Consider the following 115,343-nt stretch of genomic DNA (forward strand, 5'->3'; position numbering starts at 1 on the left):
GCCGCCTGGGAGCAGCGGCGGCACGTCTCGGACGCGGACACCGGGCACCTGCGCTACTGGCGCAGGCACCTGGACGGGCTCCAGCAGCTCGAACTGCCCACGGACCGGCCGCGGCCCGCCGTGCGCACCACGGCGGGCGCCGGGCACCGCCACGCGCTGCCGCCCGCCCTGATGGACGGGCTGCGCACGCTCGCCACCGGGCGCGGCACCACCGTGTTCACCGTGCTCGCCGGGGCCTGCGCGCTGCTGTTCGCGCGCTACTCGGGCCAGCACGACGTGGCGTTCGGCACCGTCACGACCGGGCGCGACCGGCGCGACCTGGAGGACGTCGCGGGCTTCTTCGCCAACACTGTGGTGCTGCGCACCGAGGTGGACGAGCGGGCCAGCGTCGACCGGTTCGTCGAGGGCATGCGCACCACGCTGCTCGACGCCTTCGCGCACGACGCGGTGCCGTTCGACCGCGTGGTCGAGGAGCTGGCACCGCCGAGGGATCCGAGCCGTACCCCGCTCGTGCAGGCACTCGTCGTCCAGCAGACCGCCACGCGGGCGCAGGAGGCGGGCGGGGTGCGCTTCGACGAGCACCCGCTGCCGCGGCCCGCCGCGCGCTTCGACCTCGTCTTCGAGTTCACCCCCGACGCGGCGGGCGGCTGCGTGCTGACCGCCGAGTACAACACCGGCCTGTTCGAGCAGCGGACCGTGGCGCGGATGAGCCGCCACCTGCACCGGCTGCTCGACGCGATGGCCGAGGGGCCAGGACGCAGCCTGGACGAGCTGCCCATGCTCTCCGAAGAGGAGCAGCGCACCCTGGTGGACCGCTGGAACCCGCCGGTCGCCGGAGGCGAGCAGGCGGCCACCCTGCCGGAGCTGTTCCGTGCCCAGGTCGCGCGCACCCCGGGCCGCACCGCCGTCGTCCACGGCGCGCAGCGGCTCGACTACGCCGAGGTCGACCGCCGCGCGAGCCTGCTGGCGCGGGAACTGGTCGCCCGGGGCGCGGGGCCGGAGACGCTGGTGGCGCTCTGCCTGCCGCGCACCGCCGAACTGCCGGTCGTGCTGTGGGCGGTGCTGAAGTCGGGCGCCGGATACCTGCCCGTGGACCCGGACTACCCGGCCGAGCGCATCAGGTTCATGCTGTCCGACGCGCGGCCCGCGCTGGTCGTGGCCACCGCGGAGACCGCCGCGGCGCTCCCCGCCGACTGCGCACCCCTGATCGTCGGGGAGCCGGGCGCGCCCGCGGGCCCCGCGCTCCCCGCGGCGGCCGGAGAGGGCGCAGGCGAGCGGGTGCGGCCGCTGCTGCCCGACCACCCGGCGTACGTCATCTACACCTCGGGCTCGACCGGGCGCCCCAAGGGCGTGGTGGTCACCCACAGGACCGTCGCCGCGCTGGCCGCGTGGACGCGCGAGCGGTTCGGCGGGCGGGGGACGGGCCCGGTGATCGCCTCCACGTCGCTCAACTTCGACGTCTCGGTGTTCGAGCTGCTGTGCCCCCTGCTGTCCGGCGGCACCGTCGAGGTGGTCGCCGACGCCGGCGCGCTCGCGGAGGCGGGGGAGCGGCGGGCAGGACTGGTCAGCGGGGTGCCGTCCGTGCTGTCCCGGCTGTTCGCCGGGGGCGCGGCGCCCGTGGCCGCCGACACCGTCGTCCTCGCGGGCGAGGCGCTGCCCGCGCAGACCGTGCACGACCTGCGGGCCGCACTGCCCGGCTGCGCGATCGCCAACATCTACGGGCCCACCGAGACCACCGTGTACGCCACCGCCTGGTTCGCGGGCGAGCGGCTGCCCGACCAGCCGCCGCCCATCGGCAGGCCCGTCGCCCGCACCCGCGCGTATGTGCTCGACGGCCGGATGCGGCCCCAGCCGCCGGGCGTGGCAGGGGAGTTGTACCTCGGCGGCGGCGGGCTCGCCCGCGGCTACCTGCGGCGCCCCGGGCTCAGTGCCCGGCGGTTCGTCGCCGACCCGTTCGGCGCCCCGGGCGCACGCATGTACCGCACGGGCGACCTGGCGCGCTGGAGCGCGGACGGTGAGCTCGTCTACGTCGGCAGGACCGACCAGCAGGTCAAGGTGCGCGGCTTCCGCATCGAACTCGGCGAGGTGGAGGAGGCGTTGCGGCACTGCCCCGGGGTGGCGGAGGCGGCGGTCACCGTCACCGAGGACGACGGCAACCGGCGGCTGACCGGATACGTGGTCCCCGCGCCGGGGCAGCGGGTGGAGCCCGAGGCCGCCCGCCGCGCCCTCGGCCGCACACTGCCCGACTACATGGTCCCCGCGACCGTGCTGGTCCTCGGCGAACTGCCGCTCAGCCCCAACGGCAAGCTCGACCGGGGCAGGCTGCCGCTGCCGGGCCCCGCGCCGCGCGCGGTGCGCCACGTCGCCCCGCGCACCCCCACGGAACGGCTGCTCGCCGCCGTGCTCGCCGACGTGCTGCGCGTCGAACGCGTGGGCGTGGACGACAACTTCTTCGAGCTCGGCGGCGACTCGATCCTCAGCATCCAGGTGGTGGCGCGGGCCAGGCAGGAGGGCCTGACTGTGACCTCGCGCGACCTCTACCGGCACCAGACGGTCGCCGCGCTCGCCCGCTGCGCGGACGCCGCAGCCGGGGCGCGCCGCCCGGGCCGCGCGCCGGTGGAGCCCACCGGCCGGGCGCCGCTCACGCCCATCCAGCACTGGCTGTTCGCGGCGGACCCCGAGCGGGCCGCCCACTTCGCGCAGGCGCTCTCCGTGCTGCTGCCTTCCGACCTCGACACCGCCGCGCTCGAAGCCGCCCTGAACGACCTCGTCGCCCACCACGATGCCCTGCGCTCCCGCTTCACCGCGGCCGAAGGCGCCCCGCCCGCCTGGCACATCGCCCAGCCGGGCGAGCGGGTCGCCCTGGCCCGGCACACAGGACCCGACACCGACACCCCGCACTTCGGCCCCTTCGACCTGGCGCGCGGGCCGCTGCTGCGGGCCGTGCTGCACGACAGGGGCGCGGGCCGGGCCCCCGTGCTGCACCTCGCCGTGCACCACCTCGTCGTCGACGGTGTGTCCTGGCGGGTCGTCCTCGACGACCTGGACCGCGCCTACCGCGCCCGCAGCGCGGGGGCCGACGGCGCGGCGGCGCTGCCCGCCAAGTCGTCGCCGCTGCGCCAGTGGGCCGGGCGGCTCGCCGCGCACACCGCGGAGGGCGGCTTCGACGACGAGCGCGCCCACTGGGCCGCCGCCGTGCCGCAGGACACCGCGGCGCTGCCCGCCGACCTCCCGGGCCCCGGCACCTACGGCTCCGCCCGCGCGGTCACCGTGCGCCTGGGCGCCGAGGACACCGCTGTCCTGCTGCGCACCCTGCCCGACACCTACCGCACCCGCCCCAACGACGTCCTGCTCGGCGCGCTCGGCCGCGCCCTGTGCGCGTGGAGCGGCCACGAGCGTGTCGTGGTCGACGTCGAGGGCCACGGCCGCGAGGAGCTCTTTCCCGACCTCGACATCAGCCGCACCGTCGGCTGGTTCACCACCCGCCACCCGGTCGTCCTCGCCGTCCCCGGGCAGGCGCCCTGGGACACCGTGCTCAAGCAGGTCAAGGAGCGGCTGCGCGCCGTGCCCCGGCACGGCATCGGCCACGACGCCCTGCGGTACCTGGCACCGGCGGAGCACGCGGCACCCGCGCCCGCCGCGCAGCTCAGCTTCAACTACCTGGGCAGGATGGACCTGGAGGAGGACGGGACGGGGCTGTACCGCGGCACGTTCCGGCCGCTCGAACTGGACGCAGACCCGGCGGCCACCCGCCCGCACGCCCTGGAGGTCGTGGGCCGACTGGACGGCGACGCGCTGGAGTTCACCTGGTTCTACTCCGACCGCGTGCACCGCGAGGCCACCGTCGCCGACCTCGCGAGGCGCTACGCCGACGCGCTCGCCGACCTCGCGGCGTACGCCGCGGGGCCGGGCGCCGCAGGCCGCACCCCGTCCGACTTCCCGCTGGTCCCGCTCGACCAGGCGGCGGTCGACCGCGTCGCGGGCGACGACCCGGGGGCGGTCGAGGACATCCTGCCGCTGACGCCGACGCAGGCGGGCATGGCCTTCCACGGCCTCTCCGGCGACGGCAGCGGCGCCTACTTCCAGCAGCTGACCTTCGTCCTCGACGGCGTGCCGGAGCCCGGCCTGCTCGCCGCGGCCTGGCAGCAGACCACCGACGCCACGGCCGTGCTGCGCTCCCGGGTGGTCTGGCAGGACGTGCCGCAGCCGCTGCTCGTCGTCGCGCGGTCGGCGCCCGTACCCGTCACCGGGCTCGACTGGCGCGGCCTGACCGGACCCGAGGCCCGCGACCGGCTCGACGCCCTGCTGCGCGAGGACCGGGCGGCCGGGCTCGACCTGGCGGGCGGCCCGCTCCAGCGGCTGCTGCTCGCCCGCGTCTCGGACACCGCCGTGCGCGTCGTGTGGTCCTTCCACCACCTGCTGCTCGACGGCTGGAGCCTCTTCCAGGTGCTCTCCGACGTGTTCACCCGCCACGGCGCCCTCTCGGGCAGGGCCGGCGCGGGGGCCGTGCCGGAGCGGCGGCCGTGGCGCGACTACCTTGCCCACCTGCACGGGCGCGACAGCGCCGAGGCCGAGACGCACTGGCGGCAGCGGCTCGCGGGGCTCGGCGAGACCACCCCGCTGCCCTACGACCGCGAGCCGCGCGAGGCCCACCGCGCCGAGTCCACCGCGGCCGTGCGCGCCACCGTCCCCGAGGCCGTGACCCGGTCGCTCGAAGAGGTCGCGCGCGCCTCGGGGATCACCCTCAACACCCTCGTCCAGGGCGCCTGGGCCATCCTGCTGGCCCGCCAGTTGGGCAGGGACGAGGTGGTGTTCGGGACGACCGTGTCCGGCAGGCCCGCCGAGCTGGCCGGCGCCGAGTCCATGACCGGCCTGTTCATCACGACCCTGCCCACCCGGGTCGCGGTCCCCGCCGACGGCACCCTCGTCGACTGGCTGCGCGCGCTCCAGCGCGACCAGAGCGAGGACAGGCGCCACGACCACCTGCCGCTGAACCGCCTGCGGGCGTTCACCCAACTCCCCGAGCGCGCGGCCCTGTTCGACAGCATCGTCGTCTTCGAGAACTATCCCGTCGACGGCGATCTCGCCGCGGCGCACGGCCTGGCCCTGAGCGAACTCGACGGCGTCGAGACCACCAACTACCCGCTCGGCCTCGTCGCCTACCCGGGCACGGAGCTGGCGCTGCGCCTCGGCTACGACCCGGAGCTGTTCGATCCGGCGACCGCGGGCCTGCTCGTCGAGTACCTGGCCGTGCTGCTCACCCGGCTGGCCGCCGCGCCCGACACGGCGCCCGCCCGGCTGCCGCTGCTCACCGCGGACCGCCGCGAGCAGGTGCTGCGCGGCTGGAACGACACGGCCACGGACCTCCCCGAGGCCACGGTCGCGGGACTCTTCGCCGCGCAGGTGCGCGACACCCCGGAGGCGATCGCCCTCGACGCCGGGGCAGAACGCCTCACCTACCGCGAACTCGACAGGAGAGCAGCGGTGTTGGCCGACCTGCTGGCCTCCCGCGGCGTGCGCGCGGAGCGCCCGGTCGGCGTGCTGATGGACCGCTCGGCCGAACTGGTGGTCGCCCAGCTCGCGCTGGTGCGCACCGGCGGGGTGTACGTACCGCTCGACGGCCGGGCGCCCCGGGGGCGGCTGCGCACGATGCTCGCCGAGGCGGGCGCCGACCTGCTGCTCACCGACGGCGCCTGGGAGAAGACGGCCGCGGGCCTGCTGCCGGGCGACGGCGTCCTGCGCCTGGACGGCGGCGCGGGAGACGCGGCCGCGAGCGCCGCCGCCGATGTCCCGGGCGCGGACGGCGGTGCGTCATGCGCCGCGCGTACGGGCACCGCAGGATCCGGCACGGGCGCCGTACACCCCGACAACGTCCAGTACCTGATGTTCACTTCGGGCTCCACCGGCACGCCCAAGGGTGTCGCGGTGCGCCAGCGCGACGTGGCGGCGCTCGCCAGGGACCGCGCCTTCACGGGCCACCACCGGGTGCTCGTGCACTCGCCGCACGCCTTCGACGCCGCTACCTACGAGCTGTGGGTGCCCCTGCTGCGCGGCGGCACCGCCGTGCTCGCACCGCCGTCGGACCTGGACGCCGCCGCGGTCCGCCACGCGATCACCGCGCGGGGCGTCACCCATCTCTGGCTGACGGCGGGCCTGTTCCGGCTGCTCGCCCAGGAGGACCCCGCCTGCCTGCGCGGCGCCCGCGAGGTGTGGACCGGCGGCGAGGCCGTGCCGGGCGCCGTCGTGCGGCGCGTCCTCGACGCCTGCCACGGCCTGACCGTCGTCGACGGCTACGGACCCACGGAGACCACCACCTTCGCCACCCGGCGGCCCTTCGCCGCGGGCGACGCGCTGCCCGCCGTGCTGCCCGTCGGCCGTCCCCTCGACAACACGAGCGCCTATGTGCTCGACGGCGCCCTCCAGCCCCAACCACCAGGCGTTCCTGGAGAGTTGTACATCGCGGGCGCGGGTCTCGCACGCGGCTACGCGGGCCGCCCCGGAGCCACCGCCGCGCGCTACCTCGCCGATCCCTACGGGCCGCCCGGAGCGCGCATGTACCGCACGGGCGACATCGTGCGCTGGAGCGCGGACGGCGAACTCCACTTCGTGGGCCGCGCCGACGACCAGATCAAGATCCGCGGCTTCCGGGTCGAGCCCGCCGAGATCGAGGCGCGGCTGACCGCGCACCCCGCTGTCGCCGAGGCCGTCGTCTCCGCGTACCGGACCGGCGGGCGCACCCGGCTCGCCGCCCACCTCGTCCCGGCAGGCGGCGCGACCGCGCCCACCGCGTCGGAACTGCGCGCCCACCTCGCCGCCGACCTGCCCGACTACCTGGTGCCCGGCGCGTTCGTCACCGTGCCCGAGCTGCCGCTCACCGCCAACGGCAAGGTCGAGAGGCGGCGGCTGCCCGAGCCCGACTGGTCGGCGGGCGGCGAGGGCCCCCACCGCGCCCCCAGCACCCCGGCCGAGCTGGCCCTCGCCGCGATCTGGGCCGACCTGCTCGGCGTCGAGCGGGTCGGCGCGGACGACAACTTCTTCATGCTCGGCGGCGACTCGATCCTCAGCATCCAGGTCGTCTCGCGGGCCCGTGCCGCGGGCCTCGCCCTCACCCCGCGCGACCTGTTCCGCCACCCCACCGTGGCCAGGCTCGCCGAGGCCGCGGGCACCGCCGCTGCCGTCGCCGGCACCGGGCCCGTGCACGGCGCGGTGCCCCTCACCCCGATCCAGCACTGGTTCCTCGACCCGGGGCCGCGCCGCCCCGAGTTCTTCAACCAGTCGGTCGTGGTGGAGACGGCGGGCGACCCGGACCCCGGCGCGCTGCGCCGCGCCCTCGCCGCCCTGTGGAGCCACCACGACGCCCTGCGCGCCCGGTTCACCGCGGCGCAGGACGGCACCTGGCGCCAGGAGGTCGAGGACGCAGGGGGGCCCGCCCCCGCACTGCTCCAGGTGTGCCCGCTCGACGGCCTCGACGCCGCGGCGGCCCGGCGCGCCGAGGAGGACGCCACCGAGGCGGCGCACGCCGGGTTCCGGCTGGACACAGGACCGCTGTTCGCCGCACGGCTGTTCACCGGCGGCGGCGCGGCGCGGCTGCTGCTGGTCGCCCACCACCTGGTCGTCGACGGCGTCTCCTGGCGGATCCTGCTCGAAGACCTGGAGACCGCCTACCGGCAGGCCGCCGCGGGAGCGCCCGTACGCCTGCCGGCCCGCACCACCTCGGTGCGCGCCTGGGCCGAGCGCCTGGCGGAACACACCGGGAGCGGCGGCTTCTCCGGGCAGCTCGCCCACTGGGCGCGGGTCGCCGAGCACTGCGCACGGCCGCTGCCCGAGGACTGTGCAGGCGACAATGTCACCGCGGACGTCAGGGAGGTCACCGTACGGCTCGGCCGCGAGCACACCGACGACCTGCTCCGCCGGGTGCCCGCCGTCTACCGCACCCGGGTCGACGACGTCCTGCTGACCGCGCTCGGCCGGGTGCTCGCCGACTGGACGGGGCGCGACACCGTCGCCGTGGGACTCGAAGGGCACGGCCGCGAGGACCAGTTGTTCGAGGACGTCGACCTGTCCCGCACCGTCGGCTGGTTCACCACGCTCCACCCGCTCGCCCTGCACGTCCCCGCGGGGGACTGGGGCGGCGCCCTGAAGTCGGTCAAGGAGCAGCTGCGCGCGGTGCCCGACCGGGGCATCGGCCACGGCGCGCTGCGCCACCTCGCACGCGACCCGCTGCTCGCCGCCGCTCCGATGCCCGGCATCAGCTTCAACTACCTCGGCAGGTTCGACTGGACGGCGGACGGCGGCGCCCTGATCCGCCGGGTGCCTGGCGGCCTCGGCGGCGCCGAGGCGCCGGGCACCGAGCGCGCCCACCTGCTCGACGTGGTCGCCAGGGTCGAGGACGGGCGCCTGGAGATCAGCTGGCACTACAGCAGCGCCCGCCACCTGCGCGCCACCGTCGCCGGGCTCGCCGAGGCGATGCTGCGCGCGCTCGAAGGCATCCTCGCCCACTGCGCCGAGCCGGGCGCGGGCGGCCGCACCCCCTCCGACTTCCCGCTCGCCCGCCTCGACCAGGCCGCGGTGGACCGGCTCGCAGGCGAGGGGCGCGGCGTCGCCGACATCCTGCCGCTCACCCCGATGCAGTCGGGCATGCTCTTCCACAGCCTGCTCGACCCGGACGGGCGCGCCTACGTCAACCAGGTGCAGCTCGTGCTCACCGGCGTCGACGACCCCCGCGTCCTCGCCGAGGCGTGGCAGCACACCGTCGACGCCAACCCGGTGCTCCGCTCCCACCCGGCCTGGCAGGAGGGCGCGGAACCCCTCCAGGTCGTACGGCACCACGCCGCCGTGCCCGTCGCGCACCACGACTGGACCGGCAGGCCCGCGCAGGATTGCGCCGCCGACCTCGACCGGCTGATCGACGCGGACCGCAGGGCGGGCATCGACCTCGCGGCCGCGCCGCTGATGCGCCTCACCCTGATCCGGCTCGCACCGGGGCGCGTCCGCCTGGTGTGGACCTTCCACCACCTGCTGCTCGACGGCTGGAGCGCCGCCCAGGTCTTCGACGAGGTCTGCGAGCGGTACGCGGCGGCGGCCGCGGGACGCCCGCCGCGCGTGCAGGACCGGCGGCCGTTCGCCGACTACCTCGCCTGGCTCGCCCGCCAGGACACCGCGAAGGCCGAGCAGTACTGGCGCGCCGTGCTCGCGGGCTTCCGCGCCCCGACGGAGCTGCCGCGCGACCGGCGCTCCCCCGACGCCCACCGCAGCTCCTCGTCCGGCACGGTCCGGGTGCGGCTGGGCGCCGACGTGTCGGCGCGGCTGCGGGAGACCGCACAGCGGGCGGGGCTCACCCTCAACACCGTCCTCCAGGGCGCCTGGGCGCTCCTGCTGTCGCGCTACGGCGGCGGGGACGACGTGGTGTTCGGCACCACCGTCTCCGGGCGGCCCGCCGAACTGCCGGGCGTCACCTCGATGGTGGGCCTGTTCATCAACACCCTGCCGACCCGGGCGAGGATCGAGGGGCGGCGCCCCCTGCTCGACTGGCTGCGCGAGCTGCAGACGGCCCAGTCCGAGGCCAGGCGCCACGACTCCGTCTCCCTGGCCCAGCTCCAGACCTGGAGCGAGGTGCCGGGCGGCACCGGCCTCTTCGACTCCATCGTCGTCTTCGAGAACTACCCCTTCGACGAGGGCGCGCTCGCCCGCCACGGCCTCGCCATGGAGCAGGAGCGCGACCTGGAGCCCACCAACTACCCGCTGAGCGTGGTCGTCGCGCCCGGCGACACCCTCGACGTCAGCCTCGACTACGACCCGGCGGCCTTCGACGCGCCGACCGTCGAGGGCCTCGGCGAGAGCCTGCGCACCCTGCTGGCGGCGATGGCCGCCGCGCCGGGCGCCACCCTCGCCGAGCTGCCCCTCACCGACCCGGCGGCGGGCCGCGCCCTGCTCGACCGGTTCTGCGGCGCCCGCGTGCCCGTGCCGCGCGGCACCCTGCCCGACGCGTTCGCCCGCCAGGCCGCGCTGACGCCTGACGCGCCCGCCGTGCGGTGCGGCGACGAGCTGCTCACCTACGGCGGGCTCGGCGCGCGCGCCGCCCGGCTCGCCCGGCTCCTGATCGCCGCGGGCGCGGGCCCCGAGCGGTATGTCGCCCTCGCCCTGCCGCGCACCGCAGACCTGGTCGCTGCGCTGCTCGCGGTCCTCGCGTCCGGCGCGGCCTATCTGCCGGTCGACCCCGGCCACCCCGCCGAGCGCGTCGCGTTCCTCTTCGACGACGTGCGCCCGCACGCCGTCGTCACCGACACCGCCACGGCGGCCCGGCTGCCCGAGGGGCCGTACACCAGGATCGTGCTCGACGACCCGGACTGCGCGCCGCGGCTCGCGGCCGCGTCGGCCGAGCCGGTCGCCGACGCCGAGCGGCTCGGCCCGCTGCTGCCCGGCCATCCCGCCTACGTCATCCACACGTCGGGCTCGACGGGCCGCCCCAAGGGGGTCGTCGTCGCGCACGGCTCGGTGCTCGCCCTGACCGACTGGGCGGCCGCCGAGTTCACCGGCCGCGGCCTCGCCCACGTGGTGGCGTCCACGTCGCTCAACTTCGACGTGTCCGTCTTCGAGATCCTCGCGCCGCTCCTCGCGGGCGGCTGCGTCGAGCTCGTGCGCGACCTGCTCGCCCTGGCCGAGCGTCCTGGCCCGTGGCGGGCCGGCCTGCTCAGCGCGGTGCCCTCCGCCCTCGGCAGGCTGCTGTCCGAGGACACCGTCCAGGTGCGCGCGGACACCGTCGTGCTCGCGGGGGAGGGGCTGCCGGCACGGACCGTACGGCAGGTGCGCGACGCGGTGCCCGGCTGCACCGTGCACAACATCTACGGGCCCACCGAGGCCACCGTCTACGCCACCGCCTTCACCTGCGACCCCCAGGACCCCGACCGCGACCCGCCGATCGGCAGGCCGGCCGGCGGCGCTCGCGCGTACGTGCTCGACGCGCGCATGCGCCCGGTGCCCGCGGGCGCGCCCGGCGAGCTGTTCCTCGCGGGGACCGGGATCGCCCGCGGCTATCTGCGCCGCCCGGGTCTCACCGCGTCCCGCTTCCTGCCCGACCCGTTCGGGGAGCCCGGCGGCCGGATGTACCGCACGGGCGACCTGGCACGCTGGAGCACCGAGGGCGACCTCGTCTACCTCGGCAGGGCCGACGACCAGGTCAAGGTGCGCGGCTTCCGCATCGAGCCGGGCGAGGTGGAGGCGGCGCTCGCCCGCCACCCCGCGGTCGCGGCGGCCGCCGCCCGGGTGGTCGAGCACGAGGGGCACCGCCGCCTCGTCGGCTACGCGGTGCCGGCGGGGGAGCGCCTGCCGGACCCGGAGGAGCTGCGCTCGTTCCTCGCCGGGAGCCTGCCGGGCCACCTGGTGCCCGCGCTCGTGGTGCCGCTCGGCGAACTCCCGCTCGGCGCCACCGGCAAGCTGGACCGCAAGGCCCTGCCCGAGCCCGTATGGGCGGCGGGCGGCGGCACCGGACGCGCGCCCGCCACCGCGACCGAGCACACCCTCGCCGCGATCTGGCGCGACGTGCTCGGCCTGCCCGAGGTCGGCGCCGACGACAACTACTTCGCGCTCGGCGGCGACTCCGTGCTCGGCATCAGGATCGTCTCCGCGGCCCGCAGGGCCGGGCTCGCGCTCAACCCGCGCCACCTGTTCACCCACCAGACCCTCGCCGAACTCGCCGCAGCTGCAGAGGAGTTGCCCGCCGCCCCGATCGCCGCCGAGCAGGGCCCCGTGACCGGCGACGCCCCGCTCACCCCCGTACAGCACTGGCTGCTCGACACCCTCGGCGGCGACCCCGCCGACTTCACCCAGACCGTCGCCTACGAACTGGCGCCCGGCACCGACGAGGAGCTGCTGCGCGCCGCGCTCGCCGCCGTACTGGAACGGCACGACGCGCTGCGGATGCGGTACGAGACACAACACGACGGCACCCTGCGGCAGTTCGGCACCGCCCCCGGCGAAGCCCCGGACCTCGTGCGCCACGAGGGGCCGCCGGGACCCGGTCTCGCCGCGGCGCTCGGCCGGGGCTTCGACCTGGCCGAAGGGCCGCTGCTGCGGGCCGCGCTGTGCCGGGACGGCGGCGCGGGGCGGCCGGTGCTGCTGCTCGCCGCCCACCACCTCGTCGTGGACGCGGTGTCCTGGCGGATCCTGCTGGAGGACCTGGACGCCTCCTACCGCGCCCTGGCCGCGGGCGAACGCCCCGTGCTCGGCGCCAAGAGCACGTCCTTCCGCGCCTGGGCCGAGCGGCTCGCCGGGCACACCGCGGCCGGCGGCTTCGACGGCGAGGCCGGGCACTGGCGCGCCCAGCGCGCCGCGGGCCCCCTGCCGGTCGACCACCCGGGGGGCGCCAACACCGCGGCGGACGAGGAGGCCGTCACCGCGGGCCTCGACGCCGAGGAGACCCGGCGGCTCCTGCGGGAGGTCCCCGACGTCTACCGCACCAGGACCAACGACGTCCTGCTGTACGCGCTCGGCCGGGTGCTGGCACGCTGGAGCGGCCAGGACAGGGTCGCGGTCGCGCTGGAGGGCCACGGCCGCGAGGACCTCTTCGACGGCGTCGACCTCTCCCGCACGGTCGGCTGGTTCACCTCGCTCCACCCCGTCGCCCTCGACGTGCCGCGGGACGCGCCGACCGCCGCCGTGCTCAAGGCCGTCAAGGAGAACCTGCGGGCCGTGCCGGGCGGCGGCATCGGCTACGGCGCCCTGCGCCACCTCCGTCCGGCAGCCTGCGGCGACCTGCCCGGCCTGCCCGAGATCAGCTTCAACCACCTCGGCAACCAGGACTGGCGGCAGGCGCCGGGCGGCCTGCTGCACGCCCCGCACGGCGCGCTCGCCGGCGGCATGGACCCCACCGCCCCCCGGCCGTACCTCATCGACGTGCTGGGCCGGGTCGCCGACGGCAGGCTGGAGTTCACCTGGTCCTACTCCCGCGCCCTGCACCGGCGCGAGACCGTCGAGCGGCTCGCCGCCGGCCTCGCGGACGAACTGCGCGCCCTGATACGGCACTGCGCCGAGCCGGGCGCGGGCGGCCGCACCCCCTCCGACTTCCCGCTCGCGCCGCTCGACCAGGCCGCAGTCGACAGGATCGCGGGCACCGGACGCGACGTGCAGGACCTCTACCCGCTCACGCCCACCCAGACCGGCCTTGTCGTGCACGGCATGGACGAGGCGGAGGCGGGCCTGTACATCGAGCAGATCACCTTCGTGCTCGACGGTGCGCAGGACCCGGCGACGCTCGCGGCGGCCTGGCAGCACGTCGTCGACCGCACCCCCGTCCTGCGCACGGCCCTCGTCCTGAGCGGCGTGCCCGTGCCCCTCCAGGCCGTCCACCGGGACGTGGCGCTGCCGGTCACCCGGCACGACTGGAGCGCGGTGCCTGAGGACCGCCGCGCCGCGGAGCTCGAAGGGCTCCTCGCGGCGGAGCGCGCCCGGGGCATCGACCTCGGCAGCGCGCCGCTGCTGCGCCTCGCCCTGGTCCGCGTCGGACCCGCGGCGGTGCGCGTCGTGTGGACCTTCCACCACGTGCTGCTCGACGGCTGGAGCGTCTTCCACGTGCTCGGGGACGTCCTCGCGGCACACGCCGCCCTCAGCCGCGGCGAGCGGCCCCTGCTGTCCGAGCGCAGGCCCTTCGCCGACTACGCGGCCCACCTCGCGGGCCGCGACAAGGAGGGCGCCCGCGCGTACTGGCGCGCCGCGCTCGCCGACCTGGCGGCCGCCACCCCGCTGCCGTACGACCGCAGGCCCGCCCCCGGCACCACGGCGCGCTCGGGCACCTGGCTCTCCGAGCGGCTGAGCGCCCGGGAGACCGCGCGGCTCCAGGAGTTCGCCCGCAGGCACCGGCTCACCCTCAACACCGTGGTGCAGGGCGCCTGGGCGCTGCTGCTCTCCCGCTGGAGCGGCACCAGGGACGTGTGCTTCGGCACGACCGTGTCGGGGCGCCCCTCCGAACTGCCGGGCGCCGACACCATCACCGGCCTGTTCATCACGACCCTGCCCGCACGCGCCGGGGTCGACGGCGCCGCGCCCGCCGCCGCCTGGCTGCGCGCCTTCCAGGAGGCACGCGCGGAGGACCGCCGCTTCGACCACCTGCCGCTCGGCGAACTGCACGGCCTGACCCGGCTGCCGCACGGCACACCGATGTTCGACAGCCTGGTGGTGTTCGAGAACTACCCGGTCGGGGACGCCACCGCGGGCGCCCACGGCCTGGCCGTGAGCGACCTGGACGCTCGCGAGGCCACCAACTACCCGCTCACCGCCGTCGTCTCGCCCGGCGACCGGCTCGCCGTCGAACTCGGCTACGACCCGCGCCACTTCGACGCGGCCACCGCGCGCTCCCTCGCCGGGCAGCTGCTGCACACCCTGTCGGCGCTGGCCGCGGCCGACACCGCCACACGCCTCGACGACCTCGACACACTGCCGCCGGGGGAGCGGGCCCGGCTGCTGCGCGGCCAGGTCAGGCCGCGGCAGGTGCCCGTACCCCCCACGACCCTGCCCGCGCTCGTCGAGGCGGCCGTGGACCGCACACCTCACGCGCCCGCGCTCGGCGACCAGGACAGGCTGCTGACCTTCGCGGAGGCGGAGGCGCACGCCAACCGCCTCGCCCACCGGCTGATCGCCCGCGGCGCCGGACCAGGGGACATCGTGGCGCTCGAACTGCCGCGCTCCCTCGACATGGTGCTCGCCCAGCTCGCCGTCACCAAGGCGGGCGCCGCCTTCCTGCCCGTCGACCCCGCCTACCCGGACGAGCGGATCGCTCTCATGCTGCGCGACGCCGCCCCCGCGCTCACCCTGGACGCCAAGGAGGTCGCGGCGCTGCTCGCCGAGCCGCCGGGCACCACCCCTGAGCACCGGCCGACCGACGCCGACCGCGGGCGCCCGCTCGACGTGGACGACCCCGCGTACGTCATCTACACCTCGGGCTCGACCGGCACCCCCAAGGGCGTCGTCGTCACCCACCGCGGGCTCGCCGCCTTCGCCGCGGCGGAGGCCGAGCACTACCAGGTGGCCGCGGGCGACCGGGTGCTGGCCTTCGCCACCCCCAGCTTCGACGCCTCCGTGCTCGAACTGTGCGCGTCCCTGCCGCACGGCGCGCGCCTCGTGGTGCCCGAGCAGGGACCGCTGCTCGGCGACCGGCTCGCCCGGGTGCTGCGCGCCGAGCGCATCACCCACACCCTGCTGCCGCCCGCCGCGCTCGCCACCCTGCCGCCCGGGACGCCGGGGACCCTGCCCGACCTGAAGACGCTGATCGTCGGCGCCGACGCGTGCGGCGCCGACCTGGTCGCCCGCTGGGCCCCGCACCACCGCATGGTCAACTCCTACGGACCCACCGAGGCGACCGTCGTCGCCACCTGGTCGGCGCCGCTGGTGCCCGACGGCACGGCCCCGCCCATCGGCAGGCCGCTGCCCGCCGCAGGCGCCCGCGTGCTCGACGCAAGGCTGCGCCCGGTCCCCGACGGCGTGCCCGGTGAACTCTGGCTCACCGGACCCGGGTTGGCCCGCGGCTATCTGGGCCGCGCGGGTCTTACCGCGGCCCGCTTCACCGCCGACCCCTACGGGCCGCCCGGCAGCCGCATGTACCGCACCGGCGACCTGGTGCGCCGCGACGCCGGCGGCGAGCTGCGCTCCCTCGGCCGCACCGACCACCAGCTCAAGCTGCGCGGCCACCGGATCGAGGCCGGCGAGGTCGAGGCCGCCCTGACCCGCCACCCCGCGGTACTCGACGCGGTGGTGAGCCTGCGCGAGGACGAGCCGGGCACGCCCCTGCTCGTCGCGCACCTGCTCACCGCCCCCGGCGCGGAGCCGCCCGACGACACCGCGCTGCGGGCCCTCGCCGCCGCGGTGCTGCCGGGACACATGGTGCCCTCGGCGTTCGTCGCCCTCGACCGCTTCCCCCTCACCGAGAACGGCAAGACCGACCGGGCCGCCCTGCCAGCCCCCGTACCGGGGCGCGCGGCGGACCGCGCGGTGCGCGTGGCGCCCCGCACCCCCACGGAGGAGGCGCTCGCGGCGATCTGGGCTGAGGCCCTGCACACGGCCGTCGGCGCCGAGGACGACTACTTCCTCCTCGGCGGCGACTCGATGCGGGCCCTGCTGGTCGCCTCCCGCGCCAACGACCTGTTCGGGGTGTCCCTCACCCCGCGCGACATCCTCGTCTCCCGCACCGTCGCCGCCCTGGCGGAACAGGTGGAGGAGCAGGTGCTCAGCGAACTCGAAGACGCCGCGTACGGCGCCCCCGACCACGACGAACGGTGAGGAAGCGACGACCATGACGTCTTCGGAGCCCTCCAGGAGAGAGCGCGCCCAGGCGCTGCCCGACGAACTGCGCGAGGCCCTGCGCAGGCGGCTCGCGGGGCGCGCCCCCGGCGGCGCGCCCGCCGCGCTGCCGCGCGCCGACCGCGCCCGCCCGCTGCCCCTGTCCTTCGCCCAGCAGCGGCTGTGGTTCCTCGACCGGCTGCACCCCGGCGACGCCCGCTACAACAGCGCGGTCGCCGTGCGCCTGTCCGGCACCCTCGACCGCACCGCGCTGGAGCGCGCGCTCGCCGCGGTCGTCGCCCGGCACGAGGCGCTGCGCACCACGTTCAAGGAGGCCGAGGGGCGCCCCGCGCAGACCGTGCACCCGGCGGGGCCCGTGCCGCTGCCGGTCGCGGACGTCACCGCGGACGGCAGGGACGAGGCCCTGCTCGCCGCGTACTCCGCCCCCTTCGACCTGGGCGCAGGGCCCCTGCTGCGGGCCCTGCTGCTGCGCGAGTCGCCCACCGCGCACATCCTGCTGCTGACGGCCCATCACATCGTCACCGACGGCTGGTCGATGGGCATCGTCCTCGACGAGCTGTGCACCGCCTACGAGGCCTTCGCGCGCGGCGCCGCACCCGAGCTGCCCCCGGTCGCCGCGCAGTACCCGGACTTCGCGCACTGGCAGCGCGAACAGCTCTCCGGCGACCGGCTGGAACGCCATCTCGCCTACTGGAAGCAGCAGTTGGCGGGCGGCGTGCCCGCGGAGCCGCCGCTCGACCGGCCCCGGCGCGGCGCGGAGGCGGGCGCGGGCGCCGTCCACACCTTCACCGTCCCCGCCGCACTCACCGGCGCGCTCGGGGAACTCGCGGGGCGGCACCACACCACGCTGCACACCGCCCTGGTCGCCGCCGTCCAGGCGCTGCTGGCCCGCTGGTCGGGCCAGGACGAGAGCATGGTGGGCTCGCTGACGCCCGGCCGCTCCCGCACCGACCTGGAGCGCGCGGTCGGCTTCTTCGTCAACACCGTCGTCCTGCGCACCCCGGTCCTCGCGGGCGACTGTTTCCACGACCTGCTGGCCAGGACCGCCGACACCGTCAACGACGCGTTCGCGCACGGCGACACCCCCTTCGAGCGGGTCGTCGAGGCGGTCGGCGCGCCCCGCGAGGCGGGCCGCAACCCGCTGTTCGACGTGATGGTCCTGCTGCACCCCGACCCGCCGGCCGCCGCCGCGGCCCCGCGCGGCCTCACCCTCACCCCGGTCGCCGTGCCCCGGCGGTCCGCGACCTTCGACCTCAGCTTCGAGTTCGTACCGGACGGCGACACCCTGACGGGCCTGCTCGAATACCGCACCGACCTGTTCGCGCCCGACACCGCGCGGCGCGCGGCCGACCAGCTGCTGCGGCTGCTCGCCGCCGCGGCCGCCGCCCCCGGCCGGCCGCTCGCCACCCTGCCGCTGCTGTCCGAGCGCGGGATACGGCAGGTCACCCGCGACTGGAACGCCACGGACCTCCCCCTCGACACCGCCCCCACCCCCCACCCGCGCCTCTTCGAGCGGCGCGCGGCCCGCACCCCTGACGCGCTCGCGCTGGTCGCGGGCGGTGAACGGCTCGACTACGCCACCCTCAACGTCCGCGCCAACAGGCTCGCCCACCACCTCATCGGCCTCGGCGCGGGACCGGAGCGGCTGGTCGCACTGCGGCTGCCGCGCACCGCAGACATGGTCGCCGCGATCCTCGCCGTGTGGAAGGCGGGCGCGGGCTACCTGCCGATCGACATGGCCCTGCCCGCGGAACGCGTCCGCTTCCTGCTGGACGACGCGCGCCCCGCGCTCGTCCTCGACGAGGCCGCGCTCGCCGCCGTGCCGGAAGGGCTCCCGGAGAGCGACCCCACCGATGCCGACCTGACCGCTGTGCTGCGGCCCGACAACACCGCGTACGTCATCCACACCTCGGGCTCCACCGGGCGCCCCAAGGGCGTCGCCGTGGAGCACCGCGCCCTCGCGCACCTGCTCGCAGCCCACCGCGCCGGGTTCGTCGCCGACGCGGGCGGCGGGCCGCTGCGGGTGGCGCTCACCGCCTCCTTCTCCTTCGACACCTCGCTCGAAGGCGTGCTGCTGCTGGCCGAAGGGCACCCCCTGCACCTGGTGGACGAGGCGACGAGGATGGACCCGGAGGCCCTGGTCGAGTACGTCGTACGCCACCGGATCGACTTCCTCGACCTCACCCCGTCCTACCTGAACCGCCTGCTGCCCGCGGGCCTGCTCACCGACCCGCGCCACCGCCCCCGGGTCCTCATGCTCGGCGGCGAGCCGATCGGCGCCGCGCTCTGGCGCGAGCTCGCCGCGCACCCCGAGGTGGCCGCCTACAACTTCTACGGCCCCACCGAGTCCACGGTCGACGCGCTGTCCTGCCGCGTCGACGGCGCGGACCGGCCGCTGGTCGGCCGCCCCCTGCCCCACACCCGCGCCTACGTGCTCGACGGCAGGCTCCAGCCGGTGCCGCCCGGCGCCGGCGGTGAACTGTACCTGGCGGGGCCGCAGTTGGCCCGCGGCTATACCCGCCGCGCCGGCCTGACGGCCGCCCGCTTCCTGCCCGACCCCTACGGCCCGCCGGGCGCCCGCATGTACCGCACGGGCGACCTGGCGCGCTGGACCGCCGACGGGCGCCTCGACCACCTCGGCCGCGCCGACGACCAGGTCAAGGTGCGCGGCCACCGCATCGAGCCCGGCGAGGTGGAGGCCGCCCTGCTCGCCCTGCCCGAGGTCGCGGCCGCCGCGGTCGTCGCCGTCCCCGACCACCGGGGCCACCTCAGGCTCGCCGCCTACGCCGTGCCGGCGCCGGGCGCCGAGGTGCCGGGCCCCGCCGCCCTGCGCGCCGCGCTGCTCCAGGTCCTGCCCGACCACATGGTGCCCTCCTCCTTCACGCCGCTCGACGCGCTCCCGCTCACCGTCAGCGGCAAGCTCGACCGCCGCGCCCTGCCCGCGCCCGACCTCGAAGCCGCAGGCCGGGCGCGGGAGTTCACCGCGCCGCGCACCCCGCAGGAGCAGACGCTCGCGGCGATCTGGGCCGACGTGCTCGGCGTGCGCGCCGTGGGCGCCACCGACAACTTCTTCGAGCTGGGCGGCGACTCGATCCTGAGCATCCAGGCCGTCTCGCGGGCCCGCGCCGCCGGCCTCCACCTGTCCTCGCAGGACGTCTTCCGCCATCAGACCGTCGCGGGGCTCGCCGCCGCCGCCTCCCGCCGCACCGCGCCCGTCCCCGCGCAGCGCCCCGCCCACGACACGGGCCCAGGACCGCTCACCCCCGTCCAGGAGTGGTTCCTCGCGGCGCACGGCCCGCTGCGCCGCTTCGCCATGTCGATGCTGCTCGGCCTGCCCCGCGACCTCGACGAGCGGGCGCTCACCCTCGCGCTCGACGCGGTCGTGGCACAACACCCGGCGCTGCGCGCCCGGTTCGCCCGCGAAGGCGACGCATGGCGGCAGCACCCGGGTGCGGGCCCCGCCACCGCGCTCCTCACCCGCCACGACGGCGCCGGTGTGGCGGAGGCCGCCGAGGCGGCACGCGCGGGACTTGACCCCGAGGCCGGGGCCCTGCTGCGCGCCGCGCTGCTGCCCGCGGCCGAAGGGGGCCGCCCGCGCCTGTTCCTGACGGCCCATCACCTCGCCGTGGACAGCGTCTCCTGGCGCGTCCTGCTCGCCGACCTCGAACAGGCGTACCGGCGGGCCGCGGCGGGGGAGGACCCGCGCCCCGAGCCCGAGCAGACGCCGCTGACCGCGTGGGCGCGCGGACTTGCCGGGCTCGTGCGCTCGGGCGGACTCGACGGCGACCTGCCGCACTGGAGCGCGGAGGCGGCGCGGCCACGGGCCCCGCTCCCCGTCGACCTGCCGGGCACCCCGCTCGCCGGATCCGTGCGCACGGTGCGCGGCCGCCTGGACGCGGCCACCACCGAAGCGCTGCTGCGCCGGGTGCCGGGCGTCTACCGCACCCAGGTCAACGACGTGCTGCTGAGCGCGCTCGGCCGGGTGCTCGCCGACTGGGCCCGCACGCCGCACGTCACCGTCGCGCTCGAAGGGCACGGCCGCGAGGACCACCTCGTCGAGGGCGCCGACCTCTCCCGTACCGTCGGCTGGTTCACCAGCCAGTACCCGGTCACCCTCGCCCCCGAGGGTCCGCTGGGCGCGCCCGACTGGGCCGCCACCCTGAAGTCCGTCAAGGAGGCGCTGCGCGCGGTGCCGCGGCGCGGCCTCGGGTACGAGGCGCTCGCCCGCCTCGGCCCGGCCGCGCCCGAGGCCCGCGCCCTGCGCGAACTCCCCCTGCCGCAGGTGTCCTTCACCTACCACGGCCAGTGGGAGGCCGCGCCCGACGGGGACTTCGCGCCCGTGGACGACGTGCCGCCGGGCGACATCGACCCCGCCGAGCCCCTCGACCACCTGCTCGACGTGTCCGCCGTGGTCGTCGGCGGCGCGCTGGAGATCACCTGGCACTACAGCGACCAGGTGCACCGCGAGCCCACCGTGCGCGCCCTCGCCGACGGCATGCTGCGGGCCCTCACCGAGGTGGCCGAGCACTGCGCGCAGCCGGGCGCGGGCGGCCGTACCCCCTCCGACTTCCCGCTCGCCGGGCTCGACCAGGCGGGCGTCGACCGCCTCGCGGGCGACGGCAGCGCCGTGGCCGACCTGCTGCCGCTCACCCCGCTCCAGGAGGGCATGCTGTTCCACCGGCTGGTGGGCGGCGCCGACGACGTCTACCTCGACCAGGCGGCCCTGCTCCTCGAAGGGGTCGCGGACCCCGGGGCGTTCGCCGCGGCCTGGCAGCGGGTCGCCGACCGCACCCCGGCGCTGCGCACCTCCGTCGTCTGGGAGGGCGTGCCCGCCCCGCTCCAGGTCGTGCACCACCGCGTCCCGGTGCCCGTCGAAACCCTCGACTGGCGCGCGCTGGACGCAGGGGAGCGCGCCGCGCGCCTTCAGCGGCTGCGCGCCGACGACCTCGCGCGCGGCCTCGACCTGGCCACGGCGCCCCTGATGCGGCTCACCCTCGTCCGGCTGCCCGAGGCGCGCCTGCACCTCCTGTGGACCTCCCACCACCTGATACTCGACGGCTGGAGCCTGGCCCAGGTCCTCACCGACGTGTTCGCCGCGTACGCGGCCCTCACCGCGGGCACCGGGCAGACGCCGCCCGCACGGCCGCCGTTCGGCGACTACGTGCGCTGGCTCGCCGAGCAGGACGGCGAGGCCGCGCGCGCCCACTGGCGCGGCGTGCTCGACGGCTTCGCCGCCCCCACCCCGCTGCCCGCCGACCGCGTGCGGCCCGCGGGCCACGAGACCCGCTCCACCGCCGTGCACACCGCGGCGCTCTCCGACGAGGTCTCCGCGCGCCTCGCCCGTACCGCGCGCGCCGAGGGGCTCACCCTCGGCACCGTCGTCCAGGGCACCTGGGCGCTGCTGCTCTCCCGGTACGCGGCCGAGTCCGACGTGCTGTTCGGCACCACCGTCTCCGGGCGCCCCGACGACCTGCCGGGCGCCGAGGACATGGTCGGCATGTTCATCAACACCCTGCCGACCCGGGTCCGCGTCACCGGCGGCCGCACCGCCGCTGCCTGGCTGCGCGGGCTCCAGGAGGAGCAGGCCGAGGCGCGCCGCTTCGCCGCCGTCTCGCTCGCCGAACTGACCGGCCTGAGCGACGTGCCGCCCGGCACCGCCCTCTTCGACAGCATGGTCGCCTTCGAGAACTACCCCTTCGACGAGGCCCGTTCCGCCAGGACAGGGGTGCGGCTCGCCGAGGTGTCGGGCCGCGACGCGACCAACTACGCGCTGGTGCTGCGCGCCCACCAGGGCGAGCGGTTCGGCTTCGAACTGGCCTACGATCCCGCGCTGTTCGACGCGGCCACCGCCGCCGACCTGGCGGGCCGGCTGTGCCTGCTGCTCACCGAGCTCGCCGACGACCCCGGGCGGCCGCTCGCGTCCCTCGCGCTGACCACCGCGGACGAGCGTCGGCGCATCCTCACCGAGTGGAACGGCACCGAGGAGGGCGCGCCCGCCGAGACCCTGGTGGACCTGTTCGAGGCGCAGGCGGCGCGCACCCCGCACGCGGAGGCCGTCAGCTGCGGCGGCGAGCGCCTCGACTACGCGGAACTCGACGCGCGCGCGGGCCGGCTCGCCCACCGCCTCGCCGAACTCGGCGCGCGGCCCGAGCGGTACGTCGCCCTCGCCCTGCCGCGCTCCACCGACCTCGTCGTCGCCGTGCTCGCCGTCCTCAAGACGGGCGCCGCCTACCTGCCCATGGACCCCGCGCTGCCCGCGGACCGCGTCGCGCTGCTGCTTGCCGACGCCGCCCCCGCAGCCCTCGTCACCGCGGCGCCGGCGCCGGCCGGCGGCGCCGTGCCCGTGCTGCGCCTCGACGACCCCGGGGTACGCGCCGACCTCGCGCGCCGCCCCGCCGCGGGCCCCGCGGACCCGGCGCTCCGCCCGCTGCCCCAGAGCCCCGCCTACGCCATCCACACCTCGGGCTCCACCGGGCTGCCCAAGGGCGTCGTCGTCCCGCACGCCAACGTGGTCCGCCTGTTCGGCCGCACCCGCCGCTGGTTCGGCTTCGAGCGCACCGACGTGTGGACGATGTTCCACTCGTACGCCTTCGACTTCTCCGTCTGGGAGCTGTGGGGCCCGCTGCTGCACGGCGGGCGGCTCGTCGTCGTCCCCGAGGACACCGCGCGCTCGCCCGAGGACTTCCTGCGGCTGCTCGCCGACGAGCGGGTCACCGTGCTCAGCCAGACCCCGTCCGCCTTCTACCCGTTGATCCGCGCCGACGCGGAACACCCGGAGACCGGCGGCCGGCTCGCCCTGCGCACCGTCGTCTTCGGCGGTGAGGCGCTCGACGTGTCCCGGCTCGCCGCCTGGTACGAGCGGCACCCCGACACCGCGCCGCGGCTGGTGAACATGTACGGCATCACCGAGACCACCGTGCACGTCACCTACGCGCCCCTCGACCGCGCCGCGGCCGGCGCCTGCACCGCGAGCCCCGTCGGCACCGGCATCCCCGACCTGCGCACCTATGTGCTCGACGGCGCGCTGAACGTCGTACCGCCGGGCGCCGTGGGCGAGTTGTACGTCGCGGGCGAGGGCCTGGCACGCGGCTATCTGAACCGTCCCGGGCTGACCGCGACCCGCTTCCCCGCCGACCCCTTCGGCCGCCCCGGCACCCGCATGTACCGCACCGGGGACCGCGCCCGCAGGCGCGCCGACGGCACCCTGGAGTACCTGGGCCGCGCCGACCAGCAGGTGAAGGTCCGCGGCTACCGCATCGAGCCGGGCGAGATCGAGGCCGCGCTGCACGGCCACCCGGGCGTCGGCGCCGCAGCCGTCGGCGTGTACGAGGACACCGCGGGCACCCGGCGCCTCGTGGCGCACGTCGTCGGCCCCGGCGCCGGGGCCCCGCCGCCGCCCGCCGCCGCCCTCCGCGCCCACCTGCGGGAGCTCCTGCCCGCGCACATGGTGCCCGCCGCCTACGTGCCGATGGCGGCCCTGCCGCTCACCCCCAACGGCAAGCTCGACCGGCGCGCCCTGCCGGCACCGGGCCCCGACGGCTTCGCCGCCGCCGCGGCCGGCCGCACCGCGCCGCGCACCCCGGCGGAGCGGCTCGTCGCCGCGGCCTGGGCCGACGTCCTCGACACCGGCGAGATCGGCGCCGACGACGACTTCTTCGCCCTCGGCGGCGACTCCATCCTGGCCGTGCGCGTCGTCTCCCGGCTGCGCGCGTCCTTCGGCGCCGAGATCTCACCCCGGCTGCTCTTCACCCACCCCGGGCTCTCCCGCCTCGCGGCCGCGCTCGGCGACCCGGGGGGCGCCCCCGCGGACCCCGCGTCCGCCATCCCGGCCACTGCCCCCGGCACCCCGGCGCCGCTCTCGCCCGCGCAGCAACGGCTGTGGTTCCTCGACCGCTTCGAGCCGGGCAGCACCGAGTACACCACCCTCTCCGTGCTGCGCCTGACGGGACCGCTCGACCCGGCCGCCCTGCGCACGGCCCTCGACGGCCTTGTCGCCCGGCACGAGTCCCTGCGCACCACCTTCGCGGAACACGACGGCGGGGCACGGCAGATCGTCCACCCGCCCGCCCCGGTCCCGCTGCGCACCCAGGAGTGCGCGGACGCCGCGGCTCTCGACGCCCTCGTGGAGAGCGAGGCCGCCAGGCCCTTCGACCTCGCCGCGGGCCCGCTGCTGCGCGCCCGCCTCGCCCGCCTCACCGGCCGGGAGAGCGAGGAGCACGTCCTCGTACTCGCCGTGCACCACATCGCCACCGACGGCTGGTCGATGGGCGTGCTCGGCCGCGACCTCGGCGAGCTGTACGCGGCGGCCCTCGACCGGCGCGACCCCGAACTGCCCACCCTGCCCGTGCGGTACGGCGACTGGGCGGCCTGGCAGCGCGCACGCACCGCGGACGCCGAGGACCAACTCGCCTACTGGCGCCGCACGCTGGAAGGTCTGACGCCGTTCGAACCGCCGACCGACCGGCCGCGGCCCGCCGTGCGCGGCCGCGACGGGGCCCTGGTCACCTTCACGCTGCCCGCCGCGCTCACCGAGCGGCTGCGGGCCCGCGGCAGGGAGGCGGACGCCACCCTCTTCATGACGCTGCTCGCGGCCTGCCAGGTCCTGCTCGCCCGCTGGAGCGGCCAGGAGGACATCGCCGTCGGCACCGTGACCGCGGGCCGCGAGCGGCCCGAACTGCACGACGTGGTCGGCATGTTCGTCAACACCCTGGTCCTGCGCGCCCGGGTGCGGCCCGAGCTGCCGTTCCGCGCCCTGCTCGCCGAGGCACGCACCGCGGTCCTGGACGCCACCGCGCACCAGGACGTCCCCTTCGAGCGGGTCGTCGACGCGCTCGGGCCCGAGCGCGACACCAGCCGCACCCCGCTGTTCCAGGTCATGGTCGCCCTGCACAACCTCGGCGCCCAGGCGCCCGCCCTGCCGGGGCTCGCCGCCGAGCCGGTGACCCCGCCGGTCCGGCACGCCTCCTACGACCTCGCCTTCGACTTCGTGGAGCACGACGGCGCCCTCACCGGCCATCTGGAGTACGACACCGGCCTGTTCGACCCGGCCACCGCCCAGAGCCTCGCCGACCGGCTGCGGATCCTGCTGGAGGCGGCGGCCGAAGACCCCGAACGCCCCGTCGGCGCCCTGCCGCTGATGACGGGCGCCGAGACACAGCGCCTGCTCAGGATCGGCCGGGGCCGCCAACTGCCGCCGCCCCGCACTACATTCCCCGCCCTCTTCGAGGCGCAGGCCGCCCGCACGCCGCACGCCACCGCGCTGGTCGCGCCCGACGCCACCCTCGACTTCGCCACGCTCAACGCGCGCGCCAACCGGCTCGCCCACCACCTCATCGGCCGGGGCGCGGGCCCCGAGGCCGTGGTCGCCGTGCGCCTGCCGCGCACCTCACGCCTCCTGGTGGCGCTCCTCGCCGTCGTCAAGGCGGGCGCGGCCCTGCTGTACGTCGACCCCGAACTCCCCGCGGACCGCGTACGCCTCCTCATGGACGACGCGCGCCCCGCGCTGGTACTCGACGAGGCCGCGCTCGCCGCCGTGCCGGACGGGCTCCCCGCGAGAGACCCGGCCGACGCGGAGCGCACCAGGCCGCTGCACCCCGCCGACACCGCGTACATCGTCTACACCTCGGGCTCCACCGGGCGTCCCAAGGGTGTCGCCGTGGAGCACCGGCAGCTGGTCAACCTCTGCCTCGACCACCGCGCGGCCCTCGTGGCACCGCACACCGAGGACGGCACCCGGCTGCGGGCCGCGCTCAGCGCGTCCTTCTCCTTCGACACCTCATGGGAGGGGCCGCTGCTCCTCGCCCTCGGCCAGCAGGTCCACCTGATCGACGACGACACCCGCCTCGACCCCGAGGCGTTCTGCGCCCAGGTCGACGGGGAACGCCTCGACCTGGTCAACGTGACCCCCACCTTCCTGCGCGAACTCCTCGCCGCTGGGCTCCTCGCGCCGGGCCGCCACCACCCGCGGCTCCTGCTCGTCGGCGGCGAGGCGCTCTCCGCGGCCGCCTGGCGCGACCTGGTCGCGGCCCACCGCGACCACGGCACCGCCGTGTACAACATGTACGGCCCGACCGAGTGCACCGTGGACTCCGTCTACGGCCGCTGCGCGGACAGCCCCGACCGGCCCGTCATCGGCCGCCCCGGCGGCGGGCTGCGCGCGTACGTGCTCGACGGCGCGCTGCGTCCCGTGCCGCCCGGCACACCGGGCGAGCTGTACCTCGCGGGCGCGCAGGTCGCCCGCGGCTATCTGAACCGGCCGGGACCGACCGCGGCCCGCTTCCTGCCCGACCCGTTCGGACCGCGGGGGGAGCGGATGTACCGCACGGGCGACCTGGCCCGCTGGGACGAAGCGGGGCTGCTCGCGTTCCTCGGCAGGGCCGACGACCAGGTCAAGATCCGCGGCTTCCGCATCGAGCCCGGCGAGGTGGAGGCCGCCCTGCTCGCCCTGCCGGAGGTCGCCGACGCCGCGGTGGGCGCGCGCGAGCACACGGGCCGCCGTGCGCTGGTCGCCCATGTGGTGGCGGCGCCGGGCCGGGAGCTGTCGGCCGACGGCCTGCGGCTGCGGCTGCGCCGCACCCTCCCCGACCACCTGGTGCCGACCGTGTTCGTCCCGGTGGAGCGCATACCGCGCACCGCGGGCGGCAAGGCCGACAGGCGCGCCCTGCCCGACCCGCCCGCGCGCCCTGAGGGCGGCGCCGCGTACACCGCACCCGCGGCGGGCACCGAGGAGCGCATCGCCGCCATCTGGGCCGACGTGCTCGGTGTCGAACGCGTCGGCGCCCGCGACAACTTCTTCGCGCTCGGCGGCGACTCCATCCTCAGCATCCAGATCGTCTCGCGCGCCCGGCAGGCCGGGATCGCCCTCAGCGCGAAGGACGTGTTCCGCCACCAGACCGTCGCCGAACTCGCCCTGCGCGCGGGCGAGTCGGCCCCCGCGCGCCCCGGCGCCGTAGAGGATCCCGCAGGTCCGGCGCCGCTCACCCCGATCCAGCACTGGTACCTGGAGGGGCGCCGCCCCGGCGAGCTGCCGCGCTTCACCATGACCCAGCGCTTCGCGCTGCCGCCGGGCACCGGCGCCGAGGCGCTCGGCCGCGCGGCCGACGCCGTCGTGGCGCTCCACCCCGCGCTGCGCACCCGCTTCGTGCACACCGGCGCGGGCTGGCACCAGGAGGTGCTGCCCGCGGCGCCTGGCGCCGTCCTGAGCCGGCACGACCTCGCCGGGCTCGACGACGCCGCCGCCGAGGCGGAGGCCCACCGGCTCACCGACCGCGCGCAGGCGGGACTCGACCCGGAGGACGGCCGGGTCGTCCGCTTCCTGCTCCTCGAAAGGGGCCCGCTGCACCCGGCCCAACTCGTCGTCACCGCACACCACCTGGCGATCGACGGGGTCTCCTGGCGCATCCTGCCCGCCGACCTCGCCGCCGCGCACGCGGCGCTCGCCGCCGGGCTGCCCGCCGACCTGCCGCCCGCCGGCACGGCGCCCGGCGGCTGGGCCGCCCGCCTCGCGGACCACACCCGCGCGGGCGCCTTCGACGCCGACCTCGGCCACTGGCTGCGCACCGCGGAGGCCCCTGCCGAACTGCCCCCGGGCCGGCCGGGTCCGGACACGTACGGCACCGCGGCGACCTTCACCACCACCCTGGAAGCGGAGACGACCGGCGCCCTGCTGCGCCGGGTCCCCGAGGTCTACCGCACCCAGGTGGCCGACGTGCTGCTCAGCGCCCTCGGCCGCACCCTCTCCCGGTGGTGCGGCAGGGAGACCGTGCTCATCGGCGTCGAGGGGCACGGGCGCGAGGACCTCTTCGCCGACGTGGACCTGTCCCGCACGGTGGGCTGGTTCACCGCCGAGTACCCGCTCGCGCTGCGCGTCGACCCCGATGCGCCCTGGCGCGCCACGCTCCGCTCGGTCAAGGAGCAGCTGCGGGCCGTACCGCACCGCGGCCTGAGCCACGGCGCCCTGCGCCACCTGCTGCCCCAGAGCCCGCTCGCCGGCGCCCCCGCCCCCCTGATCGGCTTCAACTACCACGGCCAGTGGGACGCGGGCGCCGGCAGCGGCGACGGCCTGCTGCGTGCCGCGCTCGCCCCGACCGGCCGCGACACCGACCCCGCGACGCCCCGCCCCTACGCCCTGGAGATCACGGGGGTCGTGCAGCACGGGCGGCTCGAACTCGGCTGGACCTACCCGCCCGGGGTCTACGACGAGGCGACCGTGCGCGCCCTCGCCGACGACACGGCCGCGGCGCTGCGGGAGATCGCGGCCCACTGCGCCGAGCCGGGCGCGGGCGGCCGCACCCCGTCGGACTTCCCCCTCGCCGGGCTCGGCCAAGGCAGCCTCGACCGGCTCGTCGGCGACGGGCGGCACGTCGAGGACGTCCTGCCGCTCACCCCGCTCCAGTCGGGGATGCTGTTCCACTCCCTGGTGGACACCGAGGGCGCCTACTTCGACAGGATCGCGGTACGGCTCGCAGGGGTGGCCGACCCGGCGGCGTTCGCCGCCGCGTGGCAGCAGGTCGCCGACCGCACCCCCGCGCTGCGCACCAGCGTGCACTGGCGCGACCTGCCGCACCCCGTCCAGGTCGTGCACCGGGCGGTCGAGCTGCCCGTGCGCCACCTGGACTGGCGGGGCCGCACGCCCGCGCGGCCGGCGGAGGACACCGAGCGGCTCCTCGCAGAGGACCGGGCCGAGGCCCTCGACCTCACCACCGCGCCGCTGACCCGGCTCGCCCTGGCCGCGCTCCCCGGCGACGAGGTGCTGCTGCTGTGGTCCACCCACCACATCGCGCTCGACGGCTGGAGCACAGGCCAGCTCCTCACCGAGGTGTGCGAGCGCTACGCGGCGCTCACCGGGGGCCCGCAGGCCACGCCGCCGGTGCGGCGGCCGTTCGCCGACTTCGTGCGGTGGCTCGGCGAGCAGGACGAGCCGGCCGCCGAGCGCCACTGGGCCGGGGCGCTTGCCGGGTTCGCCTCCCGCACCCCGCTGCCGTACGACCGCCGGCCCGGCCGCGCGCACCGCGCACGCGCCACCGCCCTCGTACGCCACGAGCTGGACGAGGAGGTGTCGGGGCGGCTGCGGCGGACGGCGGCCGGCGCGGGGCTGACCGTCAACACCCTGGTGCAGGCGGCCTGGGCGCTTCTGCTCGGCCGCTCCTGCGGCCGCGACGACGTGGTCTTCGGCACCACCGTGTCCGGGCGCCCGGCCGAACTGCCGGGCGTGGAAGGCATGATCGGCATGTTCATCAACACCGTGCCCACCCGGGTCCCGCTGCCCGAGGGCGGCGTGCTGCCCTGGCTGCGCGGTGTGCAGGAGGCGCAGAACGAGGCGCGCGGCTTCGACCACCTCGCCCTGCCCCGGATCCAGGCGCTCACCGAAGTCCCCGCGGGTGAGGCACTGTTCGACAGCATGGTGGTGTTCGAGAACTATCCGGTCGACGAGTCGGCAGCGGCGCGCACCGGCGTCCGGGTGGCCGAGGTACGTGCCGACGACGCGGCCACGTTCCCCTGGTGCCTGCGCGCCCACCTCGGGGACCGCCTCGGCTTCGACCTCGCCTACGACCCCGCGCTGTTCGAACCGGCCACCGTCGAGCGCGCCGTGGCGCGCTTCGCGGGCACGCTGACCGCGTTCGCCGACGGCCTGGACGGCGCCGTCGGCGGCGTGGACGCGCTCACCCCCGACGACCGGCGGCTGCTCGGCTCCTGGGACGTCCCGGCGCGCACGGCGGACCCGGGCAGCCCGGTGGACCTCTTCGCCGAGCAGGCCCGCCGCACGCCGGAGGCGGTCGCCGTGCAGGACGGCGCCATGGAGCTGACGTACCGTCAGCTCGCCGACTGGTCGGGGCGGCTCGCCGCCCGGCTGGTGGCGGGCGGGCTCGCCCCCGAGGGCCGGGTCGCGCTGCTGATGGAGCGCTCGGCCGCGCTCGTCGCCGCGCAGCTCGCGGTGCTCGCGGCGGGCGGCGCCTATGTGCCCGTCGACGTCCGCGCCCCCGAGGAGCGGCGCCGCGCGCTGCTCGCGGCCGCGGGCGCCGCCACCGTGCTCACCGCGGCCGACGCCGAGGCGACCCGCACCGGCGGCGGGGGGCCGCGGCCCCCGCTGCCGCGCGCCGACCGGGACCGGCTCGCCTACGTGATGTTCACCTCGGGCTCCACCGGGCGCCCCAAGCCGGTGGCCGTGCGCCACCGCGACGTGGCGGCGCTCGCCACCGACAGCCGCTTCGCGGGCGGCGTGTGCGCACGGGTGCTGCTGCACTCCCCGGTGGCGTTCGACGCGGCCACCTTCGAGGTGTGGGCGCCGCTGCTGTCCGGCGGCCGCGTCGTCGTCGCGCCGGACGGCGGCGTCGACGCGGCCCTGGTGCGGCGGCTGGCGGGCGAGGGGCTGAGCGCGCTGTGGCTGACGGCCGGGGTGTTCAGGCTGCTCGCCCAGGACGCGCCGGAGTGCTTCGCCGGGCTGCGGCAGCTGTGGACGGGCGGCGACGTCGTCCCCGCCGCGGCCGTCCGCCGGGTCCTCGCCGCCTGCCCCGGGCTCGCCGTCGTCGACGGCTACGGGCCCACCGAGACCACCACGTTCGCCACCTCCCGCGCCTTCACCGACCCGGCGGCCGTCCCCGACCCCGTGTCCATCGGCCGGCCCCTCGACGACATGCGCGCACATGTGCTGGACGGGCGGCTGCGGCCCGTGCCGCCCGGCAGCCCGGGCGAGCTGTATCTCTCCGGCGAGGGCGTCGCGCGCGGCTACCTCGGCCGCCCCGGCGACACCGCGGCCCGCTTCCTCGCGCACCCCGCGGGGCCGCCCGGCGCCCGCATGTACCGCACCGGCGACCTGGCGCGCCGACTGCCCGACGGCACCGTGGAGTTCCTCGGCCGCGCCGACGACCAGGTGAAGATACGCGGCTTCCGGGTGGAGCCCGGCGAGATCGAGGCCGTGCTCGCCGCGCACCCCGGGGTGGCGGACGCGGCGGTGGTGGCGCGCGACGACCGCCCCGGCAGCAGGCGCCTGGTCGCCTACGTCGTCGGCCCTGCGGGCCAGGACCCTTCGGCGCTGCGGGAGTTCGCCGCCGCGTCCCTGCCCGACTACCTGGTGCCCACCGACGTCGTGTCCCTCGGCGCCCTGCCGCTCAGCGCCAACGGCAAGGTCGACCGCGCTGCGCTCCCCGCGCCCGCGGCACCCCGCGACGCCGGGCGCACCGCGCCGCGCACCGCCGCCGAGCGCCGCGCCACCGAGGTCTTCGCCGAGGTGCTCGGCATCGGACCGCCCGGCGCAGACGACGACTTCTTCGCCCTCGGCGGCGACTCCATCCTCAGCATCCGGCTCGCCGCGCGCCTCTCCGCGGCCCTCGGCGCCGACCTCACCCCCAGGGACGTCCTCACCAGGCCCACCCCCGCGGGGCTCGCCGCGCTCCTCGCGGAACAGCGCGACTCCGCGCGCCCGCCCATCGTCCCGGTGCCGCGCGACGGGGCGGCGCCCATGTCCTTCGCCCAGCAACGCCTTTGGTTCCTCGAAGAGTTCGCGCCGGGCAGCGCCGAGTACGTCACCGCGCTCGCACTGCGCCTGCACGGCCCCCTCGACACCGGCGCGCTCACCGCGGCCCTCACCGCGCTCGCGGCGCGGCACGAGTCGCTGCGCACCACCTTCGACAGCGTCGACGGGCGCGGCGTCCAGCTCGTCCACCCGCCGCGCCCCGTACCGCTGCCGCCGCACGACCTCTCGGCGCTCCCGGAGGCCGACCGCAAGGCAGCCCTGCGCGACCTGCTGGCCGAGGAGCGCGAGCGCCCCTTCGACCTGCGCACGGGGCCGCTGCTGCGCGCACGCCTGATCCGGCTCGCCGACGACGACCACGTGCTCGCCCTCGCCCTGCACCACATCGTCACCGACGGCTGGTCCACCTCGGTCCTCCTCGGCGACCTGGCGCACCTCTACCGGGCGGGACTCGGCGCGGAGAGCGGCGAACTGCCGCCCCTGCCCGTGCAGTACGCCGACTACGCGCACTGGCAGCGCGCCCTTGACCCGGCCACCGCCGACACCCAACTCGCCTACTGGAAGCAGCAGCTGGCCGACGCCCCGCCCCTGGACCTGCCCACCGACCGGCCGCGGCCCGCCGTGCGCACCAGCAACGGCGCCACCACCGGTCTCGTCGTGCCCGCCAGCACGGCCGCGGGGCTCACCCGGCTCGCCAGGGAGCACGGCACGACGTTGTTCACCACCCTGGTCGCCGCCGTACAGGCGTACCTGGCGCGGCTGACCGGCGAGCGGGACATCGCCGTCGGCACGGTCACCTCGGGGCGCGAACGGGCCGAGGTCCAGGGGCTCGTCGGGTTCTTCGTCAACACGCTCGTGCTGCGCTCCCGGGTCGAGGCCGGCTGGCCGTTCACCGACTTCCTCACCACCGTCCGGCACACCGTCCAGGGCGCGCTCGCCCACCAGGACGTGCCCTTCGAACGGGTCGTGGACGAGGTGCGGCCGGAGCGTGACGCCGCCCGCACCCCCCTCTTCCAGGTCATGGTCGTCCTGCAGAACGCCCCGGCCGCGGGGGTCGACCTGCCGGGCCTGCGCGTCGAGGACGTGGAGAGCGACACCCGGCAGGCCGCGTTCGACCTCACCGTCGAGTGCGCCGAGGCGCCCGACGGCACCCTGCGCGTCCTGCTCACCTACAACACGGACCTGTTCGAAGCGGCCACCGCCGAGCGCCTCGCCGCCCGGCTCGGCACCCTGCTCGCCGCCGTCGCCGAGGACCCGTCCCGCAGGGTCGGCGCCCTGCCGCTGGTTCCGGGCGACGACCCGCACGCCCTGCTCGGCCCCGGCATCGGCGGTTTCCGGGCGCCGCGGGAGGCCACCCTGTCCGAGCTGTTCGAACGGCAGGCGGCCCGCACCCCGGATGCGGTCGCGCTCGCGGACGGCGACCGGGAGGTGACCTACGCCGAACTCGACCGGGCGGCCAACAACTTCGCGCGCCGCCTCGTCGAGGACGGCGTGGGGCCCGAGCGCACGGTCGCCGTCGCGCTGCCCCGCTCGGCCGCCACCGTGGTGGCGCAGCTCGCGGTCGCCAAGGCGGGCGGCGCCTTCCTGCCGGTCGACCCCGCATATCCGCGGCAGCGGAGGGAGTTCATGATCCGCGACGCGGACGCCCGCCGCACCGTCGAAGAACCGGCGGAGGTGTGGGCGGCCGAAGGGCCTGGCACGCCCCTCACCGACGCCGACCGCACCGCGCCCCTGGTCCCCGCCCACCCGGCCTATGTCATCTACACCTCGGGCTCGACCGGCACCCCCAAGGGCGTGGTGGTCACCCACCGGGGCCTCGCCTCCTTCGCCGCGGGGGCCCGCGAGCACTACGCGGCGGGGCCGGGCGACCGGGTGCTCCAGTTCGCCTCGCCCAGCTTCGACGCGTCCGTGCTGGAGCTGTGCACCTCCCTGCTCGCCGGCGCCACCCTGGTCACGGGCGAGGAGGGCCCCCTCGTCGGAGAGCGGCTCGCGGAAGTGCTCGCCGCGCGGCGCGTCAGCCACACGCTCATCCCTCCGGCCGCGCTCGCCACCCTCCCCGCACAGACGGCGGCCGGCCTGCCCGCGCTGCGCACCCTGATCGTCGGTGCCGAGGCGTGCCCCGCCGACCTGGTCGACGTGTGGGCGCGGGGCCGCCGGATGATCAACTCCTACGGCCCCACCGAGGCCACCGTCGTCGCGAGCTGGAGCGGACCCCTCGCGCCCGGCGCGGGGGCGCCGCCCATCGGCGGCCCCTCGGGCGCCACCCGGCTGTACGTGCTCGACGCCGACCTGCGCCCCGTGCCGTCCGGCGTGATCGGCGAGCTGTACGTGGCGGGCCCCGGCCTCGCCCGCGGCTACCTCGGCCGCCCCGGGCTGACCGCGCGGCACTTCCCCGCCGACCCGTTCGGCGCGCCGGGGGAGCGCATGTACCGCACCGGGGACCGGGCGCGCTGGACCACCGGGGGCCAACTCGTCTACGCGGGCCGCACGGACGACCAGGTCAAGCTGCGGGGCTTCCGCATCGAGCCGGGGGAGACGGAGAGCGCCCTGCGGCGCAGCCCCCTGGTGCGGGACGCCGCGGTCGTCGTCGTACGCACCGAGGGGCCGGGGGGCGAGCCGGCCACCGCCCGGCTCGTCGCGTACGTCGTCCCGTCGGACGCGCCCCGCGAGGGGGCGGCAGCACCGGCGGACGCGCCCGAAGAGGGGGCGGCAGCACCGGCGGACGCGCCCCGGGAGGACACGGCGGGACCGGCGGAGCGCCCGCAACTCCGGCTGCCCTTCGAAGAGTTGCGCGCACACCTCGCGGGGCTGCTCCCCGCCCACCTGGTGCCCGCGCTGTTCGTGCCGCTCGACCGGCTGCCGCTCACACCGAACGGCAAGCTCGACCGGCGCGCCCTGCCCGCGCCCGTACCCGCGGAGGACGGCGGCAGGCCGTACACCGCGCCCCGCACCGAGACGGAGCGCCGCGTCGCCCGGATCTGGTCCGAGGTCCTCGGGGTGACCGGCATCGGCGTCGACGACAACTTCTTCGCCCTGGGCGGCGACTCCATCCTCAGCATGCAGGTCGTCTCCCGGCTGCGGCGCGCGGGCCTGCACCTGGCCACCCGCGACCTCTTCACCCACCAGACGCTCGGCGCGCTCGCGAGCGTCGTGCGCACCGCGCCGCAGCAGCACACCGACGCGCCGGTCTGTGGCGAGGTGCCGCTCACCCCCATCCAGGAGTGGTTCCTGACCACCCCGCGCGCCGCACGCCACCACTTCAACCAGTCGGCGCTGCTGGAACTCGAAGCAGGCGCCGACCCCGAGGCACTCGCCGCCGCCCTGCGCGCCCTGCTCGACCACCACGACGCGCTGCGCATGTGCTTCACCGAAGAAGCCGGCGGCTGGCGGCAGTTCAACCCACCGCCCGCCGACGACGCGTACCGCGCGGGCCCAGGCCCCCTGCTTGCCAGGCACGACCTGTCCGGTCTGACCGCCGACGACGCGGACGCGGCCATGGAGAAGGCCGCCGACGAACTGCACGCGGGCTTCGACCTGTCCAGCGGCCCGCAGCTGCGGGCCGCCCTGTTCACCCGCGGCCCGGGGCGCACGCCGTTCCTGCTGCTCGTCGCGCACCACCTGGTCGTGGACGCGGTCTCCTGGCGCATCCTCACCGACGACCTGGAGACCGCCTACCGGCAGGCGCGCCAGGGGGCGCCCGTCGACCTGGGGGAGCGCTCCACCAGCTTCCGCGACTGGGCGCGCGGCCTCGCCCGCCATGTCGCAGAGGGCGGCCTCGACCACGAACTGCCGTACTGGCAGGAGGCGGTGAGGACCGCACCCAGCGCCGCGGAGGGCGCGTCCCCGGACGGCGAGGGCGACGGGGGCACGGCCGCCGCGGTCGGCGTCGAGCTGGACGAGCAGGACACCAGGGCCCTGCTGCGCGCCGCGCCCACGGCGTACCGCACCCGCATCAACGACGTGCTGCTCGCCGCCCTCGCGCTCGCGCTGGCCCGCTGGAGCGGCCGGGAGACGGTGCGGCTCGACCTGGAGGGCCACGGCCGCGAGGACCTGCTCGACGGCGTCGACCTGTCGCGCACGGTCGGCTGGTTCACCAGCGTCCACCCCGTCGCCCTCCGGGTCGGCGACCCCGGGCGGCCGGGCGCCGACCGCGACTGGCGGGCCCTGGTGAAGGCCGTGCGCCGCCAGCTGCGCGCCGTGCCGGGCGGCGGCGTCGGCTTCGGTGCCCTGCGGACCTTCGGCGGGTGCGAGGTCCGCGAGAGCCTCGGCGCGGGCGCCCACGGGCAGGTCGTGTTCAACTACCTCGGCCAGTGGGACGCGGGGCCCGCGTCGTCCGGAGGCGGGCTGATCCGCGCCCAGCACGGCTCACTCGGCCTCGACCACGACCCCAGGGACGGCGGCTCGCACCCCCTGGAGGTCGTCGGCGCCGTGCAGGGCGGCCGGCTCGCCTTCACCTGGCACCACCGCCCCGCCCTGCACGACACGGCGGAAGTGCGGCGGGTGGCCGAGGAGTTCGCCCAGGCCCTGCGGTACATCGCCCGGCACGCGCGGGGCGGGCGGTGACCGGCGCGCGCGCGTCGGCCAGGCGCCGCACTGCCCGGCGGCCGCGCGCCCCGACCCGCAGCCCCCGCCCTGTCCCACCCCGGCGTCCGAGCGACCCCACCCATCACGAAGGAGCACGTCATGGACGAGAACACCCGCTACCAGGTGCTGCGCAACGACGAGGAGCAGTACTCGCTGTGGCCCGTCGACATCGAGGTCCCCGCGGGCTGGGAGCCCGTGGGCAAGGAGGGCACCGAGGCCGAGTGCAGCGCCTACGTCGACGAGGTCTGGACCGACATGCGTCCCCGCAGCCTGCGCGAGCGCATGGAGAACACCGGCTCCTGAGCGCCCGCACCCCGGGGCGGCGGGCGCCCGCCCGCCGCCCCGCCCCCTTCCGCAGCGCCGCGTTCACACCGAGGAGCACGCCATGACCCCAGAACTGCACTCCGAGCGCCTGCGGTTCCTGCCGTACCGGCCCGAGGACGAGGACCACTTCGTGGCGCTGCTGCGCGACGAGGAGGTCTGCCGCTGGATGGGCCAGGACCTGGTGCCCGAGCCCGAGGTCCGCGCCCTGTTCCGCACGATCCTGGACGAGGTGTACCCGCGGCGCCTCTTCGACGTCTGGGGCCTGTGGCACGCGGACGCGTACGTCGGCCACGCCGAGGTCAAGAAGACCGGCAACGTCGCGGGGCACGAACTGGTCACCGCGCTCGCCCCGGACCACTGGGGCCGCGGCCTCGGCCGCGAGGTGGTCCGCACCCTGCTGCGCCACGCGGCGGAGAACCTGGGCCTGACCGAGGCGTACGGCATGGTCGGCGCGGAGAACAGGGCGAGCCTCGCGATGTGCGAGCGGCTCGGCTTCCGCCATGTGCGCGATGTCGTGGGCACCGACGGGACGGTGACCAGGATGCTGGTCGTGCCGACCGCCGCGGCGGCCCCCCAGGAGGAGGGCGCGGGGGCCTGAGCCGGGCCGCCCGCCGGGCGCGCGCACGGCCGGGGCCGCGACGCGAACGGATGTCCCCGTGCGGTGTGTGCGTGCGGGGGCGTTCAGCCGATGCGGGCGTTTGGGCGGCGGGATTCGCGGAGCGCGGGGCGCCGCGGGCCGCGGGCGTGGCTGACTTCTCCCGGTACGGGGCCGAAGGGGCGCCGGCAGAGGGGGAGGCGCGATGGCTTCGTCGTACGGGGCTCGGACGGCGGCCGACCCGGCAGGCGCGCGGGACGGCCTGCCGGACGAGGTGCGGCTCGACGGGATCGCGGCGGACGAAGGGCTCGCCCTGCTCGGCGAGTCGGTCGACCGGGTGGCGTGGCTCGACCGGTCGGCCTTCCTTTCGGCGTCGTTCGGCTACCCGGCGCCCTGGCTGCGGCACGTGGCGGTGTCGCCGCTGCTGCGGACGGCGGCGGCACCAGGCCCCGGGCGCGGCGGTCGGCCACGGCCCGCGGGGCGCTCCTGCGCCGTGGCCTTCGCGCCCGAGCACGGGGACCACGCGGTCCGCTGGGCGCGGGCCCACGGGCACCGGCTGCTGGCGCCCGACCCGGCGGTCACCGCGCGCGCGGCCGACAAGATCGAGGTGCTCGGGCTGTTCGGGGCCGCGGGCGTCGCGGTGCCCGAGCATGTCGTCGTGCCCGCGCGCGACCGCGCGGCCGCCGCCGCGTACTGGCGCGCCGACTGGCCCGCGGCGGTGCTCCAGCGCCGCGAGAACAACCTGCTCGGGCAGGGGACCGTACGGGTCGACGACGCGCGCGCCCTGGAGGCGGCGCTGCGCGCCTGGCCGGGGCGCGCCCTGCGGCTGAGCAGGCTGGTGCCCGGCAGGTCCCTCACGGTCAGCGCCTGTGTGGGCGGCGACCGCACGGTCGTGGGCGCGGTCTCCCAGCAGCTGGTGGGCCTGCCGGGGCTGACCGCCGGGTGGGGCACGCACTGCGGCAACCAGCTGCTCGACCCCGCCGACCTGCCGCCCGGCACCTATGCGCGGGCGCGCGCCGCCGCCCTCTCCGTGGGCGAGGTGCTGCGCGCCCAGGGCTACCGGGGCGTCTTCGGCCTCGACCTCGTCGAATCTCAGGAAGCGGGCGGCGAGATGCTCGGCATCGAGGTCAACCCCCGCTTCCAGACGGTCTCCTCGCTCGGCCAGGCCGCCGAGCACGCGGCCGGGCTGCTGCCGGCGCTCGGGCTGCACGTCCTCGCCTGCCTGCTGCCCGAGCTGCCGCCCGGCCGGGTCAGCGCGGCGCGGGTGCCGCGGCTGAGCCAGCTGGTGGTGCACGCGGAGCGCGCGGGGCACGCGCGGGACGTCCCGGCCGCAGGACGCTACCGGCTCGACGCGCACGGCGCCGCGCACGGGCCCGACCCCGCGGGGCCGTTGCCGCTGCCGCTGCTCGGCGCAGACGAGGCGCTGTGGTGGCCGCACGCGGCGCCCGGGCGGGTGGTCGCGGGGGACGAACTGGTGCTCCTGCAGTTCCCCGCGCACCGCTGCGCGCTCACCGCGGCACGCCCGGCCCTCGACCCGGCGGCCCTGGCCTGGCGCGCCGCCGCGGCCCGCGCCTGGGAGGGTGCGGCGTGAACGGCGGGCACAGCGTGAGCGGCGGGCGCGCCACGGTGGGCGCGGTGCCCTCTGGGCGTACGGCCCCCGACGACCAGAAGCCCTACAGGCAAGGCGAGTTGGCGCTGTCCGCCGAGGAGATGCGGCGGGCGGGGCGGCAGGTCGTCGACCTGGTGGTGGAGCGGCTGCTGGGGGTCGCGGAGGGGCGGCCGCACGCCGTGCTCGGTGTGGCCGAGGCGCGGAGACTGGTCGGGCGGGAGCTGCCCGAGGAGGGCGCGGACCTCGCGGACCTCGTGGAGCGGGTGGCGCGTGACGTGCTGCCGCAGGGGGTGCGGTTCGACCACCCGCGGTGCTTCGCGTTCGTGCCGACGACCGGCAACTACCCCGCCGTGCTCGCCGACGCGCTGGCCTCGGCCTTCCTCAGCGTGCCCGGCGCCTGGCTGGTGGGCTCGGGCCCCACGCAGATCGAGCTGACGGCACTGGGCTGGCTCGCCGGGCTGCTGGGGCTGCCCGGCTCGTTCGGCGGGGTGTTCGTCAGCGGCGGCTCGGTCGCCAATCTGACGGCCCTCACCGCGGCGCGGGACGACCGGCTCGGCGGCGACCTCGCCCGTGCGCGGCTCTACTGCTCGACCCAGGCCCACCCGTCGGTGGCGCGGGCCGTGCACGTGCTGGGCTTCGGGCGCGACCAGCTGTGCGCGCTGCCGCCGGGGCCCGGCCTGCGGCTCGACGCGCGGGCGGTGCGCGAGCGCGTGGTGGCCGACCTCGCGGCGGGGCTGCGGCCGTTCGCCGTCGTCGCGACGGTGGGCACCACGAGCACGGGCGCGGTCGACCCGCTGCCCGAACTGAGCGCCGTGTGCGAAGAGTTCGGCCTCTGGCTGCACGCAGACGGCGCGTACGGCGCGGCCGCGGCGCTCACCTCGCGCGGCCGCGAGCAGTGCGCGGGGCTCGCCTCGGTGGACTCGCTGACGGTCGACCCCCACAAGTGGCTGTTCCAGCCGTACGAGGCGGGGTGCGTCCTGGTGCGCGACCCCGCGGTGCTCCGCGCGAGCTTCCGGATGGACCGCCACCGCCTCGACACCGGCTACCTCGCGCCCGCCCGCGCCACGGGCGAGGAGGTCAACCTCGACGACTACGGGCCCCAGCAGTCGCGCGGGCTGCGGGCGTTGAAGCTGTGGCTCTCGCTCTCCGCGTTCGGCGCCGCGGCGTTCAGGCGCGCGGTCGACCACGGCCTCGACCTCGCCGAGTACGCGGGCGCGCGCATCGCGGCCCACCCCGGCCTGGAGCTGGTCACCCCGCCGGCGCTCGGCATCGTGACCTTCCGGCACCGCGGCGGGCGCGCCCCGGACGGCGGCTGCGCGCACGACGACGGCTTCCAGGAGCGGGTGAGCGCGGCGGTGTGCGCCACCGGGGACGCCATGGTGCTCACCACCGAGGTGGCGGGGGCGCGCTGCCTGCGGCTCTGCACGATCAACCCGGCGAGCACGGAGGCCGACATCGACCGCACCCTCGCGCTCGTCGCCGCCGCGGGCGACGCGCTCTGACACCCGGGCATCCCACCGACCAAGGAGCACAGACCGCACCATGGACCTCGCACACTGGCTCGGCAGAGCTGTCGAGCAGCACGAGAAGTGGCAGGACGGCCACGGGCCGGGGCCCGGCCACCCCGCGCTCGACGTGGCGGAGGCCGACCTGTCGGCCGCCTTCGACGCGCTGGCCGAACGCCTCGGCGGTAGCTACCCGTTCTTCCACCCGCGCTACGCCGGGCAGATGCTGAAGCCCCCGCACCCCGTGGCCGTGACCGGCTATCTCGCGGCGATGCTCGTCAACCCCAACAACCACGCGCGGGACGGCGGTCCGACCAGCTCGGCGCTTGAGGAGGAGGTGGTGGAGGAGCTCGCCGCGATGTTCGGGTACGGGGAGCACCTCGGCCATCTCACGAGCAGCGGCACGCTCGGCAACCTGGAGGCGCTGTTCGTCGCGCGCGAGTCCCACCCGGGCAAGGGCGTCGCGTTCAGTGCGGAGAGCCACTACACGCATGCGCGGATGTGCCACCTGCTGGGCATCGAGGCGTACACCGTCCCGGTGGACGCGCGCGGCAGGATGGACGTCGACGCGCTCGAACGGCTGCTGTCCACCGGCGCCGTGGGCACGGTCGTCGCCACGATGGGCACGACCGGGCTCGGCGCCGTCGACCCGCTCCACCGCATCCTGGAGCGCACGCGCCCCGCGGGCGTACGGGTGCACGCGGACGCGGCGTACGGCGGTTTCTTCACCCTGCTCGCGCAGCCGGAGCAGGGCCCCGGGCAGACTCCCGGGCGGCCCCCCGGGCGCGGCACGGCCGCCGGGCGCGCGCTCGTCGACCCGGCGCCCTGGCGCGCCCTGCCGTCCTGCGACTCGGTCGTCGTCGACCCGCACAAGCACGGCCTCCAGCCGTACGGGTGCGGCGCCGTACTCTTCCGCGACCCGGAGGTGCGGCGCTTCTACGGGCACGACTCGCCCTACACGTACTTCACCTCGGCCAGGCCCCACCTGGGCGAGATCAGCCTGGAGTGCTCGCGCTCCGGCGCGGCCGCCGCCGCGCTCTGGCTGACGCTGCGCCTCTTCCCGCTGACCCGCGAGGGGCTCGGCCGGGTGCTCGCGCCCGGCCGCAGGGCGGCGCTGCGCTGGGCCGGGCTGATCGAGGCGTCGCCGCGGCTCGACCTCTACCAGCCGCCCGACCTGGACATCGTGACGTACCACAGGCACGGCGCACCGCCGGTGCTCAGCGGGGTCGCCGCGGCGAGCGAGGAGATGATGCGGGAGGGCATGCGGGACGGGGACGACGCGGTGTTCCTGAGCACGTCGCGGGTGAGCGCTGCCGCCTTCACGGCCCGCAGGCCGGACGCCGTCGCCGACGCGGAGGAGACCCGCATCCTGCGCAGCGTGCTCATGAAGCCCGAGGCGGAGCCGTATCTGGACCGGCTGCACGCCCGGGTCGAGGCGCTCGCCGCCGACTCCCTCGGCGCTGCGACGGCGGGCGCTGCCGCGGGGGAGGCCCGCCGTGGCTGAGCACGAGGCTGCGTACGAGGGCGGCACAGGCACCGCCGTTCCGCCGCCGGAGGACCGCGACCCGATGGCCGTCCTCGCCCTCCCCGACGACCTGCGCTTCCCCGGCACGCCCGCCGAGGCGGAGTACGAGGCGTACTTCAGGATCGGTCGCGCCCGCCCGGAACCCGGCCTGTGGACGCGCGCCCTGCTGCGCACCCAGTCGGCGTTCCTCGCCGACCTGCCGGCGACCGGGCTCGGCGACCGCGAACGCGCCGACCTGCTCGCCGGCTTCGTCCTGCTCGGCCACACCGCCCTCGCCGCTGCCCCGCCGCCCGCGGGCCTCGCCGACGAGGAGGAGCCGCAGCTGCCGCCCCCACCCGGCGGGCTGCCGCCGCTCGGGCGCTGGCGCCTCGGCCACCAGATCTTCCATCTCCTCCTTGCCCTGATGAACTCCCTGCTCGACGAGGCGATCCGGGCCGCAGAGGCCGCCGAGTGGCGCCGCGTCACCCCGCTCGTCGACCGGCTCAGGCTGCTCTACGACGCGGCCACCGCCGCCATGTCGTACGCGGCGGACTTCGGGGACGACCCGCTCGGGGCCTACCGGAGCGAGGTCCGGCCGACCATGGAACCGCCGTTCGTGAGCCCGGGGTTCTCCGGCACGTTCAACCGCGAGCACCGCGAGACGACCCGGCTGCTCCGGCAGCTGCGCCGCGCGCTCAAGGCGGCCGCCCCCGACGACCACGAGCTGCGGACCGCGGCCGACGCCCTGCGCGCGGCCCAGTCCCGCAACCGCGCCAACCACCTGCTCATCTGCGAACGCTGCGTCCCCGAAGGCGTCTCCCTGCTCAGAGAACACCTCACCGCCCAACGCCCACCCCACCCGCCCACCCCACCCGACGCCTGACCGCACGGCGGGCGTCGATCAGTGGTCGGCGCTTCCGGGCGGCACGACCCACTCGGCGGACTGTCCTGTGAGGGAGGCGATCATGTCGAAGTCGCCGTCGTAGTGCAGGACGGTGCGCCGGTTCAGTTCCGCCGTGGCGGCGATCAGCAGGTCCTGCAGGGACAGGGCCCGGTGGAAGCCCGCGTTGAGCGCGTGGCGCTGCGTTTCGAGGGCGCGTGCGAAGACGTCGTCGCCGGTGGGGAGGTAGTCGAAGGCGTGGAGCCAGGTGCTGATGCGGACGGCCTCGGCCCTGTCGCGCGCCGAGTGGATCATCTCGTACTCGGTGGGCCCGCACACCGCGAGCAGAGAGCGCTCGTGCAGGGGCCGCAGCACCTCCTTGACGGCGGGCTTCGTCCAGCGGGCGAGTGCGGACTTGTCGATCAGGTAGCGGTCCTGCATCAGGCGGCGCGGCCTCCGTCACGCTTGAGCGAGCCGTCGGCGTTACGGGGGCCGGTGCTCTCGACGATCTCGTCGAAGTCGAGTTCGCCGGCGTCCATCGCGTCGAAGAACTCCTGCCGCAGGTGCCTCTTGACGGCGTCCTCCATGGCGAGGCGCACGGCTTTCGCCTTGGTCTTGGTGCCGAAGATGCGCATGGCCTCGGCGACCATGTCCTCGTCGAGATCGATGACCGTCCTGGCCATGGGCGGCTCCTTCCGCGGAATGTCACTGCACACGAAACGATACCATGATGGCCTCAAAAATGATATCGTTCGAGGTGTCACCCATGGTCGGCGCGGCCGGGTGGTGGGGCGTGGTCAGTGGTTGCGGCGCAGGGCGTAGCCCAGGAGGCGGGAGCGGGCCTCGCGTTCGGGGACGCCCAGGGCCTTGCCCACGGTCTCCCAGGACAGCTCGTCCATCTCCACCGCGTACGCGGCGTCGCCCGCCACCCGCTTGACCGTGCGCTCAAGGTCCGCCACGGCCTTGAGCGCGGCGAGCGGTGCCTGGTCGACCAGGCTGTCGAGCCGGGATTCGACCTGGTCGATGAGGTCCTGGAGCCCGGCGGGCAGCGGCACGGAACGCGCCCTGACCTCGTCCAGGTGGCGCTCCCAGTCCGCGTAGGGGCCCGGCAGGTCGATGTCGTACGGGTCCTCCCCGTCCGCGTCACCGCCTTCGAGCGCGCCCCAGTCGATCGCGTACCGCCCGGCGCCGCGCCAGCCGCACGAGCAGGCGCCGCGCACCTCGCTCGCGCGCGGCCTGTTCAGGCGGCCGTCGTAGACCCACCAGTCGCTGATCTCGTGCATGTTGCTGCTGCTGCCGAGGTCCACGTAGACCGGCTTCGGCTCCGTGCCGTCGGCGAGTAGCGCGCCCGGCCTGCCCTCGTGGGACCTGCCGAACTCGTCCGTGCTCCAGCCCATGGCCGCCTCTCCGCCCTCTACGGCTGCTCCCCGGCCATTACACCAACAAGGCAGCGGCGGCGGGGGCCTGTCGTGGACAACTGGCCCGAACGAGCGGTGCCCGGCGGCCTCGGACTCAGCGGCGCCTGCCCCCTGCGGCCGCCTCGCGCTCCTCCGCCCTGCGCACCAGGTCGAAGCAGAGCACCGCCGCGGCGCTCGACACGTTGAGCGACTCGACGCCGCCCGCCATCGGGATGCGCAGGGACCTGTCGACCCAGCGGTCCGCCTCGGGCGAGATGCCCTCGGTCTCGTTGCCGAGGACGAACGCCACGTCGTCAGGGAGGCGTTCGGTGTAGAGCGAGCCGCGGGCCGCGCCGGAGAGGCCGTAGGTCCTGTACCCGGCGCCGGAGAGCGCTTCGAGGGCCTCCGCGGCCGTGCGGCAGCGCAGGATCGGCGCGTGGAAGGCGACGCCCGCCGAGGCCTTGATCACCAGCGGATCCACGCCGGGCGAGCCCACCCGGGGCAGTACCACGCCCGCGACGCCCGCGGCCGTCGCCGTGCGCAGGATCATGCCCACGTTGGACGGGTTGTTGACGCCGTCGAGCACCAGGACGCCCCGCCCCTGCGCGGCGCGCTCCCTCGCCGGGCGGTCGAGGAACTCGGCGAGCGGCGCCATCCGCGGCGCCACCACGTCGGCGATGATCCCCTGGTCGTGCTTGCCGTTGCCGGCGAGCACCTTCACCCGGTGCGCGGTCGCGGACCTGACGGGCACCTCGCGCCGCGCGGCGAGCCGCAGGATCCGGTCGAGGTTGTCGCCGCGCGCGTTGTCCGCCACGACCAGCTTGTCCACCCGCAGCTCGCGGTCCTGGAGCACTTCGAGCACCGGCATCCGCCCGTAGACGGTGATGAAGGTGTCCTTGGGGGAGCGCGCAGGGGCGGGTTCCGGGGTCCGTGCGGTGCCGCGGTGGCCGGTGGGGCGGGAGCCGTTCATGGGCCGATTGTCCCGCACGGCCGCGGCTGCCCGCGCCCCGGCCGGGACGCGGGCAGCCGCCCGGGGGCGGGGAGCGGCGGGCTCAGAAGCCGACCGCGACCTCCAGCCACTGCGCGTTGCCGTGCGAGATGTACGAGGACTGGCCGGCCACGTCGTCGTACGGGAAGCCGTACGCGAGGCCGTTGATGGCGTGGTCGTGCCAGAACTTCGCGTAGTAGTTGGCCGGGCCCGCCTTGTAGTACTGGCTCGGGTCCGACTGCTGGGACGCGGGCAGCTGCGCCACGTGCCGGTTGAGTGCCGCGCACATGTCGGGGTTGCCGCCCATGGAGCCGGCGCAGCCGAAGATGTACTGGGTGGTCTCGTTCACGCCGACGGACTGCGCGTACGCGGTGAAGTAGTTGGCGTTCACGCCGCCCGGCTGGAAGCTCGGGTCGCTGCCGGGGGCGATGATCCGGTACGGGGCCTGGGTGCGGGCCAGCACCTGGAACTGCTGCGGCACGGCGCTCACGAAGTCCTGGAAGACCTGGTCGCGCGGCTCGTTGAACAGCGCCTGGCTGTCGCCGACCTGGACGTCGTACCCGTCGGTCGCGTGCAGCCGCATCGCGAGCGGCAGCGCCCACGCGTCGACGCGGGTGGTGTTGCCGTTGAAGACGCCGCCGCCGACGGTGAATTCGATGAAGTCCTGGTACTGGCTGGTGGGCGAGCCGACGTAGAAGTACATGCGGCCCGACGAGTTGGCCGGCATGTCGAGGTAGGGCTGCTCCGCGATGGAGTGGGTCTGCCCGTTGAAGCTCCAGTAGACCTGGCTGTCCGGGTAGGCCCCGTTGGTGCGGTTGAGCACCTTCACCATGATCATGTTGTGGGCGGGCGGGATGGTGCTGGTGTCGCCCCAGAACGCGTCGCCCGGCGGGTTGGTGCCGCCCGGCGGGTTCGTGCCGCCCGAGTCGCCGGTGCCGTACACCTGGAACTCGTAGAGCGAGTAGCCGTACGGGGTGGCCCGCTTGGTGCCGTACATCCGGACGTAGCGGCCCGAGCCGCTGACGTCGAGGGTCTGCACGCCGCCGGTGGCGTTGGTGGTGGAGTAGACCGTCGTCCAGGTGGTGCCGTTGTCGGACGTCTGGATCTGGAAGGCGGTCGCGTACGCGGCCTCCCAGTGGAGCACGACCTGGCTGAGCTGCGCGGTGGAGCCCAGGTCGACCTGGAGCCACTGCGGGTCGGAGAAGCCGCTCGACCAGCGGGTGCCGGTGTCGCCGTCGACCGCGGCGGACGCGGGCGTGCCGGGCGCCTCGGTGGACGAGGCGGTGGCGGCCCTGCCCTGCGAGAGCAGGGTGCCCGCCGCGTGCGCCTGCGGGGCCTGGGTGAGGGCGAAGAGGCAGGCCGCGAGGAGCGCGACCAGGACGGGAAGGGCCACCAGGGGTCTGGGGCGGAGGCGGGCGGGGGGTCTGTGCACCAGCGCGGTGCTGCTCGACATGGTGTCTCCTCACGGGAGTGGGGGGCGTCGGAGCCTCGCCCTGCCGCGCACGCTCGCACCGGACGTTTCTGAGAGCGCTCTCAGCGGGGCGACTGTTTATATTCCGGTTGCGGCCCGGCCGTCAACGGTTCTGTCAAAGGATCAAGTAGTTTGTTCCGACGCCGAGTTGGCGCGGCGCGGGCGCGGCGGGCGGTGGGCCCGTGGGCGGCGCCGGGGTCTGCGGGGAGTGCGCGGGGCGACCGGGTGCGGGCGGTGGTGGGGGTGCGTTCCGGGTGGCCGGGGCCGGGCGCCGGGCGGCCGTCTGGCCGGTGTGGTGGAGCTGTGGCGGATTGGTGGCGGCCGGGTTCCGCAGGGCCGGTTCCGGAGGCGGCAGTTCCGCACGGGTCGTCGGCTGTGCGGGCGAACGTGGGGGAAGGCGCGGCCCGATGGGTCTCGCCGCGCGGCCACACCTGCGGGACCCGCTGCCCGGAGTTTGAAGTTCCGCTTGTGCAGGTGGAGATGGCGCCTTACTCCTTGTGCGGCTTTTGCTCCTCTTGCACTCCTCCTTGTGTCACAGCTTTGCTGCAACACCCTCTAGTGCTGGTGTGTTTTGCCCAGGCCACTTGTGTCACGTGCGTGTCGGTGCGGCATACTCAGTGCCCCGGCCATCAGGCACGGACACCAACTACCTCGGCGGCGGCAGCTCCTCGTCGACGCGCGCGTCGCAAAGGCCCGCGGCACGGCGTGCTGGGCACGTGAGCACTGCTCGGAACCCGTCACCGCCACGTATTCAGGAGTACCGAAGTGCAGAGTTCATTCGCGAGACGTCTGATAGGTGCCGCCGGAGTGGGTTCCATGGCCGCGGCGCTGACGCTTGCCGGTGTGGGCACCGCGTCGGCCCACGGCCGCGGCGGCGACAACGGTGGCGGCCACTGCAGCTCCGTGCAGCTGAAGTTCTCCACCGACGGCGGCAAGACCTGGCAGCAGAACGGCATGCTCGGCAGCGCGCCCGAGAGCATCGAGGCCAAGCTCGACGGCCGTGTCACCAAGGGCTGCGAGTACCCGATCTCGCTCGCCGCCTACAAGACCGACGGGCCGACCTGGGAGACCTCGGGCAACCAGTCGTTCCTCGGCGTCGACCAGGGCACCCTGTCGAGCAAGACCGACACGGTCACGCTCCAGGTCAAGGGCGTCGACACGTCGGTCTGCTTCGGCCAGATCGACCTGTACGGCAACAACAAGGTCTACGACGGCAAGAGCGGCGCCCTGCCGCACTTCCCGAACGTCTCCACGCCGGAGAACCTGATCACGGCGTGGAACGGCGCGTACGACAAGTGCGAGGAGGGCGGCGGCTCCACCCCGCCCACCACCCCGCCCACGACGCCGCCGACCACCCCGCCGACGACGCCCCCCGACAGCACCTCGCCGTCGCCGAGCGACTCGTCGAGCCCGTCCACCTCGCCGTCGGACTCCTCGTCCCCGAGCCCCTCTTCGCCCGTGCCGAGCAGCAGCGCGCCGGCGGGCGGCACCCCGGTGCAGCCGTCAGGTTCGCCGGTCGCCCAGCCGGTGTCGAGCACGCCGACCCTGGCGGAGACCGGTAGCGACAGCTCGCAGACCACGACGTTCGTCGCCGCGGGGGCCGCGCTCGTCGTGATCGGCGCCGGTGCCGTGGTCTTCACCCGCCGCCGGAACCGTACGCAGGCCTGACCCCGTACACCGCACGCCGCCCGGGCGGCGCACCGGCCGGACCGCACCCAGCGGTCCGGCCGGTCGGCATTTCCCGGCCAGGCGGTCCGGTGGCCCGGCGGTCCGGGGCCTCCCGGCCGGGCGGCCGGGTCCCGCGGGTGCGGCGGCGCGCTCAGCGGTAGGTGTTGTTGCTGGTGTGGTCGCCCGCGAGCCAGGACCGCAGGTCCTCGCGGGCGGTGCGCCTGCGCTCGGCGTCCGTCTCCTCGATGCCGGGGGCGTCGCGGGTGAACTCCAGGAGCAGGCCGTTGGGGTCCTGGGTGTACAGCGAGCGGCAGTAGCCGTGCTCCAGCACGTATGTCTCGTCGGGGAGCCACCCGGCGTCCTCCAGCCGCTGCGCGATGGCGTCCTGGACCTCGGCCGTGACCTTGACGGCGATGTGCTGGAACGGCGAGTGCGGCATCCTCGGCCCGAACTCCCGCTGGTCGGACTCCTCGGCGAACTGGAAGAACGCGAGCGCGCTGCCGTCCCCGAGCCCGTAGAACGTGTGGCAGTACGTGCGGACCTTGCCGAACAGCTCGTCCGCCTCCTTCCACGTCGCGATGAGCGGCAGGCCGACGAGGTCCTCGTAGAAGGCCCGCGTCGCCTCCTGGTCGGTCGTCACATAGGCGTTGTGGTGCAGGCGGCTCGGCAGGGCCTGGGGCATCGTCGCTCCCTCGGTTGCGTGCGCCGGACGAGTGTCCGGCCTGCGGTCGGGCGGGTCGACGATTCTCCCTGTCGGGTACGTTGTCAAGGTTCCGCCGCGCACTCGCGCACCGGCGGGCCGCCCGTACGCCGAGAGGAGCCGCCCCATGCCGCGCAAGGCGACCACGCCCGACTTCATCGAGGCGCTGGCCCGCGGGCTCGACGTCATCACGGCCTTCTCGGCCGACCGCCCCGAGATGTCGCTCAGCCAGGTCGCCCAGACGGCGGGGCTCGCGCGGCCGACCGCCCGCAGGATCCTGCTGACCCTCCAGGAGCTGGGGTACGTGCGCTCCTCGGGCGACCCGGGCGCCCTGCGGTACGCGCTGACGCCCCGGGTGCTCGACCTCGGTGTCGCGTACGTGCGCTCCACCGGCCTGTGGGAGGTGGCGAGGCCGCACATGGAGCGGCTGGTGGCGCGGACCGGCGAGTCCTGCTCCGCCGCCCGGCTCGACGGCGGCGACATCGTCTACGTGGCGCGGGTCGCTGTCCCGAAGATCGTGACGCTCGCCGTCCAGATCGGCACCCGCTTCCCCGCGCCCGCGACCTCGCTCGGCAAGGTGCTGCTCGCCGCGCTCGGCCCGGGTGAGCTGGCCGCGGCGCTCGGCGAGCCGTCCCGCGCCGGGGTGGTGCCGGCCAGGAACCTGCCGGACGAGCAGCTCGCGGCCGAGCTGCGGGAGGTGCGGGCGCGGGGGTGGGCGCTCGCCGACGAGGAACTGGCGCCCGGCATCAGGTCGGTCTCGGTGCCGCTGCGGGACGGCGAGGGCCGGGTGATCGCCGCGCTCAACGTGAACGCGCACGCCGCCGAGACCTCCGTCGAGCACCTGGTCGGCCACCACCTGCCGCTGCTGCTCCAGACGGCGGGCGAGATCGGCACGGACCTCGCGCGCCTGGCCGCCGTACCCCACGCGACCCTGGAACCGAGCGGCGCCTGACCCCCGCCCTGCGCGGGCGCGTTCGACGCGAGCGCCCCCCGGGCCCTCGGTGCCTCAGGGGTGCCGCCGCGCCGGGTGTGCTTGACGTCCGGGGCGTCTGCGGTGTCCCATCGGGGCGGGTGCGGACACCTGACCGGTATGCGGACGCGGTCGAGGTGCCGGGGCGCGAAGACGAGAGGCGGGGCCGGCATGGCGGAGGGCGGGACGGGCGCGGGGTCCGACGGCGCGGGGCCGCGCGTGCAGGGGCCGGGCGGGGCGCCGCTCGCCGGGCTGCTCGTCGCCGACTTCTCCCGGGTGCTCGCGGGCCCCTACGCGACGATGCTCCTCGCCGACCTGGGCGCCACCGTCGTCAAGGTCGAGGGCCCTGCGGGCGACGAGACCCGCGCCTGGCGGCCGCCGGTGCGCGGCGGGGTGTCCACGTACTACCTCGGCGTGAACCGGGGCAAGCGGTCGATCGCGCTCGACCTGCGCGACCCGGACGACCTGGCCGCCGCGCGCGAACTGGCCCGCCGCGCCGACGTGCTGATCGAGAACCTGAAGCCGGGCGGCATGGCGCGGTTCGGCCTGGACCACGCGGCGGTCGCCGCCGGGAACCCCGGCGTCGTCTACGCCTCCATCAGCGGCTTCGGCTCGGGCGCGGGCGCCCATGTGCCGGGGTACGACCTGATGGTGCAGGCCGTCTCCGGCCTGATGAGCCTCACCGGCGACCCGGAGGGCCCCGCCTACCGCGCGGGCATCTCCGTCTTCGACGTGATGGCGGGCAACCACGCCGTCATCGGCATCCTCGCCGCGCTGCGGCACCGCGACGCCACGGGCCGCGGCCAGCACGTGGAGGTCAACCTCCTGTCGTCCGCGCTGACCGGCCTGGTCAACCACTCGTCCGCGTACGTGGCGGGCGGCACGGTGCCGTACCGCATGGGCAACGCGCACCCCAGCGTCTTCCCGTACGAGCCGCTGCCGACCGCCGACCGGGAGCTGATCGTGACGGCCGCCAACGACGGGCAGTTCAGGGCGTTGTGCGAGGTGCTCGGCCGCCCGGGACTCGCGGACGACCCGCGCTTCGCGCACAACGCCGACCGCACCGCACACCGCGACGCGCTGCGGCCCGTCCTGGTGGAGCTGCTTGCGGCGCGCGGCGCGCAGGAGTGGTTCGACCTGCTGGTGGCCGCCGGGGTGCCGTGCGGCCCGATCAACACCATCGACGGCGGCTTCGCGATGGCGGAGCGCTTCGGCCTCGACCCGGTGGTCGAGGTGGGCGAGGGCGAGCGCGCGCTGCCCACGACCCGGCACCCGATCACCTTCTCCGCCACACCCCCGCGCTACGAGCTGCCGCCGCCCGAACTCGACGAGCACGGCGCCGAGCTGCGCGCCTGGCTCGCCGCACCGCACGCCCCCGACGCCACCGCGTGAGCGTCCGACGCCCGCACGGCGCCCGCCCGCACGGCGCGGACCCGCGCGTGCCCGCAGAACCGAAGGAGTCCCGTATGACCGGTGAACAGACGCGGCCGCAGGGCCGGGACGGCGGATACCCCACCGCGCTCGGCGCCGCATCGCCCACCGCGATCACCCTGCTCGGACAGGACCTCGCCGCGGACGTGATGGGCGAAGTAGGCTTCGGCGAGCTGGCGTTCTGGCTGGCCGCGCAGCGCCGTCCCACGCCGGGCCAGACCCGGGTGTTCGAGGCGGTACTCGCGGCGCTGGCCGACCACGGCTTCACACCGACCGCGATCGTCACCCGGCTCACCTACCTGTCGGCGCCCGACTCGGTGCAGGGCGCGCTCGCCGCGGGCCTGCTCGGCGGCGGCTCCCGCTTCCTCGGCGTCACCGAGGACACCGGCCTCTTCCTGCACGAGGTGCTCGCCGCGCACGAGGGGCGGCTGCCCGCAGACGACGCGGAGTGGGACGCGCTGGCGCTCGCCGCGGTCGCCGCCCGCCGCGAGAGCGGCGCCCTCGTGCCGGGCCTCGGCCACCACGTGCACAAGCAGGGCGACCCGCGCACCCCGCGCCTGATGGAGATCGCCCGCGCGGAGGGCGAGTTCGGGCCGCATCTGGAGCTGTTCGCGGCGATCGGCCGGGTCCACCCGCGCGTCCTGGGCAGGACGCTGCCCCTCAACGGCGCGGGCGTGTGCGGCGCCGCCCTCGCCGACCTCGGCCTGCCCCTGCAACTCCTGCGCGGCTTCGCGCTGCTCGCGCGCACGGCGGGGCTGCTCGGGCAGCTCGCCGAGGAGCTGCGCCACCCTGTCGCCAACGACGTCTTCCTCTCCGTCGACCTCAACAACCGGCCCGTGCCGCCGGAGCCGTACCCGCAGGGCCCCACCGGCGGGGAGCGGGGCCGTGGCTGAGCCGCCGCCCGAGCCGGTCGTCGTGCTGGTGCACGGCGCACACCACGACGGCGGCTGCTGGGCGCAGGTCGTGCGGCTGCTCGCCCTGCGCGGGGTGCGCGCGCACGCCGTGGACCTGCCGCTGACCTCGTACGACGACGACACGGCCGCGGTGCGCGAGGCCGTGCGCCGCGCGGCGGCCGGCGGCAGGCCCGTGGTGCTCGTCGCGCACAGCTACGGCGGCCTGCCGGTCTCGGCGGGCGGCCACGGCGCCGACCGCCTCGTCTATGTCGCGGCCAGGATGCCGCTGCCGGGGCGCTCGCCCGCCGAACTGACCCCGCGCTGGGGCCACTTTGCCTACCGCGCCGCCTGCGCCGTGCGCGCGGACGGGGCCGTCGTGCTGCGGCCTGAGGCGCGTGACGTGCTGTACTCCGCCTCGCCCGCGGTCCTCGCCGACGCGGCGGTCCGCGGCTGGCGCCCGATGTGGAGCGCGGTGCCCGCGGAGCCGCTCGCCGACCCCGCCTGGCTGCACCGCCCGACGCTGTACGTGGTGTGCGCGCGGGATCGCACTGTACGGGTCGAGGCGCAGCGCGCCTGCGCGGCCGAGGCCGCCGAGAGCGCCGAACTCGACTGCGACCACGCGCCGTTCCTCTCGGCGCCCGGTGCGCTCGCGGCACTGCTCGCCGGGCAGGCGGCGCGGGCGGTGCAGGCGGCGCGGGCGGTCAGCGCGCCGCCGACATCGCCAGCAGGAACCACGCCGAGTGCGGGATCCACTGCTCGGTCCACCGCCAGCCGTTGCCGGTGGCGCGGTGGTGCTCCGGCATGAAGGCGATGTCGCGCTCGTCCTCGAAGCCGCCGGTGATCCCGTTGAGGATGCCGCCGGGGACGTTGGGGTAGTCCGGCTTGTACTCGACGTTGTTGCGGCCCACGCCCTTGATCATCGAGGAGTCGAACGGGTTGAGGCCCGTCACCCAGTGCAGCTGGTCCTCGGCGAGCCTGCACAGCCGCTCGCGCAGCGCGTCGTCGCACTCCTGCTGCCCGGAGCCGAGGAAGGCGGCGTAGGCGACGGAGCAGATGTCGGCGTTCTGGCCCTGCCACCAGTAGCCGGTCTCGTTGTCGTGCGGGAAGAAGAAGCTCGTGCGCGGCTCGGCGCCGGTCGGCTGCACGAACTGCCGTGCGCAGCCGAAGGGGTTGGCGACCTCGTCGGCGAGGCGGGCCGCGTCCCGCAGCAGGGCCAGCGCGGTGCGGCGCGCCTCGGCCGCGAGCGGGGAGCCCGCGCACACCTCGGCGTAGCGCAGCAGCGCGACGGCGGGCAGCCCCGACTCGGCCGCGTGGAAGTAGGGCCTGCCCTCGACGTCGCCGACCAGGTAGTGGAAGCCGCGGCCCGAGTCGGTGCGGCGGTCCATGAGCTGCCGGGCACGGCGGTCGGCGGCCGCCGCCGGCACCGGGTCGCCGCCCGGGGTGGCGCGGACCAGTTCGACGGCGGCCATGAGCGCGCAGTAGTCGTCGATGACGGACTCCTCGCCGTCGTACAGGTACTCCTTGTTGTGCTCCTCCAGGTGGTCGAAGCCGCGGCGGGCCGCCGCGAGGTAGTCGGCTGAGGTGAAGTCGCCGTGGTCGTCGAGGGTGGCGGCGCGGGCGAGCGCGGCGATGGCGAAGCCGCCGCCCTGCCGGTAGGCGGCCTGCCAGCGCTGGGTGCGCACGGAGTCCTGGAGGGGCGCGTTGATGACGCGCTCCTGAAGGTCCTTGGTGAGCGCGTCGAAGATCGCGGTGTAGAAGTGGCCCTCGGGCGACTGGAAGCGCACCAGGAAGTCGGCGCCGAACAGGGCTTCGTCGCGCAGCCGGTCGCCGAGCGCCTTCAGCAGCTGCGGGGTCCGGCGCGTCAGGGTGTCCCGCGCCTCCATGAACGCCCAGGCACAGAGCGGAAGTTGCTGCGGGTTCATCATGCGCGTGTAGTTGAGGTGGCTGAGGAACTTGCTGTAGTCGCCCGAGGCGTCGAGCCAGCCGCCGCGCGCGTCGACCGTGCGTCCCGAGTCGTCGCGGTAGAAGCGGGCGGTGCGGTCCTTGCGGTCGATCGCGCCGCTCGATCGCACGGACTTGAAGTAGTAGAGGATGTCGGAGAGCGTGCTCTGCTGGAGCACGCGCTCCCCGATGCGGAAGGGCTCGGAGGCCGCGTCGCCGCAGACGACGCGGAAGACGCCCTCGGTGCGCACCTCGCTGAAGTCGATCACCCGGAAAGTCCCCACCGACCAGCGGTCGACGGCCTGCCGGGGCCCGACGGCGAGCGGTGTGTCGACGCCCTCGCCCACCAGCCGTGCGGCGCCCGCCCCTTCGGCGCCCGGGTCGGCCCCCGCGGCCTCGGCGCCCGCCGGCAGGGGGCCGGGGAGCAGGATGACCGCCTTCTTGCTGCCGGCCGTGTTGTAGCCGATGTGGTTGGTCAGGATCGTCGCCATCGTGCGGGACTCCTCCGGAACAAGAGTGGTATTGGGTGGTCTGTTGTAGACAATTCCCCGACCGGCGCTTCGAGGGGCGGACCGGGTGGCAGCACGAGGCCCGAATACGCCTTATAGCAGGGATTTCCTGGGCTCATCAAGCCCTGTGACGCGATGAGTTGAGCGCTGCTGCCGGATCGGCTCTGGCTCATGTGGTGTTCTCGGGTTGCGTTGACGTTACGTGTTGTATTGCTTTGGTTCAACTGGTACGGTCCCCGCATTCTTTCGGTTGTCTGATCAGTCCGGCGCGCCCATGACGCGACGAGACGCGATGAGAGGTGCGCATGGCCGTCAACCAAGCGCTGCCCCGGGCTCTGAGATCACTCGGGGGTGGCCGCCGCTCCCCGAACCCCCCGGACGCACCCGCGACCCACGAACCGCCCGCCCGCCGGACCAGGTCGTTCCTCACACGGCTGCGGCAGGACTCCCCGCTGCTGTTCATGGCCGCGCCCGCGGTCATCGTCCTGCTGCTCTTCACCTATGTGCCACTGCTCGGCAGCGTCGTCGCGTGGATGGACTACGTGCCGTTCCTCGGCTTCACCCACTCCCAGTGGGTCGGCTGGGACAACTTCACCGCGCTCTTCCAGGACTCGGCCTTCTGGTCGGCGCTGTCCAACACCTTCCAGATCACCTTCCTCCAGCTGGTCCTCTTCTTCCCGGTGCCGATCCTGCTCGCCGTGCTGTTCAACGCGGTGGCCATGCCGATGGCGAAGAAGTTCGTGCAGTCGGTGATCTACCTGCCGCACTTCCTGTCGTGGGTCATCATCGTCGCGCTGTTCCAGCAGGTGCTCGGCGGCGGCGGCGTCATCAGCCGGATCCTCGCCACCCACGGCCACAAGGGCCTCGACATCATGTCGGACCCCTCCACCTTCAAGCTGCTGCTGACCGCGCAGGGCATCTGGAAGGACGCGGGCTGGGGGACGATCATCTTCCTCGCCGCAATCGCCGCCATCGACTCCCAGCTCTACGAGTCCGCCACCGTGGACGGCGCGGGCGCCTGGGGCCGCTTCTGGCACGTCACCCTGCCCGGCATGCGGCCGATCATCGTGCTGATGCTCATCCTGCGCCTCGGCGACTCGCTCACCGTCGGCTTCGAGCAGATCCTCCTCCAGCGCGACGCCGTCGGCCCGGGCGCCGCCGAAGTCCTCGACACCTACGTCTACTTCAACGGAGTCGTCGACGGGAACTGGGGCGTGGCCACCGCCGCGGGCCTGCTCAAGGGCGTCGTCAGCCTGCTGCTCGTACTCGCGGCCAACAAGCTGGCGCACCGCCTCGGCGAGGAAGGGATCTACCAGCGATGAGCAGCAGTTACGCCCGCCCCGCGTGGCTGGGCAGGCCGAAGCCGGTGGGGATCGCGCTGCGCGGGCTCGCGCTGCTGCTGATCTGCGGCGTCGTCGTCTTCCCCTTCCTGACCGTCGTCTCCACGAGCCTCGCCACCTCCAAGCAGATCAACGCCAACGGCGGCTACGTGCTGTGGCCCGACTCCGTGTCGTTCGAGGCGTACCGCGAGGTGTTCGACGGCACGCAGGTCGGCCGGTCGATCGTGATCAGTGTGCTGGTCACCGCCGTCGGCACCGCCTTCAGCCTGCTGTGCACCGTCCTCGCCGCATACGGGCTGAGCCGGCGCGGCAGCCTCTTCCAGCGCGGGCTGCTCTCGTACGTCCTGATCACCCTGCTGTTCGCGCCGGGCATCATCCCCGTGTACCTGATGGTCAAGCAGACCCATCTGCTGGGCAGCTACTGGGCGTTGATCATCCCCACGGCGGTGAGCGCCTTCAACATCGTGATCGTGCGCGGCTTCATCCAGAACATCCCGCGGGAACTCTTCGACGCGGCGCGCATCGACGGCGCGGGGGAGTGGCGGATCTTCTTCTCCGTCGCGCTGCCGCTGTCGAAGGCGGTGATCGCGGTGGTCGGCCTGTTCATCGCGGTCGGCTACTGGAACAACTACTTCGGCCCGCTGCTGTACCTCAACGACACCAGCAAGTGGCCCCTCCAGCTGGTGATGCGCTCGTTCGTCCTCCAGAACAGCGTCACCACCACGTCGAGCACCCTCCCCAGCCAGGCCGCCCCGCCCGCGCAGTCCGTCCAGATGGCGCTCGTCGTCATCGCCACCATCCCGATCCTGTGCGCCTACCCCTTCCTCTCGAAGCACATGTCCAAGGGGATGCTCACCGGGGCCATCAAGGGCTGAACCGCAGGTTCACGCCCCCTCCTCCACGGAGTGACATGACTCGTTCCCAGCTTCCGCAGCTCAGCAGGCGCAGCCTGCTCAAGGGCGCCGCGATCGCCGCCGCGGGTGCCGGCGCCCTGTCCACCCTGACCGCCTGCGGCGACGGCGGCTCGGGCGGCTCCGGCAGCGCGCCGGGCACCGGCTCGTCCGTGCCGATGCCCACATACGTGCGCCCGAACGCGCCGAAGCCCACCTACCCGGGCAACGCGGCCGGTGTGATGGACGTCTATGCGTCGTTCCCGCTCGACGGGGCGCGCAGTGTGCACACCGAGGTCGGCGACGGCAAGGACTTCGAGTTCCTCGCGATGACGTACGGCCAGCCCGCGCCGCCCGTCTCGCAGAACGCCTACTGGCAGCTCCTGAACAAGGAGATGAACCTCGACATCAAGGGGACGCTGATCCCTTCGGGCGACTTCCAGACCAAGTTCCCCGCGCTGGTCGCGGGCAACGACCTGCCCGAGGTCGTCTCGGTCCCGATGTACGTGCCCCTCTCGCGCCTCCCGCAGCTCGCGCAGAGCGAGTTCACTGACCTGAGCGAGCACCTGTCGGGCGACGCGGTGAAGAAGTACCCCAACCTCGCGGGCATCCAGGAGAGCGGCTGGGCCAACGGCTACTTCGACGGGCGGATCTACGGGGTGCCGCGCTCCGACCCGGTCTTCGAGACCCTGATCTACACCAAGACCGACGTCGTCGAGCGGGCGGGCGCCGACCCGGCGCCGAAGAACCTGGCGGAGTTCACGGCCCTCGCGAAGGCCGTCACCGACCACCGGGCCGGCGTCTACGCGTTCGGCGGCACCGACAGCGGTGTCGCGCTCGCCAACACCATGATGATGATGTTCGGCGTCCCCAACCAGTGGACGCGGCGCGGCGACGGCTCCTTCGTCTCCTCCTACGAGCACGAGCAGTTCATCCCGTCCATCGACGCGATAGGGAAGCTGTTCAAGGCCGGGTACTTCCACCCGGACGCCCCCACCATGAGCAAGACGCAGCACGACTCGCTGTTCCGCGCGGGCAGGCTCGTCCTGATGGAGGAGGGCAACCGCGCCTACGGGATCGTCGCCACCGACCGCGACCTGCAGTTCGGGATGATGGTCCCGTTCGAGAAGGACGGCGGGAAGCCGCTGTACTGGGAGAACTCCGGCGCCTACGCCGTCACCATGATCAAGAAGAGCGCGCCGAAGGCCCGGGTCGAGCGCTTCCTGCGGGCCATGGACTACCTGGCGGCGCCGTTCGGCAGCAAGGAGTCCTTCGTCATCAACTACGGGCAGAAGGGCACGGACTACACCCTCCAGAAGGGGGTGCCCGTCGTCACCGACCGGGGCCAGCGCGAGCAGGACCTGAGCATCCAGTTCACGGTCGGCGGCCCGCAGACCCTCTGCTACCCGCAGGGCGCGCCCGGCGTCGACAAGGCCAACTGGGACTGGCAGATGAAGGTCGCGCCGATGTTCCTGAAGAACCCGGCCGTGCACCTGTACTCGCCGACGAAGGACACCAAGGGCGCCGCGCTCACCCAGCACATGCAGGACGCGATGAAGGCCGTCGCGTTCGGCAGGGCGCCCGCCTCGTCCCTGAAGGACGCCGTGCGCACATGGAAGCAGAACGGCGGTGACCAGATGGCGCGCGAGTACGCGCAGTCCGCGAAGAAGTCATGACGGGCGGCCCCGAGGGCCGGGTTCCCGCCGCGCCGTGCGGCGCAGGACGGGCCGCCGCGCGTACGAGAGGAGCGGGAGGACCCCGATGAAACTGCGAGGCTCAGCCTCGGCCCTGGTCGTGGTGGAGGGCACCGACCTCCACCACGACCTGATCGGCGCGGCCCTGGCGCTCCAGGAGATCGTCGCGGAGGCCGGCATTCCCGCGGGGCGCGCGGTCGGCCTCGACCGCTTCACCGACCCGCTGCCCGCGACGGCCGAGGCCGACGTGTACGTGCTGTACCGCTCGTCCACGGTGTTCGCGCCCGCCCAGCAGCGCGCCCTGTCCGACCTGGTCGCCGCGGGCAAGGGCGTGGTGGCGCTGCACGCCAGCAACCTCTTCGGCTTCGGCCCCGGCGGCCTCGGCGCCGACGCCGCCGCGCACCGGCTGATCGGCTCCCGGTACCTCTCGCACGGCAGCCACGGCTCGGAGGGCCGCTTCGACGTGCGCGTCACGGCCGGCCACCCGGTCACCCGGTACCTCGCGGACTTCGCCATCGACGACGAGTACTACCTGCTGGAGTACGCGGACGACATCCGCGTGCTGGCCGAGCGCCGCACCCCAGAGGGCACGGCCGAGCCGGTGGTGTACGTGCGCGAGCACGGCGCGGGCCGGGTCTGCTACAGCGCGCTCGGGCACGACCCGCGCGCCTGGGGCAACCCCGGCTTCCGGCAGCTGGTCCGGCAGGCCGTGCTGTGGGCCGCCGGGCTCGACGACGAGGCGGAGGTGGCGAGTTGGTCGACCCGCTGGCCGCTCGGCAACGCCAGGACGATCGGTCCTTGCGCGGCCCGCCACCACGACGCACCGCACGAGGAAGGCGACGGCGCATGACCCCCACACCCCCGCGGCCAACAGCCGCTGACACCCCGGGCCCGGCGTCCCCCGCGCCCGCGCCCGCGCCCGCCCCGGCGCCCGCCGCGCCCGCGCACCGACCGCCGCCGATCGCGGCCCAGTTGTGGTCGCTGCACGAGCAGGCGTCCCTGGACCTCTTCGGCGTGCTGGAGAAGGTGGCAGAGCTCGGCTACCCGGCCGTCGAGACCATCAGCCTGTACGGGCACGCGCCCGGCGCGGTCCGCGACCGGCTCGCCGCGCTGGGCCTCGTGCTGTGCAGCGCACACGCGCCGTTCCCCGCGGGGGAGAAGGCGGCCGCGGTCCTCGACATGTACCAGGAGGCGGGCGCCGACACCCTCGTATGGAGCCTGGAGCCCGAGGAGTTCGCCGACGAGGCCACCATGCTGCGCGGCCTCGCCCGGGTCAACGAGGGCGCGGCGAACGCGGCGGAACGCGGCCTGCGCGTCGGCTACCACAACCACTTCGCCGAGTTCCGCGCCGCGTTCGGCGGCAGGACCGCGTACGACGTGCTGCTCGACGCGCTCGACCCCGCGGTCGTGCTGGAACTCGACACCTACTGGGCGCACACCGGCGGCGCCGACCCCGCCGCCGTCGCCGCCGGGCTCGGCCCGCGCCTGGAGTCCGTCCACCTCAAGGACGGGCCCGCGCGCGGCATGGACGACTACATGGTGCCGTTCGGCGACGGCGTCGTGGACGTCGACGCGGCCGCGGCCGCCAACCCGCATGTGCGCTGGAACATCGTGGAGATGGACCGCTCGCACCACGACATGTACGAGCTGCTCGGCCGCGCCTACGACCACCTCGTCGGCCGCGGCCTGGCCTCAGGAGAGGTGTGACCCCCATGCGTGTACTCCTGCTCGGCGGCACCGGCGTGATCTCCGCGGCCGTCGTGCGCGAACTCGCCGCCCGCGACACCGAGGTGACCGTGCTGGTCCGCGGCACCGCCACCGGACGCCCGGTGCCCGACGGCGTACGGGTGCTCCGCGCCGACCTGCGCGAGGCGGCCGCGGTCGACGCGGTCCTCGGCGACGAGGCGTTCGACGTCGTCGTCGACTTCATCGGCTACCACCCCGACCACGTCGCCGCCGACGTGGCCCGCTTCACCGGCCGGGTCGGGCAGTACGTGTTCATCTCCACCGGCTCGGTGTACGCGCGGCCCGCGCCGCGGCTGCCGGTGGACGAGTCCTCGGCGCGCCGCGCCGGCGCCTTCGACTACCCGCGGCTGAAGCTGGAGTGCGAGACCGCGGTCGAGGCCGCGTACCGCGACGGCTTCCCCGCGGTGATCGTGCGGGCGGCGCACGTCTACGACGAGACGGTGGTGCCGGTGCTCGCCGGGTGGACCGTCGTCGACCGGTGGCGGCGCGGCCTGCCCGCCGTCGTCCACGGCGACGGCACCTCGCTGTGGAACCTGCTGCACGCACGGGACTTCGCGCGCGCCCTGTGCGCGGTGCTCGGCGACGACCGGCTGACGGGCGAGTCCCTGCACATCACCCATGACACCCCGCTGACCTGGGACGCCATCCATGTCGCGCTGGCCCGCGCCGCCGGTGTCGAGCCGCTGCTCGTGCACCGTTCGAGTGAGGACATCGGCCGCGAGATCGCCTGGATGGGGCCCGTACTGACCGAGGACTTCCGGCACTCCCTTGTCTACGACAACAGCAAGCTGCACCGCCTCGCCCCCGGCCTGCCCGCCGCCGTCCCGTTCGCGCGCGGCGCCGATGAGATACTCCGGTGGTACGAGGCCGACCCGGCGCGGCAGCGCGTCAACGCGGACGTCGACGCCGCCTTCGACCGGCTGGCCGGGGTGCGCCGTGACTGAGCCCCCGCACAGCGCGCCCGGTGGGACGATGGAGCGGGGAGCGGCGCGGGCGCGCCGGCGGCGGCAGGGAAGGACGGGAAACCGGTGAACACGACGCCAGAAGGCACGGCGCCCCTCACCGTGGACCACCACGAGCCCCTCTGGGTGCGGGCGGCCGCCGTCATCGAACAGCGCGTCAGGGACGGCTCCCTGCCCAAGGGCCGCAGGCTGCCCGCGGAGCGCGAGCTGTGCGCGCAGCTCGACATCAGCCGGGTCACCCTGCGGCGCGCGCTCGCCCACCTCGGCGAACAGGGCGTGCTGCGCAACTCGCACGGCCGCGGCTGGTACGCGGCGGGCGCGCCCACGCCCGCCGCGCCGCACGGCCGCGGCCCTGCCGACCGCGGCGAGTCCCAGGGCCCCGAGCGCGCGGACCGCGAATGGCCCAACTCCCTCGAATCGTTCACGGAGACCGCGCTGCGCAAGGGGCTCGTGCCGTCGTCGCGGGTGCTGCGCGCCGAGACGGGCCCCGCGAGCCTGGACGAGGCCGACGAGTTCGGGGTCGCAGCGGGCACCGAGCTGTTCCGCCTCGACCGGGTGCGCTGCCTCGACGACCTGCCCATCGGCATCGACGCCTCGCGGGTGGTGCTGCACCTGGCGCCGCATCTGACGGAGGCCGACTTCACCCGCTCGTCGATGCTCGCCGAGCTGACGGCGGCCGGGTGCGAACCGGTCAACGCCGAGTCGATGATCGAGGCCAGGGGCTGCCCCGGGGAGCTCGCCGAGCACCTCGGGCTCGCGCCGGGCGACCCGGTCCTCGTGATGCAGCAGTCCATGGCGGACGCGAGCGGCAGGACCGTGCTCGTCACCACCATCACCTACCGGGGAGACCGGTACCGGCTGCGGACGTCGTTCGTCCGCGGCGGCTCCCTCTGAACCTCCCGCACCCCACGTCCCGCGTGTCCCGACCCGCTGCGGGCGCCCGACCGGCGCGCACCGCCCGCGCGCGGGCCGCGGGCGCCACCTCCACCCACGCACAGGACCGGCCACGCCGCCGCCGGGACCCGCGCCGCCCGCCCGGGCGCCGGGGCCCGGGCCGGCGGCGCGGCGGCCGGCCGTGAAAGGAACCCTGCCGTGTCCGTAGTGCCCGAGGGGACCATTCCCTACCTGGAGGGCCGCGCGGCGCAGCCCGCCGCCCTCGAACGGGTCACCGCCCGCGTCGCCGACCGGATCGGCGCGCTCGACGCGCCCCTCGACGCGCTGCGGCCCGCCTTCGTCGGCATCGGCGCGAGCCATGCCGCGCTCGCCCTGCCCGTCCGGCTGCTTGCCGGGCGGGGCGTGGCCGCACGGCGGTTGCTCGCCGGAGACCTCGGCCCGCGCCCGGCGACCGACGACGCGGACCTGGTGGTCGGGGTGTCGCAGTCCGGCCGCTCGACGGAGACGCTCGACGCGCTGCGCGCCGCGGGCCCCGAGCGCACCGCCGCACTGGTCAACACCGCACCCTCGCCGGTCGCTTCGGCCGCAGGCCGGGTCGTCGACCTCGGCGGCGAACCCGACAGCTACGCCTCGACCGTCGGCTACACCGGCACCCTGATCGGCCTCGCGCTGATCGCGGGCGCGCTCTGTGGGGTGCCGCTCGCGCGGGCCGCCGCCGAGTGGGACGGCATCGGCGAGCGCCTCGAACGGTACGAGCGCACGGTCGGCGCCGCGGTGGACGCGGTCGCGGACCGCGCCGCGTCCGTCGCCGCCGCCGACCTGGTGGGCGCGGGCGCGGCCCTCTCCGTGGCCGAGGAGGGCGCGCTGCTGCTGCGCGAGGTGTGCCGGGTGCCCGCGGCGGCCATGGTGACCCGCAACTACCTGCACGGCGCGATGGAGTCGGCGGGCCGCACCCTGCACGTGGTGGTCGGCGACGGCCGCGAGGTGCGGCTCGCCCGTACCCTCGCGGCCGCCGGGCATCTGACGCTCGCGGTGACGGCGGCGCCGCTCGCCGCCTCCGACGTGCCGGGCGGCGCGCTGTTCGTCGCGCCCGTGCCGGACGGCGTGCCGCTCGCGGTGCGCACGGTGCTCGAGACGGTGGTCGTGCAGCGCCTCGCGGGGACGCTCGCGGCGAGCAGGGGCGTGGAGATCGAGGAGTTCGTCTTCCGCAACGACGACACCAAGACCGAGGAGCCCGTCGCATGAGCGGCCCCGACACCCGCCGGGCGCAGGGGAGTCACGCCCCGGCGGGCGCGGGTACGGACCCGGCGGGCGCGGCAGGAGAGGCCGTCGTCGGCGTGGACGCCGGCGGCACGAAGACCACCCTGGCGCTCGCGGACGCGGCGAGCGGCGCTCTGCTCGGCGAGCACACCGTGCCGAGCGAGGGCTGGACGACCAGGTCGCTGCGGGACGCGGCCGGCTGGCTCACCGCACGGGTCGGCGCCGCGGCCGGAACCGCGCGGCCCGCCGCGGTCGCGGTGGGTGCGCACGGCTGCGAGACGCCGGAGCAGTGCGAGCGGCTCGCCGCGCACACGGCGGCGCTGCTCGGCGTCCCCGTGACCGTCGTCAACGATGCCGAACTCCTCGTGCCCGCCGCCGGGTTCGACCACGGCATCGGCGTGGTCGCGGGCACCGGGTCGATCGCCGTCGGCCGCCACGCCGCGTCGGGCGGCCACCTCAAGGCGGGCGGCTGGGGGTGGGTGCTCGGCGACGAGGGCTCCGCTTCCGCGCTCGTACGGGAGGCGGCGCGCGCGGTGCTCGCCGCCGCGGACGCGGCCGGGCCCGGCGGGGTGTCCGATCCGCTGGCCGGGGCGCTGCTCGCGTCGTTCGACCGGCCGGGCCTCGACGAACTCGCCGCCGCGATGAGCTGGGACGGCGGCGTCGAGACCTGGGGGGCCCACGCGCCCGCCGTGTTCGCGGCGGCCGACGCCGGGTCCCCGCTCGCGCGCCGCGTCGTCGCGGACGGCGGCCGCGCGCTCGCCGCCCTGGTGGCCCTGCTGGTGGCGAGGGGCGCACGCGCCGACGCCGTGGTCGCCGCGGGCGGCGCGATCGCCGCGCAGCCCGCGCTGTTCGACGCGTTCGCCGCGGGCCTGGCCGACGCCGTGCCGGGCGCTGCGCCCACCCTGCTGAGCGTCCCGCCCGTGCGCGGGGCGCTCGCCCTCGCCCGTAACCTCGTCCGGTCAGGAGGCCGTTGACATGCGCTGGTCCCAGGTGGTGTCCGCCCGTACGAGCGAGACGGTGGCGGCGCCCGACGTGCCGCCGGGCCCCGGCGAGGTCGCCGTGCGCACGGCGGTCTCCGGCATCTGCTCGTCAGAACTGCCCGCGTGGGCCGGGCACAAGGGCGGGGAGCCGACCCGGCTCGGACACGAACTGTCCGGCGAGATAACGGCGTTGGGCAGCGGCGTGTACGGCTGGCGGGTCGGCGACGCCGTCACCGGCTTCGCCTCGGGCGCGTACGCCGACACCGTCAACGTACCGGCACGCGCGCTGCTGCCGGTGCCCGCGGGCGTCGCCGTGGAGGAGGTGCTCGGGGAGCCCGTGGCGTGCGTGCTGGAGGCGCTGTCGCGCAGCGGGCTGCGACCGGGGCAGCGGGTCGCCGTCGTCGGCCTCGGCTTCATGGGGCTGATCGCGCTCCAGGCCGCGGCGGCACACGCGCCCGCGGTGCTCGTCGGGGTCGACCCGGTGCCCGAGGCGCGCGCCCTCGCCACCGTGCTCGGCGCGCACGAGGTGTGCGCGCCCGAGGACGCGCAGGAGCGCTCCTTCGACGTGGTCGTCGAGTTCACCGGCACGGCGCGGGGCCTGCGCTGCGCGGGCCTGCTCACCGCGGCCCACGCCACGCTGTGTGTCGGCGGCTACCATCACAGCGGCCCCCGCGAGCTCGACGTCGAGCTGTGGTACCGGGGCGTGACCCTCGTCAACGGCTTCACCCCGCAGCGCCACCGCCACCTCGCCGCGCTCTCCGAGGGCCTCGCCCTCATGGCGGCCCGCCGCCTCACCCTCGCGCCCCTCCTCACCCACCGGGTCCCCCTCACCGAGGTCGACCGCGGCTTCGCCCTCCTCCACGACCGCCCCGCGGGCTTCGTGAAGTGCGTGGTGTCCCCGGGCGGCGCCTGAGGCCCGCGGGCGGCCGCTCGGGGTGCGCGCCCCAGCTCACGGCCGACGCGCGGGTGTTGTCGTACCCCGCTGGGAGGATGGCGCCATGACGAAGATCCAGGGGTATGTTGCGGCCGGGTTCGAGCCCGTGCGGGAGGCGTTCGCCGCCAACTTCGTGCGGCGCGACGACATCGGTGCCGCGGTGTGCGTCTACCGGGACGGCGAGCCGGTGGTGGACCTGTGGGGCGGGAGCGCGGACCCGGAGGCCGGAGTCCCGTGGGAGCGCGACACGCTTCAGCTGGTGTATTCGGCGACGAAGGGCGCGACGGCGACCGCGGCGCACCTGCTGGCGCAGCGCGGCGAGCTCGACCTGGAGGCGCCGGTGGCGTCGTACTGGCCGGAGTTCGCCGCGAACGGCAAGGCGGGCATCACCGTGCGCCAGCTCCTCGCGCACCGGGCGGGCCTGGTCGCGCTCGACCGGCCGGTGCCGCTCGCCGACGCGCTCGCCTGGCAGCCGATGGTGGAGGCGCTGGCCGCGCAGCGCCCGCAGTGGGAGCCCGGCACGGCGCACGGCTACCACGGCAGGACCTTCGGCTACCTCGTCGGCGAGGTGATCCGCCGGGTGTCGGGGCGCACGCCGGGGCGCTTCTTCGCCGAGGAGATCGCCGCCCCGCTCGGCCTCGACTTCTTCATCGGCCTGCCGGACGAGGAGCAGGAGCGGGTGAGCGCCATGGTCTACGCGGAGCCCGCCGTCGACCTCGCCACCGTGCCGCTCGACAGCCTCCCCGAGGAGTACCGCCCGGTTCTCGCCGCGCTGCGCGACCCTGAGTCCCTCGCCAACAGGGCCTTCGCGATCACCGATCCGGCCGCGATCGACTTCGATGCGCCCGAGGTGCAGGCGGCGGAGATGCCCGCGTCCAACGGCATCGCCACCGCGCACGCCCTCGCCCGGCTGTACGCGGCGCTGATCGGCGAGGTCGACGGCGTGCGCCTGCTCACGCCGGCGACCGTGGCCGCCGCGACCGCCGAGCAGTCGGCGGGCCCCGACCGGGTGATGGCCTTCCCCAGCCGCTTCGCCACCGGATACGCGCTGCCGACCAAGGCGGCCCCCCTGACGGGCCCCCGCGCCTTCGGCCACCCCGGCAGGGGCGGCTCCCTCGGCTTCGCCGACCAGGACCGCGGCCTCGCCTTCGGCTACGTGATGAACCACATCGTGGAGAGCCCGGGCGACATCCGCGCAGCCTCCCTGGTGGAGGCCGTGCGGACGTCCCTCGGCTAGGCCGCGCCCCGGAGGCCGCGCCCGGCCCGCGCTCCGGCGTCCGGGCCGGGGCCGGGGCGGCGCGGCGCTGCGGGTACGGTCGGATGTCATGCCGCCGCGCGTCCTGACCTCCGTCACCCTGCCCCGACAGCGCGGTGGTGCGGTGCGGCCGCCGGCCGGCCGCGCGGGCGGCCGGCGCGCCGGGGCGTGGGGCACGGCGCTCGCGCCCGCGCTGCTCGCGCTGGCGCTCGGCCTGTGGGGCCTCACGCGGCAGGACTCGATGTGGCGCGACGAGTCGGTGACGTATCAGGTGGCGCACCGCGGCGCCGGGCAGATACGGGACCTGGTCGGGCACGTGGACGCGGTGCACGGCGTCTACTACCTGCTGATGCACGGCCTGTTCCGGGTCTGGGACGGCGGCCTCGTCACGCTGCGCCTGCCGTCCGTGGCGGCGACGGCGGCAGCGGCCGCGCTGGTCGCGCTCACCGGGCGGCGGCTCGCCGGGGCCCGCGCCGGCCTGTGCGCGGGCACGGTGTTCGCGCTGGCGCCGCTGGTGCAGATGTACGCGCAGGAGGGCAGGTCGTACGCGTCGGTGTGCGCGCTCGTCGCGCTCGCCACATACCTCCTCGTACGGGCCCTTGACGGCGGCGGCCGGTGGACCTGGGCCGGGTACGCGGCGGCGGGCGCAGCGGCCGGCTGGCTGCACGAGTTCGCGGTCCTCGCGCTGGTGGCGCACGGCGTGACCGTGCTGACCTGCCGCACGAAGCGGCGTGCGCGGCGCCGGTGGGCCGTCGCCGCGGGCGCGGCGCTCGCCGCGGTCGCGCCGCTCGCGGTGTTCAGCACGGGCCAGTCGGACCAGGTGTCCTGGATCGGCGGTCCCGGCGCCGCGCAGTGGGCGCAGATCACGGCGGTCATGGCGCTCGGCGCCGGGTGCGCGTACGGCGCGGCGCGGCTGCCGCGCCCGCCGGGCCGCCGGGCCGGGCCGGTCCCGCCCGCCGGGCTCGGGCTGCCGCTGCTGGTCCTGCCGACCGCGCTGCTGCTGGCCGCCGCCGTGTACCGGCCCGTCTACCTGGACCGCTACGTCCTCTACTCGTACGCGGGCCTCGCCCTGCTCCTCGGGCAGGTGCTCGACCTGCTGCTCGCGTACCGCCCGGCGCCCGGCGCCCCCGCCGTGCGGCGCCTCGCGCCGTACGGGGTGCGGGCGGTGGCGGCGCTCGCCGTTCTCGCGCTGCTGCCGGTGACGCTGGAGATGCGGACGCCGGAGAGCCGCAAGGACGACGTGGCGGCGATCGCCCGCGCGGTGCGGCAGGTCTCGGCGCGCGGCGGCGCGGACGGCGTGCTGTTCCTGCCCGCGCGGCGGCGCGAGTGGCGGCTCTCCTACCCGGGCGCCTACCGGGGCCTGCCCGACCTGGCGCTGCGCGGCACCCCTGCGGGCACCGCGACGCTCGAAGGCGTGGAGGCGCCCCCGGCGGCCGTGGCGCGCCGGGTGCTCGCGGCCCGCAGGATCGTCGCGCTCACCGACCCGCCGGGCCAGCCCCTCGACACGGACCGCGCGGAGAGAGCCAAACGCGCCCTGCTGCGCGACCACTTCGCCGTCTGCACCCGGGTGCAGGCCAAGGGCGCCCAGATACTCCTGTACGCCCGCCCCGGCGACTGCCCGCCCGGCGCGCGCCCCGGCACCGCAGCACGCTGAGCCACCGCCCGGCGCGCGTCCCGGCACCGCGTCCCCTGCCCGCCGGCAAGCGGACCGGGCGCCGCGCCGTCAGGATGGAGGGCATGACTCCGGCCACCTCCCGTACGACCGTGCTGCTCGACGCCCTCGCAGGGTACGGGCCGTTCTTCGGGTGCGACAGCCACGCGGCGGGCTCGGCTGTCGCGGACGGCTGGTTCCCGCTGGCCGCGTTCGTCGACGACCCCGCGGCGGTGCACCGGCGGGTGCGGGCCGTGCGGGAGCGGCTCGCCGCCCGGCACGGCGTCGCGCCGGACGCCTTCGAGCGCAGGATCGCCGTGTCCGTGTGCCATCTGGGTTTCGCCGCGCGCCTCATCTCCCCGGTGCTCGCGCTCGCCGCGCTGCACGACCTGCCGGTGGCGCCGCGCCTCGACACCCTGCGGATGCGCCCTGCGTCCTGCGGCACCTTTCCCCTGTCGCTCCCCCGCGACCTGCTGACGGGGCCGGGCGTGGAGGTCGAGGACGCCGCCGACGCGCTCGTCGCCGGGGTGCTCGGGCCGCTCGGCGACGCCTTCGCCGCGCTCTCCGTCTCCCGCCACCTCCTGTGGGGCAACGTCGCGTCCGCGGTCGGCGGCGCGGTCGTCTCACTGGTGGCGGCCGCGCCGGAGCGCACAGGCCCGGTGCGCGCTGCGGCCGCCGCGCTGCTGGCGAGGCCCGAGCTCGCGGGGACGTTCGCCGCGGAGCAGGACGGCGGGCTGCGCCGCCGCAGCTGCTGCCTGTACTACAGGGCCTCGCCCCGCGCCGAGCGCGCCACCGCCGTCTGCGGCGACTGCGTCCTGGGCTGACCAGGACGTACGGCCCCGGGCGCCCGGCACGCGATCGGCGCGCGGCGCGGGCTCAGGCCGCGGCCCGCGCGGGCGCCGGCAGGTCCGCGAGATCCGCCAGGTCGAGCACGAACCGGTAGCGCACGTCGCCCTTGCTGAGCCGGGCGAGCGCGTCGGCGACCCGGGCCGACGGCAGGACCTCCACGTCGGCGGCGATCCCGTGCTCCGCGCAGAACTCCAGCAGCTCGGCCGTGTACCGCAGCCCGCCGGTGCCCGAGGACGTGAGCCTCTTGCGGCCGTGGATCAGGTCCATGATCTGCACCGTGGCCGGGAGCGGGTAGCCGAGCACGGCCACCGTGCCGTCGAGGGCGGCCATGTGCAGGTACGGGCCGAAGTCGTGCGGCGCCGGCACGGTGTCGAGCACCAGGTCGAAGCGCCCGCGCGCCGCGGGCGAGGCGAACCGGTCCGTCGTGAGCACGTCGGCCGCGCCGAGCGCGCGGGCGTCGGCCGCCTTGTCCGCGGTGCGGCTGAGGACGGTGACCTCGGCGCCGAGCGCCGCGGCCAGCTTCACGCCCAGGTGCCCGAGGCCGCCGAGGCCCGCGACGGCGACCCGGCTGCCCGGCCCGATCCCGGCCGCGCGCAGGGGTTCCCACATGGTGATCCCCGCGCACATCAGCGGCGCGGCCGCCGCCGGGTCGAGCGCGTCGGGCAGCCGGTGGGCGAACGGCGCGCGCAGCACGTACTCGCCGCTGTAGCCGCCCCTCGTCGGCGTGCCGTCGACGCGGTCGGTGCCGCCGTAGGTGGTGGTGGGGCCCTCGTAGCAGTAGTTCTGCTGTCCCGCCTCGCACATCGGGCAGGCGCCGCAGGAGTCGACGAGGGTGCCGACCGCGACCCGGTCGCCCGGCGCGAGCCCGGTCACGGCGGGTCCTGCCTCGGTGACCGTGCCGGTGAACTCGTGGCCCGGCACGAGCAGGCCCTCGCCGAACAGGTTCTTGATCCGGTGCAGGTCGCTGTGGCAGACGCCGCAGTAGTCGACGCGCACCGCGACGTCGTCGTCGCGCAGGTCCCTGCGCTCGATGGTGACGCGGTCGAGCGCGAAGGTGCCTTCGGCGTTGCTCTGCCAGCCGGTGGTGGTACGCATGAGCTCTCCAAAAAACAGACAAACTTTTCGGTCTGTTTTGGAGCCTAGCCCGCCCCGGGTGAAAAGCAAACCAACCATTCTGTTTGTTAGAGTCGGCTCCATGCCCGACCTGCCGACCACGCCGCGCGGCGCCGCGACCAGCCGCCGCATCCTCGACGCGGCCGCCGAGGAGTTCGCGGGGCACGGCATCGCCGGCGCCAGGATCGAGCGCATCATCGCCGCGGCGCACACCAACAAGGCCCAGGTCTACGGCTACTTCGGCAACAAGGAGGGCCTCCTCGACGCCGTCGTGGCCGACTGCGTGGAGCAGAGCACCGACGCGCTGCCCTTCGACGCCGAGGACCTGCCGGGCTGGGCCGTGCGGATCTACGACCAGAACCTCGAACGCCCCACCCTGGTGCGGCTGATCGCCTGGATCAGGCTGGAGCGGCGCCCGGTGGGCCGCTGGTTCGACAACGTCGAGCACGCGCACAAGATCGAGGCCATCACGCGGGCCCAGGCGGCGGGCCGACTGCGCCCCGGCGACCCCTTCGACCTGCTGACCCTGGTCATCTCCATGGCGAGCGCCTGGTCACCTGCGAGCAGCGTCTACACCGCCACCGCCGACGAGCCCCCGGCCGAGCACGACCGCCGCCGCGCCCTCCTGCGCGCCTGCGTGGCGGGCGCCGTCGCCCCCGCCCCGCCCGCCGTCTGACCCGACTCCCGCGGGGTGCGCTCAGCCCTGCCCCGGCGGCCGTACGAGGACCATCCGCACGTCCGCCAGATCCACCGCCGCGCCTTCCTCGTCCACATAGGCGACGCGCAGCGTGCCGCCGGTGCTGCGGCTGCGGCGCAGTGCGCTCGGGCCGCCCTGCGGCGGGCAGTGCCGGTCGCCCCACTGCTGCAACGCGCCGAGCGCGACGAGCAGTTCTCCGCCCGCGGGCGTCAGGTGGTACGAGAGCCGCGCGCGGCTGCCCGCCTCCTGGTAGGAGCGCTTCTCCAGGATGCCGCCGTCGACCAGGGCCGCGAGCCGACGGGTCAGCAGGTCGGTGGAGATGCCGAGTTCGTCCCTGAAGTCGCTGAACCGTACCGTCCCCGAGAGGGCGTTGCGCACGATGAGGAACGTCCAGCGGTCCTTGAGGTACTCCAGGCTGCGGGCGATGGAGCACACGGGGTGGTCCGGCGTGATCTCTGGTTGCTTGCCCACGGCCTCACCGTACCACTGGCTTGGTTTTCCGAACCCATGAGGTAGCTTGGAATAACGAATTCAGATGGCCCGGCGCGCACCGCGCCACGGAGGGCCGCGGAGGGCCTCGGAAAAGGAGCACACCGTATGCGTCTCGACGGATCCGTCGCACTGGTGACAGGGGCGAACCGGGGGATCGGCGCGGCCCTGGTCGACGCCCTTCTGGCGCGCGGCGCGAGCAAGGTCTACGCGGCCGCACGCGACCCGGAGAGCGTCGGCCGCACCTCGGCCCGCGTGGTGCCGCTGCGCCTCGACGTCACCGACGAGGCGCAGGCCGCGGCGGCCGCGGCCGCCGCGCGGGACGTGACCGTGCTGGTCAACAACGCGGGGCTCGGCGACGCGACACCGCTGCTCGGCGACTCCCTTGACGGCCCGCGCGCCGCCATGGAGGTCAACTACTTCGGCACCTGGCGGGTCTCCCGCGCCTTCGCCCCGGTCCTCGCGGCGAACGGCGGCGGTGCGCTGGTCAACGTCCTGTCGGCGGCGTCCTGGTGGGCGATGGACAGGGCGCCGGGCTACTCGGCGTCCAAGGCAGCGCAGTGGTCCCTCACCAACGCCCTGCGCCTCGGCCTGAAGGCGCAGGGCACCCGGGTGCTCGGCGTCCACTGCGGCTATGTCGACACCGACTTCAGCGCCTGGACCAAAGCCCCGAAGCTGACCGCGCGCGAGGTCGCCGAGGGGACCGTGGACGCCGTCGAGGCGGGGCAGGACGAGGCCGTGCTCGACGGCTTCAGCCGTGCGGTGAAGTCGGCGCTCCCCGGGGCCGTGGCCCGGCTCCAGGCGCTCACCCCTGAGGACTTCCCGGCCTGACCGCTCCCCGGCGCGCACCGGCCGGGCGCCCTCGTGGTGCGGGCGTCTCGGGCCGGCCCCGGACGGCTCGGCCCTGTCCGGACACACCACGGGGGCGGCGCCGTGCGGCGCCGCCCCCGCGGTGCGGTGGTGCGGTGGTGTTACGAGGTGCGCCGGCGCCTGCGGAGCACCGCGGCGCCGCCCAGCGCGAGCAGGAGCGCCGCGCCCGCGGCGACCGGGACGGTCACCGAGGGGGAGTCGGCCGCGCGCGAGGCGAGGCCGGAGTCGTCGAGTCCGCCGCCCATCGGGCCGGTGATCTTGACGTTCTTCGCCGGCTTGGGCGCCTTCTTCGGGATGGACCTGATGGTGGAGACACGGCCCTTCTTGTCCAGCAGCACCTGGACGTTGTTGGGCCGCTTGAAGTCGAAGAAGTTCTTCAGGGTCCCGGCGCGCGAGTCGAAGGACGCGTCACCGATCTGCTTCGTGGACCAGTTCTGCTCGACGAAGCGGGTGATCGACGCCTGCTCGGTCAGCGTGTGGTCGACCGCGTCGGTCTTCGCGTAGGGCGAGATGACCAGCATCGGCAGCCGGGGCCCCGGGCCGCAGCGGTCGGCGTAGCCGCCCTTGGCCTTCGGGCCCTGGCGGCAGGCGACGGCGTCGGTGGGCTTGCCGTTGGAGCCCTTGGTGGTGTCCTTGGAGCCGTTGAGCACCGGCGGCGCGACGTGGTCGTACCAGCCGTCGGAGTCGTCGTAGGCGACGACGACCGCGGTGGACTTCCACTCGGCGGACTTCTGGATCTTGTTGATCTCGGTGACGAGCCAGTTCTGCTCGTCGAGCGGGTCCGAGTTGCCGGGGTGGGCGTCCTGGTACTGCGCGGCCTTCAGGAACGACACGGCCGGCAGCTTCTGCGCGGCGAGCGCCGCGTCGAAGTCGGTGAGGTCGTAGTTGTGGTTCGCGCGCCCGCTGTGGCCGATCTCGTCCACACTGGCGGGCGCCAGGTGGTGCGGGTTCGACGTCGACTTGTAGTACTCGAACGGCGAGTGGTGCGGGCTGTAGTCCACGACCGCGGTGCCGCCGACGTTCTTGTGCGTGGCCTCGCACTTGGCGTACGTGCCCTGGGTGCCGTCCCACGCGGTGGTGGGCCGGAAGCCGCCCTGGAACCAGCCCCAGCTGACCTTCTTCTGGTTCAGCAGGTCGCCGATGTTCTTGCCCTGCATCGCCGCGAGCGGCGTGGTGGCGGTGTGGTTGGTGTCCGAGCAGTCGTCGTAGGCCGGGTCGGGGTCGCCGATGACCGTGCCGACGCCCTTCTTGTCCGGCGAGGCCAGCACGGCGGTGCTCGGCGTCTTCGTCTGCTTCGGCTTCTCGGTGCCCGATGCGGGGTCGACCGAGATCACACCGTGCGTCTGCCCCGAGACCAGGTTGAGCGCGCCGGGCGTCGACGGGCCGAAGTTGGAGCCGTAGGAGTTGTCGCTCAGCGTGTAGTGCTGTGCGTAGTTCCACAGGGCGGTGGTGGTGTTGCCGTCGTAGTAGTCCATCGAGAGGCCGGGCTCGCCGAACAGGCCGCCGGAGCAGGTGTCCGTCTCGGTGTTCTGGACGAACTTGTCGGCCCTGCCGTTGTCGTAGGCCAGCTGCTCAGGACCGTAGTTGTGGTTCTGCGAGCAGGTCTGCGCCTCGTCGGGGCCGAGCCGCTTCGGGGCGTACTGGTTCGGGTTCTTCTTCAGCAGCTTCGCGTTCGCCAGGTTGTTCACCTTGGGCGTGCGGCCGGAGGCCACGAAGGGCGTGCCGTCCGTGTTGGCGGCCTTCGGGTACGTCGCGAAGTAGTGGTCGAAGGACTCGTTCTCGTCGAAGATGACCACGACGTGCTTGATCGGCGTGGTGGTCTTCGCGCTGTTGTCCTTGGCCTTGTGGGCAGCGGCGGCCGGGGCCGCCGAACCGCCGAGCGCGACGAGCGCGGCGGCCGCCGCGAGTGCCGCGGCCTTCCCCGCGCCGCGCCGGCCGGGCGCCGCCATGGCTCTTGCACCGAACATCTGTCACCTGTCCATGCGGGCGCATCGGCCACAACCCCGCGGGCGTGCCGTCATGCGCTGTGTCGGATTTCGGTAAGCATGTTCCGTGAGCCGCACATCCGGGCGCATGGCACGAATCTGGCCGTGCGGTGAATGGTTGGTCAGCACATACCCATGAATCGGCTGTGGGACGGTATGGAGCGGCCGTCGCGACCGCAAAGAGGGGCCTCTCCCGCCGACTGACCGATCGGCCGCCCGCCGCGCCGCTGCCCACCCGCGCCGGCCGACGACTCAGGACCGACCCCCGCGCCCGCACCGTACGTCTCGCGGTGAACACGGGCCCCTCGGCGTAGCCCCTGAGTCGGACGCGGGGACACCACCACCGGCGGACTCGCAGGACCCCCTCCACTCCCTAGCGTTTCCGGTGAGCGAATCGGCCGTGGCAGAGAGGGAGACCGGACATGTACGGCAAGGCCCGCGCACCCGAGTACCAGGGAACCCTGGGGGCGACCCTGGAAGTGAACTCGTCCTACGAGGAGGTGCTCGTGGCCGCGAAGCGCGCCGAGGAGGAGGCGTCCACGGCGGTGGAGCGTGCGCGGGCCCTGCTCGCCGTCGCCGAGGCGCACCGCAGGCTCGGGCAGGCCGCGGCGGCGGGCGCCGCCTGGCGGGCGAGCTACCGCGCGGCCCGGGAGGCGGAGGAGCCCGCGGCGATGGCGTGGGCGCTGTGGAGCGGTGGCACCCTGGCCAGGCAGTGCGGCTCGCTGCCGCTCGCGCGCCGCCTGCTCGAACTGGCCGTCTCGCTGGCCCGCGCGGGCGGCGACCGCACCGCGCGCGGCTACGCGCTCGCCGGGCTCGCCGAGACCGGCCGCATCCAGGGGGACTACGAGGCCGTCGCCGACCTGCACGAGGAACTGCTGCGCGAGGCGCGGGCGCACGGCGAGGCCCGGCACATCGTGTGGGCGATGTCGGGGATCGCGCAGATGTGCCGCAACACCGGGGAGTGGGACCGGGCGCTCGCCCTGTTCGAGGAGTCGGCCGCGATCGCCGCGGAGGCGGAGGACCACCGCGGCTCGGCCTGGTCGCTGCGGGGTGTCGCGGACGTCCTCTCGCTGCGCGGTGAGACCGACCGCGCACTGCTGATGCTCTCCCGCGCCGCCCGCACCTGCCGCGAGCTGCACCTCGCGTCCGCGCTCGCCTACAACCACAAGATGCGCGGCAACGTCCTCTACCGCGCGGCCCGTTACCCCCAGGCACGGCGGGCCTACACGGTCGCGCTGACGGAGTTCGCCGCCATCCAGGAGCCCAGGGGCACCGCCCTCGCCCGCCTGGGCCTGGTCAAGACCCTCGCCCGCCTCGGCCGCCCCGCTCCCCTCACCCTCGCCGACCTGGACGCCCTCGACACCGAGTTCGCCCGCATCGGCCTCTCCTACGCCCGCCGCACCATCACCGAGTTCCGCGCCCAACTCCCCGCCCTGGCCGCCTGACCCCGTCGCCGCCAGGTCGCCCCGCGCGCCGCCGGGGTGCGGGCCCCGGGGCGCGGCAGCGTCTTCGACATGCTCTCGTGGCCGGTGCGGCTCGGCCCCGCCGCCCCTGACCGCGTACGGCCGGCGCGTCGCGGCCCCTCATGTCCCGTCCGCCGCCGCGAGCAGCGTCGCCAGGTCCAGCTTCTTCATGGTGAACATCGCCTTCATCGCGCGGTCGACGCGGGCCTGGTCCTGGTCGGCGATCAGGTCGGTCATGGCGGCGGGGACGACCTGCCAGGACAGGCCGTACTTGTCCTTGAGCCAGCCGCAGGGCCCCTCCTGGCCGCCGTCGCCGACGAGGCGGTCCCAGTACGCGTCGACCTCCGCCTGGTCGGCGCAGTCGATCTGGAAGGAGACGGCCTCGTCGAAGGTGAACTCGGGGCCGCCGTTGATGATCGTGTACGGCTGGCCGTCCAGCTCGAAGTCGACGGTCAGGACCGTGCCGGGGACGCCGGGGCCCGCCTCGCCGTAGTGCGAGACCCGGTTGATCCGCGAGTTCGGGAAGACGGACACGTAGTACTCGGCCGCTTCGAGGCCGTTCGTGTCGAACCACAGGTTGGGGATGAGCTTGGGCATGGTCTCCTCCGATGGGTTGCCCGGTCGGGGCGCGGGCGGCGGCCGCGGACCGCGGCCGCGGGACCGCCGTGCCGCCCGTCGTACGCCTCTCTACGGTGGATAGGACCCCCGGCGCGCGCGAAACTCATCGACACCACCGGTACCCGGCGGGCAGGCCGGGACGCACCGGCGCCGACTCGGCCGACGTCCTGGACAATTGGGCTTTCGGATGAGCAGTGCGAGCGGAGCGCGGCGGTGGGCGCGCCTCCGCGTGGGGAGGGTCGTGGCGAATGAGTCGACGTGCCGGCGGTCTGGCGGGGAGCTGGGCACAAGCGCAGCGCCAGCAGCAGCGGCAGTACGAGGCGCAGCAGCGTGAGCGTGCGGCGTACCAGCGTGAGCAGGCGCGCCGGCGGCAGGCGGCGGCGCGCGCCGACCGGCAGCAGCAGGCACAGTACAAGCGGGAGCGCGAGGCGGAGGCGCAGCGCCGCACCGCCGAGCTGGAAGGGCGGGTGGCGGAGCTCGCGGGGCTGCTGGTGAAGGGGTGCGGCGCGGCGCCGTTCCGTACGGCGTCGCTGCTGCGGACGCAGGGCGCGCTCGAACCGTTCGCGCCGGGCGCGCTCGCCCGGCCGGTGCCCATGCCCGACCCCGCGCGCTACCAGCCTGAGGGGCGGGGCTGGTCGCATGCGCGGCGGCAGGCGGCGCGCAGCGAGGCCGAGCAGCGGTACGCGCACGACCTGCGCGCCGCGCAGCACGCCGAGGACCAGCGCAGGCGCCAACTCGACGCGTACCGGCGGCAGTACGACGCCTGGGCGGCGGGCAGGCGGGCCGAGACGCAGCGCCACAACGACTCGGTGCGCGCGATGGAGGCGGGCCTGCGCGACGGCGAGGCCGAGACGGTGGTCGAGTACTTCACCGCCGCGCTGTACGCGTCGACCGCCTGGCCCGACGAGTTCCCGCGCCAGGTGTCGGCGGCGTACGACAGGGCCGCCGCCGAGCTGGTGCTCGACTGGGAGCTGCCGCCGTACGACACCGTGCCGGAGGCGAGGGCCGTACGGTATGTGGCCGGCGCGGACGAGGAGCGCGAGACCGCGCGGCCCGCGGCGCAGCGGCGCGCGCTGTACCGCGACGCGCTCGCGCAGTCCGCGCTGCTCGTGGTGCGGGAGGTGTTCGCGGCGGACGAGTTCCGCACGGTGGGCGCGGTGTCGTTCAACGGCTTCGTGGAAGGACCGGACCCGGCGACGGGCCGGCGCACCCGGGCCGTGCTCGCTTCGGTCGCGGTGGGGCGGCAGGACTTCGACGCGCTCAACCTGGAGCTGGTCAGCCCCGTGGACTGCCTCGTCGCCGGGCTCGGCGGCCAACTGTCGGCCAAGCCGGACCAGTTGGCGGCGGTCGCGGCGGTGCGACGGCCGGACGAGGTGAGTACGGGCGTGGTCGTGTCGCACGGCGGTGGCGAGGAGCCCGACCTCTTCGAGATGGACCCGCTGGAGTTCGAGGAACTGGTGGCCGACCTGTTCAGGGCGCGCGGCATGCGGGCGCTGACCACCCGCAGGTCGGGCGACGGCGGTGTGGACGTGGACGCGCTCGACCCCGACCCGATCAGCGGCGGCAAGATCGTGGTGCAGGTGAAGCGGTACCGCAACACCGTGCCGCCGACCGCGGTGCGCGACCTGTACGGCACGGTCCAGGACCAGGGAGCCAACAAGGGCCTGCTGGTGACGACTTCGGGTTTCGGCAACGGCTCCCGCACCTTCGCCAACGGCAAGCCGCTCCAACTGGTCTCGGGGCCCGAGCTGGTGGAGCTGCTGCACCGGTACGGGCTGCGCGGCCGGCTCGGCCCCGCGGCGGGCGTCCCGGCGCAGCGCGCGGGCGACACCCTGGTGGACGCCGCGGCCGACCCGGACGCCGGCACGCTCGGCATGATCTGGGCGGGCGGTGTGGCGCTCGACGTGTGCGCGCTGGTCTGCCGGGGGACGCGGGTGCTCAGCGACGACCACTTCGTGTTCTTCAACAACCACCGCACGCCGGACGGTTCCGTCGCCATGGTCGACCCGGTCGGCGGCGACCGCGCGGCGATCCGCGTCGCCTTCGACCGGCTGCCCGCCGGTGCCGACCGGGTGGTGCTGGTCGCCGCCGTGGACCCGGTCGCCAACCCGGAGGCCGACCTCTCGGGCTTCACGGAGGCGGGGATCAGGCTGCGGGACGCGGCGGGCGCCGAGCTCGACCGGCTCGGCGTCTCGGACGGCAGGCCGGGCGAGACCGCCCTGGTACTCGGCTCGTTCCGCCGCCGCGCGGGCGGCGACTGGGACTTCGTCGTCGGCGGCAAGGGCTACCGGGACGGACTCGAAGCGCTGGTCGAGGACTTCGGGATAGAGGTGGAGTAGGCCAGGGGGCCGCGCTCCCGGGGCCCCCGGTGCCCCGGTCACGCGGCCCCGGTCACGCGGGCCCGCCGCCCCGTGGCCACGCCCCGGGCCGCGCGCCACCCCGAAGCCCCGCGCCCTCAGGCGTAGTCGGGCAGCTCGATGGCCGTGTGCGCGGCGCGCTGCTCCTCCACCCGCAGGCCCGCAGGGTCGCGCAGGGCCGCGTTGCGCGCGTCGATCATCTCCTGGGTGGCGGGGGTGACGACCGTGCCGCCGCTGCTCGCCAGGGCCTGGTTGCGCTCGGCGAAGGGCCGTACCACCCGCTCGTACGCGGCGAACGCCTCGGCGTGGCCCGGGCGGGTGGCCAGCTCGCCCGCGAGCACGTACGCGCCGACGAGGGCGACGCTCGACCCCTGCCCCGAGAGGAACGACGTGGCGTGCGCGGCGTCGCCCGCGAAGGCGACGCGCCCGCGCGACCAGGTCGGCAGGTGGATCTGGCTGACGATGTCGAAGAACAGGTCGTCGGCCTCGCGCATGGCGGCGACCAGCCGCGGCACGTGCCACACCTGCTCGGGGAAGGTGGCGGCGACCAGGTCGCACTGGGCCCCCGGGTCGCGGAACGCCTCGATCGGGGGCTCCTCCTGGCGGAAGGTGAGGAAGCCGTGCAGCCGGTCGGACGGCTCGTGCGCGTAGAGGACGGCGGCCCTGCCCGGCTCGTTCCAGATCACGCCCTCGTGGGCGAGGCCGAAGTCGTTGCGCAGGGTGAAGCCGGCGAAGGTGTAGCCGAGGTAGTGGTGGTACGGCTCCTCGGGGCCGAGGACCAGGCCGCGGGTGTGCGAGTGCAGCCCGTCGGCGCCTATCACCAGGTCGAAGGCGCGGCGCTCGCCGCTCTCGAAGGTGATGTCGACGTGGTCGCCGCGGTCGTCGAGCGTGGCGATGGAGTCGTTGAAGCGGAACTCGACGCGGTCGTCGATGGCGTCGGAGAGCGCCCGCGCCAGGTCGCCCCTGCGCACCTCCAGGTCGAGGCCGCTGTCCCCGCCGCTCACGGAGTCGGGGCGCAGCGAGCCGACCGGCTTCCCCTCACCGTCGAGGAACGAGATGGTCTGGGTGTCGACGTGCGCGGCGCGCAGCCGGGGGAGCAGGCCCATGCGCTCGACCACGGCGCGTGCCGAGCCGCGGATGTCGATGGCGTAGCCGCCGCCGCGCAGGGCGGGGGCCTTCTCGACGACGGTGACGTCGAAGCCGTGGCGGTCGAGCCAGTAGGCGAGGGCCGGGCCTGAGATGCTGGCGCCCGAGATGAGTACGGTGCGGTGCGCGGAGTTCTTCACGAGGGTTCCCCTTCCGAAGCTGCGGCGCCAGCATGTACCTCACTTAGGTATCTTTATGGAGGGCGTGAGCCGCCCGTCCGTGAGGCGCCGTGGAGTCGACTGTACATATACCTAACTTAGGTATGCAAGTGGAGGTGTGATGGCCGCAGAGGAACCGGCCGCGTCCCGGTCCGCCCGTCCCGACCGGGGCGCGGACGCCGCAGCCGAGGTCGCGATGGCCGTGCTGCCGCGGCTCACCCGGCTGAGCAGTGCCATCACCAGGGGAGGCATCGCCGACCGGGCCGTCGACGCGGTCGGCCTCTCGCTCGACCGGCCCGCCGTGGGGGTGCTCACCACGCTCCACATGGCCGGGCGGCCGCTGCGCGTCGGGGAGATCGCCGAGCGCATGCACGTGGTCGGCCCGCATGTCACCCGGCACGTCCAGGGGCTGGAGCGGCGCGGCCTCGTCCACCGCATCGCCGACCCGCACGACCGGCGCGCCAGCCTGATCGAGCCGACCGGCGAGGGCGCCGAGGCGGCGAACCGGTACGCGGTGTCGATGATCGGCTGGTTCACCGAGGCCATCGCCGACTGGTCGGAGCAGGACCGCAGGGACCTGGGCCGGCTGCTCGCCCGGCTCGCCGACGACGTCACCGCCCGCCTCGCGACGCTCGACGAACGGCCGCGGCCGGGGCGGTGACCCCGTGCCCGCGGCTCCCGTGCCCGCCTCCCCGTGCGTGGTGACGGCGGTGGGCGGGGGATAGCTTGGCCGCATGGTTGCTGATCCGGATGGTGGGCGCACGCTGGGGGACCGGCTTCGCACCGCTCGGGCCAGGGGGTTCGTGGGGCGGACCGCCGAGCGGGCACTCTTCGACGCTGTGCTCGCGGGCGAGGAGGCCGCCGCCGTGCTCTGGGTGCACGGGCCCGGCGGAATCGGCAAGTCCGCGCTGCTCGACCGGTTCGCGGAGGCGGCGCGCGCGGCCGTGCGGCCGGTCGTACGGGTGGAAGGCCGCAGGACCGACCCGGTGCCGGGCGCCTACGCCGACGCGGTGGCGGGGGCGCTCGGGCAGCCGGGCGTGGTGGTGCTCGCCGACACGTTCGAGCGGGCGGGCGACGCGGTCGAGGACTGGTTCAGGCGGGACTTCGTGCCGCGGCTGCCCGAGGACGCGGTGGTGGTCGTGGCCGGCCGGCGCGCCCCCGCGCCCGGCTGGCGGGCGGACTCCGGCTTCGGCGGCCTGCTGCGCGTGATCGGCCTGCGCGAGCTGCCGCCCGGGGACGCGGCGGCGCTGCTCGACGCGCGGGGAGCCCCCTTCGAGCTGCGGGAACGCCTGCTGGCGTTCGCGGGCGGGCACCCGCTGGCCCTCGCCCTGGGGGCCCAGGCGGGCCCCGGCGCGTCCGATCCCGCGGGCTGGGTGCCGGGGCACGACGTCATCAGGACCCTGCTGGCCGAGCTGGTGGGGTCGGTGCCCTCGCCCGCGCACCGGCACGTCCTGGAGATCTGCGCCCATGCCTACGACACGACGGAGGAACTGCTGCGGTCCGTCCTCGACGAGGACGAGGACGCCGGGGCTCTCTTCGACTGGCTGCGCGGCCAGCCGTTCGCCGAGTCGGGCCCCGGCGGGGTGTACCCGCACGACCTGGTGCGCGACGTGCTCGACGCGGACCTGCGGTGGCGCGATCCGCGCGGGTACGAGGCGATGCACCGGGGCATCCGCCGCCATCTCCTCGAACGCGTCAGGTCGGCCAGGGGCCCCGAGGTCCCCAGGACGCTGGGCGCGCTGAGCTTCCTGCACCGGCACGGCGGCGTGATGCCGGACTTCGTGACCTGGCGCAGGCAGGACGACGTCCACGAGGACGGGGCGGTGCCCGGTGACCGGGCCGCCCTGCGCGCGCTGGCGGCCCGGGCGGAGGGCGCGGAGTCGGCGCGGCTCGTGGACTTCTGGTTCACCCGCAGCCCCGAGGCGTTCCACGTCTACCGGCGCGGGCTGGGCGAGGAACCCGTCGCGTTCATGGTGTGGCTGCGGCTGGCCGCCCCGGACGACGCGGAGACCGGCGCCGACCCCGTGGTGGCCGCCGCCTGGGAGCACAGCAGGGCGGCGGGCCCCGTGCGGGCGGGCGAGCACCTCGCCCTGGCGCGGTTCATGGTCGACCCGGCTGCCTACCAGCGCCCCTCGCCGGTCACGGACCTCGTGCAGATGCGGATCCTCTCCGAGTGGCTGCGGGCGACCCGGCCCGCCTGGTCCTACCTCGTGGTCGCCGACCCGAAGTTCTGGGAGGCCCAGATGGACTACCTGGACCAGCACCTGGTGCCCGGCGAGGTGGTGGTCGGGGACCGTACGTTCCGGCTGTACGCGCACGACTGGCGTGCCGTGCCCGTCGGGTCCTGGCTGGACCGGCACGCCGCCCAGGAACTGTTCGGGCCCCGGGCCCGTACCGCGCACCCGCGGCCCGACCTGGTGGTCCTCTCGCGCGAGCAGTTCGGCGCGGCCGTCCGCGAGGCGCTGCGGTCGTGGCGGCGGCCCGACCGGTTCGGCGCGGGGCCGCTGACGCGCGGCAGGCTCGTCGCCGATGCGGACGGGGAGCCGGCGGAGGCGCTGCGGCGGGTGCTGGCCGAGGCCGTCGAGGTCCTCGCGCACGACCCGGGCACCGCGCGGCTGCACCGCGCCCTCGTCACCACGTACTTCCGTTCGGTGCCCACCCAGGAGGCGGCGGCCGAGCGGCTCGGGCTGCCGCTGAGCACGTACCGCCGCCACCTCTCCCAGGGGATCGAGGAGGTGTGCGACATCCTGTGGTCGCGGGAGGTGTACGGCACGGCCGGGGAGTGACCGCGCGGCCGGGCCCGCGCCGCGGTGAGCGGAAACCGGGCGGCGAGTGGGCTTCCGGATGAGCACACGTCATGGCGACAGTGCGCGTATGACCTCAGAAGGCGCACTCTCCCCTTTCCCCCTCGCCGGCGCGGTGGTCCTGGTCACGGGCTCCAACCGAGGCATCGGCGCGGTCTTCGTCCGCGAACTGCTCGCCCGCGGCGCGGCGAGGGTCTACGCGGCCGCCCGCGCCCCGCGTCCCGCCGGGGACCCCCGGGTCGTGCCGGTACGGCTCGACATCGAGGATCCCGCGCAGGTGGCCGAGGCGGCACGGCGGTGCGGCGACGTGACCGTCCTGGTCAACAACGCGGGCGTGTTCCGCGGGACGCCGCTGCTCGGGGCGCCGTCGGACGAGGACGTCCGCGCGGAGATGGAGACCAACTTCTTCGGCACCCTGGCCATGATGCGGGCCTTCGCCCCGGTCCTCGGGCGCAACGGCGGCGGCGCCATCGTCAACGCGCTGTCGGTGCTGTCCTTCATCAACTACGCGGCCTGGGGCTCCTACAGCGCCGCGAAGTCGGCGGCCTGGTCGCTGACCAACTCGGCGCGCGACGAACTCGCGGGCCAGGGCACCCGCGTCGTCGCCGTGCACGCGGGCCTCGTCGACACGGACATGACCTCGGGTATCGACCTGCCGAAGATCGCGCCCGAGACGTTCGTGACCGGGGCGCTCGACGCCCTGGAGGCGGGCCGTATCGAGGCCCTGGTCGACGAGCACACCAGGACCTACCGCACCCTGCTCGCGGACCATCCGCACGGCACGCAGGCATAGCCGCACGGCGCGGCCCACGAGGGCGGCAGCGCCCGGCGCGCGGTCCTGTGCCGTCCTGGGGCGGTGCGTGACCTGGCTGGTCCTCCGGGTGGCCGAGGCGCGGCGGCGCCGTGCGGTGCGTCCATGCTTCGGCGGCGCCGCGGCCCGCGGAATCGGGAGATTCCGCCAACCCTCAGGCGCGGTCGGACCGTTCGGTCCGGGGCAGGCGGCGGGACCGCCGACAGGTCGCGGAGATCGACGATCGGGTGCTGGAGTATCATCGGAAAGTTCGTGAGCACATATCAGCGCTGACGTCATGCGGAGCGCTCGCTCGCCTCTCCCGCCACCGTGTCGATGTCCCTGTCCGCGGTCTTCCTGCGGCCTGCCCGCGCCGCTCGGCTCCGCGGCGGCTGCCCCGCGGGCCCTTCGCTCTCCTCCCGAAGGGCGGAAGGAAGCGGAGGGAAGCAGAAGGAAGCAGAAAGGAATATCTCATGCTTGAGATGGTCGTGACGCCCAGTGGCCTCCGGGCCTGGCGGGTGGAGCGCTACGCGGATGTCCGCCGCGTGCTCTCCGAGACGGACACGTTCAGCTCGCGTCCCGGCCACCTGGCGCACGTGGTGTCCTGGATGGACCCCGAGAGCCCCGTGGTCGAAGGCGACTTCAGCCGGATGGACGGCCCCGCGCACCGGCGCCTGCGGGGCGTGCTGGGCGCGGAGATGACGGCCGCGCGCCGCACGAAGGAGTTCGCGGAGCGGCTGGACGTCATCGCGGAGGCCGAGGCGGAGCGGCTGAGCCGGCAGGACGGGCCGGTGGACCTGGTGACCGCGTACTGCCGTCCCCTGGCCCTGACCGCCCTGGTCCACCTGCTCGCGCTGCCCGAGGACAGGGTCCCGCTCCTCACCGAGGCCGCGGAGAGCGTACTCAATCTGAACAACGACGCCGACCGGGTCGCGGCGGGCATCGCCCCCATGCTCGCGTACGTGTTCCAGCTCGTGCAGGAACGCAGACAGGCGCCGCAGGAGGACATCCTGAGCAGGATGCTCACGCGGTCCGAGGCGTCAGGGGAACCCCTCACGGACGGGGAGCTGACCGCCGTGGCCGGCGCCCTGTTCGCCAACGGCTACGCGACGACCGCGGGTTCCGTGGCCCAGTGCGTCCTCGCTCTCCTGACCCGCCCCGCGGCGCGGGACGCATTCGTCGCCGGGCTGCCCGCCGTCGCGCCCGCGACGGTGGCGGAGCTCCTGCGCCACCAGGGGCAGGGCGTCCAGCTCCTGCGATCCGCCACGCGCGGCACGGTCATCGCGGGCACCGCGGTGGAGAAGGGCGACTACCTCCTGGCGGACGTCGGGTCCGCGAGCTTCGACCCCGCCAGGTACCCCGACCCGTACGCGTTCGACCTGGAGCGCAACCCGGCCGACCACCTGACGTTCGGCCACGGGGCCCACCGCTGCCCCGCGGAGAGGTTCGCCCTGCTGGAGATCGAGGTGGGGCTGCGGGCCCTGTTCACCCGCTTTCCCACGCTCCGCCTCGCGGTTCCTGCCGACGAGCTCGCGGAGAACGCCGCCCATGTCGCTCCCGGCCCCCGCGGGCTGCCCGTCGGGTGGTAGCCGGACGGCCGTCCCGCGCTTGCCGGGCTTTTTTGCGGCGTTCCCCTCCGGCGCGAGCATAGTTACGCAGGATCGGTCAAGGGGGTGCAAGTGCGGGCCGGGGAGGTTGGATGGGCCCAAATGCTGGGTATCAGCGGCCAGTTGCCACCCGGTCGGAGGCCGGTGTCGCTCCTCCGCGTGGGACTATCTATGCGGTATGATGCATTCCCATTCAGTGTGGGTCCGGAGTCGGCGCGAGCGCCGGCCGCCGGACTCGTCCGGGAGGTGCATCGACCGTGCCAGAAGAGATCCTGCGCCCGCGGGGCTTTCGCGGCGTTTCGGCGAACATGGGGCTCAAGGACGTCGACGACGACTTCACGACCGTCGTCTCCGAGGTGCCCGCGCGCTCTGCCGCGGTGTTCACCCGGTCCCGGTTCGCCGGGCCGAGCGTGCTGCTCAGTCGCGAGGCGGCGGCGCGGCACGACGCGCGCGGCATGGTCGTACTCTCCCGCAACGCGAACGTCGCCACCGGCCGCGCCGGCGCCGAACACGCCGAGGAGGTCCGCGGCAGGGTCGCGGCGATCGCGGGGGTCGAGCCCGAGCAGCTGGTCATCGGCTCGACGGGCGTGATCGGGCGGCCGTATCCGATGGACCGCATCAGGGCCGGGCTCGACGGCCTCGCCCGGCCGCTCCCCGAGGCGGACTACGCGGCGGCCGCGGCGGCGATGATGACGACGGACACGCACCCCAAGTACTTCTCCGTGCCGTGCGGGGACGCGGTCGTCACGGGCATCGCCAAGGGCGTGGGCATGATGGAGCCGAACATGGCCACGCTGCTGACCTTCTTCTTCACCGACGCGGACGTGCCGGCCGACACCCTGGACGCCCTCTTCCGGCGGGTGATGGACAGGACGTTCAACGCGCTGAGCATCGACACCGACACGTCGACGAGCGACACCGCGGCCGTGTTCGCCAACGGCCTCGCCGGCCCGGTCGACCCGGCCGCCTTCGAGGAGGCGCTGTACGCGTGCGCCCTGCACCTGGTGCGCGACATCGCGTCGGACGGCGAGGGCGCGAGCAAGCTCATCGAGGTCCGGGTCACCGGCGCACGCGACGACGCGCAGGCCAAGCTGGTCGGCAAGACCGTGGTCAACTCGCCCCTGGTCAAGACCGCGGTGCACGGCGGCGATCCGAACTGGGGCCGGGTCGCGATGGCCATCGGCAAGCTCCACGAGGAGACCGACATCGAGCCCTCCCGCGTCGGCATCCACTTCGGCGACCTGGAGGTGTACCCGGAGGAGCCGGACGACGCGGCCCTCGCGCGCGCCGCCGCCTACCTGGCGGGGAACGAGATCGTCATCCGGATCGACCTGGGCATCGCCGGGGGCGCTTTCACCGTCTACGGCTGCGACCTCACCGAGGAGTACGTGAAGCTCAACGCCGACTACACGACCTGACCGCGCCGCGTCCGTAGGGACGCCGCGTCCGTACGCCCCAGGGGGCGCGGCCGGTGCCGCGCCCCTTTCGCGCGCCCTGCGCGCCCCTCTCGCACGCTCGGATGCGGGCGGGCCCGCTCCGGTGAGACGGGGCAACGCCCCCGAAATAACCGCGCAATGGGGCGAATACAGAGCAAAGTTAGCGTTCCCGTCGTTCCCCCACGGCAAGGAGCGACGTGAACACCACAGACCCCCGGCCCTTCGGCACCGCAGGACTCAGCAGACGCAGACTCCTCGCGACGGGCGCGGCCGCCGTCACCACCGCCGCGGCCACGGGCATCGCGATACCGACGAGCGCCGCGGCGGAGCCCGGCCGCGGCCCCGCGGCCCCGCACCGCCCCAGGCCCGCGCACCATCTGCCCTCCCGCCCCGACACGGTGGCCTGGGGGTACATGGACGCCGCGCTGCCGCCCGTGCTGCGGGTGGCGCCGGGCGACATCGTCACCATCGACACGCTCTCCCACCAGGGCATGATCAACGGCGCCGACCCGGTGACCTTCTTCGGCCGCTACGGCATCGGGCGCGGGGGCGTGCTCAAGGACGCCGTCGACGTGTACGCGGCGAAGCAGCCGGAGCCCGGCATGAGCGTGCACGTCCTCACCGGGCCCGTGTACGTGGAGGGCGCGCGCCCGGGCGACGTGCTCGAAGTGCGCGTCCTGGACTCGCGGGCCCGCGTCCCTTACGGCGTCAACAAGACGGGCGCGGGCTCCGGGGTCCTGCCCGACCTGCTGACCGGCGACTCGACCAAGGTCATCCCGCTCGACCTGAAGCGGAGGCTCGCCGCCGTGACCAAGGACGTCCACGTCCCCATCGACTGCTTCCAGGGCATCATGTGCACCGCGCCCGCCCCCGGGCTCGGCAAGGTCAGTTCGCGGCCGCCCGGCCCGTTCGGCGGCAACATGGACCTGCGCGACCTCACCGCAGGCTGCACGCTCTACCTGCCGGTCTTCAACGACGGCGCCCTGTTCTCCACCGGCGACGGGCACACCGCGCAGGGCGACGGCGAGGTCGACGGCACGGCCATCGAGACGTCGCTGACCAGCACGTTCCAGTTCTTCCTGCACAAGAGTGTGCACGCGCCATGGCCCATGGCCGAGAGCCGCACCCACTACATCAGCATGGGCATCGACACCGACCTCGACACGGCGCTCGCCCTCTCCCTCCAGCAGGCCGTGGACTTCCTGCGCTCGCACCGCGGCATGTCAGCGGCGGACGCGTACACGCTGTGCAGCGTCGCCGTGGACTTCGAGATCGCCGAGGCCGTCAACTACACCAAGGTCGTCCACGGCAAGATCCCCAAGTCCGTCTTCCGCGACGTGCCGCGCTACTGGGCCGACTGAGACCGCGCCGCGCCCCGGGCGCCGGGACCGCCGGCGCCCGGGGCGGCCGCGGCCAGGCGGGCGAGGGCCGCCGCGCTCTCGCCCCCGGGGTCGGGGTGGTAGACGACGAGGGTCTGGCCCGCCGTGCCCGCGACGGCGAGCCGCTCCCTGTTCAGCAGCAGGCGCCCGGCCTCCGGGTGGTCGAAGCGCAGCGGCCCGCCCGCGCACACGTGCACGTCGTGCCTCGCCCACAGGCGGCAGAACCTGGGGCTCGCGAGGGTGAGTTCACGTACCAGCTGCGCGCACCTCGGGTCGTCGGACGCGGCGGCGACCGACTCGCGGAACCCCGCGACCAGCTGCTCGGTCGCGCTCTCCCAGTCCGGGTGGAGCGCCCGGTCGGCCGGGTCGAGGAACGCGTCACGCAGCCGGTTGCCGCCCACCGCGAGGCGCGGCGAGAGCGCTCTCGCCGCGGCGTTGGACGCGAGGACGTCGAGGCACCGGCTCTCCACGAACGCGGGCATCGGCAGTGCGGCGACGAGCTGCGCCGTGCCGGGCGGCACGGTGTCGCGGGCGCCGCGCCGCTCGGGCCGGTAGGCGGCGGCGCCGAGCCGCAGCAGGTGCGCCGTCGCGTCGGCGTCGAGCCTGAGGGCGCGGGCGAGCGCGGTGAGCACCTGCGCCGAGGGGTTGCGGTCGCGGCCCTGCTCGATGCGGAGGTAGTAGTCGGCGCTGATGCCCGCGAGCAGCGCGACCTCCTCGCGGCGCAGGCCGGGCACGCGCCGCACCCCGGCCGACGGCAGGCCGGCCTCCTCCGGCGTGACGAGCGCGCGGCGCGCGCGTACGTACGCGCCCAGCGGGTTCGGTCTCTCGGCCATGCCTCCACCGTAGTCCGGCCGCGGTCGGGCGCCGCCCGCGTGCCTGGTCCCCTCGCCCCCAGGATCGCGGGGGCCCTGGCCAGGTGCCCCGCCCGGCGGCAGCGTGGCCGGCGGCCCACCCGGTGGACGGGCGCCGCGCAGGCCGGTGCACGGCGGGCGCGGCAGAGCCACGCGAGGAGTGTGAGCATGACGACGTACCTGCTGGTGCACGGCGCCTTCCACAGCGGGGAGTGCTGGCGACGTACGGCCACGCTGCTGAGGGCGGCCGGGCACCGGGTCCACACACCGTCCCTGACCGGCTACGGCGACCTGGCGCACCTGCTCGGCCCCGAGGTCGGGCTCGACACGCACGTCGACGACATCGTGCGGCTGGTCGAGGCGGAGGACCTGACCGGCGTCGTGCTCGTCGGCCACAGCTACGCGGGACTCGTCGTCTCGGCCGTCGCCGAACGGGTCCCCGGGCGGATCGCCCGGCTCGTCTTCCTCGACGCGATGGTGCCGAAGGACGGCGAGAGTGCGGCGGAGGCGCTGCCGCTCTCCCGGGCCATGATCGACGCGGCCCTGCGCTCCGAGAGCGGCTGGCGGGTCCCGCCGCCCCGCGAACTGCCGCCGCCGGACGGTCTGTTCGGGGTGACCGACCCGGCGGACCTGGCCTGGCTTCGCGCCATGCTCTCGGACCACCCGGTGCGCTGCCTCCAGCAGCCGGTGCGGCTGACCGACCCGGCCGCCGCCGCGATCGAGCGCACGCACATCCACTGCACCGCGCTGCCGAAGGGGTTCGTCAGGCCGCCCGTCCCGCGGCTCCAGCCCAACGGGAACCCCGCGCGGATCCGGGAACTCCCCACAGGACACGACTGCATGATCACCATGCCCCGCGAACTCGCCGACCTCCTCCTGGAGCTCGCCTGAAGCCCTAGCCTCGTCAGGGTGATCGACATCCCGCCCGCACTCGCCGCCGCGCAAGCACTCCATGAGGGCGGGGCGGGCCGCGCGTTCGTCGCCGCGCTGCCCGCCGACACCGCCCGCTTCCTCGCGCGGTGGGGGCTGCGCGGCGCCGGGCCCGTACGGCACGGCCTGACCGCGCTCGTCCTGCCGGTCGTACGGGAGGACGACGGCGCGCCCGCCGCGCTCAAGCTGCGGCTGCTGACGGACGAGTCGGCGGGCGAGGGGCCCGCGCTGCGCGCCTGGGCGGGCGAAGCCGCCGTACGGCTGCTCGCGGAGGGCGCGTCGGGCCGCACAGGAGCCCTGCTCCTCGAAGCCGCAGACCCGGAGCGCGACCTGTCGGGGCCGCGGGCGCGCGACGCGGTCGAGGCGCTCGCCGGCGTGCTCGCGCGGCTGGTCTCCGTGCCCGCGCCGCCGGGCGTGCGGGGCCTCGGACCGCTCGCGGCCCGCCTGCTCGCGGACGCCGGGCAGGTCCCCGCCGGGGCGCCGCACGCCGCGCTGCTGCGGGAGTGCGCGGCGGCGGTGCGGGAGGTGGCGGACGAGCCGGGCGACCGGCTGCTCCACTGGGACCTGCACTTCGGCAACGTCCTCGGCTCGCTCAGACCGGGCGGCGGCCCCTGGCTCGCCATCGACCCGAAGCCGCTCGCAGGCGACCCCGGCTTCGACCTCTTCCCCGCGCTGCGCGAGCGCTTCGACCCGGACGACGTCGTCCGCCGCTTCGACCTGCTGACCGGCGCGCTCGGCCTCGACCGGGAGCGCGCCCGCGCCTGGACGCTCGCGCGGGTGCTGCAGGACGGCCTGTGGTCCCTGCAGGACGGCGCCGCGCCCGGGGCCCGCTCGGTGTTCGTCGGCCGGGCGCTGCTGGCGCGCTGAGCCCGGTCCGTGCAGGGTGGGACGCATGATTCGCAGCGCAACCCCCGCCGACGTGCCCGAGATCCACGCGATGATCCGCGAACTCGCGGAGTACGAGAAGGCCTTGCACGAGGCCCGCGCCACCGAGGCCCAGCTCCACGAGGCACTCTTCGGTGAGCGGCCCGCCGCCTACGCGCACCTGGCGGTCGACGACCGCGACGGGACCCCGGTCGGATTCGCCCTGTGGTTCCTCAACTTCTCCACCTGGCGCGGCGTCCACGGCCTGTACCTGGAGGACCTGTACGTGCGGCCCGACCACCGCGGCGGCGGCCACGGCAAGGCCCTGCTGCGCACGCTCGCCGCGCTCTGCGTCGACCGCGGCTACGAGCGCCTCGAATGGTCCGTGCTCGACTGGAACGAACCCTCCATCGCCTTCTACCGCGCGCTCGGCGCCCGCCCGCAGGACGGCTGGACGGTCTACCGCCTCACGGACGAGCCCCTGCGGGCGCTGGGCACGGCCTGAGGCCGTCAGGCCTGCGCCGTGGGCCGTACGACGACCTCGCTGATGTCGACGCCCTCCGGCTGCTCGATCGCGAAGGCGATCGCGGCGGCGACGGCGGAGGGCGGCATGGCGATCTCGTCGCGCTGCTCGATCATCGCGGCCGCGGTCTTGGGGCTCGCGCCCTTGCCGACGCCCTCGGTGTGGGTGAAGCCGGGAGAGACGAGGGTGACGCGCAGGCCGGGCCCCGACTCCTGGCGCAGCCCCTCGGTCAGCACCTTCACCGCCGTCTTGGTGGCCGCGTAGACGCCCTGCGGGGACTTCACGACGTAGGCGGCGGTGGAGGCGACGTTCACGAACTGGCCCGAGCCCTGCCGCCGGAAGACGGGCAGCGCCGCGCCGATGCCGTTGAGCAGCCCCGTGATGTGGGTCGCGACCATCGCGTCCCAGTCGTCCTGGCGCAGCTCGTCGAAGGGCGAGACCGCCATCGTGCCCGCGTTGGAGACCAGGACGTCGAGCCGGCCGAAGCGCTCGACCGCGGTGCCGGTCAGGCGGGCGAGGTCCGCGCGGCCGGTCACGTCGACGACGGCCCCGACCGCCGTGCCTCCCCGCGCCGTGATCCCGTCCACCACCTCCGCGAGCCGGTCCTCGCGCCTGGCCCCGAGCACGAGCAGGGCCCCGCGCTCGGCCAGGTGCGCCGCGGTGGCCGCGCCGATACCGCTGCTCGCGCCGGTGATCGCGACGACCTTGCCCTCGACACCTGACATGGTCAACTTCTTTCCAAGAGGGGGATAAGTGCAGGTCACGCCATGGCCTACGATGAAGTGGGGGCGTCACCACTTCACTCAGGCTAAGTGGGCGCACCCCCACTTAGCAAGCGCGAAGGGAGGGCGGCCGATGGCGGCCGACGGCGCACAGCGCCCGCTGCGGGCCGACGCGCGGCGCAACAGGGAGAAGATCCTCGCCGCCGCGGTGCGCGTGTTCGCCGCGGAGGGGCTCGACGCGCACCTGGAGCGCATCGCCAAGGAGGCGGGCGTCGGCAGCGCGACCCTCTACCGCAACTTCGCCACCCGCGAGGCCCTGATCGAAGCGGTCTACCGCAACGAGGTCGCCCAACTCTGCGACTCCGTACCGGACCTGCTCGCGCACCATCCGCCCTTCGAGGCCCTGCGCGCCTGGACGCGCCTCTTCCTCGACTACGTCACCGCGAAGTTCGGCATGGCCGACGCGCTGCGCGCCATCGCGGGGGCGGGCGGCAACCCCTACGGCAGGAGCCGGGACATGATCCGGGCCGCGATCACCGCGCTGCTCGACGCGTGCGCGGCCGCGGGGGCGGTCCGTACCGACATCGGCCCCGCCGACCTCGCCGCCGCGCTCGAAGGCATCGCCCTCACCTCGGCGGCCCCCGCCCACCGCGACCGCGCAGAACGCCTCCTCACCCTCACCCTCGACGGCCTGCGCCCCCACCACCCCTGAGCCCGGCGCGGCGCGCATCGAGGGCCCGGTGCGCGAGGTGGCCGTAGCCCGTGCGGAGTTCCCGCCGGATCCGTACGAGGGATGGCGTCAGTGTCCGCGGGTCACCGTCACCCGACCGGCGGGCCGCCTGTGAGTGGCGCGACGACCGGCTCGGCGGCCCCCCGGTGGCAACTCGGCCGACACCTGCGCGATCTGCGCAATGCGTCACGCCTGACGGTGCGCGCCGTGGCCGGGCAGTCGGAGTGGTCGGAGCCGAAGATCTGGCGTATCGAGACCGGTCAGATGTCGCTGCGCACCTTCGACGTGGAGGCCGTGTGCACGGTCTACGCCGCGGACGCCGAGCCGACCAAGGGCCTCATGGGCCTGGCCAAGGAGACGAAGAACCGGGGCTGGTGGCACTCCTACGCTGACGTGATCCCGGAGGGCTTCGACCTGTACATCGGGCTCGAAGAGGCAGCGGAGCGGTTGTCCTGGTACTCCTCCGAACTGGTGCCGGGCCTGCTTCAGACACGCGCTTACACCGAGACCTTGATCCGCGACGACAACCCCGGTGTGCCGGACGAAGAGATCGCTCGGCGGGTGGAGGTGCGTATCGCACGGCAGGCGCTCTTGACGAGGGTGACGGCGACACCCACGGTTGAGGTCGCTCTCAACGAGGCCATTCTCCACCGTCCCGTTGGGGCAGCACCGTCCTGAGCGAGCAACTGCAACTGGTTGATCCAGTCGCATGAGTTGGGCAAAGTGTCTGCCCGCGTCGTGCCGTTCAGTGCGGGTCTGCACGCGGGCATCATGTCCGGCCCGTTCGTCAGGATGCCCTTTCCGACCAAAGGCGACGGTCGGGACACGGAGCCGCCAACGGTGTACGTGGAGGGCTTCACCGGGGTCCTGTATTTCGACAAGCCACATGAGATCGATCGTTACGACCCTGCGTGACGGTGGCACTCCACGAGCTGTCGCTGTGCGTACGGGGCTGCCTGTCGACCAGTTGCGGCACGCATCATCGCATCTACCGGCGGCGCTGGGCATCCGGTCTGGAGGGTGACCTGCCGCGCGGCCTGGTGTACGAGCATGGGGAGTCCGTCCACTATGCGCCGTCCCGCGGCCTCAGCGACGTGTGCGAAGACGGTGGGCCGGGGACGGTAGACGACGTCCATGAGGGTGCCGGCGGGGCGCGTTCGCTTCCAGAGCGGGGCGAGCGCGTCGGCGACGCCGGGCGGCAGTGCGGACACGACGAGGTCGGCGGACAGGTGGGCCGCTGCGGCTTCCCACGGCTCGACTCGGACGCGGATGCGGACGCGCTCGACGTCGCGGGCGATCACTGTGGCGTGAACGCAACCCAGCTCCCCGGCAGCGGCCAACGCTGTGCACGCGGTCGCTCCAGCGCCGAGCACCGTGACGTGCGTTGCAGAAGTCACGCCCGCCTCGTGGAGCGCCTGCAGCATGCCGTGCAGGTCGGTGTTCTCCCCGACGAGCCGGCCCCGCGATGGAGGGCCGGGGAGAGGGCCTGGCCGATGGGTGAGCCGAGGACGGCGAGTTGCTTCATCGCGAGTGGCGCTCGTGAGCCGGGGTCCGGTGCAGCATGGCGGCCACTCCCTCCGCCGAGGGGGTGTAGGCGATGCCGCGCAGCACGGCCGCGGCCTCGCTGGCCCAGGATGATCCCGGCGGCGCCCGTGATCATGTCGGTCAGGGTCTCCTCCTGCCATTTCCCGTTGTGCAAGGGGCTGGGGGCATCGGCGACCACTAGCGTGCTCGGAGTGAACACCACCACCAACTCTCAACTCCCCGCTGCCCTTCGCCTGATCGTCACGGGCGGGGGCACCGGTGGCCACACCTATCCGGCTCTGACCACGATTCGTACGTTGCAGGCCCGTCTGGCCGGTGACGGCCGCACGCTGGACGTGCTGTGGATCGGCACCTCCGAGGGCTTGGAGGCGCGGGTCACCGCAGCGGAGGGCATCGCGTTCGCGACGGTCGTCACGGGGAAGATCCGACGGTCGTCGAACCCGCTGAAGATGGCGTCGCCCGCCAATGTCCGTGACATGGCGCGTGTGCCGCTCGGAGTTGCCCAGGCCCGCAAGGCAGTCGCCCGGTTCCGGCCGGACGTCGTGTTGGCGACGGGCGGCTACGTGGCCGTGCCGACCGGGCTGGCCGCGCGTATGTGCAAGGTCCCGCTGGTCCTGCATGAGCAGACCGTGAGGCTCGGCCTCGCCAATCGCCAGCTGGCCGGTTCGGCTGCGCGGATCGCGCTGTCCTCGGAGTCGAGCCTGCCTCTTCTGCCGCAGGGCGTGCGCTCCGTCGCGGTGGTCACCGGTAATCCGGTGCGGTCGGAGGTCTTGTCCGGGCACCCGGACAAGGCCGTGTCCGCGCTGGGCCTCCGGTTCGACCGGCGCCTGCCCACGGTGTACGTCACCGGCGGGGCGCAGGGTGCGCAGCAGATCAACGAACTGGTGGGTGGCGAGCTGCCGTGGCTGCTCGAGCGTGCCAACGTGGTGCACCAGTGCGGACCTGCCCACCACGAGGCGCTGGCTGCGCGTGCCGCCGGGCTGCCTGCCGCTCTGACTGCGCGGTATCACCTCACTCCGTTCGTCGGGCCGGAGCTGCCCGATGTGCTCGCCCTGGCCGATCTGGTGATCTCACGCAGCGGCGCGGGCACGCTGGCCGAGCTGACCGCGCTGGGCAAGCCCGCAGTGTTCGTGCCGCTGGCTTCCGCGGCCGGCGACGAGCAGGCGCACAACGCCCGGCATCTGCAAGAGTCCGGTGCGGCGGTCGCGCTCCTGGGCGATGTCGCGGGCGGGCACCTGCGTGAGGCGGTGGGGCCGCTGCTGGAGGATCCGGTGCGGCGAGAGGCGATGGCCGCCGCGGCGAAGGCGCATGGGCGCCCTGATGCCGCGGACAGGCTCGTGGACGTGCTCCTGTCCGCGGCATCCTGGTGACCGGCTCCCGAAGGAGCCGGGCTAGGTGAGGTGCAGGGCGGTGCCCGCCTCGATCATCACGGCGCACTCGAAGAACGACGCGTCGTCCTGGCCTATGGGGTCGGGAACGTCGTGGTCGTCGAGGTAGAGGCCCGTCTTGCTCTCGTACCGCGGTCCGAATACGGTCCGCAGTGTGGTGAGGACGGAGGCGTCCATGGCGAGGACGGTGTCCGCCCAGCGCAGCATCTCCAGGGTGATGTGCCGGCCGCGGTGGGCGGTGAGGTCGTAGCCCAGCCGCCGGGCCGCCTTGGTCATCGTCGGGTTGGCGGGCTGGTCCTGCCACTTGCTGATGAGTCCGGCGGAGCGGACCGCCACGGCTGGACCGCTGCGGCGGGTCAGGGCGAGCTGGGCGAACGGGCTGCGGCAGTAGTTGCCCAGGCACACAGTCAGCAGCTTGGTGGGCATCACGCGCCCCCCCGCGTGCTGGAGGGCGTCCCTGAGGCTGGTGACGACGTGGTGGATTTCGGCCTCGGTGAGGTGCTGGTGAAAGGGGAGGCTCAGAATTTCCGTGCCGACCTGCTCGGTGGCGGGCAAGGGGCGCGACCAGAGAGCGAAGGCGGGCTGGAGGTGGTTGGGCGGGTAGTGCACGCCGACGCCGATGCCCGCCTTGCGCAGGTGTGCGAAGACGTCGTCGCGGTGCTGCACGCGGACCTGGCACAGGTGCGGGACCGCGTGGTCGGGGCCGACGTCGATGAGGGCCACGCCGTCCAGTTCGGTGAGGGCGTCCCGGTAGGTGTGCCAGAGGCGGCGGCGGGTGGCGGCGGTGGTGTCGAAGGTGTCGAGCTGTGCCAGGCCGATGGCCGCGTTGAGGGCCGAGAGCTGGTAGCGCAGGCCGAAGCCGGCCACCTGGTAGGTGGTGGTTTCGGCGCGCTCGCTCTGGGATTGCGCGACGCCCAGGAGGCGGAGCCTGCGGAGTGTGGCGGCCTCTTCGGGGGTGCGGGGGATGACGGCGCCGCCTTGGCCGCAGGTCAGGTTTTTGATCGGCCCGAAGGAGAAGCAGGTCAGGGTTGCGCTGTCGCTGCCGACGAGGTGGGTGCCGTTGCGGGAACCGAAGGCGTGTGCGGCGTCCGCGATGACGCTGATGCCCCGCTCGTTCAGGTGGTCGTGGATCGGGGTGAGGTCGATGGCGCGGCCGCCGAAGAGGACGGGGAGGACGGCTGCTGTGGCGTCGGTGACGGCCTCCTCGATCAGCTGGGGCGTGACGCACAGGGTGGCCGGGTCGATGTCAATGAACCGCGGGGTCGCGCCGACGGCGAGGATGGCCTGCACGGTGGCGCAGAAGGTCATGGAGGGCACGATCACTTCGTCGCCGGGGACGATGTCGGCGGCGAGCAGGGCGCTGTGCAGGGCGGCGGTGCCGGAGGTGACGGCCACCGCGTCGGGCACGCCGAGGTAGGCGGCGATCCGGTGCTCGAACTCCTCGGTGACGTCGGTGTGTCCGTACTGGCCGCTCTCCAGCACGCGGGCGACGGCGTCCGGTTCGGTCCCGTTGAGGAAGGGGCTGGCGTTGCGTCGGTGGTCGGGACGGGGCGTGGTCATGCGGCGGGCTCCTCTGTGATGACGATGCGCTCCAGGTCAGCGGCGTCGCCGACGGCCAGCGTCTCGATGTAGTTGGTCAGGAACACTCCGGGCCGGTAGGCGAGTTGATCGTGGTCGATGGGCAGGCCGAACAGCCCGGCCACCATCTGGCCGACGAGGTCGGCTCCTGCGGCCTCACTCAGCGGGAAGCCGCCGGCGATACGCAAGTTCAGCTCGGTGATGGTGTGGGCGCCGCTGTCCTGGATGAAGCCCTGTACGCAACACAGGCCCTCGGCACGGACCGCGCGCAGCGTCGCGCGGACGAGGTCGAGGACGGCGGGGTCGTGGAAGGTGGTGGAGACGGTGGCGAGTCCGGCCTTCACCAGGTTCCGGCGGCGCAGGATCACCGAGGCCCGTGCGGAGCGGTCGACGAGGCAGTCCGCGGTGAACTCGACTCCACGCACCCGCCTCTGCACCAGCGCCTCGGGCACCAGCTCGCTCAGCAGCAGGGCGTGGCGTCGGTTGTCGACGAAGTGGACGTGCTGGGCGCCGTGGCCGCGTCGGGGCTTGACCACCAGCTCGGTGTCGTCGGGGACTTGGTCAAGGGTGCCACCCCACCACGTGCGGGGTGTGGGCACGCCGTGCTCGGTGAGCACCTGCTGGAAGGCGGCCTTGTCGATGCACGCGTGGACGGAGGCGGGGCCGGGAAGCCATAGGCGTACCCCGGCTTCCTCCAGGCGCGCGGCCATGCGCAGCATCGGTGGGAGGTCGTTCTCGATGGCCGGCACGATCGCGTCGATCCCGTGGTGCAGGCACAGCTGCGCGAGGCGGGGGCCGTACCCGGGATCGGTGGTCAGGGGAATGAGCTGGGGGGTGATGCCCGGGAGGAGGAAGCCGGGGGCGAGGGGGTTGGCGTCCGCAGCGACGACGTGATGCCCGAGGCGGGTGAGGCTGCGGGTGAGGCCGAAGCCGGGGTTGGCGCCCACACCGGTGACGAGGATGCGGCGCGGTTCAAGCCGGTCAGTGGCCACGGGGCGTCTCCAGCGGGGCGGGCAGCCGGCAGGTGGAGGACAGGACCGTGCACAGGGCGGCAGTCGTCAGCGGGGCCCAGCGGTCGGGGTTGCGCCGGTACCACTCAGTGGTCTCGGCGAGTCCGTCCACCAGGCTGTGCTGCGGCCGGTAGCCCAGCTGGTCACGGGCCTTGGTCCAGTCGATGGAGTACCGGAGGTCGTTGGCCGGCCGGTCGGGGATGTAGGCGACCGCATCCCAGGCGGCGCCGCAGAGGTTCAGCAGGTAACCGGTCAGTTCCTTGCTGGACAGGTCGGTCCCGCCGCCGAGGTTGTAGACCTCCCCAGGCCGGCCGTCGCGCAGGACCGCCTCGATACCGGCGCAGTTGTCTGCGACGTGCAGCCAGTTGCGCACGTGCTGCCCGCGGTCGTGCAGGGTGACGGGCAGGCCGCGCAGGAGCCGCGTGACGAACAGGGGAATGATCTTCTCCGGGTACTGGTAGGGCCCGTAGTTGTTGCTGCTGCGGGTCACGCACACCGGCAGCCCGAGAGTGCGGTGAGCGCCCAACGCGACCAGGTCGCCGGCCGCCTTGGACACGGCGTAGGGCACGGTGGGGCGCAGCGCTGCCTCCTCGCTCGCCGTGCCCTGGGTGAGCGGGCCGTAGACCTCGTCGGTCGAGACATGGACGAACTTGCCGACACCGTGGCGGTGCGCGGCGTCCACGAGGACCTGGGTGCCCAGCACGTTCGTGGACAGGAACCCGCCGGCCGCACCGTAGGAGCGGTCCACGTGGGACTCGGCCGCGAAGTGCACCACCGCGTTGATGCCGTCCGCCATCAACGCGTCGACGACCGCGGCGTCCCGGACGTCGCCATGGACGAAGCGCACCTTGTCGGACAGGCAGGCGGTGCCCAGGTTCTCGATGTGACCGGCGTAGGTGAGGGCGTCGAGGACACTCACGCGGGCGACGTCCTCGGCCTGGATGATCCGCTTGACGAAGTGCGAGCCGATGAAGCCGGCGCCGCCGGTGACCAGTACGTGTCTCATGGATGCCTCCCGGGAGGGTGGCGGCTCCGGTCGAGAGCGCACGGGCACAGAACCGGAGACCGTCGAGAGTTCTCGGCGTCTGGCCGAGCACATCCACAGTGATCCACGCGCGCCGTGAGGTCTGTATCCCCGATGTAGGCCCGTCGGCCGAAGCCGGTCGCTACCGTGCTGTGGGGAGAACAGAGTTGGGGAGATGCGTGAGTACCGAGGCCCTACCGCATCCGCTGACCTACGTGCGCGAACAGCGCGGATGGAGCATGGACAAGCTCGCCCGGCACCTGAACCTGGCCGCGGCGCGCCGCGGCTTGCGCGCCTGCGCCGACCGCAGCCGGATCTACCGCTGGGAGCACGGACGGGTCGGCGCGCCCAGCGACCTCTACCAGGAACTGCTGGCCGACGTGTTCGGAGTCGCTGTGGAGCATGTACGGGCGGCGGGGTGGCCGTGGTGGCTCCCCGCCTACGACCATCCGCTGCCCTTCAACCCTGCGGGGGCTCGCGCAGCCCACACGGAGGCACTGGTGGAACTTGACCGTCCCGACCGCCGCACCTTCCTCGCCCTGACCACCGGCTCCCTGGTCGGCATGGCGGCCACCTGGGCGAGCGTCGAACCTGAACGCCTGGCCGGCGCGCTGGCCGGACACGGTGTCGACGAAGGGCTGCTGACCTGGCTGGAGAACAGCGTCAATACCCTTCCCGCCCTCTCGAACACCTCTCCGCAGGAATGCGTCGACCTCTTGAGCGCCGCCATGCGCGCCACCATCAGCCTGCTCGACACCGCCCGCTACGACGAGCCCACCGGCCGCCGACTGTGCACCGTGCTGGCCCAGGCCGCGCAGTGCAACGCCTGGCGCCACTTCGACCAAGCCCGCCACGCCTCAGCACAACGCCACTGGCGAACGGCCCTCCACGCCGCCCACGCCGCCGACGACCGCGACCTGGGAGCCGGCATCCTGTCCGACCTCGCCTACTCCGCCACCTGGCTTGGCCACCCCCGCGACGCCGTCGACATCCTCACCCACGCTCGCGCGCGGACCCGCCACGCGACCGCCCGCTCCCTGCTGGATGTACGCCGCGCCCGCGCCCTCGCCGCCCTGCACGACAGCACCGGCACGACACGGGCCCTGAGCGAGGCCGAACACCAATTGGAACGCGGTCACTCAAGGACAGCCCCAGCGTGGGTCGCATGGATGTCACCGGCCGACCTCGCCGTCGACGCAGGCCGCTGCTGGCTCGACCTGGACAACCCGCAGCGCGCCGCAGCCGCCCTCGACGAGGGCCTGTGCCTGCTGGATCCCACCCGCGAGAGGACCCGAGCCATCATGCTCACCTACCGCGCCCACACCGCCCTCGCCAACCACCACCTCGACGCCGCCGTCGCCGACACCCGCTCAGCGCTGGACACAGCGCTGAGCACGGGCGCCTCCCGCTGCCTCGACCTGGTCCGAGACACCCTGCGGACATCGCTGAAGCCATACCGCAACACCCCCATAGTGCGCGACCTCCACTCCTACGCACGGCACAGCCTCGATGCCATGGCGTGAGGGGCCACACCACCATGCGCAGCCAGCCGTATTCCCGAGCTACGCAGAGGAGATGGGTAGAACGACGACGACGGCCCCCTCACTGTGTCTGAGGGGGCCGCCGCCTTTCGGCGCGACGAGCGCGTATCAGGCGCGCGGGTCCAACTCGCCTGCGCGGACGCCGGTCAGGAACGTGGACCACGATGACTTCGGGAGGCGGAGCGCGGGACCCGGCTTGTTCTTGGAGCCACGCACGCCGATCTCGACCGGCGCCCGGACGCGGACCTGTCCGCCTGCGTGGAGTGGAGGAGATGACCTCCTACCGGCAGACCGCCCTGGAGACGCTCCTGGCCGCCGCCCGCACACCGGACAAGGGGTGGAAGGAGCGCGTCGAGGAGCAGAGCCTTCGGTGGAGGCGAACCGCCCTTGAGATCCTCAGCCGTACCCGCGGCGGCACCTTCTCCCGGCAGCTCACCGCTGCCCGCGCCCACCACCGCACCGTGCGCTGGGCGCCCGCGCCCGCCTGCGGATACTGCGGCGCGCCCCGGGAGTTCGAGCACCTGACCAGCCCACTCGGCCTCACCGGCCGACGTACCCTGCACTGCCCCAAGTGAGGACCCGCGCTCAGCCTCCCGTCGACTCTGGACCCTCTCGACATCACCGTTCCGCCCGCTCTCCGCCCGGGTCAACTCGGCGAGATGCACGTCACCTTCGCCGAGCAGGCCCGTGGCCTGTTCGCCGTCCATCTGCGGCCCCGCTCCACCCGGCTTAACTCGTACGATCACGCTGCCCTGACCGTCACCCCGGGCCGGCACACCGTCGCCCTCACCGTCCCCGCCACGGGCACGCCCCTGGAACTGGACCGCCTCTGGGTCGTGCACGCGGACCGCTTCCACGCCAACTACCACCAGCGGCGCCTCCCCCTCCTTCCCCACCCCGAGCCCACCGTCCACCAGCAGTGACCAGCCCGGCCGGACACCGGTCGGGGATCGGCACCGAGAAGACGCGCATGATCATCTGGGTCAACGGTCCCTTCGGCGGCGGCAAGACCACCACCGCCCGCCTGCTCCACCGCCAGCTCCCCACCAGCCTGATCACCGACCCCGAGGAGATCGGCTTCGTCCTGCGCAAGAGCATCGGCGACCACCCCACCCGGCATAAGGACTTCCAGGACTAACCGGCCTGGCGCACCCTGGTCGCCGGCCTTTGCGCCGAGCTCGACCGCCAGACCCAGGGCGGGCCGGTCATCGCGCCGATGACGCTGCTGCGCCGCGAGTACGCCGAAGAGATCTTCGATGCCCTGGCCAAGGACGGCGTCGAAGTGCACCATCTCCTCTTGCACGCCGACTCCGACACCATCAGGGCCCGCATCGAGGGCAGCATGGAGTTCCCCGGCGACGAGGAGCGCAGCGAGAAGGTCCGCGCCTTCCGGCGCCGCAAGTTCGAGGTCTACGAGCTGGCATACGCGACACTCTCGAAGGCCCCCTACTGCCGCGTGATCAAGTGAGCGCGCCCGCCACTTGGCAGGCCCCATCCCGTGCGCCGGCCCCACGCCGGCCGCCCCCTCGCGGCCCGCGCGCACGCCCGCCTCCACCACCGCGAGGAAACCATCGCCTCGCTCGACCACGCCTGTGCCGCCCTGGAGCAGCTGCCTGCCACTGATCCCAAACCCATTCCATCGTGCCCCGGTCCGTTCTCGCGACGGGCCGGAGCACCCTCACGTACAGCGCTGAGGTGCCCGCATGCTCTTCCGCTGGGGCTGGCTGCGCCTCGTGCTCACCGCACCGGTCGTGCCCACCCTCGGCCCCGTCCACCCGCACGCCCTGACCGTCGATCTCTTCGAAGCCACTCTCGTCGCGGCCGCTACTGACCGGCACTTCCTGCCGTACGACAAGGACCGCCGCTGGGGCACGGAGAAGCAGGATGCCGTCCTCCCCGGCAACGTGGTGCACCAACCCGATCACACCCTCGTCCCCACCCTGGGCATCCGAGGCGAGGGAGCAGTGAGGGTCTTCGCCTACGGTCGCTGCGGTGCCGTGCTTCACGGCGCGGCACTGTCCCGCCCCGGACGGCCCGGTCCGCAGGCTCGGCGACTGGCCCGTTCCCGTACGCCGCACTTTCACGGCCTTTGCCGAGACCATGGCGGCTTACGGCTTCGCCTTCCTCGACCGGCCGGTCCAGGCCGGGCGCTGCGGACCGGTTCTCGCCGCTGTCTTCAGCGCGCCGCCATGCGCTGGGGCCGGCGCCGCCTGCCGGCTGCTCCAGACCGAAGTGGGCGGCGCATCGGACTGTCTGTGCCGCGCGGAAGGATTCACCGCCCTTGGGTTCGTGCATGTCAGGACGGTGTGACACACGCCTGGCGCACCCCGACTGCGCACGCGCGGCGGGCCCGGGGCTCAGCGGGGCGTCGCACGGGTCTCGTGCGCCGGGGCGCGGTCGGTGTCCTCGGATGTGGCGGCAGCGGGACCGCCCCTGCCGCCGGGCCTGGCGTTGATCATCAGGAAGGCGGTCACCGACGCGGCGAGCATGATCAGGGCGGCCCAGCCGATGGCGACGGTGAAGCCGTGGGTGACGCCCTCGTTGGTGAGGAGGTGGCGCTGGGCCGCGGTCAGGCGGCCGTTGTTCTCGGCGACCGCAGCGGGGATGTGGCCGGCGAGCCAGGAGCTCGTGATGGTGGCCGCGATGGTGTTCAGCAGCGCGGTGCCGATCGAACCGCCCACCTGCTGCGCGGTGTTGACCGTCGCCGAGGCGACGCCCGCGTCGCGCGGCGCGACCCCGGAGGTCGCGGTGGAGATGGCCGGCATGAAGACGAGGCCCAGGCCGAGGCCCAGCAGGAGCGTGCCGGGCAGGATGTGCGCCGCGTACGTCGAGTGCACGTCGAGGAACGTCAGGAAGTACAGCGCACCCGCCGCCATCAGCAGCCCGGGGCTGATCAGATAGCGCGGCGCGACGCGGTTCAGCAGCCGCGCGGAGATCTGCGTCGAACCGAGGATGATCATCCCGGACATGGGCAGGAACGCGAGGCCCGCCTTGAGCGCCGAGTAGCCGAGGACGTTCTGCAGGTAGAACGTCATGAACAGGAACATCCCGAAGAGGCCGATCGTCGACAGGCATGTCGTGAGCACCGCGCCCCCGCGCGAGCGGTCGCCGATGACGTGCAGCGGCAGCAGCGGGTGCGCCGCCCGGCTCTGCCAGGCCGCGAACACCGCGAGCAGCGCGACGCCGCCGGTGATCAGGGCCAGCACCAGGGACGAGGACCAGCCGCGCGACTCCGCCTCGCTCAGCCCGTACACGATGGCGATCAGGCCGCCGCAGCCGAGGACCACGCCGGGGATGTCGAGGCGCGCGTCGCGGTGCCCCTCGCGGTCGTGCAGCAGCATGAACGCGCCGAGGAGTGCGATCGCGGCGATGGCCACGTTCACGTACAGGCACCAGCGCCAGTCCAGGTACTGCGTGAGCACACCGCCGAGCAGCAGGCCGATCGCGGCGCCGCCGCCGGCGATCGCGCCGTAGATGCCGAACGCCTTCGAGCGCTCCCTGCCGTCGGTGAAGGTCGTCGTCAGCAGCGAGAGCGCGGACGGCGCGAGCACCGCGGCGAACACGCCCTGGAGCGCGCGGGCGCCGAACAGCATGGCCGAGCTCTGCGCGGCGCCGCCGAGCGCGGAGGCGACGGCGAAGCCGACCAGGCCGATCATGAACGTGCGCTTCCTGCCGACCAGGTCGGCGATGCGGCCGCCGAGCAGCAGCAGCCCGCCGAACGCGAGGGTGTACGCCGTGACCACCCACTGCCGGTTGCCCGTGCTGATCCCCAGGTCGCGCTGGGCGGACGGCAGGGCGATGTTCACGATGGTGGCGTCGAGCACGACCATCAGCTGCGCCAGCGCGATGACCGCGAGCGCCCACCAGCGGTGCGCGTCCTGCTGGGGTCCGCCGCGCTCGGCCGCAGGCCTGTCCCGGGTCGCGCCGACTGAGGTGCGGGGGCCAGAGCCCGGGGTGCCTGACGGGGGTGTGGGTGTCGCCGGATTGCTCATCGAGCGTCGTCCTAACAGGAGGATCGCGTGAGGGGGCCCGGACGGGACCCCGTACCCGATTATTATTCATGGTGTGATGAATTAAGTCACCGGGGTCGTGGCTTTTTTCTTCGCGCGGGGCGCAGCCCGCCCTTTCGAGCATGCCAGCACCCGGCGCGGCCTGCGATTCGATGGCCGAGGGCCCGGTGGCCCGGGGCCCCGGCGGGAGCGGTGGCCCGGGCGGCAGGCCCCGCGGCACCGGCCGCACTGTCCGTGGCATGCGCCAGGATGGGCGGATGGTGGCGAGGCCGACGCGGGCGACGAAGACGACGAAGACGACGAAGGCGATCAAGACGAAGAGGACGACGGGGGCGGCGGGCGGGCGGCCCCCTGCGGACCGGGTGGCCCCCGCGCGCCGCCCCGACGTGCGGCTGCCCCCGCTGGTGCCGTACGAGGGCGCGCTGGAGGCGGACGGCGACTTCGACGGCCTGGAGTTCCTCGCGGCCGACCTGGCGGGGCAGTCGGGCCCGGGCGCGCGGTTCATGGACTGCGCCCTCACGGACTGCGCGCTGGACGAGGCGGCGCTCGGCCGGGCCAGGTTCCTCGACTCGGTCCTCACGCGCGTGCGGGGCGTCGGCACCGAGCTCGGCGGGGCGACGCTGCGGGACGTCGAGGTGGTGGACGCGCGCCTCGGCGGCACCCAGCTGCACGGCGCCGTACTCGAACGGGTGGTGGTCAGGGGCGGCAAGATCGACTATCTGAACCTGCGCCAGGCCCGCCTCACGGACGTGGTCTTCGAGGGGTGCGTGCTCGCCGAGCCCGACTTCGGCGGCGCCGTCCTCACCCGCGTCGACTTCCGCGACTGCGCGCTGCGCCGCGCGGATCTGACGGCGGCGACCCTGAAGGACGTGGACCTGCGCGACGCCGCCGAACTCGACATCGCCAAGGGCTTCGAACGGCTGGCGGGCGCCGTCATCAGCGCCGCGCAACTGCTCGACCTGGCACCGGCGTTCGCGGCGAGCCTGGGCGTGCGGGTGGTGGACTGAGCCGCCGGGCCCGCGGCGCACCCGGGCATTTTGAAGGCCCCGGTCCGTGGGGATGACCGGGGCCTTCGCAGTGCTCCGGCGCAACCCTGGTGTGGGGGGAGGAGGCGGGTGTGAGTCCGCCTCCCGGGGTGGTGCACCGGCAGCGTTCCGTCTGCCCCCGCCCGCTCGATGTATGTCATGTCCCGAGAAAAAGAGTCGGCGGAGATTCCCGGCGCGCCCACCCCGCGCCCACCCCGAGCCCACCTCGCGCCCCCGAGCTGTGCCGTTCGACGGGCCGCCGCTGGGCAGGCGTCGGCGCCGCTGCCGGGGAGTCGTCGGCGGCCGTCGGGTCGCGGCCCGCGGGGTGGCGCCCCGGCCGTCAGCCGCGCAGCGGGACGTCGATGGAGAGCGCGGTGACCTGGAGGACCCCGCCGTCGACCCGCTGGTCGAAGGGGACCGTCAGGTGGGTGGTCGCCGCGGGCGGGGTGATCTCCAGGTACGCGGCGCTGTCCGCCGAGTCGGTGTGCGTCCAGGACAGCACGGACTGGGCCCGGCGCCCCGGCGGGAGGATCAGCGTTCTGACCGCCGGGGTGTCGGCGTACCAGGTCGGTCCCCATTCGGTTCTGGTGCGCAGGGCCCGGTGGCCGGGGCCTTCGAGGCCGAGGCCGGGATAGCCGCGCAGGGCGCAGGTGCGGTGGCTGGTGTTGGTGAGCTGGAGGGTGCTGCCCGCGTGGTTCATGCCGCCCGCCAGAGGCTGCAGGAGCTTCGCGCTCAGGTCGGCGGTGCGGCAGGTGGGGGTGCGCGGGCCTGCCGGTGCCGCGCCCGGCGTGGCCGAGGCGGTGGCCGCGGCCGTAACGGCGAGCAGCAGCGCGCCCGCGGCCGCCGCGGCGGCGGTACGGCCCGTGCGACGCGTGTTCCGCGTGTTGTGCATGGTCGGTTCTCCTTCTTCCGAGCCTCGCCCCCTGATCTCGCGCACTGGGCACGCGGACGGCGCCGCCACGGCTGCCGGGACGAGTACCGCTACGAGTACCGCCCGCGCGGGTCCGGCTCGCGCGACCGCGGCCCCGCTCACCCGGACGGTGCAAGGAGGCCGCGGCCGCGCGGGGCGTTTTTCGTGCGGCCGTGGGCTGGCCCCCGCGCTTACGCGGGGGCAGGCTGGAAGCGCACCGGGGAACTGCGGACAGGGACGCGCATGAAGGATCAGGGGAGCGAGCGGATGCCGGACGAGGCGCCGCGCGACGAGGCGGTACCCGGGGGCCCGCTGGCCGGCGGCGACTGGGAGGCCTCGGACGAGGCGCAGTTCCGTGCCGTCGAGGCGACGCTGGAGGCCGAGGGCCTGCGCCGCGAGGTGGACGGGCTGCGGCACGCGCTGGAGTCCCACCCGGTCATCGACATGGCGCGCGGGGTGGTCATGGCCGCGGGCAGATGCACGCCCGACGAGGCGTGGCGGGTGCTGGTCGAGGTCTCCCAGCACACCAACATCAAACTGCGGGACATCGCGCAGAGCCTGGTCGACGGCGTGGAGGGGCCGTCCCCCGCCCCGCCGGTGCGTGAGGCACTCAACGCGTCGCTCCGCCGCCTCAACGCCACCCGCGACGGCAGCGGCGGCTCCCCGCAGCACTGACTCTGCCCCTGCGCCGGGGCCCCGCCCGCCGGCCGAGCCGCCCGCGCGCGGCCCCGTGCGGCCCCGGCCCGGCGGCGTACGCGCCCCACCGCGCCGCGGGCCGGGGCCGCACGGTCGAGCCGCGCGCCGCGCCGGATGCGTCCCCGCGGTCGCGGCCGTACGCGCCCGGTGCCCGACGCGTACGGCGCCCGGGCGGTGCTACTACGCGGCGCCGCCCGCCGCGGACGTGCCGGTGTCGGGGGCGCTCGCCGCCTCCTCCTGGCCGGGCGCCGCATACGGCCAGCGCAGCAGCGCGCCGAGGCCGCCGGTCGGGCCCTTGAGGCGGCGGGCACGCTCCCGCTCGGCGCGTACGGCCTCGTCGTCCTCGGCCTCGTCCTCGGCCCGGTCGGGGGCCGGCTCGCCGATGCCGTCGCCGCGCTCGTCGGGCGCGGGCCGTACGAGGACGACCTCGGCGCCCGTCATCGTCGCGGCCCGGATCAGGGCGTCGTCGGCGCGCGCGGAGAACGGCTCGGGCGCGCCCAGGTAGCGGGTGTCCGTGCGTCGCATGGCGAGCTGGTCCGGGGCGGCGCCCGCCCAGACCTCGCGGTTGGCGTCCGACCCGTCCGGCTGGAGGAACAGCGTGCCGATGCGGTGCTCCCGCGCCGCCTCGACCAGCGCGGGCACGCCCTCCGCCGCGTCGGCGCGGCCGCCGGACGCCGCGGTGCCCGCGCGGAAGCGGTCGAGTTCCTCGGCCGTGCGGTCCTCGGCGTAGGCCCGCATCGCCTCCGCCACGTCCTCGTCGAGCAGCCTGCTGTCGGCGCCGGGCGCGCGGCCGCCGTGCGGGGACTCCACGACGGCGGCCTTGAGCCCGCGCGGCAGGTGGACCCGCACGGTCCGCCGCTCCCTGTCGTCGCCCGCGAGGAGCACCAGGTCGGCACCGGTCTCGGCGACCTTCGCCGTGAGGGCGTCCGCGGTGTTGCGCGCGTTCTGCTCCCAGGTGTTCTCGACGCTGAGCTGGAAGTGCCGCTCGTCCCACTCGGACGTGGCCGTGCGGTGCACCGGCCAGTCCTCGCCGTCCACGCTGCCGAGCGGCCTGCCGCGCCCGGTCGGCGTGCGCAGCTCGAAGTCGGCGCCTATGCGGTCGATGTACGCGACGAGGCAGCGCGGCTCCGGCGGCGCGAGCTCCAGCAGCGGCGCGACGTGCGGCAGCCGCCCCCAGCTCACCGCGGTCTCCGCCGCCGGCGCGAGGGTGAGGGGCGGTTCGAGCACCACCTCGCCCTCCGTGGCGAAGATCGCGAGGCCGCCGGAGCCGCCGGGCGCCGAGCCCCCGTTGCCGCCGGGGCCGCGGGAACCGCTCGCGCCGTCCGCGCCGTCCGCCGCGTACGCGTCGAGTGCCCCGCGTACGGCCTTGCAGGTGGCCTCGTCGGCGCCCTGCGCGGCGAGGTCGTCGCAGACCTGCCGGCCGAGCAGTGCGCGGCGGCCGTTCGGGGCCTGGTCGGCGGCCGAGGCGTCGACGTACACGGAGGCCCACGGGCCCGGGCGTTCGTACAGGGGCGCGAGGGGTGCGAGGTTCATGTGCTCCTCCTGGTGGCCAGCGGTTTCTGTTGACCGGCGCCGACAGCGCCTGGAACGCGGCGGGTACCCGACGATGTCGGCGCTATACGTCGCCGCGGGAGACGCACAGGGAGACGGGGAGACGGCGCACCCCCTCCGCATGCACGACCTCTCCGCACGCTCGACCTATTTGTGAGGTTTTATCCATTTCATACCGGGGATGTATCCGTTGTGCTTCGGACCGGAGGCATGTCCGTGGGGGCGGTCGGCTGCCTGCCTCCGGGCGTGCGCGCGTCTGGTTCGTGAAGTCGCCCCCCGCGGTAGGAGTCCGTACCGTTCGAGGATGGGTGAGCACAGATGGCAACGAGCGTGTCTTCCCGCACGGCCGCAGCGCGGCCGCGGACCGCGCCGAAACACCCGCACGACGACGCGCCCGACACCTCAGGGGCCTTCGAGCGCCTGGCGCGGCTGACCGGCGAGGGGCCGGGGGCCGAGGCCGAGCGTGAGCGCATACGCCAGGAGGTCGTCACCGCCTGGCTCCCGCTCGCACACCGCATGGCGTGGCGCTACCGCAACCGCGGCGAGTCCCTGGAAGACCTGCGGCAGGTCGCGGCGCTCGGCCTTGTCAAGGCCGTGCGGCGCTACGACCCCGCGCGGGGCATCGCCTTCGAGAGCTACGCGGTGCCCACGGTGGACGGCGAGTTGAAGCGCCACTTCCGCGACTACATGTGGACCGTGCACGTGCCGCGCCGCGTGCAGGACCTGCGCGGGCGCATCCGCAGGGCACGCCAGGAGCTCGCGCAGACCGGCGAGGTGTCGGGCCGCTCCCCGACGAACGCGGAGATCGCGGCCCACGCCGGCCTCACCGAGCAGGAGGTCGCCGACGGCATGGAGGCCATGGAGAGCTTCACGTCGCTGTCGCTCGACGCCCAGTTCCACGGCCCCGCCGACTCCTACGCGCCCGCGCTCGCCGACACCCTCGGCGAGCCCGACCCGGCGATCGACGTGGTGATAGACCGCGAGACCGTCAAGCCGCGCCTGTGCGAACTGCCGCCGCGCGAGCGGAAGGTGCTCTACCTGCGGTTCTTCCGCGACATGACGCAGAGCAAGATCGCCGAGGACCTGGGCGTCTCACAGATGCACGTGTCCCGGCTGCTGAGCCGCTCCTGCTCCCGCATCAGGGAAGAGGTCATGGCCGACCGAGCCTGATCCGGGCCCCGTACGGCCCCGGCGCACGCCGGAGCGCGCCGTACGGCCGCACACCGGGCGCGCCGCCCCGGGCACAGGGCGGCGCGCCCCTTCATGTGCCTGCGGGCAGCGCCCCCGCGCGTGCGCGCCGCGCCGCCCTCACTCGTGGAGGAGCGCCGGATCGACACCCTGAACCTGGTCCACCTGGGGGCCAGCCAGGTCAACGGGTGCAGCGGCTTCCTCGACATGCACGCGCGCGAGGCCCGGGAGGCGGGCGAGACGCTCGCCCTCGTCCTCGCGATCGGCACCATCAACCTCTTCAACCGCCTCAACGTCACCCTCCGGCGGCCCTCCCCCCTCCCGCTCCCCGCGGGGGCACGAGGGCCCGCGGCGCCGGCCCCGCGGCCACCGGCCCGGCGCCGCGGGAACGGGTCCGCCGGCCGGGGGCCGACCGGGCTCAGTCGCCGCGGGCCGTGCTCGCCGCGAGCCAGGTGGCGATGCGGTCCTGCTCGCCGGGGCCCGGACGGCCGTCGAGGGGGAGCATGTCGCCGTGCGGGCCCGTCAGTTCGGCGGTGCGCTGCGGCGAGCGGCCGATCCAGCTCATGCACAGCCGCACCGCCTCCGACACCACGCCGACCGGGACCTCGGCCGTGAAGTGCGCGGTGTCGCGGGTCGCGTGCAGCGGGCCCGTACCGCCGCAGGCCCCCAGCTCCGCGATGCCCCGCAGGAGCGCGTCGGCCGAGGCGGCCCACCACGCCTCGGGCGCGGCAGCGCCCGCGCCCGTCTCCGCGTCCCCGGCCCTCAGCCCGACCGTGATCCTGACCCGCCGTGATGGTGTGCGCATCATGTCCCCGCCGCCGTGCGACCGCTCCCGGGCCCCGGCTCTCCGCGACCCCGTGGCCCGCCAGTATCACCACGCACCCGCCTCCCACGAAGGCGGCGCCACCGCGTCCCCGCAGGCGGCGTGAGACCTACCGCACCCGCGGCCTGTCCCCGCGGGTACCAGGCCCTGCGGCCGCTCCTTCGAGGACTGCGCGGAGGCCGAGCGCCTCACGGAGCGGCCCCCGCTGTTCGGCCGCGTCGCCCCGTACGCGCGCCCCGCGGCGCCCCGCGCCCCCTCACGCCACCCGCAGGTCCGCTATCGCGTCCTCGTCCCAGGCGATGCCGAGGCCCGGGGTCTCCGGCGGGACCACCTGGCCGTCCTCGATCACCAGATCGCTCGTGGTGATCGCGCCGAGCTGCGGGATGTGCTCCACGTACAGGCCCGCGGGGACCGCGCAGGCGAGGCTCGCGTGCAGTTCCATCAGGAAGTGCGGGGCGACCTTGACGTTGAACGCCTCCGCCGCGTGCGCCACCTTCAGCCACGGCGTGATGCCGCCGACGCGCGCCACGTCGACCTGCACGACCCCAGCGGCGCCCGCGCGCAGGTACGCGGCGAAGTGCCCGGCGCTGTACATCGACTCGCCGACCGCGACCGGCACCGTGGTGGCGCGGGCCAGGCGCTCGTGGCCCGCCACGTCCTCCGCGGGCATCGGCTCCTCGAACCACGCGATGTCGAGCGGCTCGTACGTACGCGCGCGGCGGATCGCCTCGGCGCAGGTGAGGGACTGGTTGGCGTCGACCATCAGCTCGAACGCCGGGCCGACCGCGGCGCGCACCGCGGCGAGCCGCTCGGCGTCCTCGCCCGCCGTGGGCTTGCCGACCTTGAGCTTCGCGCCGCGCAGGCCGCGCGCCTGCGCCGCGCCGACGTTCTCCACGAGCGCGTCGGTCGGCAGGTGGAGCCAGCCGCCCTCGGTGTCGTAGACGGGCAGCCGGTCGTGCGCGCCGCCCGCGAGCCGCCACAGCGGCTCGCCCGCGCGCAGGCACCGCAGGTCCCACAGCGCGGTGTCGACCGCGGCGAGCGCGAGCGAGGTGAGGACGCCGAAGGCGGTCGCCCTTGTCGACGCGAGCATCCCGGCCCAGAGGCCCTCGATGTCGCGGGCGTCCCGCCCGACGAGCCCGGCCGCCAGATGGTCGCGCAGCAGAGCGAGCACGGAGGAGCCGCCGGTGCCGATCGTGTACGAGTAGCCGGTGCCGCGCAGCCCGTCCTCGGTCTCCAGCGTGACGAGGATCGTCTCCTGGCGCACGAACGTCTGCGAGGCGTCGGTGCGCAGTGTCTCCGGTTCGATGTCGACCAGCCTGGTGTCGACCTGCTTGATCGTCGTGCTCGGCATGCGGTGCCGCTCGCTTTCGGTGTCCGTGGCCCCGCCAGGGGGGGCGTGCTGGTCCTGCTCGGGTCGTCCGGGCCGCGGCTCGGGCCGTACGGAGCGTGCCGCCGCCCGTACCGCTACGCCGCGCCCGCCCCCGCGGCCGCCGCCTGCCGCCTGTCCCTGCGGCGCCAGTCCTCCTCGATGTCCTCGAGGGAGCGTCCTGCGGTCTCCGGCACCCACCTCAGGACGAAGACGAGGCCGGCGGCGGAGAGCACCCCGTAGATACCGAAGATCCAGAAGTGGATCGCGCCGAGGATGTCGGGGAAGGTCAGCGAGAAGAGGAAGTTGAAGAGGTACTGCGTGAACGTCACCACGCCCATGCCGAGCGCGCGGGCCCGCAGCGGCAGGATCTCGGGGATGTACAGCCAGAACACCGGGCCGAGCCCGAAGCCGAACGCGAAGGTGAAGACGAAGACGCAGACGATGTCGAGCGCCGTCAGGTGCGGAAAGAGCGCGAGCAGGACCAGCGGCACGACCTGCCCGCCCAGGCTCAGCGACAGCAGCTTCCGCCGCCCCATGCGGTCGATCAGGGGCAGGGAGAGCGCCGTGGAGACGACGAGCGCGCCGCCGACGCTGTAGTTGGCGATGATGCCGGTGTCGGTGGCGCCGCCGGTCGCCGAGGCGAAGACCGTCGGCGCGTAGTAGACGACGCCGTTGATGCCGGTGAAGACCTGGAAGAACGTGAGGACGAGCCCGATGGTGAGCGCGGGCCGGTAGCGGTGGAACAGCTCCCGCAGCCCCGCGCCCTGCCGGCCGAGGCTGCCGTGGATCTCCCGCTCCTCCTCCTCGGCCTCGGCGCGGGTGGACCGCAGCCGTACGAGGACGTCGTGCGCCTCCCTGTCCCTGCCGCGCAGGATGAGCCAGCGCGGGCTGTCGGGGCTGAGGCACATCCCCGCGAAGAAGAACAGCGCCGGGACCGCGCCGAGGCCGAGCATCCACTCCCAGGCGCCAATGCCGCGCAGCGCGTCGCCGACGCCGTACGCGACGAGGATGCCGACGTTCACGCTCAGCTGGTAGAGGGCGCTGATCAGGCCCCGGGTCCGCTTGGGCGCCAGCTCGGTCAGGTAGATCAGTCCGAACATGTTGGCGAGGCCCACGCCGAGGCCGAGCACGAAGCGGAACGTCAGCAGGACGGCCACGTCGCCCGAGAGCGCGCAGCCGAGCGAGCCGACGACGAAGACCACCCCGGCCACCAGCAGCAGGTGGCGGCGGTCGAAGCGCTTCGCGGCGAGCGAGCCGGCCACGATCGACGGCAGGGCGCCGAGCAGGATCAGGCTGGTGACCAGGCCCTGCTCCGTGGAGGACAGTCCGAAGGCCTTCGTCGCGAACGGGAGCGCCGTGGCGATCGCGCCGGAGTCGTATCCGTACAGCAGGCCCGCCATGCCGCCGAGGACGGCGACCGCCTTGACGAACCGGGGCAGCGGCGGTGCAGGCGGGGCGGGGTCAGCCATGACGCCTCCAAGGACAGTCAGATTTTTCCTATAGGAAATCTGGGGACCTGGGGAGGTTAAGCAGGCGCGTCCGGCGTACGTCAAGGGGTGCGAGCCATCATTCTCGGTCGAGAACTCCCCGCTTACGGCGGAAAGTACCCCGATGACGCCGCCCGGGCGCCCGACCGGGGTCCGGCGGACAGGGTTCTGCTTTTGCCCTCACTCCTATAGGTTCTGCTCTGGAAACATCGGACAGCTGAACCGTCGGACAGCCGAGCTCGGAGTGGAGCGTGCCGTGCAGCGCATCGCACAGGTGATCAGGTTGAGGCCGGAGAAGCGGGACGAGTACGTGGCGCTCCACCGCGCCGTGCCGGAGCCGGTCCTCGCGCGGCTGCGCGCGAGCCATATCGCCGACTACTCGATCCACCTGCTCGGGGACCGGCTGTTCAGCTACTTCGAGTACCACGGCGACGACCTGGAGGCGGACCTCCGGGCGGTCGCCGCCGACCCGGCGACCCAGGAGTGGTGGAAGCTCACCGATCCCTGCCAGGAGCGCGTCCCCGAGGCCGCCCCTGGCGAGTGGTGGGCCGCGGCCGAGCAGGTCTTCCTGATGGAGTGAGCGTGCCGTGCGGCGCGTGGCCGCGCGGGGCGCCCGTACGGGACCGGGGCGGTGCGGCACCGAGCAGGACCAGGACAGCGTGACACCGAGAAGGACGGCGAACAGCACATGACTCAGACTTCCGACCTCCCACGCGGCGGCGAGTTCCGCGGCCTCGTCGCCGCCGTCACCGGCGGGGCCTCCGGCATCGGCCTCGCGACGGCGCGTGAGCTCGCCGCGCGCGGCGCCGAGGTGTGCGTCCTCGACCTGAACGCCGACGCGGCCCCCGCCGGCCTGCACGGCTTCCCCTGCGACGTCACCGACCGTGCCTCGGTGCAGGCCGCGTTCGCCGCGATCGACCAGCGCTTCGGCCGCCTCGACGTGCTCGTCAACAACGCGGGCATCGGCGCGCAGGGCACCGTCGAGGACAACGACGACGCCGAGTGGGCCCGCGTGCTCGACGTGAACGTCACCGGCATGGCCAGGGCGGCGGCCGCCGCGCTGCCGCTGCTGCGCAAGGGCGCCGCCGCCCGCGCGGGCGACGCCCCGGCGACGGCCGCGATCGTCAACACCTGCTCCATCGCCGCCACCGCGGGCCTGCCGCAGCGCGCGCTGTACTCCGCGAGCAAGGGCGCGGTCCTCGGCCTGACCAGGGCCATGGCCGCCGACCACATCCGCGAGGGCGTACGGGTCAACTGCGTCAACCCCGGCACCGTCGACACCCCCTGGGTCGGCCGCCTCCTCGAAGCGGCCGCCGACCCGGCCGCCGAGCGCGCCGCGCTCAACGCCCGCCAGCCCACCGGGCGGCTCGTCTCCGCCGAGGAGGTCGCCGCCGCCGTCTGCTACCTCGCCGGCCCCTACGCGGGCGCGACCACCGGCACCGACCTCGCCGTCGACGGCGGCATGCAGGGCCTCAGGCTGCGGCCC

At 74.9% G+C, this 115,343-nt stretch carries 76 protein-coding genes and 2 pseudogenes (2 of these 78 only partly in view); 53 read left to right on the forward strand and 25 right to left on the reverse strand.

The genetic code is table 11. The annotated features are described in order from the left end of the window. From AB0910_RS12580 to AB0910_RS12615, 8 genes are all read left to right on the forward strand, one after another. Positions 1–16,266, forward strand: the 3' portion of a protein-coding gene (locus AB0910_RS12580; protein WP_366744545.1) for a non-ribosomal peptide synthase/polyketide synthase. It extends 2,340 nt beyond the left edge of the window; the window shows 16,266 of its 18,606 coding nt (coding positions 2,341–18,606); its start codon lies off the left edge, out of view; the stop codon is at positions 16,264–16,266. A 13-nt stretch (positions 16,267–16,279) separates the two neighbouring features. Further along, a complete protein-coding gene (locus tag AB0910_RS12585) occupies positions 16,280–36,319 on the forward strand; it encodes a non-ribosomal peptide synthase/polyketide synthase (RefSeq protein ID WP_366744546.1) in 20,040 nt (6,679 codons plus the stop codon). A gap of 120 nt (positions 36,320–36,439) precedes the next feature. Continuing rightward, the gene (locus AB0910_RS12590; protein WP_345648473.1) at positions 36,440–36,643 is read left to right on the forward strand and encodes an MbtH family NRPS accessory protein; all 204 of its coding nucleotides are present in this window, start codon (positions 36,440–36,442) and stop codon (positions 36,641–36,643) included. Between the two features lie 82 nt (positions 36,644–36,725). Next, positions 36,726–37,262, forward strand: a complete 537-nt coding sequence (locus AB0910_RS12595; protein ID WP_366744547.1) for a GNAT family N-acetyltransferase — start codon at positions 36,726–36,728, stop codon at positions 37,260–37,262. A 202-nt stretch (positions 37,263–37,464) separates the two neighbouring features. Further along, positions 37,465–38,850, forward strand: a complete 1,386-nt coding sequence (locus AB0910_RS12600; RefSeq protein ID WP_366744548.1) for an ATP-grasp domain-containing protein — start codon at positions 37,465–37,467, stop codon at positions 38,848–38,850. Positions 38,851–38,894: 44 nt separating this feature from the next. After that, positions 38,895–40,370 (forward strand): pyridoxal-dependent decarboxylase, encoded by a 1,476-nt coding sequence (locus tag AB0910_RS12605; RefSeq protein WP_366744549.1) that lies wholly within the window; start codon positions 38,895–38,897, stop codon positions 40,368–40,370. A gap of 40 nt (positions 40,371–40,410) precedes the next feature. Then, entirely contained in the window at positions 40,411–41,877 is a 1,467-nt protein-coding gene (locus tag AB0910_RS12610) for an aminotransferase class I/II-fold pyridoxal phosphate-dependent enzyme (RefSeq protein WP_366744550.1), read from the forward strand. Continuing rightward, positions 41,870–42,760 (forward strand): hypothetical protein, encoded by an 891-nt coding sequence (locus AB0910_RS12615; protein ID WP_366744551.1) that lies wholly within the window; start codon positions 41,870–41,872, stop codon positions 42,758–42,760. Before AB0910_RS12610 ends, AB0910_RS12615 begins: the two co-directional genes overlap by 8 nt. A gap of 18 nt (positions 42,761–42,778) precedes the next feature. Here the strand turns inward: AB0910_RS12615 and AB0910_RS12620 are convergent, their stop codons facing one another. From AB0910_RS12620 to AB0910_RS12640, 5 genes are all read right to left on the reverse strand, one after another. Continuing rightward, on the reverse strand, positions 42,779–43,198 hold the full coding sequence (locus AB0910_RS12620) for a PIN domain nuclease (protein WP_366744552.1): 420 nt from the start codon (positions 43,196–43,198) through the stop codon (positions 42,779–42,781). Further along, positions 43,198–43,440, reverse strand: a complete 243-nt coding sequence (locus tag AB0910_RS12625; RefSeq protein ID WP_366744553.1) for a type II toxin-antitoxin system VapB family antitoxin — start codon at positions 43,438–43,440, stop codon at positions 43,198–43,200. Before AB0910_RS12625 ends, AB0910_RS12620 begins: the two co-directional genes overlap by 1 nt. Positions 43,441–43,554: 114 nt before the next feature. After that, positions 43,555–44,154 (reverse strand): hypothetical protein, encoded by a 600-nt coding sequence (locus AB0910_RS12630; RefSeq protein ID WP_366744554.1) that lies wholly within the window; start codon positions 44,152–44,154, stop codon positions 43,555–43,557. Positions 44,155–44,269: 115 nt separating this feature from the next. Then, a complete protein-coding gene (locus tag AB0910_RS12635) occupies positions 44,270–45,124 on the reverse strand; it encodes an RNA methyltransferase (protein WP_366744555.1) in 855 nt (284 codons plus the stop codon). Positions 45,125–45,206: 82 nt separating this feature from the next. Continuing rightward, positions 45,207–46,595: a beta-1,3-glucanase family protein gene (locus tag AB0910_RS12640; protein ID WP_366744556.1), complete on the reverse strand. Its 1,389-nt coding sequence runs from the start codon at positions 46,593–46,595 to the stop codon at positions 45,207–45,209. Between the two features lie 834 nt (positions 46,596–47,429). Between AB0910_RS12640 and AB0910_RS12645 the strand changes: the two genes are divergently transcribed. After that, complete coding sequence (locus AB0910_RS12645) at positions 47,430–48,281, forward strand: LAETG motif-containing sortase-dependent surface protein (RefSeq protein WP_366744557.1); 852 nt, start codon at positions 47,430–47,432, stop codon at positions 48,279–48,281. A gap of 151 nt (positions 48,282–48,432) precedes the next feature. Here AB0910_RS12645 and AB0910_RS12650 read toward each other — a convergent pair whose 3' ends face one another. Further along, positions 48,433–48,963 (reverse strand): VOC family protein, encoded by a 531-nt coding sequence (locus AB0910_RS12650; protein ID WP_366744558.1) that lies wholly within the window; start codon positions 48,961–48,963, stop codon positions 48,433–48,435. 145 nt (positions 48,964–49,108) lie between these two features. Here AB0910_RS12650 and AB0910_RS12655 point away from each other — a divergent pair, with 145 nt between their 5' ends. The 4 genes from AB0910_RS12655 (at position 49,109) to AB0910_RS12670 (ending at position 53,080) form a co-directional block, all read left to right on the forward strand. Continuing rightward, the gene (locus tag AB0910_RS12655) at positions 49,109–49,933 is read left to right on the forward strand and encodes an IclR family transcriptional regulator C-terminal domain-containing protein (RefSeq protein WP_366744559.1); all 825 of its coding nucleotides are present in this window, start codon (positions 49,109–49,111) and stop codon (positions 49,931–49,933) included. Between the two features lie 189 nt (positions 49,934–50,122). Next, on the forward strand, positions 50,123–51,343 hold the full coding sequence (locus tag AB0910_RS12660; RefSeq protein ID WP_366744560.1) for a CoA transferase: 1,221 nt from the start codon (positions 50,123–50,125) through the stop codon (positions 51,341–51,343). A gap of 74 nt (positions 51,344–51,417) precedes the next feature. Further along, positions 51,418–52,275: a citryl-CoA lyase gene (locus tag AB0910_RS12665; RefSeq protein WP_366744561.1), complete on the forward strand. Its 858-nt coding sequence runs from the start codon at positions 51,418–51,420 to the stop codon at positions 52,273–52,275. After that, positions 52,268–53,080: an alpha/beta fold hydrolase gene (locus AB0910_RS12670; RefSeq protein ID WP_366744562.1), complete on the forward strand. Its 813-nt coding sequence runs from the start codon at positions 52,268–52,270 to the stop codon at positions 53,078–53,080. The genes AB0910_RS12665 and AB0910_RS12670 overlap by 8 nt, the downstream gene beginning before the upstream one ends. Here the strand turns inward: AB0910_RS12670 and AB0910_RS12675 are convergent. Then, positions 52,977–54,707: a glycoside hydrolase family 9 protein gene (locus tag AB0910_RS12675; RefSeq protein WP_366744563.1), complete on the reverse strand. Its 1,731-nt coding sequence runs from the start codon at positions 54,705–54,707 to the stop codon at positions 52,977–52,979. The two genes, AB0910_RS12670 and AB0910_RS12675, sit on opposite strands and share 104 nt — an antisense overlap. 323 nt (positions 54,708–55,030) lie before the next feature. Here AB0910_RS12675 and AB0910_RS12680 point away from each other — a divergent pair, with 323 nt between their 5' ends. The 13 genes from AB0910_RS12680 (at position 55,031) to AB0910_RS12740 (ending at position 69,155) form a co-directional block, all read left to right on the forward strand. Next, on the forward strand, positions 55,031–56,047 hold the full coding sequence (locus tag AB0910_RS12680) for an ABC transporter permease subunit (RefSeq protein ID WP_366744564.1): 1,017 nt from the start codon (positions 55,031–55,033) through the stop codon (positions 56,045–56,047). Beyond that, positions 56,044–56,940 (forward strand): carbohydrate ABC transporter permease, encoded by an 897-nt coding sequence (locus AB0910_RS12685; protein ID WP_366744565.1) that lies wholly within the window; start codon positions 56,044–56,046, stop codon positions 56,938–56,940. The genes AB0910_RS12680 and AB0910_RS12685 overlap by 4 nt, the downstream gene beginning before the upstream one ends. A 35-nt stretch (positions 56,941–56,975) precedes the next feature. Next, the gene (locus AB0910_RS12690; RefSeq protein WP_366744566.1) at positions 56,976–58,631 is read left to right on the forward strand and encodes a hypothetical protein; all 1,656 of its coding nucleotides are present in this window, start codon (positions 56,976–56,978) and stop codon (positions 58,629–58,631) included. A gap of 85 nt (positions 58,632–58,716) precedes the next feature. Next, positions 58,717–59,499: a ThuA domain-containing protein gene (locus AB0910_RS12695; RefSeq protein ID WP_366744567.1), complete on the forward strand. Its 783-nt coding sequence runs from the start codon at positions 58,717–58,719 to the stop codon at positions 59,497–59,499. After that, positions 59,496–60,356 carry a sugar phosphate isomerase/epimerase gene (locus AB0910_RS12700; RefSeq protein WP_366744568.1) on the forward strand — a complete coding sequence of 287 codons (861 nt, stop codon included), beginning with the start codon at positions 59,496–59,498 and terminating at the stop codon, positions 60,354–60,356. The genes AB0910_RS12695 and AB0910_RS12700 overlap by 4 nt, the downstream gene beginning before the upstream one ends. A 5-nt stretch (positions 60,357–60,361) precedes the next feature. Next, on the forward strand, positions 60,362–61,339 hold the full coding sequence (locus AB0910_RS12705; RefSeq protein ID WP_366744569.1) for an NAD-dependent epimerase/dehydratase family protein: 978 nt from the start codon (positions 60,362–60,364) through the stop codon (positions 61,337–61,339). An 84-nt stretch (positions 61,340–61,423) separates the two neighbouring features. Further along, positions 61,424–62,251: a GntR family transcriptional regulator gene (locus AB0910_RS12710; protein WP_366744570.1), complete on the forward strand. Its 828-nt coding sequence runs from the start codon at positions 61,424–61,426 to the stop codon at positions 62,249–62,251. 198 nt (positions 62,252–62,449) lie between these two features. Next, positions 62,450–63,496 (forward strand): hypothetical protein, encoded by a 1,047-nt coding sequence (locus AB0910_RS12715; protein ID WP_366744571.1) that lies wholly within the window; start codon positions 62,450–62,452, stop codon positions 63,494–63,496. Then, positions 63,493–64,485, forward strand: coding sequence for a BadF/BadG/BcrA/BcrD ATPase family protein (locus AB0910_RS12720; RefSeq protein ID WP_366744572.1), 993 nt, complete (start codon positions 63,493–63,495; stop codon positions 64,483–64,485). The genes AB0910_RS12715 and AB0910_RS12720 overlap by 4 nt, the downstream gene beginning before the upstream one ends. Position 64,486: 1 nt before the next feature. Next, positions 64,487–65,404 (forward strand): alcohol dehydrogenase catalytic domain-containing protein, encoded by a 918-nt coding sequence (locus AB0910_RS12725; protein ID WP_366744573.1) that lies wholly within the window; start codon positions 64,487–64,489, stop codon positions 65,402–65,404. Positions 65,405–65,489: 85 nt separating this feature from the next. Next, positions 65,490–66,662 (forward strand): serine hydrolase domain-containing protein, encoded by a 1,173-nt coding sequence (locus AB0910_RS12730; protein ID WP_366744574.1) that lies wholly within the window; start codon positions 65,490–65,492, stop codon positions 66,660–66,662. A gap of 88 nt (positions 66,663–66,750) precedes the next feature. Further along, positions 66,751–68,334 (forward strand): glycosyltransferase family 39 protein, encoded by a 1,584-nt coding sequence (locus AB0910_RS12735; RefSeq protein WP_366744575.1) that lies wholly within the window; start codon positions 66,751–66,753, stop codon positions 68,332–68,334. Positions 68,335–68,417: 83 nt separating this feature from the next. Then, the gene (locus AB0910_RS12740) at positions 68,418–69,155 is read left to right on the forward strand and encodes a (2Fe-2S)-binding protein (protein ID WP_366744576.1); all 738 of its coding nucleotides are present in this window, start codon (positions 68,418–68,420) and stop codon (positions 69,153–69,155) included. 52 nt (positions 69,156–69,207) lie between these two features. Here AB0910_RS12740 and AB0910_RS12745 read toward each other — a convergent pair whose 3' ends face one another. Beyond that, positions 69,208–70,275, reverse strand: a complete 1,068-nt coding sequence (locus AB0910_RS12745; protein ID WP_366744577.1) for an NAD(P)-dependent alcohol dehydrogenase — start codon at positions 70,273–70,275, stop codon at positions 69,208–69,210. 100 nt (positions 70,276–70,375) lie between these two features. Here AB0910_RS12745 and AB0910_RS12750 point away from each other — a divergent pair, with 100 nt between their 5' ends. Then, positions 70,376–70,969, forward strand: a complete 594-nt coding sequence (locus tag AB0910_RS12750; RefSeq protein WP_366744578.1) for a TetR family transcriptional regulator — start codon at positions 70,376–70,378, stop codon at positions 70,967–70,969. Positions 70,970–70,990: 21 nt separating this feature from the next. On the opposite strand, the gene AB0910_RS12755 is transcribed toward AB0910_RS12750, so the two are convergent. Continuing rightward, positions 70,991–71,461 (reverse strand): helix-turn-helix domain-containing protein, encoded by a 471-nt coding sequence (locus AB0910_RS12755; RefSeq protein WP_366744579.1) that lies wholly within the window; start codon positions 71,459–71,461, stop codon positions 70,991–70,993. 126 nt (positions 71,462–71,587) lie between these two features. On the opposite strand from AB0910_RS12755, the gene AB0910_RS12760 reads away from it, so the two are divergent. Further along, entirely contained in the window at positions 71,588–72,310 is a 723-nt protein-coding gene (locus tag AB0910_RS12760) for an SDR family oxidoreductase (RefSeq protein ID WP_366744580.1), read from the forward strand. Positions 72,311–72,450: 140 nt separating this feature from the next. Here the strand turns inward: AB0910_RS12760 and AB0910_RS12765 are convergent, their stop codons facing one another. Then, positions 72,451–74,316 carry an alkaline phosphatase family protein gene (locus AB0910_RS12765; RefSeq protein WP_366744581.1) on the reverse strand — a complete coding sequence of 622 codons (1,866 nt, stop codon included), beginning with the start codon at positions 74,314–74,316 and terminating at the stop codon, positions 72,451–72,453. Between the two features lie 440 nt (positions 74,317–74,756). On the opposite strand from AB0910_RS12765, the gene AB0910_RS12770 reads away from it, so the two are divergent. Then, on the forward strand, positions 74,757–75,779 hold the full coding sequence (locus AB0910_RS12770) for a tetratricopeptide repeat protein (protein WP_366744582.1): 1,023 nt from the start codon (positions 74,757–74,759) through the stop codon (positions 75,777–75,779). 138 nt (positions 75,780–75,917) lie between these two features. On the opposite strand, the gene AB0910_RS12775 is transcribed toward AB0910_RS12770, so the two are convergent. Continuing rightward, complete coding sequence (locus tag AB0910_RS12775) at positions 75,918–76,394, reverse strand: VOC family protein (protein ID WP_366744583.1); 477 nt, start codon at positions 76,392–76,394, stop codon at positions 75,918–75,920. 269 nt (positions 76,395–76,663) lie between these two features. Between AB0910_RS12775 and AB0910_RS12780 the strand changes: the two genes are divergently transcribed. Then, positions 76,664–78,754, forward strand: coding sequence for a restriction endonuclease (locus AB0910_RS12780; RefSeq protein ID WP_366744584.1), 2,091 nt, complete (start codon positions 76,664–76,666; stop codon positions 78,752–78,754). Between the two features lie 116 nt (positions 78,755–78,870). On the opposite strand, the gene AB0910_RS12785 is transcribed toward AB0910_RS12780, so the two are convergent. After that, positions 78,871–80,058: an FAD-dependent monooxygenase gene (locus AB0910_RS12785; protein WP_366744585.1), complete on the reverse strand. Its 1,188-nt coding sequence runs from the start codon at positions 80,056–80,058 to the stop codon at positions 78,871–78,873. Between the two features lie 214 nt (positions 80,059–80,272). Between AB0910_RS12785 and AB0910_RS12790 the strand changes: the two genes are divergently transcribed. The 6 genes from AB0910_RS12790 to AB0910_RS12815 all read left to right on the forward strand — a co-directional run bounded on the left by AB0910_RS12790 (position 80,273) and on the right by AB0910_RS12815 (position 88,074). Beyond that, positions 80,273–80,737 (forward strand): MarR family transcriptional regulator, encoded by a 465-nt coding sequence (locus tag AB0910_RS12790; RefSeq protein WP_366744638.1) that lies wholly within the window; start codon positions 80,273–80,275, stop codon positions 80,735–80,737. Positions 80,738–80,879: 142 nt separating this feature from the next. Next, positions 80,880–82,862, forward strand: coding sequence for an ATP-binding protein (locus tag AB0910_RS12795; protein ID WP_366744586.1), 1,983 nt, complete (start codon positions 80,880–80,882; stop codon positions 82,860–82,862). An 88-nt stretch (positions 82,863–82,950) separates the two neighbouring features. Continuing rightward, complete coding sequence (locus tag AB0910_RS12800) at positions 82,951–83,673, forward strand: SDR family oxidoreductase (RefSeq protein WP_366744587.1); 723 nt, start codon at positions 82,951–82,953, stop codon at positions 83,671–83,673. A gap of 470 nt (positions 83,674–84,143) precedes the next feature. Further along, entirely contained in the window at positions 84,144–85,259 is a 1,116-nt protein-coding gene (locus tag AB0910_RS12805) for a cytochrome P450 (protein ID WP_366744588.1), read from the forward strand. Positions 85,260–85,534: 275 nt separating this feature from the next. Then, positions 85,535–86,695, forward strand: coding sequence for a bifunctional glutamate N-acetyltransferase/amino-acid acetyltransferase ArgJ (gene argJ, locus AB0910_RS12810; protein ID WP_366744589.1), 1,161 nt, complete (start codon positions 85,535–85,537; stop codon positions 86,693–86,695). Positions 86,696–86,910: 215 nt separating this feature from the next. Further along, positions 86,911–88,074 carry an acetamidase/formamidase family protein gene (locus AB0910_RS12815; protein ID WP_366744590.1) on the forward strand — a complete coding sequence of 388 codons (1,164 nt, stop codon included), beginning with the start codon at positions 86,911–86,913 and terminating at the stop codon, positions 88,072–88,074. On the opposite strand, the gene AB0910_RS12820 is transcribed toward AB0910_RS12815, so the two are convergent. After that, positions 88,059–88,925, reverse strand: a complete 867-nt coding sequence (locus AB0910_RS12820; protein ID WP_366744591.1) for a helix-turn-helix transcriptional regulator — start codon at positions 88,923–88,925, stop codon at positions 88,059–88,061. The two genes, AB0910_RS12815 and AB0910_RS12820, sit on opposite strands and share 16 nt — an antisense overlap. Before the next feature lie 186 nt (positions 88,926–89,111). Between AB0910_RS12820 and AB0910_RS12825 the strand changes: the two genes are divergently transcribed. The 3 genes from AB0910_RS12825 to AB0910_RS12835 are packed head-to-tail and all read left to right on the forward strand — an operon-like array spanning position 89,112 to position 91,242. Then, on the forward strand, positions 89,112–89,834 hold the full coding sequence (locus tag AB0910_RS12825; RefSeq protein WP_366744592.1) for an alpha/beta hydrolase: 723 nt from the start codon (positions 89,112–89,114) through the stop codon (positions 89,832–89,834). Between the two features lie 18 nt (positions 89,835–89,852). Beyond that, positions 89,853–90,740 (forward strand): aminoglycoside phosphotransferase family protein, encoded by an 888-nt coding sequence (locus tag AB0910_RS12830; RefSeq protein ID WP_366744593.1) that lies wholly within the window; start codon positions 89,853–89,855, stop codon positions 90,738–90,740. Between the two features lie 25 nt (positions 90,741–90,765). After that, a complete protein-coding gene (locus AB0910_RS12835; protein ID WP_366744594.1) occupies positions 90,766–91,242 on the forward strand; it encodes a GNAT family N-acetyltransferase in 477 nt (158 codons plus the stop codon). Positions 91,243–91,247: 5 nt separating this feature from the next. Here the strand turns inward: AB0910_RS12835 and AB0910_RS12840 are convergent, their stop codons facing one another. Continuing rightward, the gene (locus AB0910_RS12840; RefSeq protein WP_366744595.1) at positions 91,248–91,985 is read right to left on the reverse strand and encodes an SDR family oxidoreductase; all 738 of its coding nucleotides are present in this window, start codon (positions 91,983–91,985) and stop codon (positions 91,248–91,250) included. Between the two features lie 130 nt (positions 91,986–92,115). Here AB0910_RS12840 and AB0910_RS12845 point away from each other — a divergent pair, with 130 nt between their 5' ends. Together AB0910_RS12845 and AB0910_RS12850 are read left to right on the forward strand one after the other, a co-directional pair. Beyond that, positions 92,116–92,694: a helix-turn-helix domain-containing protein gene (locus AB0910_RS12845; protein ID WP_366744596.1), complete on the forward strand. Its 579-nt coding sequence runs from the start codon at positions 92,116–92,118 to the stop codon at positions 92,692–92,694. 129 nt (positions 92,695–92,823) lie between these two features. After that, a pseudogene (locus AB0910_RS12850) lies at positions 92,824–93,627 on the forward strand (helix-turn-helix transcriptional regulator). Here the strand turns inward: AB0910_RS12850 and AB0910_RS12855 are convergent. Then, positions 93,612–94,397: a hypothetical protein gene (locus AB0910_RS12855; protein ID WP_366744597.1), complete on the reverse strand. Its 786-nt coding sequence runs from the start codon at positions 94,395–94,397 to the stop codon at positions 93,612–93,614. The pseudogene AB0910_RS12850 and the gene AB0910_RS12855 overlap by 16 nt on opposite strands. A gap of 51 nt (positions 94,398–94,448) precedes the next feature. On the opposite strand from AB0910_RS12855, the gene AB0910_RS12860 reads away from it, so the two are divergent. Beyond that, a complete protein-coding gene (locus AB0910_RS12860; protein ID WP_366744598.1) occupies positions 94,449–95,627 on the forward strand; it encodes a UDP-N-acetylglucosamine--N-acetylmuramyl-(pentapeptide) pyrophosphoryl-undecaprenol N-acetylglucosamine transferase in 1,179 nt (392 codons plus the stop codon). A gap of 21 nt (positions 95,628–95,648) precedes the next feature. On the opposite strand, the gene AB0910_RS12865 is transcribed toward AB0910_RS12860, so the two are convergent. The 3 genes from AB0910_RS12865 to AB0910_RS12875 are packed head-to-tail and all read right to left on the reverse strand — an operon-like array spanning position 95,649 to position 99,239. Next, positions 95,649–97,205 (reverse strand): aminotransferase class I/II-fold pyridoxal phosphate-dependent enzyme, encoded by a 1,557-nt coding sequence (locus AB0910_RS12865; protein ID WP_366744599.1) that lies wholly within the window; start codon positions 97,203–97,205, stop codon positions 95,649–95,651. Further along, complete coding sequence (locus AB0910_RS12870) at positions 97,202–98,215, reverse strand: ATP-grasp domain-containing protein (protein WP_366744600.1); 1,014 nt, start codon at positions 98,213–98,215, stop codon at positions 97,202–97,204. Before AB0910_RS12870 ends, AB0910_RS12865 begins: the two co-directional genes overlap by 4 nt. Continuing rightward, positions 98,205–99,239 (reverse strand): dTDP-glucose 4,6-dehydratase, encoded by a 1,035-nt coding sequence (locus AB0910_RS12875; RefSeq protein WP_366744601.1) that lies wholly within the window; start codon positions 99,237–99,239, stop codon positions 98,205–98,207. The genes AB0910_RS12870 and AB0910_RS12875 overlap by 11 nt, the downstream gene beginning before the upstream one ends. A gap of 257 nt (positions 99,240–99,496) precedes the next feature. Here AB0910_RS12875 and AB0910_RS12880 point away from each other — a divergent pair, with 257 nt between their 5' ends. Continuing rightward, positions 99,497–100,780: an XRE family transcriptional regulator gene (locus AB0910_RS12880; protein ID WP_366744602.1), complete on the forward strand. Its 1,284-nt coding sequence runs from the start codon at positions 99,497–99,499 to the stop codon at positions 100,778–100,780. Positions 100,781–100,906: 126 nt separating this feature from the next. Here the strand turns inward: AB0910_RS12880 and AB0910_RS12885 are convergent, their stop codons facing one another. After that, positions 100,907–101,125, reverse strand: a complete 219-nt coding sequence (locus tag AB0910_RS12885; RefSeq protein ID WP_366744603.1) for a DUF397 domain-containing protein — start codon at positions 101,123–101,125, stop codon at positions 100,907–100,909. On the opposite strand from AB0910_RS12885, the gene AB0910_RS12890 reads away from it, so the two are divergent. The 4 genes from AB0910_RS12890 (at position 101,071) to AB0910_RS12905 (ending at position 102,266) form a co-directional block, all read left to right on the forward strand. Then, positions 101,071–101,373, forward strand: coding sequence for a hypothetical protein (locus AB0910_RS12890; protein WP_366744639.1), 303 nt, complete (start codon positions 101,071–101,073; stop codon positions 101,371–101,373). The genes AB0910_RS12885 and AB0910_RS12890 overlap by 55 nt on opposite strands. An 84-nt stretch (positions 101,374–101,457) precedes the next feature. Further along, entirely contained in the window at positions 101,458–101,721 is a 264-nt protein-coding gene (locus AB0910_RS12895; protein ID WP_366744604.1) for a hypothetical protein, read from the forward strand. Between the two features lie 47 nt (positions 101,722–101,768). Continuing rightward, positions 101,769–101,936 (forward strand): hypothetical protein, encoded by a 168-nt coding sequence (locus AB0910_RS12900; RefSeq protein WP_366744605.1) that lies wholly within the window; start codon positions 101,769–101,771, stop codon positions 101,934–101,936. Between the two features lie 78 nt (positions 101,937–102,014). Next, positions 102,015–102,266 (forward strand): hypothetical protein, encoded by a 252-nt coding sequence (locus AB0910_RS12905; RefSeq protein ID WP_366744606.1) that lies wholly within the window; start codon positions 102,015–102,017, stop codon positions 102,264–102,266. A gap of 889 nt (positions 102,267–103,155) precedes the next feature. On the opposite strand, the gene AB0910_RS12910 is transcribed toward AB0910_RS12905, so the two are convergent. Then, entirely contained in the window at positions 103,156–104,790 is a 1,635-nt protein-coding gene (locus AB0910_RS12910) for an MFS transporter (RefSeq protein WP_366744607.1), read from the reverse strand. A gap of 257 nt (positions 104,791–105,047) precedes the next feature. Here AB0910_RS12910 and AB0910_RS12915 point away from each other — a divergent pair, with 257 nt between their 5' ends. Beyond that, positions 105,048–105,815: a pentapeptide repeat-containing protein gene (locus AB0910_RS12915; protein ID WP_366744608.1), complete on the forward strand. Its 768-nt coding sequence runs from the start codon at positions 105,048–105,050 to the stop codon at positions 105,813–105,815. Positions 105,816–106,173: 358 nt separating this feature from the next. On the opposite strand, the gene AB0910_RS12920 is transcribed toward AB0910_RS12915, so the two are convergent. Then, entirely contained in the window at positions 106,174–106,725 is a 552-nt protein-coding gene (locus AB0910_RS12920) for a DUF4232 domain-containing protein (protein ID WP_366744609.1), read from the reverse strand. Between the two features lie 261 nt (positions 106,726–106,986). Between AB0910_RS12920 and AB0910_RS12925 the strand changes: the two genes are divergently transcribed. Then, positions 106,987–107,418: an ANTAR domain-containing protein gene (locus tag AB0910_RS12925; protein ID WP_366744610.1), complete on the forward strand. Its 432-nt coding sequence runs from the start codon at positions 106,987–106,989 to the stop codon at positions 107,416–107,418. Positions 107,419–107,619: 201 nt separating this feature from the next. Here the strand turns inward: AB0910_RS12925 and AB0910_RS12930 are convergent, their stop codons facing one another. Next, entirely contained in the window at positions 107,620–108,972 is a 1,353-nt protein-coding gene (locus AB0910_RS12930) for a Vms1/Ankzf1 family peptidyl-tRNA hydrolase (protein ID WP_366744611.1), read from the reverse strand. Positions 108,973–109,308: 336 nt separating this feature from the next. On the opposite strand from AB0910_RS12930, the gene AB0910_RS12935 reads away from it, so the two are divergent. Both AB0910_RS12935 and AB0910_RS12940 read left to right on the forward strand, forming a co-directional pair. After that, complete coding sequence (locus AB0910_RS12935; protein ID WP_366744612.1) at positions 109,309–110,160, forward strand: SigB/SigF/SigG family RNA polymerase sigma factor; 852 nt, start codon at positions 109,309–109,311, stop codon at positions 110,158–110,160. A 93-nt stretch (positions 110,161–110,253) separates the two neighbouring features. Further along, positions 110,254–110,409, forward strand: a pseudogene (locus AB0910_RS12940) (carboxymuconolactone decarboxylase family protein); the annotation flags it as partial. Positions 110,410–110,596: 187 nt separating this feature from the next. Here the strand turns inward: AB0910_RS12940 and AB0910_RS12945 are convergent. The 3 genes from AB0910_RS12945 to AB0910_RS12955 all read right to left on the reverse strand — a co-directional run bounded on the left by AB0910_RS12945 (position 110,597) and on the right by AB0910_RS12955 (position 113,839). Beyond that, positions 110,597–110,986, reverse strand: coding sequence for a hypothetical protein (locus tag AB0910_RS12945; protein ID WP_366744640.1), 390 nt, complete (start codon positions 110,984–110,986; stop codon positions 110,597–110,599). 271 nt (positions 110,987–111,257) lie between these two features. After that, positions 111,258–112,352, reverse strand: coding sequence for a mandelate racemase/muconate lactonizing enzyme family protein (locus tag AB0910_RS12950; RefSeq protein WP_366744613.1), 1,095 nt, complete (start codon positions 112,350–112,352; stop codon positions 111,258–111,260). 113 nt (positions 112,353–112,465) lie between these two features. Next, positions 112,466–113,839: a sugar porter family MFS transporter gene (locus AB0910_RS12955; protein WP_366744614.1), complete on the reverse strand. Its 1,374-nt coding sequence runs from the start codon at positions 113,837–113,839 to the stop codon at positions 112,466–112,468. A 274-nt stretch (positions 113,840–114,113) separates the two neighbouring features. Between AB0910_RS12955 and AB0910_RS12960 the strand changes: the two genes are divergently transcribed. Beyond that, a complete protein-coding gene (locus AB0910_RS12960) occupies positions 114,114–114,437 on the forward strand; it encodes an L-rhamnose mutarotase (RefSeq protein WP_366744615.1) in 324 nt (107 codons plus the stop codon). A 108-nt stretch (positions 114,438–114,545) separates the two neighbouring features. After that, on the forward strand, positions 114,546–115,343 hold the 5' portion of the coding sequence (locus AB0910_RS12965) for an SDR family oxidoreductase (protein WP_366744616.1). Its footprint extends 27 nt past the window's final position; the window shows 798 of its 825 coding nt (coding positions 1–798); it begins with the start codon at positions 114,546–114,548; its stop codon lies off the right edge, out of view.

It is taken from the genome of Streptomyces sp. NPDC047002 (assembly GCF_040704505.1).
Classification (GTDB): domain Bacteria; phylum Actinomycetota; class Actinomycetes; order Streptomycetales; family Streptomycetaceae; genus Streptomyces.

What these genes read in the sequence shown, in the direction of transcription:
- AB0910_RS12585 (WP_366744546.1), top strand. Translation starts at nt 16,280, where the DNA reads ATGACGTCTTCGGAGCCCTCCAGGAGAGAGCGCGCCCAGGCGCTGCCC.
- AB0910_RS12590 (WP_345648473.1), top strand. Translation starts at nt 36,440, where the DNA reads ATGGACGAGAACACCCGCTACCAGGTGCTGCGCAACGACGAGGAGCAG.
- AB0910_RS12595 (WP_366744547.1), top strand. Translation starts at nt 36,726, where the DNA reads ATGACCCCAGAACTGCACTCCGAGCGCCTGCGGTTCCTGCCGTACCGG.
- AB0910_RS12600 (WP_366744548.1), top strand. Translation starts at nt 37,465, where the DNA reads ATGGCTTCGTCGTACGGGGCTCGGACGGCGGCCGACCCGGCAGGCGCG.
- AB0910_RS12610 (WP_366744550.1), top strand. Translation starts at nt 40,411, where the DNA reads ATGGACCTCGCACACTGGCTCGGCAGAGCTGTCGAGCAGCACGAGAAG.
- AB0910_RS12620 (WP_366744552.1), bottom strand. Translation starts at nt 43,198, where the DNA reads ATGCAGGACCGCTACCTGATCGACAAGTCCGCACTCGCCCGCTGGACG.
- AB0910_RS12625 (WP_366744553.1), bottom strand. Translation starts at nt 43,440, where the DNA reads ATGGCCAGGACGGTCATCGATCTCGACGAGGACATGGTCGCCGAGGCC.
- AB0910_RS12630 (WP_366744554.1), bottom strand. Translation starts at nt 44,154, where the DNA reads ATGGGCTGGAGCACGGACGAGTTCGGCAGGTCCCACGAGGGCAGGCCG.
- AB0910_RS12635 (WP_366744555.1), bottom strand. Translation starts at nt 45,124, where the DNA reads ATGAACGGCTCCCGCCCCACCGGCCACCGCGGCACCGCACGGACCCCG.
- AB0910_RS12640 (WP_366744556.1), bottom strand. Translation starts at nt 46,595, where the DNA reads ATGTCGAGCAGCACCGCGCTGGTGCACAGACCCCCCGCCCGCCTCCGC.
- AB0910_RS12645 (WP_366744557.1), top strand. Translation starts at nt 47,430, where the DNA reads ATGGCCGCGGCGCTGACGCTTGCCGGTGTGGGCACCGCGTCGGCCCAC.
- AB0910_RS12650 (WP_366744558.1), bottom strand. Translation starts at nt 48,963, where the DNA reads ATGCCCCAGGCCCTGCCGAGCCGCCTGCACCACAACGCCTATGTGACG.
- AB0910_RS12655 (WP_366744559.1), top strand. Translation starts at nt 49,109, where the DNA reads ATGCCGCGCAAGGCGACCACGCCCGACTTCATCGAGGCGCTGGCCCGC.
- AB0910_RS12660 (WP_366744560.1), top strand. Translation starts at nt 50,123, where the DNA reads ATGGCGGAGGGCGGGACGGGCGCGGGGTCCGACGGCGCGGGGCCGCGC.
- AB0910_RS12665 (WP_366744561.1), top strand. Translation starts at nt 51,418, where the DNA reads ATGACCGGTGAACAGACGCGGCCGCAGGGCCGGGACGGCGGATACCCC.
- AB0910_RS12675 (WP_366744563.1), bottom strand. Translation starts at nt 54,707, where the DNA reads ATGGCGACGATCCTGACCAACCACATCGGCTACAACACGGCCGGCAGC.
- AB0910_RS12680 (WP_366744564.1), top strand. Translation starts at nt 55,031, where the DNA reads ATGGCCGTCAACCAAGCGCTGCCCCGGGCTCTGAGATCACTCGGGGGT.
- AB0910_RS12685 (WP_366744565.1), top strand. Translation starts at nt 56,044, where the DNA reads ATGAGCAGCAGTTACGCCCGCCCCGCGTGGCTGGGCAGGCCGAAGCCG.
- AB0910_RS12690 (WP_366744566.1), top strand. Translation starts at nt 56,976, where the DNA reads ATGACTCGTTCCCAGCTTCCGCAGCTCAGCAGGCGCAGCCTGCTCAAG.
- AB0910_RS12695 (WP_366744567.1), top strand. Translation starts at nt 58,717, where the DNA reads ATGAAACTGCGAGGCTCAGCCTCGGCCCTGGTCGTGGTGGAGGGCACC.
- AB0910_RS12700 (WP_366744568.1), top strand. Translation starts at nt 59,496, where the DNA reads ATGACCCCCACACCCCCGCGGCCAACAGCCGCTGACACCCCGGGCCCG.
- AB0910_RS12705 (WP_366744569.1), top strand. Translation starts at nt 60,362, where the DNA reads ATGCGTGTACTCCTGCTCGGCGGCACCGGCGTGATCTCCGCGGCCGTC.
- AB0910_RS12720 (WP_366744572.1), top strand. Translation starts at nt 63,493, where the DNA reads ATGAGCGGCCCCGACACCCGCCGGGCGCAGGGGAGTCACGCCCCGGCG.
- AB0910_RS12725 (WP_366744573.1), top strand. Translation starts at nt 64,487, where the DNA reads ATGCGCTGGTCCCAGGTGGTGTCCGCCCGTACGAGCGAGACGGTGGCG.
- AB0910_RS12730 (WP_366744574.1), top strand. Translation starts at nt 65,490, where the DNA reads ATGACGAAGATCCAGGGGTATGTTGCGGCCGGGTTCGAGCCCGTGCGG.
- AB0910_RS12735 (WP_366744575.1), top strand. Translation starts at nt 66,751, where the DNA reads ATGCCGCCGCGCGTCCTGACCTCCGTCACCCTGCCCCGACAGCGCGGT.
- AB0910_RS12740 (WP_366744576.1), top strand. Translation starts at nt 68,418, where the DNA reads ATGACTCCGGCCACCTCCCGTACGACCGTGCTGCTCGACGCCCTCGCA.
- AB0910_RS12745 (WP_366744577.1), bottom strand. Translation starts at nt 70,275, where the DNA reads ATGCGTACCACCACCGGCTGGCAGAGCAACGCCGAAGGCACCTTCGCG.
- AB0910_RS12750 (WP_366744578.1), top strand. Translation starts at nt 70,376, where the DNA reads ATGCCCGACCTGCCGACCACGCCGCGCGGCGCCGCGACCAGCCGCCGC.
- AB0910_RS12760 (WP_366744580.1), top strand. Translation starts at nt 71,588, where the DNA reads ATGCGTCTCGACGGATCCGTCGCACTGGTGACAGGGGCGAACCGGGGG.
- AB0910_RS12765 (WP_366744581.1), bottom strand. Translation starts at nt 74,316, where the DNA reads ATGTTCGGTGCAAGAGCCATGGCGGCGCCCGGCCGGCGCGGCGCGGGG.
- AB0910_RS12770 (WP_366744582.1), top strand. Translation starts at nt 74,757, where the DNA reads ATGTACGGCAAGGCCCGCGCACCCGAGTACCAGGGAACCCTGGGGGCG.
- AB0910_RS12775 (WP_366744583.1), bottom strand. Translation starts at nt 76,394, where the DNA reads ATGCCCAAGCTCATCCCCAACCTGTGGTTCGACACGAACGGCCTCGAA.
- AB0910_RS12780 (WP_366744584.1), top strand. Translation starts at nt 76,664, where the DNA reads ATGAGTCGACGTGCCGGCGGTCTGGCGGGGAGCTGGGCACAAGCGCAG.
- AB0910_RS12790 (WP_366744638.1), top strand. Translation starts at nt 80,273, where the DNA reads ATGGCCGTGCTGCCGCGGCTCACCCGGCTGAGCAGTGCCATCACCAGG.
- AB0910_RS12800 (WP_366744587.1), top strand. Translation starts at nt 82,951, where the DNA reads ATGACCTCAGAAGGCGCACTCTCCCCTTTCCCCCTCGCCGGCGCGGTG.
- AB0910_RS12805 (WP_366744588.1), top strand. Translation starts at nt 84,144, where the DNA reads ATGCTTGAGATGGTCGTGACGCCCAGTGGCCTCCGGGCCTGGCGGGTG.
- AB0910_RS12820 (WP_366744591.1), bottom strand. Translation starts at nt 88,925, where the DNA reads ATGGCCGAGAGACCGAACCCGCTGGGCGCGTACGTACGCGCGCGCCGC.
- AB0910_RS12825 (WP_366744592.1), top strand. Translation starts at nt 89,112, where the DNA reads ATGACGACGTACCTGCTGGTGCACGGCGCCTTCCACAGCGGGGAGTGC.
- AB0910_RS12835 (WP_366744594.1), top strand. Translation starts at nt 90,766, where the DNA reads ATGATTCGCAGCGCAACCCCCGCCGACGTGCCCGAGATCCACGCGATG.
- AB0910_RS12840 (WP_366744595.1), bottom strand. Translation starts at nt 91,985, where the DNA reads ATGTCAGGTGTCGAGGGCAAGGTCGTCGCGATCACCGGCGCGAGCAGC.
- AB0910_RS12845 (WP_366744596.1), top strand. Translation starts at nt 92,116, where the DNA reads ATGGCGGCCGACGGCGCACAGCGCCCGCTGCGGGCCGACGCGCGGCGC.
- AB0910_RS12855 (WP_366744597.1), bottom strand. Translation starts at nt 94,397, where the DNA reads ATGGCAGGAGGAGACCCTGACCGACATGATCACGGGCGCCGCCGGGAT.
- AB0910_RS12865 (WP_366744599.1), bottom strand. Translation starts at nt 97,205, where the DNA reads ATGACCACGCCCCGTCCCGACCACCGACGCAACGCCAGCCCCTTCCTC.
- AB0910_RS12875 (WP_366744601.1), bottom strand. Translation starts at nt 99,239, where the DNA reads ATGAGACACGTACTGGTCACCGGCGGCGCCGGCTTCATCGGCTCGCAC.
- AB0910_RS12880 (WP_366744602.1), top strand. Translation starts at nt 99,497, where the DNA reads ATGGACAAGCTCGCCCGGCACCTGAACCTGGCCGCGGCGCGCCGCGGC.
- AB0910_RS12890 (WP_366744639.1), top strand. Translation starts at nt 101,071, where the DNA reads ATGACCTCCTACCGGCAGACCGCCCTGGAGACGCTCCTGGCCGCCGCC.
- AB0910_RS12895 (WP_366744604.1), top strand. Translation starts at nt 101,458, where the DNA reads ATGCACGTCACCTTCGCCGAGCAGGCCCGTGGCCTGTTCGCCGTCCAT.
- AB0910_RS12900 (WP_366744605.1), top strand. Translation starts at nt 101,769, where the DNA reads ATGATCATCTGGGTCAACGGTCCCTTCGGCGGCGGCAAGACCACCACC.
- AB0910_RS12905 (WP_366744606.1), top strand. Translation starts at nt 102,015, where the DNA reads ATGACGCTGCTGCGCCGCGAGTACGCCGAAGAGATCTTCGATGCCCTG.
- AB0910_RS12910 (WP_366744607.1), bottom strand. Translation starts at nt 104,790, where the DNA reads ATGAGCAATCCGGCGACACCCACACCCCCGTCAGGCACCCCGGGCTCT.
- AB0910_RS12915 (WP_366744608.1), top strand. Translation starts at nt 105,048, where the DNA reads ATGCGCCAGGATGGGCGGATGGTGGCGAGGCCGACGCGGGCGACGAAG.
- AB0910_RS12920 (WP_366744609.1), bottom strand. Translation starts at nt 106,725, where the DNA reads ATGCACAACACGCGGAACACGCGTCGCACGGGCCGTACCGCCGCCGCG.
- AB0910_RS12925 (WP_366744610.1), top strand. Translation starts at nt 106,987, where the DNA reads ATGAAGGATCAGGGGAGCGAGCGGATGCCGGACGAGGCGCCGCGCGAC.
- AB0910_RS12930 (WP_366744611.1), bottom strand. Translation starts at nt 108,972, where the DNA reads ATGAACCTCGCACCCCTCGCGCCCCTGTACGAACGCCCGGGCCCGTGG.
- AB0910_RS12935 (WP_366744612.1), top strand. Translation starts at nt 109,309, where the DNA reads ATGGCAACGAGCGTGTCTTCCCGCACGGCCGCAGCGCGGCCGCGGACC.
- AB0910_RS12945 (WP_366744640.1), bottom strand. Translation starts at nt 110,986, where the DNA reads ATGATGCGCACACCATCACGGCGGGTCAGGATCACGGTCGGGCTGAGG.
- AB0910_RS12950 (WP_366744613.1), bottom strand. Translation starts at nt 112,352, where the DNA reads ATGCCGAGCACGACGATCAAGCAGGTCGACACCAGGCTGGTCGACATC.
- AB0910_RS12955 (WP_366744614.1), bottom strand. Translation starts at nt 113,839, where the DNA reads ATGGCTGACCCCGCCCCGCCTGCACCGCCGCTGCCCCGGTTCGTCAAG.